Below are 114,174 nucleotides of genomic sequence, written 5' to 3' on the forward strand. Positions count from 1 at the left end.
GGTCGTGCTGCTCACCGGGTCCGTGGGAGCCGCCGCCCGCCGCCAGGCACTGCTCGACCTGGTCACCGGCGAGGCCGGCATCGTCATCGGCACCCACGCCCTGATCGAGGACAAGGTGCAGTTCCACGATCTGGGCCTGGTCGTGGTCGACGAGCAGCACCGCTTCGGCGTGGAGCAGCGCGACGCCCTGCGCGGCAAGGGCAGACAGCCCCCGCACCTGCTGGTCATGACGGCCACACCCATCCCGCGCACGGTCGCGATGACCGTCTTCGGAGACCTGGAGACGTCCGTCCTCGACCAGCTCCCCGCCGGCCGCTCACCGATCGCCTCCCATGTCGTCCCGGCCGCCGACAAGCCCCACTTCCTCGCCCGCGCGTGGCAGCGGGTGCGCGAGGAGGTGGAGAACGGCCACCAGGCGTACGTCGTCTGCCCCCGCATCGGCGACGAGGAGGACGACCCGAAGAAGGCCAAGGCGGCCTCGCCCGAGGACGAGGCCGAGAAACGCCCGCCGCTGGCCGTGCTCGACGTGGCCGGGCAGCTCGCCCAGGGCCCCCTCCAGGGCCTCACGGTCGAGGTGCTGCACGGCAGGATGCACCCCGACGACAAGGACGCGGTGATGCGCCGCTTCGCGGCCGGCGACACGGACGTCCTCGTCGCCACGACCGTCATCGAGGTCGGCGTCAACGTCCCGAACGCCACCGCCATGGTGATCATGGACGCCGACCGCTTCGGCGTCTCCCAGCTGCACCAGTTGCGCGGCCGCGTCGGCCGCGGCTCCGCGCCCGGCCTGTGCCTGCTGGTCAGCGAGATGCCCGAGGCGAGCCCCGCCCGGCAGCGCCTGGACGCCGTCGCCTCCACCCTCGACGGCTTCGAGCTCTCCCGGATCGACCTGGAGCAGCGCCGCGAGGGCGACGTCCTCGGCCAGGCCCAGTCCGGCGCCCGCACCAGCCTGCGGATGCTGGCCGTCATCGAGGACGAGGAGATCATCGCGGAGGCCCGGCAGGAGGCCGCGGCCCTGGTGGAGCGGGATCCGGAGCTCGCGGGGCTGCCCGGCCTGCGGACCGCCCTGGACGCCCTCCTGGACGAGGAGCGGGAGCAGTACCTGGAGAAGGGGTGAGACGAGCCCGTCCGGGGGTCGCGGCCGGTTGGACCAGGCGGGTACCCGGGCCCGCGCCCGACCGGCCACACTGATACCCACAGCCGCCCACACCCGAGGACAGAAGATGACCCGCGTGATCGCCGGAGCCGCCGGCGGACGTCGTCTGGCCGTGCCGCCCGGCACGGGGACCAGGCCCACCTCCGACCGTGCGCGCGAAGGCCTCCTCTCCACCTGGCAGTCGCTCCTCGGCGGCCCGCTGGACGGGGAGCGGGTCCTCGACCTCTACGCCGGCTCCGGCGCCGTCGGCCTCGAAGCCCTCTCCCGCGGCGCGAGCCACACCCTGCTCGTCGAGGCCGACGGCCGGGCCGCCCGCGTCGTCCGGGAGAACGTGAAGAGTCTCGGCCTCCCCGGCGCCGAGGTGAGGTCGGGCAAAGCGGAACAGATCATCCGCACCCCGGCTCCCGACGAGCCGTACGACATCGTATTCCTCGACCCCCCGTACGCCGTCTCGGACGACGATCTTCGGGAGATTCTCCTCACACTCCGTGCCGGGGGCTGGCTCGCGCCCGACGCGCTCGTCACCGTGGAGCGCAGCACCAGAGGCGGGGAATTCCGGTGGCCGGACGGTTTCGAGGGCCTCCGGGCCCGCCGGTACGGCGAGGGAACGTTTTGGTACGGTCGCGCCGCCTCTACGTGCGAAGACGCACGATGACCGGACCGGAGAGCGAGGGATCGCAAGTGCGCCGCGCCGTATGCCCCGGGTCGTTCGACCCGATCACCAACGGACACCTGGACATCATTTCCCGCGCCTCCAGGCTGTACGACGAGGTCTATGTCGCCGTCATGATCAACAAGTCCAAGAAGGGCCTGTTCGAGGTCGACGAGCGACTGGACCTGATCCGCGAGGTCACCGCCGAGTACGGCAATGTCCGGATCGAGGCGTTCCACGGCCTCCTCGTCGACTTCTGCAAGCAGCGCGACATCCCGGCCATCGTGAAGGGCCTGCGCGCGGTCAGCGACTTCGACTACGAGCTGCAGATGGCCCAGATGAACAACGGCCTGTCGGGCGTGGAGACCCTCTTCGTCCCGACCAACCCCACCTACAGCTTCCTGTCCTCCTCCCTGGTCAAGGAAGTGGCGACCTGGGGCGGCGACGTCTCCCACCTCGTCCCGCCGGTGGTCCTGGAGGCGCTGAACAAGCGCCTGCGGCACAGTTGATGGGGCTACAGTCGTCCCGTCCGTCTCCATCACAGCTGTAGAGAGTGGCGAGCACACGGTGGACGTGCAGAAGAAGCTCGACGAGATCGTCGCGGCGGTCTCCAGTGCCCGGTCGATGCCGATGTCGGCCTCGTGCGTGGTCAACCGCGCCGAACTGCTCTCGATGCTCGAAGAGGTCCGCGAGGCCCTGCCCGGCTCCCTCGCCCAGGCCCAGGAGCTGATCGGCGACCGCGAGCAGATGGTCGAGCAGGCCCGCAAGGAGGCCGAGCGGATCATCCAGGGCGCCCACGCCGAGCGCGGCTCCCTGGTCTCCGGCACCGAGGTGGCCCGCCGCTCCCAGGCCGAGGCCGACCGCATCCTCGCCGAGGCCCGCCAGGAGGCCGAGGAGATCCGCGCGGAGGCCGACGACTACGTCGACTCCAAGCTCGCCAACTTCGAGGTCGTCCTCACCAAGACCCTCGGCTCCGTCGGCCGCGGCCGCGAGAAGCTCCTCGGCACCGGCCCGGGTACCGACGAGCACGGCTACGAGGACGAGGACGCCCCCGAGCGCAGCCACGACCCGGAGACCCTGCGCCGCAGCGCCGACGAGTACGTCGACGTCAAGCTCGGCGCCTTCGAGGCGGTGCTCGCCAAGACCCTGGAGGCGGTCGGCCGCGGCCGGCAGAAGCTGCACGGCCGGATCGCCACCGACGACCTCGGCGCCCTCGCCGACGACATGAGCACCATCCAGCACTCCAGCGACGCCGACTACCTCGCCGACCTCGCCGCGCTCGCGCAGCAGGACGCCTCGGCCGCCCCCGCCGAGCAGCCGGCGGCCGTACCGCCGCAGCCGCAGTACGACCCCGGGGCCGCGCAGCCGGCATACGGCTACCAGCAGCAGACCGCCGACCCGTACGGCTACCAGCAGCAGGGGTACGGCGACAGCCAGGACGCCTACGGCTACCAGCAGGCCGACCCGTACGACCCCACCTCCGGCTACGCTCCGGCGGGAGGCGCCCCCTACCAGGGCTACGACAGCGGGCAGCAGGCGTACGACCCGCAGCAGGCGGCCCAGCAGCCCCAGCAGAACCACCAGTCCTACGCGCTCGACGAGACCAGTCTCTTCGACACCAGCATGATCACTCCGGAGCAGCTCAGGGCGTACGAGCAGGGGCGCGGCCAGTAGCGCGACCACCGGATTGGGCCGTGAGCGAAAGGTCCAGTATCCTGGCTGTTCGGTCGCGCGTACGTCCGCGATCTACGCTGCCCGCAGCACCACTGGGCGGCGGACCCCCTGAGCTCAGCAGATCGAAAGCAGGAACGGCGTGACAGCCCGCCTCGACCACCGCAACCCCCTCGTGTTCGACACACACGAGCTGGGCCGGCGGCCCGGTGCGCTGCAGCGCCTGACCCGCACGGTCGACGCCCCCAAGGACCTCGGTATCCAGAAGGTCGTCGGAGTGCCGGAAGGCGCCCCGGTGGAGCTCGAACTCCGGCTCGAGTCGGTCATGGAAGGGGTGCTTGTCACAGGCACCGCCCGTGCACGGGCCGAGGGGGAGTGCGTAAGGTGTCTGGAGCCGCTTCAGCTCGACGTGGAAGCGGATTTCCAGGAGATGTTCTCGTACCCTGACGCCGACGACCGGGGCCGCGTGCACCACGCGGAGCCCGGCGACGACGCCGAGGACGACGAGGACAGGCTCTTCATCGAGGACGGCCTGTTCGACCTCGAGCCTGTGCTGCGTGATGCGGTGGTGCTCGCACTGCCGATGCAGCCGGTGTGCCAGGAAGACTGCCCGGGACTGTGCGCCGAGTGCGGCGTGCGTCTCGCTGACGACCCGGACCACCACCATGACGCCGTCGACATCCGTTGGGCGGCACTGCAGGGACTCGCCGATTCACTCGAACCCGGCGATAAGGACGACAAGAGCGGCGCCGAACCGGGCGTCGACGAGAAGCAGGAGAAGTAGCCGTGGCTGTTCCGAAGCGGAAGATGTCGCGCAGCAACACGCGCCACCGCCGGTCGCAGTGGAAGGCTGCGGTCCCCACCCTGGTTGCGTGCGAGCGCTGCCACGAGCCCAAGCTGCAGCACATCGCGTGCCCGTCGTGCGGCACCTACAACAAGCGCCAGGTCCTCGAGGTCTGAGCGGCTGGTGAGAGGCACTGTGTCCACGCCGAAGAAGAACGCAGCGGACAGCCAGGCCTCGTCCCACACGCTGTTGGAAGGGCGGCTCGGGTACAAACTCGAGTCCGCCCTTCTGGTGCGTGCGCTGACCCACCGTTCCTTCGCGTACGAGAACGGCGGTCTGCCCACCAACGAGCGGCTGGAGTTCCTCGGGGACTCGGTGCTCGGCCTGGTGGTCACGGACACGCTGTACCGCACCCACCCCGATCTGCCGGAGGGCCAGCTGGCCAAGCTCCGGGCCGCGGTGGTCAACTCGCGTGCGCTGGCGGAGGTCGGCCGCGGGCTCGACCTGGGCTCCTTCATCCGGCTCGGCCGCGGTGAAGAGGGCACGGGCGGCCGGGACAAGGCATCCATCCTCGCCGACACCCTCGAAGCGGTGATCGGCGCGGTCTACCTCGACCAGGGCCTCGACTCGGCGGCGGAGCTGGTGCACCGCCTGTTCGACCCCCTGATCGAGAAGTCCTCGAACCTCGGAGCCGGCCTGGACTGGAAGACCAGTCTCCAGGAGCTCACCGCGACCGAAGGGCTCGGTGTCCCCGAGTACCTGGTCACGGAGACCGGCCCCGACCACGAGAAGACCTTCACTGCTGCCGCCCGCGTCGGAGGCGTCTCGTACGGCACCGGCACCGGCCGCAGCAAGAAGGAGGCGGAGCAGCAGGCCGCCGAGTCCGCGTGGCGGTCCATCAAGGCCGCGGCGGACGAGCGCGCCAAGGAGGCGGCGAACGCCGTCCCCGAACCCGACGCCGACGCCGACGCCGACGCGTCGGCCTCCGCCTGACCGAACAGCGCGATCCGAGCGCCCGTCCCGGCCCCGGGGCGGGCGCTCGGCCCGTATCCGCACGGTGTGAACAGGGGAGTCCCATGCCCGAGTTGCCCGAGGTCGAGGTCGTCCGGCGTGGCCTGGAACGTTGGGTCGCCCACCGCACGGTCGCCGACGCCGAGGTGCTGCACCCGCGTGCCGTGCGCCGGCATGTCGCGGGCGCCGACGACTTCGCGCACCGCCTCAAGGGCCACCGCGTCGGTGTCCCCAGCCGGCGCGGCAAGTACCTGTGGCTGCCCCTGGCGGACACCGGCCAGGCGATCCTGGCGCACCTCGGCATGAGCGGCCAGCTCCTGGTGCAGCCGCACACGGCTCCCGCGGAGAAGCACCTGCGCATCCGCGTGCGCTTCGCCGACGACCTCGGCACCGAACTCCGCTTCGTCGACCAGCGGACCTTCGGCGGTCTGTCGTTGCACGACACCACCGCCGACGGCCTGCCCGACGTCATCGCGCACATCGCCCGCGACCCGCTGGACCCGCTCTTCGACGACGAGGCGTTCCACCAGGCGCTGCGGCGCAGGCGCACGACCGTCAAGCGGGCCCTGCTCGACCAGTCGCTGATCAGCGGGGTCGGCAACATCTACGCGGACGAGGCCCTGTGGCGTGCCCGGCTGCACTACGACCGCCCGACGGCGACCCTGACCCGCCCGCGCACGCGGGAACTCCTGGGCCACGCGCGGGACGTGATGAACGCGGCCCTCGCGGTGGGCGGCACCAGCTTCGACAGCCTCTACGTCAACGTCAACGGTGAGTCCGGCTACTTCGACCGCTCGCTCGACGCGTACGGGCGTGAGGGCCTGCCCTGCAAGCGCTGCGGCACGCCCATGCGGCGCCGGCCGTGGATGAACCGGTCCAGCTACTTCTGCCCGACGTGTCAGAGGGCGCCGCGCGTCTCGTCGTAGTGCCGTCGTGCCGTGAGCACGTCGTCCATCTGCCCCTCCACGAACTGGATGAGGCTCATCAGCCGCTCGGCCACACCACGGCCCAGCGGAGTCAGCTCGTAGTCCACGCGCGGCGGGTTCGTCGGCTGCGCGTCCCGGTGCACCAGGCCGTCGCGCTCCAGCGCGTGCAGCGTCTGGGACAGCATCTTCTCGCTGACGCCGTCGACCCTGCGGCGCAGCTCGTTGAACCGCAGCGACCCCTCGTACAGGGCGCTCAGCGTGAGTCCGCCCCAGCGGCCCGTGACGTGCTCCAGCGTGCCGCGCGACGGACAGGTCCTGGCGAACACGTTGTACGGAAGCTGCTGCTCCGCCGTGCGCTCCTGGGTGCTCTCCATGCGGACAGCGTACGCGTATGCAGCGCTATCGCGAGGGTTGCGCTTTCGAATAGTTAGTGCTTTCCTCTGGTTACTGTCATCGACGGGCGCGTCACCGGCGCCCGGTCCTTCCCGCACCCCAGGAGTCCCCTGTGACCACCCCTGTCGTTTCCATCGTCTACCACTCCGGCTTCGGCCACACCGCCGTCGTCGCCGAGGCCGTGCGCACCGGTGCCGCCGAGGCCGGGGCCGAGGTGCACCTGATCAAGGTGGACGAGATCACGGAGGAGCAGTGGGCCCTCCTCGACCGCTCCGACGCGATCGTCTTCGGCTCGCCGACCTACATGGGCACCGCGTCCGGCGCCTTCCACACCTTCGCGGACGCGACCTCCAAGCGCTGGGCCGACCAGGCGTGGAAGGACAAGCTGGCGGCCGGCTTCACCAACTCCGGCTCCAAGAGCGGCGACAAGCTGCACACCCTGCAGTTCTTCCAGATCCTCGCCGCACAGCTCGGCATGCACTGGATCAACCTGGGCCTGCTCCCCGGCTGGAACCACAGCGCCGCCTCCGAGAACGACCTCAACCGCCTCGGCGTCTTCGCCGGCGCCGCCGCCCAGACCGACGTCGACGCGGCCCCGGACGCCGTCCACAAGGCCGACGTGGCGACGGCGGAACACCTGGGCCGCAGGGTGGCGGAGACGGCGAGGACGTTCGCGCTGGGGCGTGCGGCGGCCTGACGGCCCGGGAAACTCCGCGCACGAGTTCCGTGACCCGCCGTCGGGTGCCCACCGAGCCGGCCGGTGGGGCGGGGGCCGGGGGAGACATGGGGGACGGCCCGCTCCACCGGGTGCGCAGGTCGGATGACGAGACCTGCTTCGTACCGGGCGCGGGGGAGGACCTCGACGAGGTGTGCAGCGTCGACGCGCGGGTGACCTTCCCGGACGGGCGGCGCTGGTCGTCGAGCGTGACCACGCTCGGCGAGGCGCGCGCCTCATGGACCGCCGGCAGGACGCGTGCGAGTCCTTCGACGGCTGGGACAACATGGTGGTTCGGGACCCCGGCCTCCCCGCGACGACCGAGGTCATCGACCGCCTCGTCACCACGGGCGCCTACACCTCGGCCCTGGGGTCACCGGGCCCGGCCGAGGGCTGAGTTCCACGTCCCGCCCCTCCGCCGGCCCCCCAGGTGTGATGATCGGGACCGTGATCGGCAAGGGGAGCGGGCGAGCCGGGCGGAGTACGTGGGCCGGGCTGGTGGCGGCCGCGCTGCCGCTTTACCTGACGATGATCGCCGCGTCGGCCGGAGCCCTGGTGGACACCGCTCTGCTGGGCAACCATGCCACCGTCGCCCTGGCCGCCTTCGCCGTCACCATGGCGGCGTTCAGCCCGGCCACCGCGACCGTGGCGGGCGCGCTGCGCGGGGTGATGCCGTTCGTCGCGCCCCGCAAGGACGACCCCGACCGGCTCCTGCCCGTGGTGCACAGCGGGATGTGGCTGGCGGTCCTCGTGGGTGGCCTCGCGGCGGCGGCCGTCGCGGCGGTGCCGCTGATCGGCCGGGTGACCGGGGTTACCCGTACCACCCTCGACGAGTTGGGGAGCTTTCCCTACCTGCTGGCCGCGAGTGTGCTCGCCGTCGCGGTCACCTCGGCGGCCACCTCGGTCCTGGTCGCCTTGGGACGCTCGACGTCGGTGATGCGGGCCGGACTGCTCGGCACCGCCGTGTCGGCCACGCTGTCCGTCCTTCTCGTGGGCGGCCCGGGCCCGCTGCCGAGCCTTGGCCTGAGCGGGGCGGGCATCGCCATGCTGGCCTCCAGCCTGATCACCGCCGTCGCCAACCACCTGGCCCTCCGCCGGTGCACGGCACTGTCCGGCCGCTCTCTGCGCCCGGGCCGGCCGGACCTGCGGCGGGTCTGGAAGCTGGGTGCCGTGGGGATCCCGCTCGCCGGCACCGTCCTCGTCAAGTTCGCCGTCCTGGGTGTCCTGACGTTCGCCGCGGCCCGGATCGGGTCGGACAGCGCGGCGGTGCACAGCGTCGGGATCTCCCTGGTGAACCTGATCTTCACCGCCGCGGTGGCGGTCGGCCAGGCCACCATCCCCCTGGTGTCCGCGTACGCGGCGGAGCGCGACAGCGCGAACATCCGGCGCAGCGTCCGGGCGGGGACGTGGCTGGCACTGGCCGTCGTGGGGTGCATCGGGACGGCGGTGATCGTGTTCAGCGCGTGGGTGGTCCCGCTGTTCACCGGCGACGCCGGCGTACGGCAGCAGATCAGGGACCTCCTGCCGTGGGTGCTGGCCGTGGTCGTCACCGACGCCGCGCAGGCGGTCGTCGGCTTCGGCCTCATCGGCCTCAAGCGCACGGTGCCGAGCTTCGTGACGACCGCCGTCTGCTACGGAGTCCTGGCGGCCGCCGCTGAACCGCTCGCCACAGCCGGGGGCCTCACCGCCCTCTGGGCGGCCCTTGCCCTCGCCAACTTCCTCCAGACGGCCGGAAAGGCGTACTCCTTCCACCGGCACAGCAGGTACGACAGCACCCCCCGGAGCACGACCGGTCCGAAGGTCACGCCGGGTCGTTGAGCTGCCGCCGCTCACCACGATTCCCATGATCCAGGACAGTGAGTCGGTGCGCGGTGGCCTTTCGGCGATGCGCCGGGTGGGACCATTCTCAGGCCGTGGCGCCTGTGGAGCCCCGCCGTGCGCGAACTGCCGCGCCACCTGGAGCAGGGAGGATTCGTCGGCGCGCCGCGCGCTCTCGGTGACGGTTCCGTGGACGGTCACGAGGCGGTGTCCCTGCTGCGCGGCGACGACGGGCTGTCCCGTGGCCGCGGGCGCTCCGCACCGTCGAGGGCGTCACGGCGCTCGGGCGGTGACCGCGCGACGACGCCGTGCGTGACTTCCGGCCCTCGCCGGAAGCCGTCCGGTCCGCCCCGGACGCCCGCCGGCGGCCCGGGCTGATCATGCGTCACGGCGACCTCACGACCTGGACGTGCGTCTGGGCCGACGACCGCCCGGTCGGAGCCGGCCGCCCGTTGGCTCGCGCAACTGGCCTGTTGCAGCGCGCCGTTGCGGCTTCCCGAGCGTCAGCGCAAGGTCGGCTTCGGCGCGGACGGGCGCGCCGTTGGCGCCACGGCTGCGGCTCCAGTGCGACGACGTCTACGGCGCGGCCCCGGCCGACGTGCTGGACGCCCTGGGGCGGCCGCAACGCGAAGAGACCGACCGGACAGCGCGCCTGGGCCTGCTCGGCGCGGACGCCTGAGTGTCATTCCTGCGGCAGGACTTCATCCCGGGCATGGAGCAGGAGCGCACCTGGACGCCGACCCGACGTCGAGGAACCCCTCGGCCACGCTTGACGCGGCCTGCCCGCCCGGCACGGACAAAACCCGATGTCGCCCGGCAGGTCCGGTGACACACTGCGCGGTGTGACACGACCGGAGATGACGGAACTGGACCATCTGCGCGAGGTGGAACGCCTCGCGCGGGCTGTCGTTGCCGGCCGAGCACTGGATCCACCTGCGGACCACCAACCCCATCGAGTCAACGTTCTCCACGATGAAGCTGCGGACCAAGGTCGCCCATGGGGCCGGCAGTCCAGCCGCCGCTCTGGCGATGGTGTTCAAGCTCGTCGAGTCCGCCCAGACACGCTGGCGCGCGATCACCGGCGCCCACCTGGTCCCCCCGGTCCGCACCGGCGCTCGGTCGAGAACGGCATCCTGGTCGAGCGACAGGAGCAGGCCACGTGAACACAGCGAAGGACTACGGGGACTACCAGATCTACCTGCGAGGCGGCAATCGCGAGTCCGTGACCGCGCTCGTCGCGGCGACTCTCGGCGCCTCCGCCGACGATCACTACACGGTCCGATCAGGTCGGATGGTCTTCGAGATCCGGGACAACCCGGACGACGGGCTGGCCGCCGACTTCATCGGGTGGCCGTTCACGATCGAGGTGGAAGCCGACGACCCCGGCCCCGTCCTCGTCGAAGCGGTGGCGCGCCTGCTCACAGCATTCTGGAACCGGGGCCTCGACGCCGTTGCCGCCTGCGACTTCGAGGACGAGCTTCCGGACCTCGGCGGACTCCCGCGCTATCGCTGACCACACCGAATCCACAGGTCTTGACTATTCCTCGGTCAAGCTCGCCGGAGTGGTCGTGCTCCGTCCCGACGCGATGCCGACCGGGTAGACGGAGACGTACGAGGACGCGTGCACGCGCCTCGGCGTCGAACCCCGTCCGGAGGGCTGGGCCCTGTGGAACACCTGGGGCGACAACGACATGCCGGTCATGATGATCGTCTCTGCCGTCGACAGCACCGAGGGCCTGCTCGCGAACTGGTCGCGTGGCGGCACTGTCTATCCGGTCATGCCCTTGCCCTCACAAGTCGCCCTGATCCACCAAGGCTGGCCCGCACCATGATCCTCTCGCCACACGGGGCGCGGAGGGTGGGACTGTCGGGGGTCGGCCATGAAGCCGTCGCTCTGCCGCTGAGGCTGGCGGAACGACGGCTCTCCGACCTGGGGCTGCCTCAGTACCCGAAGTCCTGCGTCCACCAAGGTCCGCCCGGGCCCATGTGGACGCCGACTCCCAGGGTCTTGAAGTCGCAGTTCAGGATGTTGGCCTTGTGGCCGGGGCTGTTCATCCAGGCTTCCATGACCGAAGCCGCATCCGCCTGGCCGCGGGCTATGTTCTCGCCGCCGAGGTCCGTGACGCCGGCCTTCGCCGCGCGGTCCCACGGGGAGGCGCCGCTCGGGTCGGTGTGGTCGAAGAAGCCGCGCTGGGCCATGTCCTCGCTGAAGTCCTGCGCCAGGTCGGCCAGGGCGCTGTTGGCGGCCAGCGGGGTGCAGCCCACCTGGGCGCGCTCCTCGTTGACGAGCCGGAGGACCTCGGCCGCGGCGGCGGCCTCCGCGGAGACCGTCACCGGGGCGCTGGTGCGCTCCTCGGCCTTCGGGGGCTTCGCCGGCTTCTGCGGGGCCTTGGTGGCCGTACGCGACGGCGTGTCCTTCGGCTTCTCGCTGGGCGTCGCCGACGGCTTCTTCGACGGCGTCTTCGTCGGCGCGGACGACGTGGTGGACGGAGCGGGCGAGGCGGGCCGCTCGACGTCCCGGCTCGTCGTGCCGCCGCTCTCGTGGCTCTCGGCGCTGCCCGACGTACCGCCGAGCTCGTTCGGCGCGTTGGTCGGGCTGTCGGCGGCCTGCACCCGGTCGGTGCCGTTGCCGCCGCCGAGCTGGTAGTTGTCGATGCCGGGCACCACACCGGTGGCGACCGCGACCGTCCCCAGGGCCACCGCGGCCGAGACGCCCAGCAGACCCGTCTTCACCGGGGCCGGGCCCTTCTTGCGGCGGCGGTGCGAGCCGCCCGGCAGCCGGCTGCCGACGTCGGGCGTGAAGCCCTCGCTGTGGAAGGCGGTGGTGGTGCCGTCGCCCGGGAAGGTGGTGGTCGCGGTGATCCGGTCGTAGCCCTCGTCCGTGGCGAAAAGGTAGGCGTCGCTCGCCGCGTAGGCCTCGGCGTACGCCTCCGGGTTCAGGTAGGGCGCGATGCCCATGGCGGGCCGGTCGCCCCGTGGGTTCAGCGGATCATCGCCGTGCGTGTACGAGCCGTCCGTGTGTGTGCCCCCCGCGGCGCGGCCCGTGGCGGCGCGGCCGGCGGCGGAGCGTCGGTGGCGTCCCATGTCCTGGCCTTCCTGGTCCCTGCGGTCTTCATGCCCCCACGGAACTCACACGATCAGGTGAGTTTCAAATGAGATTCATTGGGTCGGGACGGTACCGCATGGCGCCAGGGGAGGAAGTGCCCCGAGGGACATTGGCCCGTTAGGTTGCAGTCATGAGCGAGGATGTGCGGCTGGTCGCCTGGGTGCGTGGACGTGTCCAGGGTGTGGGTTTTCGCTGGTTCACGCGGGCCAAGGCGCTCGAGATCGGCGGCCTGAGTGGTTTTGCTCTCAATTTGGACGACGGCCGGGTCCAGGTGGTCGCCGAGGGCCCCCGAAAGGGCTGCGAGGAACTGCTCGACTGGCTCCACGGCGACACGCCCGGGCGGGTGGACGGCGTCACCGAGATCTGGGACACACCGCGCGGCGGCTACGACGGCTTCGCCGTCCGGTGACGCGAGGCCGCGCGCCGGCCCCGCGGAAGCGGAGGGACATGCCACCGGCACCTGCCCGAAGCAGAAATGAGCAGGTGGTTGCCAAGAAGCGCGCGTAGTGGCAAGCTCCGCTCTCACGGTGATCGTCACGCCCCGAGGGGCCCGCAGGAGTCGCCGCGTGCCGCCGTCCGGCCGTGTGCCCCCGGGTTCGCCCGCCAATACGGGGCGTGATCGTGTTGACCGTCAAACTTTTTGGTGAGACGCTGAAAGTCCCCGCGCACCTCGGCTGTTTGGCGTGGCTGAACGGCAGTACAACCCACGCCCCGTCAAGCAACCACGGGTGCGAATCCCTCACGACCCACACCGCATCGGTCGGTCACTCAGTGTGGAGGACCATCCATCATGGCAAAGGCGCTTCTCGGTTACGTCGGCGGCTCCGACCCGCGACTCCTCGCCGAGATGCGACGGCTCCAGCAGCGTGTCCAGGACCTGGAATCCGAGCTCGTACGGATCCAGGCCGAGAACGAGGCGCTGACGGCTGCCGCTTCTCACGACAGGATCATGGAGAGCATCGACGCACACCAGGCGGAGCCTGCGCTCACCTGATCACTGCATCGCTCCACGAAAGCACGGCAGTGGTCGGGCGGCCCGTATCAACCGCTCGGCAATCCGTCGGACGACTGGGCTTCCAGTCGTCAGAAAATGCAAGGGACGCTTCGGCGTCCCTTCTTTCTTTCCCCCCGTCTTATTGCCCCGCGCATCCTTTCACCTTCTTCAACGTCTGGTGTGCCCTCAGCGTTCACCGGCGAAACCGCACGTTCATGGAGCGAGACATCGCCGGACGGTAGAGTCCGGCGGCGTGCACCTCAAGGCCCTGACCCTCCGCGGGTTCAAGTCGTTCGCCTCGGCGACCACGCTCCGGTTCGAGCCGGGGATCACGTGCGTCGTCGGACCGAACGGCTCGGGCAAGTCCAACGTGGTGGACGCGCTCAGCTGGGTCATGGGCGAGCAGGGCGCCAAGTCGCTGCGCGGCGGCAAGATGGAGGACGTCATCTTCGCCGGTACCACCGGCCGCCCGCCGCTGGGCCGCGCCGAGGTGTCGCTGACCATCGACAACTCCGACGGGGCCCTGCCCATCGAGTACGCCGAGGTCACGATCACGCGGATCATGTTCCGCAACGGCGGCAGCGAGTACCAGATCAACGGCGACACCTGCCGGCTGCTCGACATCCAGGAACTGCTCTCCGACTCCGGTATCGGCCGAGAGATGCACGTCATCGTCGGCCAGGGCCAGCTCGACTCCGTCCTGCACGCCGACCCGATGGGCCGCCGGGCCTTCATCGAGGAGGCGGCCGGCGTCCTCAAGCACCGCAAGCGCAAGGAGAAGGCGCTGCGCAAGCTGGACGCGATGCAGGCCAACCTCGCGCGCGTGCAGGACCTCACCGACGAACTCCGGCGCCAGCTCAAGCCCCTCGGCCGCCAGGCCGCCGTCGCGCGCAGGGCCGCCGTCATCCAGGCCGACCTGCGCGACGCCCGGCTGCGCCTCCTCGCCGACGACCTCGTACGGCTGCGCGAGGCGCTGAACGCCGAGGTCGCGGACGAGGCCGCGCTCAAGGCCCGCAAGGAGTCCGCCGAGCAGGAGCTGAAGAAGGCGCTCCAGCGGGAGGCGGCCCTGGAGGACGAGGTGCGCCGGCTCGCCCCGCGGCTCCAGCGGGCCCAGCAGACCTGGTACGAGCTGTCCCAGCTTGCCGAGCGGGTGCGCGGCACGATCTCGCTGGCCGACGCCCGGGTGAAGAGCGCCACGTCCGCGCCGCCCGAGGAGCGCCGGGGCCGCGACCCCGAGGACATGGAGCGGGAGGCCGCACGTGTCCGCGAGCAGGAGGCCGAGCTGGAAGCGGCCCTGGAGGCGGCCGAACGCGCCCTGGAGGACACGGTCGCGCACCGGGCCGAACTGGAGCGCGAGCTCGCTCTGGAGGAACGCCGCCTGAAGGACGTCGCCCGCGCCATCGCCGACCGCCGCGAGGGCCTCGCCCGGCTGAACGGCCAGGTCAACGCGGCCCGCTCGCGCGCAGCCTCCGCGCAGGCCGAGATCGACCGGCTGGCCGCCGCCCGCGACGAGGCGCAGGAGCGGGCGGTCGCCGCCCAGGAGGAGTACGAGGCCCTGAAGGCCGAGGTCGACGGGCTGGACGCCGGTGACGCCGAGCTCGGCGAGCGGCACGAGACGGCCAAGCGGGGTCTCGCCGAGGCGGATCTCGTGCTGACGGCGGCCCGCGAGGCCGCCACCGCCGCCGAACGCCGCCGCGCCGCGACCCAGGCCCGGCACGAGACCCTGGCCCTGGGCCTGCGCCGCAAGGACGGCACGGGCGCCCTGCTCGGCGCGCGGGAGAGCTTGACAGGGCTGCTCGGCCCGGCGGCGGAACTGCTGACGGTGGCACCGGGACACGAGGTGGCGCTCGCCGCCGCGTTCGGGTCCGCGGCGGACGCGGTCGCGGTGACGTCCCCCTCGGCCGCCGCCGAGGCGATCCGGCTGCTGCGCAAGCAGGACGGGGGCCGGGCCTCGCTCCTGACGGCCGGTGCGCCCGCGCCCGCGCCGGAGCCGGCACCCGCGCCCGCGGGACGCTACGCCGCCGACCTCGTCATCGGACCCGCCGAGCTCATGCCCGCCGTACGCCGCCTGCTGCGGGGGATCGTCGTCGTCGGCACCCTGGAGGACGCCGAGGACCTCGTCCACGCCCATTCCGAGCTGACGGCCGTCACCGCCGAGGGCGATCTCCTCGGCGCCCACTTCGCGCACGGCGGCTCCGCCGGTGCGCCCAGCCTGCTGGAGGTGCAGGCGTCCGTCGACGAGGCCGCCGCCGAGCTGGACGAGCTGGCCGTGCGGTGCGAGGAGCTGACCGAGGCGGAGCACGCGGCCGCCGAACGGCGCCGGGAATGCGCCGCGCTCGTCGAGGAGCTGGGGGAGCGGCGCAGGGCCGCCGACCGGGAGAAGTCGGCCGTCGCCCAGCAGCTCGGCCGGCTCGCCGGGCAGGCGCGCGGTGCCGCCGGTGAGGCCGAGCGGTCCGTTGCCGCCGCCGCCCGGGCCCAGGAGGCGCTCGACCGGGCGCTCCAGGAGGTCGAGGAGCTGGCGGAACGGCTCGCCGTCGCCGAGGAGATGCCGGTCGAGGAGGAACCGGACACCTCGGTGCGCGACCGGCTCGCCGCCGACGGCGCCAACGCGCGGCAGACCGAGATGGAGGCCCGTCTCCAGGTCCGTACGCACGAGGAACGGGTCAAGGGACTCGCCGGACGGGCCGACTCGCTGGACCGGGCCGCCCGCGCCGAACGCGAGGCACGCGCGCGTGCCGAGCAGCGGCGGGCGCGGCTGCGGCACGAGGCGGCCGTCGCCGAGGCCGTCGCGGCCGGCGCCCGGCAGCTCCTCGCCCACGTCGAGGTCTCGCTGGGCCGCGCCGAGCGGGAGCGCGCGGCCGCCGAGGCCGCCAAGGCGCGGCGCGAGCAGGAGCTGGCGGCCGCCCGCACCGAGGGCCGGGATCTGAAGGCGGAGCTGGACAAGCTCACCGACTCCGTCCATCGCGGCGAGGTCCTGGGCGCCGAGAAGCGGATGCGGATCGAGCAGCTGGAGAGCAAGGCTCTGGAGGAGCTGGGCGTGGAGCCGGCGGGACTGGTCTCCGAGTACGGCCCCGACCAGCTCGTACCGCCGTCCCTGCCCGCTGAGGGGGAGCAGCTCCCGGAGGACCCCGAGCATCCGCGCAACCGGCCCAAGCCCTTCGTCCGCGCCGAGCAGGAGAAGCGGCTCAAGGCCGCCGAGCGCGCCTACCAGCAGCTCGGCAAGGTCAACCCGCTCGCACTGGAGGAGTTCGCGGCGCTGGAGGAGCGGCACCAGTTCCTCAGCGAGCAACTGGAGGACCTGCGGAAGACCCGCGCGGACCTGCTCCAGGTCGTCAAGGAGGTCGACGAGCGCGTCGAGCAGGTCTTCACCGAGGCGTACCGGGACACCGCACGCGAGTTCGAGGGCGTCTTCAGCCGGCTCTTCCCGGGCGGTGAGGGACGCCTGGTCCTGACCGATCCGGACAACATGCTCACCACCGGCGTGGACGTCGAGGCCCGGCCGCCCGGCAAGAGGGTCAAGCGGCTGTCCCTGCTCTCCGGCGGCGAGCGCTCGCTGACCGCGGTCGCCCTGCTGGTGTCGATCTTCAAGGCCAGGCCGAGCCCGTTCTACGTCATGGACGAGGTCGAGGCCGCCCTCGACGACACCAACCTCCAGCGGCTCATCCGCATCATGCAGGAGTTGCAGGAGGCCTCGCAGCTCATCGTGATCACGCACCAGAAGCGCACGATGGAGGTCGCCGACGCGCTGTACGGCGTCTCCATGCAGGGCGACGGGGTGTCGAAGGTCATCAGCCAGCGGCTGCGCTGAGCGCTCTCCCCGCCCTCCCGCCGGGCCCTTCGCTGCTGCCCTTCACCTTCAATTCTTCAAGAAATGAACGCATCGCTTCCCTGTTGCCGACTTCGAAGTCACACTCCTCAGCCTATTGACTTCGGAACTTGAAGGATTAGGGTCACCAGCGTTGCTTTTTCCTTCAGGTATCACGGCCTGAAGGGGCTTACCCCCCCACCCGGCAGCGTTGCCGGGGGCCCGAGGAGTTACACGTGACCAGCACAGCGCAGGCGCAGCCCGCACGAGCCCGAGCGGCTCACCCCGAACATCTCGGGCACGTCGTCTTCATCACCGCGGCGGCCGCCATGGGCGGCTTCCTCTTCGGTTACGACAGTTCCGTCATCAACGGAGCCAACGGCGGCATCCAGGCCCGGTTCGACCTCAGCTCCGGCGTCACCGGGACCGTCGCGGCCAGCGCTCTGCTCGGCAGCGCCCTGGGCGCGGCGATAGCCGGCCGCATAGCCGACCGCATCGGCCGTATCCGCGTCATGCAGATCGCGGCGGTGCTGTTCGCCGTGAGCGCCGTCGGGTCCGCGCTGCCCTTCGCCGCCTGGGACCTCGCCGCCTGGCGTGTGCTCGGCGGTATCGCCATCGGTATGGCGTCGGTCATCGGCCCGGCCTACATCGCCGAGGTCGCCCCGCCCGCCTACCGCGGCCGGCTGGCCTCGTTCCAGCAGGCCGCTATCGTCATCGGCATCGCCGTCTCCCAGCTCGTCAACTGGGCCATCCTCAACCTGGCCGACGGCGCCGAGCGCGGAGAGGTCGCGGGCCTGGAGGCCTGGCAGTGGATGCTCGGCGTGATGCTGGTGCCCGCCCTCGTCTACGGGCTGCTCTCCTTCGCCATCCCCGAGTCCCCGCGCTACCTGATCAGCGTCGGCCGGATCGCCGCCGCCAAGAAGGTCCTCGCGGACGTCGAGGGCGACATCGACCTGGACGGCCGCGTCGCCGAGATCGACCAGGCCATGCGCAGCGACCACAAGTCCACGTTCCGGGACCTGCTGGGCGGCCGCTTCGGCCTGCTGCCGATCGTGTGGATCGGTATCGGCCTGTCCGTCTTCCAGCAGCTGGTCGGCATCAACGTCATCTTCTACTACTCGAACCTGCTGTGGCAGTCCGTCGGCGTCGACCCGTCGAGCTCGTTCTTCTACTCGTTCGAGACCTCGATCGTCAACATCCTCGGCACCGTGATCGCGATGATCTTCGTCGACCGGCTCGGCCGCAAGCCGCTCGCCCTCATCGGCTCCATCGGCATGGGCGTCTCCCTGGCGGCGGCCGCCTGGTCCTTCTCCTTCCAGCACGGCAATGACCCGCTGCCCACCGCGCAGGGCTACGTGGCGCTGATCGCCGCCAACGCGTTCGTCCTGTTCTTCGCCCTGTCCTGGGGCGTGGTCGTCTGGGTCATGCTCGGCGAGGTCTTCCCGAACAAGATCCGCGCCGCCGCCCTGGGCGTGGCCGCCTCGGCCCAGTGGATCGCCAACTGGGTGATCACGATCACCTTCCCGGACCTGGCGGAGTGGAACCTGTCGCTCACCTACGTCATGTACGCGGTGTTCGCCTTCCTCTCCATCCCCTTCATCCTCAAGTTCGTGCCCGAGACCAAGGGCAAGAAGCTGGAGGAGATGGGCTGACCGCCCCCGACCCGGGGAGAAGGGCCAAGTCCCCGCCGCCCCTCTCCCCGTAACCCGCCGCCGCCCCGGCTCGGCCACTGCCCGAGCCGGGGCGGCGCCGTCGTGCCGGCCCGCTCAGGCGCCGAGGACGGGCAGCACCCGCTCGCAGAACAGCCGCAGGCTCCGCCACCCCTCCTCCGGCGGCATCCCGCCGGCCAGCGGGTGCAGGACGTGATGGCCGAGGTCCAGCGCCAGGCACTCCTCGGGCGTGACGATCCGGTACACGCCCTCGGCCCGCAGCTCGGCGACCGTCGTGGCCGCCGACCGCACCGCCGAGTGGATCTCCCCGGACTGCCAGGAGGCGTAGGTGCGGGCCTCGTGCAGAAAGTGCCGGCCGTACACGGCCCAGGCCCGGTCGGGGTCCTCGGCCAGATGCAGCAGGGGCGTCTCGGTCGCCGGCATCATCACCCACCCCTCCGTTCCGTACTCGGCCAGCCGCTCGGTGTAGTAGGCCTCCAGTTCCGGCAGGTGCGCGCTCGGGAAGAACGGCAGCCCGAGCCGGGCGGCCCGGCGGGCGGCGGCCTTCGAGGAGCCGCCGACCAGCAGCGGGGGGTGCGGCTCGGTGAGCGGGCGCGGGGTGACCCGGACCGTGCGGCCCCGGTACGCGAAGGGCTCGCCGGTCCACGCCCGCAGCAGTGTCTCCAGCAGCTCGTCCTGGAGCCGGCCGCGCCGCTTCCACTCCACGTCGAACATGGCGTACTCCTCCGGCCGGTACCCGATCCCGGCCACCGTCACCAGCCGGCCCCCGCTCAGCAGGTCCAGGACCGCGATCTCCTCGGCGAGCCGCAGCGGATCGTGCAGCGGGCCGATGATCGCGGAGACGGTGACGGCGATGTTCCGGGTCGCGCCGAAGACCGCCGAGGCGAAGGCGAAGGGGCACGGCAGCCAGTTGTTCCCGGCGCCGTGGTGCTCCTCCGTCTGGACGGTGGTCACGCCGTGCCCGTCGGCGTAGGCGGCCATCTCCAGGGCGGCCCGGTAGCGGGCGGACAGCGAGGCGGGGGTCGCGTCGGGCTCGACCAGGTTGAAACGCACGACCGAGACGGGCATGGGGGCTCCCCCTTCGCCGGGGCGGGTGGCACGGCGGACCATAGCTGACGGTGTGTCAGACATCCATAGGGGTGTCGCGGCGCTCCATGGCCGATACTGGTCGGGTTATGGACATCGTCATCCTTGCTGTAGTCATCGCCGTGGTCGTGCTCGGCGCGATCAGCGGGCTCGTCGTCGGCACCCGCCGCAAGAAGCAGCTGCCCCCGCCGCCGCCCGCCGCCCCGGACATCACCGCCCCACCGGCCGAGCCGCACGTCGGCGACGAGGCCGAGACACCGCGCGACGAAGAGCGCCGGACCATAGAGGAGGTGGATCTTCCGGGCGGCGGAACGACGACCGTCGAGGAACCGCCCGTCGCCGAGGAACTCCCGCCGACCGCGATCGAGGTGCCGGAACCGACCGCCGGCCGCCTGGTCCGGCTGCGCACCCGGCTCTCCCGCTCCCAGAACGCCCTCGGCAAGGGGCTGCTCACGCTCCTGTCGCGCGAGCACCTGGACGAGGAGACCTGGGAGGAGATCGAGGACATCCTGCTCACCGCCGACGTCGGCGTGGCCCCCACCCAGGAGCTGGTCGACGGCCTGCGCGAGCGGGTCAAGGTGCTCGGCACCCGCACCCCCGACGAGCTGCGCGGTCTGCTGCGCGAGGAGCTGCTCAAGCTCGTCGGCACCGACATGGACCGCACGGTCCACACCGAGCCCGAGGCGAGCAAGCCGGGCATCGTGATGGTCGTCGGCGTCAACGGCACCGGCAAGACCACCACCACCGGCAAGCTCGCCCGCGTCCTCGTGGCCGACGGCCGCAGCGTGGTCCTCGGCGCCGCCGACACCTTCCGGGCCGCCGCCGCCGACCAGCTCCAGACCTGGGGCGATCGCGTCGGCGCCTACACCGTGCGCGGACCCGAGGGCGGCGACCCCGCCTCCGTCGCCTTCGACGCGGTGAAGGAGGGCAAGGAGATGGGCTCCGACGTCGTCCTCATCGACACCGCCGGGCGGCTGCACACCAAGACCGGCCTCATGGACGAGCTCGGCAAGGTCAAGCGGGTCGTGGAGAAGCAGGCGCCGCTCGACGAGGTGCTGCTCGTGCTCGACGCCACCACCGGGCAGAACGGCCTGGTGCAGGCCCGTGTCTTCGCCGAGGTCGTCGACATCACCGGCATCGTGCTCACCAAGCTGGACGGCACCGCCAAGGGCGGCATCGTCATCGCCGTCCAGCGCGAGCTGGGTGTCCCGGTCAAACTGATCGGGCTCGGCGAGGGCGCCGACGACCTGGCGCCGTTCGAGCCCGAGGCGTTCGTCGACGCCCTGATCGGGGAGTGACACCACCAGCCGCGAACCCGTCCCGCCGCGCAAGAAGCGCCCGCCACCCAAGGTGCAGTTGGGGGCGGGCGCTTCGCTGTGACGGCTGGGACACGACCTAAGCGCGTGAGCGGTGGGCCACGTAGGCCAGCGTGCCGAGGAGCAGGCGCGCCGCCGGCGGCTTCGTCGCCGTGTCCAGGGACGGCGGCCGCAGCCAGCGGGCGGAGCCGAGGCCGCCCCGGTCGGAGGGGGGCGCGGTCACGTGGCTGCCGGGGCCGAGGCCGTGCAGGTCGAGGTGGGTGCGATCGTCCCAGCCCATGCGGTAGAGCAGGTCGTGGAGCTCGGCGGCGGCGCCGGGGGCGACCAGGAACTGGGCGCGGCCGCCGGGGGTGGCGATGACCGGGCCGAGGGGGAGTCCCATGCGCTCCAGCCGGGTCAGCGCCCGGCGGCCGGCCGGCTCGGCCACCTCGATGACGTCGAACGTCCGCCCGACGGGGAGCAGCACCGAGGCGCCGGGGTACTCCGACCACGCCTTGCTGACCTCGTCGAGCGTGGCCCCGGCCGGGATGAGGGGGGCGAAGTCCAGAGGGTGGGCGCCGGGGGCCTCGCAGCCGGAGCGGCCGCACGAGCAGGCGCCGCCCGTGGCCCGCGTGCCGGGCACCACGTCCCAGCCCCACAGCCCGGTGAACTCGGCCACGGTGGTGCACTCCGAGGAGCGGCCGCGCCGACGCGCGCCGGATCGGATCTCCCGGATACCGCCGATCGTGAAGCCCATGCCCCCTCCAACGGGTCCAGCACGCCGCTGGTTACGGCGTGAAAGCGGATCGTGACCCTCTGTGTTCTCTGGATGGCCGGATACCCCGGGCGCCGCGTGCTCCAATGCGGCTCGTTGGAGTGTGCGGGGTGGTGGGACTGGTGACACGCGCCCCTGAATGCTCCGCTCCGCCTGCTTCCGGCCGTCCTATGTCAAGTGAATCGCGTTGCGGCGTACGTGAGTTCATTCGAAGGGGTGGCGAATGGTGGCGATTCCGCGAACGCCATGGCTGCGCCAGTGATCGTAGGATTACTGTGTGTGCACGGAGCCTCGGGGCACATGCACTTGTGGGTATGCCGCGGGCAAGTCGGCTTTCCGTTCGAAGGGTGACAACTGCCGGACGGGCGACCGTGTTTACCGGCATTCTGATAGGGCTTGGCGCACTCGGTGACAAGTGGTCCAAGGGATGGGGGCGTTCCAGTGAGCGGCAACGACGGAAGCGGTACAAGTGCCACCGGCGCGTCGCACGCTGACAAGCGCCCGAACGACCTCCTCTCCTCCTGGTTCGTGCGCAGCGGTTGGTCCAAGGGCGAGCTGGCCCGCCAAGTGAACCGCCGGGCCCGCCAGTTGGGCGCCAACCACATCTCGACCGACACCTCCCGCGTCCGCCGCTGGCTGGACGGGGAGAACCCTCGCGAGCCGATCCCGAGGATCCTGTCCGAGCTGTTCTCCGAGCGGTTCGGCTGCGTCGTCTCCGTCGAGGACCTCGGCCTGCGCACCGCCCGCCAGGCACCGTCCGTGTCCGGCGTCGACCTGCCCTGGACCGGCCCCCAGACCGTCGCCCTGCTCAGCGAGTTCTCCCGCAGCGACCTCATGCTCGCGCGGCGCGGCTTCCTCGGGAGCTCGCTCGCCCTCTCCGCGGGCCCGGCGCTGATCGAGCCGATGCAGCGCTGGCTGGTCCCGGCCCCGGCCGGCGCCGACCGCGACTCCCGGGCCGTCCCGTCCTCCCGGGCCCGCGGGCGCCTGTCCAAGCCCGAGCTGGACCTGCTGCAGTCCACCACGGTGATGTTCCGGCAGTGGGACGCCCAGTGCGGGGGCGGTCTGCGCCGCAAGGCCGTCGTCGGGCAGCTGCACGAGGTGACCGACCTGCTCCAGGAGCCCCAGCCGGAGGCCACCACCCGGAAGCTGTTCAAGGTCGCCGCCGAGCTCGCCGAGCTGGCCGGCTGGATGTCGTACGACGTCGGGCTCCAGCCCACCGCGCAGAAGTACTTCGTCCTCGCGCTGCACGCCGCCAAGGAGGCCGGTGACCGGCCGCTCGGGTCGTACGTCCTGTCCAGCATGAGCCGCCAGATGATCCACCTGGGCCGGCCCGACGACGCCCTGGAGCTGATCCACCTCGCTCAGTACGGCAGCCGGGACTGCGCGAGCCCCCGCACCCAGTCGATGCTGTATGCGATGGAGGCCCGCGCCTACGCCAACATGGGCCAGCCCGGCAAGTGCAAGCGGGCCGTCCGGATGGCCGAGGACACCTTCGCCGAGGCCGACGAGTGGGACGAGCCGGACCCCGACTGGATCCGCTTCTTCTCCGAGGCCGAGCTGCACGGGGAGAACTCCCACTCCTTCCGCGACCTGGCCTACGTGGCCGGCCGCAGCCCCGCGTACGCCTCGCTCGCCGAACCCGTGATGCAGCGGGCCGTGGACCTCTTCGCCCAGGACGGCGAGCACCAGCGGTCGTACGCGCTGAACCTCATCGGCATGGCCACCGTGCACCTGCTGCGGCGCGAGCCCGAGCAGAGCGTCGGCTACGCCGAGCGCGCCATGCGGATCGCCAAGAAGGTCCGCTCCGAGCGTGTGAACACTCGTATCCGAAAGACGGTCGACACGGCCGTACGCGACTTCGGGGCACTGGCCGAGGTCGTGGACCTGACCGAGAAGCTCGCCGTGGAACTGCCCGAGACCGCGGAGGCGGTCTGACCACGCGCGTGTGCCCAGGGCACCCCTGACCCCGGCCGCGGCCGGCCCTCCCGAACTGCCCGACTCGGCTCCCCCATGCCAGGTCATCGGAAGGCCGACCGCGGCCGGTTTGCATCCCTCCACGAAGGTTGCGCCACGATAACGATCCGGCGGACCCGGATCCGGCGGTTCATCGACGCGTAACACGCGAGGTGCCTTCGTCACGGCGGCGAAACAACGAGGGGCTTCCACCGAAACCGCGCTGCGCCAATCTCTTGGCGCATAACCGGCCCACCCCTCATTCCGCTCAGGCTTCGCCCGCACGGGGCCGTACCAACGACGAGGAGACGCCGATGGCATCAGCCGCCATCACGCTTGCGGCGGACGCACCCACGCTGTCGTCCGCCAACACAGGCTTCATGCTCATCTGTTCCGCCCTGGTGATGCTCATGACCCCGGGCCTGGCCTTCTTCTACGGAGGCATGGTCCGCGTCAAGAGCACCCTGAACATGCTGATGATGAGCTTCATCAGCCTGGGGATCGTCACCATCCTGTGGGTGCTGTACGGCTTCTCCCTGGCGTTCGGCACCGACTCCGGCAGCCTCATCGGCTGGTCCTCCGACTTCGTGGGCCTCAGCGGGGTCGGGCTGACGCAGCTCTGGGACGGCTACACCATCCCGGTCTACGTCTTCGCCGTCTTCCAGCTGATGTTCGCCGTCATCACGCCCGCCCTGATCAGCGGCGCGCTCGCGGACCGCGTGAAGTTCACCGCGTGGGCCCTGTTCGTCACGCTGTGGGTCACGATCGTGTACTTCCCGGTCGCCCACTGGGTCTGGGGCGCGGGCGGCTGGGCCTTCGAGCTCGGTGTGATCGACTTCGCCGGCGGTACGGCCGTCCACATCAACGCGGGTGCCGCGGCGCTCGGCGTGATCCTCGTCATCGGCAAGCGCGTCGGCTTCAAGAAGGACCCGATGCGCCCGCACAGCCTCCCGCTGGTCATGCTCGGCGCCGGTCTGCTCTGGTTCGGCTGGTTCGGCTTCAACGCCGGTTCATGGCTCGGCAACGACGACGGCGTCGGCGCGCTGATGTTCGTCAACACGCAGGTCGCCACCGCTGCCGCCGTCCTCGGCTGGCTCGCCTACGAGAAGATCCGCCACGGCGCGTTCACCACCCTCGGTGCCGCCTCCGGCGCGGTCGCCGGCCTTGTCGCCATCACCCCGTCGGGCGGCGCGGTCTCCCCGCTCGGCGCCATCGCGGTCGGCGTCATCGCCGGTGTCGTGTGCGCCATGGCGGTCGGCCTGAAGTACAAGTTCGGCTACGACGACTCCCTCGACGTCGTCGGCGTCCACCTCGTCGGCGGCGTCATCGGCTCCCTGCTCATCGGCTTCTTCGCCACCGGCGGCGGCCAGTCCGACGTGGCCGGCCTCTTCTACGGCGGCGGCCTGGACCAGTTCTGGAAGCAGTGCGCCGGTGTCTTCGGCGTCCTCGCCTACTCGCTGATCGCCTCCGCGGTCCTCGCCTTCCTGCTCGACAAGACGATCGGGATGCGCGTCTCCGAGGACGAGGAGATCGCCGGCATCGACCAGGCCGAGCACGCCGAGACCGCATACGACTTCAGCGGTGCCGGTGGCGGTGCCGCCCGTACCGCCGCGGCCTCTGCCCCGGTCGCCGCGGCCGAGAGCAAGAAGGTGGACGCATGAAGCTCATCACCGCCGTCGTCAAGCCCCACCGGCTCGACGAGATCAAGGAAGCCCTCCAGGCTTTCGGAGTGCACGGCCTGACGGTCACGGAGGCCAGCGGTTACGGTCGTCAGCGGGGCCACACCGAGGTCTACCGGGGTGCCGAGTACACCGTCGACCTGGTCCCGAAGATCCGCATCGAGGTCCTGGCCGAGGACGACGACGCCGAGCAGCTGATCGACGTCATCGTCAAGGCGGCCCGCACCGGCAAGATCGGTGACGGCAAGGTCTGGTCCCTGCCGGTCGAGGCGGCCGTACGGGTCAGGACCGGCGAGCGCGGCCCCGACGCGCTCTGAACAGAAGAAGAACAGGAGCTGCCGGGTGTCGAGTACGGATGTGCGTGACGAAGCAGAGGACTCGGGACCCAGCGGCTACGCGGCGGCCCGGCTGCGCCTCCTCACCGAGGGGGTGCGGTCCGGGCCGCCGCGCCGCTCCGCCCTCGCCCAGCTCACCGACGAGTGGCTGAACGGCCTGTTCGCCGCGGGCGCCGGCAGCATGCGGGGCGTCGCCCTGGTCGCCGTCGGCGGCTACGGCCGCGGCGAGCTGTCCCCGCGCAGCGACCTGGACCTCCTCCTGCTGCACGACGGAGGCGACGGCACGGCGGTCGCCACCCTCGCCGACCGGATCTGGTACCCGGTCTGGGACCTCGGCCTCGCCCTCGACCACTCCGTGCGCACCCCCGCCGAGGCCCGCAAGACCGCCGCCGACGACCTCAAGGTGCAGCTCGGCCTGCTGGACGCCCGGCACCTCGCGGGCGACCTCGGCCTCACCACGGGACTGCGCACCGCCGTCCTCGCCGACTGGCGCAACCAGGCGGCCAAGCGGCTGCCCGAGCTCCAGGAGCTGTCCGCCGAGCGCGCCCAGCGGCAGGGCGAACTCCAGTACCTGCTGGAACCCGATCTCAAGGAGGCCCGCGGCGGACTGCGGGACGCCACCATCCTGCGCGCCGTCGCCGCGTCCTGGCTGGCGGACGCCCCCCGCGAGGGCCTCGCCGACGCCCGGCGCCGGCTGCTCGACGTCCGGGACGCGCTGCACCTGGCCACCGGCCGGGCCACCGACCGCCTCGCCCTCCAGGAGCAGGACCAGGTCGCCGCCGAGCTGGGGCTGCTCGACGCCGACACCCTGCTGCGCCAGGTGTACGAGGCGGCCCGGGTCATCTCGTACGCCAGCGACGTCACCTGGCGCGAGGTGGGCCGTGTGCTGCGGGCCCGCGCGGTACGGCCGAGGCTGCGGGCCATGCTGGGCGGCGGGAAGCCCACCGCGGAACGCTCCCCGCTGGCCGAGGGCGTCGTCGAGCAGGACGGCGAGGTGGTGCTCGCCCGCGCCGCGCGCCCCGACCGCGACCCCGTGCTCCCGCTGCGCGCCGCGGCCGCCGCCGCCCAAGCCGGGCTCCCGCTCTCCCTGCACGCCGTCCGGCGCATGGCGACCGGGGTGCGCCCGCTGCCCACCCCCTGGCCCGCCGAGGCACGCGAACAGCTCGTCACCCTGCTGGGCTCGGGCCGGCCGACCGTGGAGGTCTGGGAGGCCCTGGAGGCCGAAGGGCTGATCACCCACTTCCTGCCCGACTGGGAACGGGTGCGCTGCCGCCCGCAGCGCAACGCCGTGCACATCTGGACCGTCGACCGGCACCTCATCGAGACCGCCGTACGCGCCTCCGCGTTCACCCGCCGCGTCCACCGTCCCGACCTGCTGCTGGTCGCCGCGCTGCTGCACGACATCGGCAAGGGCTGGCCCGGCGACCACTCGGTGGCCGGCGAGATCATCGTCAAGGACATGGCCGCCCGGATCGGCTTCGACCGCGACGACGTGGCGGTCCTGTCCACCCTCGTCCGCCACCATCTGCTGCTCGTCGAGACGGCCACCCGGCGCGACCTGGAGGACCCGGCGACCGTCCGCGCGGTCGCCGACGCGGTCGGCACGCCCGGCACGCTGGAGCTGCTGCACGCCCTGACCGAGGCGGACGCCCTGGCCACCGGCCCCGCCGCCTGGTCGGCCTGGCGCGGCTCCCTCGTCGCCGACCTCGTCAAACGGGTCGGCGCGGTACTCGCCGGGGACGTCCCGGACGAGCCCGAGGCCGCCGCGCCCACCGCCGAGCAGGAACGTCTCGCCCTGGAGGCGATCGCCGTCGGCAGCCCCGTCCTGGCCCTGCGCGCCCAGACGGAGCCACCGGCCGGGGACGGGTCCGCCGGGGACCCGGAACCGCTCGGTGTGGAGCTCCTGATCGCCGTCCCCGACCAGCCGGGCGTGCTGCCCGCCGTCGCCGGCGTCCTCGCCATGCACCGGCTGACCGTGCGCACCGCCGAGCTGAGGGCCCTGGACCTGCCCGACGGCGTCGACGGCTCCGTCCTCCTGCTGAACTGGCGGGTCGCCGCCGAGTACGGCTCCCTGCCGCAGGCGACCCGGCTGCGCGCCGACCTCGTCCGGGCCCTGGACGGCTCGCTGGACATCGCCGGGAAGCTCGCGGAGCGGGACGCCGCCTACCCGCGCCGGCGGGGTGTCATGGCGCCACCGCCCCGGGTCACCGTGCATCCGGCGGCGTCCCGGCTGGCCACCGTCATCGAGGTGCGCGCCCAGGACGCGCCGGGCCTGCTGTTCCGGATCGGCCGCGCGCTGGAGGACGCGAGCGTGCGGGTGCGCAGCGCGCACGTCAGCACGCTGGGCGCCAACGCCGTCGACGCCTTCTACGTCACAGGTCCCGAGGGGGCGCCCCTGCCCGACGAGGAGGCCGTGTCCGTGGCCCGCAAGCTGGAGGAGACGCTGCGAGGGTGACCGGGGGATCCCGGCCACCTGTGCCGCCGGGATACCCTGGAAGGCGATTCCCAGCTGCCACCGACCCCGAGGACCGCGAGCGCCGTGTTCGATACTCTTTCCGATCGCCTCTCAGCGACCTTCAAGAACCTGCGTGGCAAGGGACGGCTCTCCGAAGCGGACATCGACGCCACCGCGCGCGAGATCCGTATCGCGCTCCTCGAAGCGGACGTGGCGCTGCCCGTCGTGCGGACGTTCATCAAGAACGTCAAGGAGCGGGCCCTCGGTGCCGAGGTCTCCCGGGCGCTGAACCCGGCCCAGCAGGTCCTGAAGATCGTCAACGACGAGCTCGTCACGATCCTGGGCGGCGAGACCCGCCGGCTGCGCTTCGCCAAGCAGCCGCCCACCGTGATCATGCTGGCCGGTCTGCAGGGTGCCGGTAAGACCACCCTCGCGGGCAAGCTCGGCCGGTGGCTGAAGGAGCAGGGCCACTCGCCGCTGCTGGTCGCCGCCGACCTCCAGCGCCCGAACGCCGTGAACCAGCTCAGCGTCGTCGCCGAGCGCGCCGGTGTCGCGGTCTACGCGCCCGAGCCGGGCAACGGCGTCGGCGACCCGGTGAAGGTCGCCAGGGACTCCATCGACTTCGCCAAGTCCCGTGTCCACGACATCGTCGTCGTCGACACCGCCGGCCGTCTCGGCATCGACCAGGAGATGATGCAGCAGGCCGCGGACATCCGCGACGCCGTCTCCCCGGACGAGATCCTCTTCGTCGTCGACGCGATGATCGGTCAGGACGCGGTCAACACCGCCGAGGCCTTCCGCGACGGTGTCGGCTTCGACGGCGTGGTGCTCTCCAAGCTCGACGGTGACGCCCGCGGTGGTGCGGCCCTGTCGATCCGGCAGATCACCGGCAAGCCGATCATGTTCGCCTCCAACGGCGAGAAGCTCGACGACTTCGACGCCTTCCACCCCGACCGGATGGCCTCCCGCATCCTCGACATGGGTGACCTGCTCACCCTGATCGAGCAGGCGGAGAAGACGTTCAGTCAGGAAGAGGCCGAGAAGATGGCCTCCAAGCTGGCGTCCAAGAAGGGCCAGGACTTCACCCTGGACGACTTCCTGGCCCAGATGGAGCAGGTCCGGAAGATGGGCAGCATCAGCAAGCTGCTCGGCATGCTGCCCGGCATGGGCCAGATCAAGGACCAGATCAACAACCTCGACGAGCGGGACGTCGACCGCACCGCCGCGATCATCAAGTCGATGACGCCGGGCGAGCGCCAGGACCCGATGATCATCAACGGCTCGCGGCGCGCCCGTATCGCCAAGGGCTCCGGCGTCGAGGTCAGCGCCGTGAAGAACCTGGTCGAGCGGTTCTTCGAGGCCCGCAAGATGATGTCCCGCATGGCCCAGGGCGGCGGGATGCCCGGCATGCCGGGGATGCCGGGCATGGGCGGCGGCCCCGGCCGTAGCAAGAAGCAGCCGAAGAAGAGCAAGGGCAAGCAGCGCTCCGGCAACCCGATGAAGCGCAAGCAGCAGGAGCAGGAGGAGGCCGCCCGCCGCGCCGCCGCCGCGCAGGGTGGCGGAGCCTTCGGTGTGCCGGGCCAGCAGCCCGGCAAGGACTTCGAGCTCCCGGACGAGTTCAAGAAGTTCATGGGCTGACCGCTCCCGTACGCCGCGCAGGGCGTCTCTCCCTCGGGAGGCGCGCCCTCTGCGCATGCCGAGGCCCGGCGACTGCCGTAACGTCCAGATATGAGCGATACCGCGCCACGACGGAAGGCTCCGGACCAGCCGTGGCGCACCGAGGGCACACCGGAGGAGCCGTCCGGGCGGTCCGGCGGCCGCAGGATGCGCGGCCGTTGGTGGGGGCTGGCCGTCACCGTGGTGGTCGTGTTCCTGCTCGCCTACGTGGGACTGAACTACCTCGACCGGGGCGACGAGCCGACGATCTCGTACACCGAGTTCAGCCGGCAGGTCGAGGCGGGCAACATATCCAAGATCTACTCCAAGGGCGACGCCATCCAGGGCGAGCTCAAGAAGGCCCGGGACGCCCCCGGCGACGGCGGGACGTACACCAAGTTCCACACCCAGCGCCCCGCGTTCGCCGAGGACGACCTCTGGCGGGAGCTCAGCAGCCGGGGTGTCACTGTGACCGCGGAGCCGGTCGTCAAGGAGCGCGGTGTCCTCACCAACCTGTTGATCTCCCTCGCGCCGATCGTCATCATCGTCGCGGTCTGGATCTTCATCGCCCGGCGGTTCAGCCCGGGCCGCGGCGGTGCAGGCGGCATGTTCGGGCGCAAGCCGCCGCCCAAACCCGTCGAGCTGCTGCCGGGCCGGCACCGCACCACCTTCGCCGACGTCGCCGGCATCGACGAGGTCAAGGGCGAACTCGACGACGTCGTCGACTTCCTGGAACACCCCGACGCCTACCGCGCGATGGGCGCGAAGATGCCCCGCGGCGTCCTCCTCGCGGGCTCGCCCGGCACCGGCAAGACCCTGCTCGCGCGGGCCGTGGCCGGCGAGGCGGGCGTGCCGTTCTTCTCCGCCTCCGCCTCCGAGTTCATCGAGATGATCGTCGGTGTCGGCGCGTCCCGGGTCCGGGAACTCTTCGCCGAGGCCCGCAAGGTGGCACCGTCGATCATCTTCATCGACGAGATCGACACCATCGGACGGGTCCGCAGCGGCGGCGCCTCGGTCAGCGGCCACGACGAGCGCGAGCAGACCCTGAACCAGATCCTCACCGAGATGGACGGCTTCACCGGCTCCGAAGGCGTCGTCGTCATCGCGGCCACCAACCGCGCCGACATCCTCGACCCCGCGCTGACCCGGCCCGGCCGCTTCGACCGCGTCGTCAACGTCTCCCCGCCGGACCGCCGCGGCCGCGAGGCCATCCTGCGCATCCACACCCGCGACATCCCGCTCGCCGACGACGTGGACCTGGCCCAGCTCGCCCGCACCACCCCCGGCATGACCGGCGCGGACCTGGCCAACCTCGCCAACGAGGGCGCGCTGCTCGCGGTCCGCAGGGGCCAGTCCCAGGTGACGGCCAGGGATCTGTCCGAGGCGCTGGAGAAGGTGCAGCTCGGCGCCGAACGCACCATTGTGATGACCGAGGAGGACCGGCGACGCACCGCCTACCACGAGAGCGGCCACGCCCTGCTCGGCATGCTCCAGCCCGGCGCCGACCCGGTCCGCAAGGTCACCATCGTGCCGCGCGGCCGGGCCCTCGGCGTCACCATGTCCACCCCGGAGGTGGAGCGGTACGCGCACTCCGAGGAGTACCTGCGCGGCCGCATCATCGGCGCCCTGGGCGGCATGGCCGCCGAGGAGGAGATCTACGGCGTCGTCACCACCGGCGCGGAGAACGACCTCGAACAGGTCACCGCCATCGCCCGCGGCATGGTCGCCCGCTGGGGCATGAGCGAACGGGTCGGCCGGCTGTCCGCCCTGCCGAGCGACGCCCAGCAGGCGTACGGGCTCTCCGCGGCCCCCCACACCCTGGACGTCATCGACACCGAGATGCGCCGCATCGTCGACGCCTGCTACGAGGAGGCCCGCCACACACTGCGCGAGCACCGCGGCCGGCTGGACGCCCTGGCGCAGGCCCTGCTGGAGCAGGAGACCCTGGAGGAGGCCGACGCCTACCGGGTCGCGGGCATCCCGTGGCCGCCGAAGGACGACACCGCGTAGCGGACCGGGGCGGCCGAGCTCACGGTACGCGCGCGATCAGGTACCGGAAGACGTTCGGCATCCACACCGTCCCGTCCCGCCGCTGATGCGGATGCAGCGCCTCCGTCAGCTCCTTGTCGACCTGCACCTGGTCCGTCGCCGTGATCGCCGCGTCGAACAGCCCCGTGGACAGCAACCCGCGCACGGCGCTGTCCACGTCCGCGTACCCGAACGGGCAGGCCACCCGGCCGGACCCGTCCATCCGCAGCCCCGCACGCTCGGCGACCTCCTCCAGGTCGTCCCGCAGCGCCGGGCGCCAACTGCCTCCGCCCCGCAGCGGATCGGCCAGCTTCGTGGCGACCCGCAGCACCGAGGAGGTCGCACAGCGCTCGGGCGGCCCCCAGCCCGCCAGCACCACCGGCGCGCCCCGCCCGGCGAGCGGGGTCGCGGACGCCAGCAGACCCGTCAGCCCTTCCGCGTCGCCGTCCAGGCACCCGATGGGCTCGAAGGCGGTCACGACCGTGAAGGCCGGCGACCGCGCCTCCCTCGCGTCCCCCAAGGTGTCGACGAGCCGTGTGCCGCTGCGCGCGCGTACGTCCCCGTTCGCGGGGAGCAGCCGCTGCCGCGCCAGGGCCAGCCGCTCGGGAGCGGTCGCCTCGACGCCGGTGATGGCCGCGCCTCTGGACGCCGCCATCAGCAGGGCGAGTCCGCTGCCGCATCCCAGGCCCAGCAGCCGGCTGCCGGGACCCACCTCCAAGCGCTCGTAGACCGCCTCGTAGAGCGGGACCAGCATCCGCTCCTGGATCTCGGACCAGTCACGCGCGCGTGCACACGGGTCCACGCGCGGTGCCCGGCCCGCGCGAGGCAGACGCTGCCGCACGAGCGTAGGTGTCATGTAAAGCGCCCCAATCCGCCGAGAGTTGTCGCGATGCCCGCTTCCGTCGCCCCCGTGGCATGCGCTCGCGCTCCCCCCGTATGCCAGGTAACTCCGCGCCCGTCCCCGCGTCCAGGGGTTGCGGGGCCCTGCTTGTGGCTTCCCCGCGTCCGTGGCCAAAATTCACATTCCGGTAATGGGAGGCCGTACGATTCCGTCATGGCGAAGGCACCCGTACTCACGCCCCGGGCCGACGACTTCCCGCGCTGGTACCAGGACCTGGTCGCCAAGGCGGAGCTGGCCGACAACGGCCCGGTGCGCGGCACCATGGTCATCCGGCCGTACGGGTACGGCCTCTGGGAGCGCATGCAGGCCGAGATGGACGCCCGCATCAAGGCGACCGGCACCCAGAACGCCTACTTCCCGGTGCTGATCCCGCAGTCCTTGCTGGCCCGTGAGGCCGACCACGTCGAGGGGTTCGCACCCGAACTCGCGGTGGTCACGCACGGCGGCGGCAAGGAGCTGGAGGAGCCCGCCGTGGTCCGCCCCACCTCCGAGATGATCGTCAACGAGTACTTCGCCAAATGGGTGCAGAGCTACCGCGATCTGCCGCTGCTGATCAACCAGTGGGCGAACGTGGTGCGTTGGGAGCTGCGGCCGCGCCTGTTCCTGCGCACGACCGAGTTCCTGTGGCAGGAGGGCCACACCGCGCACGCCACCTACGAGGAGGCCCGCGACTTCGCCGCGCGCATCCACCGCGAGGTCTACGAGGACTTCATGGTGAACGTCCTCGCCATGGACGTCCTCCCCGGGCGCAAGACCACGAGGGAGCGGTTCGCCGGAGCCGTCAACACCCTCACGCTCGAAGGCATGATGGGCGACGGCAAGGCCCTGCAGATGGCCACCAGCCATGAACTGGGCCAGAACTTCGCCAAGGCGTTCGACACGCGCTATCTCTCCGCGGAGGGGCGGCAGGAACTGGTCTGGCAGACCTCCTGGGGCTCGACCACCCGCATGATCGGTGCGCTGGTGATGATGCACGGCGACGACGACGGCCTGCGCGTGCCGCCGCGGCTGGCGCAGACCCAGGTCGTCGTGGTCGCGGTCAAGGGCGACGAACGGGTTCTGGCCACGGTCCGGGAGACCGGCGCCCGGCTCGCCGCCGACGGTCTGCGGGTCCAGGTCGACGACCGCACGGACACCCCTTTCGGCCGCCGGATCGTGGACTGGGAGCTGAAGGGCGTGCCGGCCCGCGTCGAGGTCGGCCCCCGTGACCTGGAGAACGGCACGGCGATGCTGGCCCGGCGGATCCCCGGCGGCAAGGAGCCGATCGCGCTCGACGCGCTGGCGGCCCGGCTGCCCGCGGTCCTGGAGGAGGACCAGGCGCTGCTGCTGGCGCAGTCCCGTGAGCGCCGCGCCTCCCGGACCGCGGACGTGGCGACCGCCGAGGAGGCCGTCGAGGCGGTGGCGGGCGGCGGCTGGGCGCGCCTGCCGTGGGCCGTGCTCGGCCCGGAAGGCGAGGCCCGCCTCGCCGAGCAGGCGGTGACCGTACGGTGTCTGGTCGCCGCGGACGGGTCGGTGCCGGACTCCGAGGACGCGCCCGGTAACGTCGCGGTCGTCGCGCGCGCTTACTGAGATGACGCCGGGGGAGCGACAGCGGCCGAAACGCCTCTTGCGCACGCGCCCATCACAGGGGTGACCGCGTCTGGACCCGGCCTACGCGCCGGGTCGTACGTCAGGCTACGCACCGGCTTGGTAGGAGCTGTAAGCCTTTCTCCGCAGATCAGCGCACCCGCCCTCGTCGGTGCGCATCATTCCCGACTGACGGGTACGTGCAAATTATTTGGGATGCCCTGGAATCGGAACACAGCGGCACCCCGGCTCGTTGTCATTACGTGAGCACGACACAGACACCACCTGTTCTCGCCGCGGAGCTGGCACAGGCGTGGGCCGATATTCAGCGGTACCACCCCGAGCTGCCGGATCTCGCCGCGCCAGAGTCCCTGATCGGGGAGTCGTCGTCCGCGTGCGGTCACGAACTCTCCTTCGAGCGACTGCTCCATGAGGCAGTCCATGGCATCGCCGCCGCCCGCGGCATCCGGGACACGTCCCGGGCCGGCCGCTACCACAACCGCAGATTCCTCACCATCGCCGAGGAGCTGGGCCTGGACCATCCCGAGGAGCCGCACCCGAGCAGCGGTTTCTCCCTGGTCACGCTCAACCCCGAGGCCAAGCGCCGGTACCGCCCGACCATCGAGCGGCTCCAGCGGGCCCTGAAGGCCCACGTGGCGGCGACCTCCTCGGACACCGGCAGGACCTTCCGGGGCCCGGCCGCACGGCACGGGTCCTCCGGGGGCGGCGTCCGCGTCAAAGCGGTCTGCGACTGCGGCCGCAACGTCCGCGTCGTCCCCTCGGTCCTCGCCCAGGCACCGATCGTGTGCGGCGGCTGCGGCAAGCCGTTCCGCATCCCGGAGGTCATGGGCGCCGCGTGACGCGCTCGCACGGCGTCCGGCACCGGCATCTCGTGGCTGCCGGTCAGGGACGCGGGGCGAGGCGGGTGCCGCCGTGACCCGGGCGGCCGGGCCGTCGAGGACGGCCCGGCCGGGCGCGAGCGGCATCCCGCGGCGTCGGGCTGCTCGTGGCCGATGCTCACGGCACCCGGTCCGCCGGGTGCCCCTTCGCCATGCCCGCGCACAACCGGCCGCCCGCGGCCGAGAGCGACCCGCCGGGTGTGGCACAATGGCTAGCTGTACTCGACAGCCGCACAGGACCCCTCTCTCCTCCGGCTGACGCGTCCATCGGGCACTCGGGTACCGCAACCCCACGCGGCCGTCCCGCCGTGCCCACCCACGTCAAATCCAGGAGAACCCACTCCAGTGGCAGTCAAGATCAAGCTGAAGCGTCTGGGCAAGATCCGTTCGCCTCACTACCGCATCGTCGTCGCCGACTCCCGTACCCGTCGTGACGGCCGTGCGATCGAGGAGATCGGCAAGTACCACCCGACCTACAACCCGTCGGTCATGGAGGTGGACGCCGAGCGCGTGGCGTACTGGCTGGGTGTCGGCGCGCAGCCGACCGAGCCCGTCCTCGCCATCCTGAAGAAGACCGGCGACTGGCAGAAGTTCAAGGGCGAGCCCGCCCCGGCTCCGCTGCTGACCGCCGAGCCGAAGAAGGCGCGCCCGACGTTCGAGGCCCTCGGTGGCGACGACGAGGGCAAGGGTGAGGCGATCACCCAGAAGAAGAAGGCGGAGAAGAAGGACGAGGCCCCGGCCGAGTCCGCGTCGGCCGAGGCCTGAGCATGCTCGAGGAGGCTCTCGAGCACCTCGTGAAGGGCATCGTCGACAACCCTGACGATGTGCAGGTCGCCTCGCGCAACCTGCGCCGCGGGCGTGTGCTGGAGGTCCGGGTCCACCCCGACGACCTCGGCAAGGTGATCGGCCGCAACGGCCGCACCGCACGCGCTCTGCGCACCGTCGTGGGCGCCATCGGCGGCCGCGGTGTCCGCGTCGACCTCGTCGACGTGGACCACGTCCGCTGACGCCGAACACAGCACCGGCTCGGGCCGGGGAGGGCCACTTGGCCGTCCCCGGCCCGTAGTCGTATACGAAGTCATGCCGCAGGCACACGACAGGAGATGGGACACGTGCAGCTGGTAGTCGGACGGATCGGCCGAGCCCACGGCATCAAGGGCGAGGTCACCGTCGAGGTACGCACCGACGAGCCGGAGCTGCGGCTCGCGCCCGGAGCCGTGCTCGCCACCGATCCCGCGTCCACGGGACCCCTCACCATCGAGAGCGGCCGCGTCCACAGCGGCCGCCTCCTGCTGCGCTTCGAGGGCGTACGCGACCGCACCGGCGCCGAGGCCCTGCGCAACACCCTCCTGATCGCCGACGTCGACCCCGACGAGCTGCCCGAGGAGGAGGACGAGTACTACGACCACCAGCTCATGGACCTGGACGTGGTCACCGCGGACGGCGTCGAGGTCGGCCGCATCACCGAGATCTCGCACCTGCCCTCCCAGGACCTGTTCATCGTCGAACGGCCCGACGGGAGCGAGGTGATGATCCCCTTCGTCTCCGAGATCGTCACCGAGATCGACCTGGAGGAGCAGCGGGCCGTCATCGCCCCGCCGCCGGGCCTCATCGACGACCGCGCGGAGATCGCCTCGTCCCGTGACGCGGAGGCCGAGAGCTGATGCGGCTCGACGTCGTCACGATCTTCCCCGAGTACCTGGACCCCCTGAACGTCTCCCTCGTCGGCAAGGCACGCGCGCGCGGGCAGCTCGACGTCCAGGTGCACGACCTGCGCCGGTGGACCTACGACCGCCACAACACGGTCGACGACACCCCGTACGGCGGCGGCCCCGGCATGGTCATGAAGACCGAGCCCTGGGGCGACGCGCTCGACTCCGTCCTGGCCGACGGCTACGAGAGCGGCGCCGGCCGGCCCACCCTGATCGTCCCCACCCCCAGCGGGCGGCCCTTCACCCAGGAACTCGCCGTCGAACTGTCCGAGCGGCCCTGGCTGATCTTCACCCCGGCCCGCTACGAGGGCATCGACCGCCGCGTCATCGACGAGTACGGCACCCGGATGCCCGTGCACGAGGTGTCCATCGGCGACTACGTCCTCGCCGGCGGCGAGGCGGCCGTCCTCGTGATCACCGAGGCCGTGGCCCGGCTGCTGCCCGGCGTCCTCGGCAACGCCGAGTCGCACCGCGACGACTCCTTCGCGCCCGGTGCCATGGCGAGCCTGCTGGAGGGCCCCGTCTACACCAAGCCGCCCGAGTGGCGCGGCCGGGACATCCCGGAGGTGCTGCTCAGCGGCCACCACGGCAGGATCGCCCGCTGGCGCCGCGACGAAGCCCTGCGGCGCACCACGGCCCACCGGCCCGACCTGATCGAACGCTGCGAGCCCGCCGCCTTCGACAAGAAGGACCGCGAGATGCTCTCCATCCTGGGCTGGATGCCCGACCCGGAGGGCGAGCGGGTCGGCCGATTTTGGCGCAGGACCGAGGCCGTGGAAGAATAGGCCGCTGTTGTGCGCCGTCCGGCGTGCGCCCCTGCCACAGGGGGACACGACGCCCGCCCTGACGGGCACAGCACTCATCGAACACCTAGTGCCGTTGATGACCTGTGGCATCAGCGAAGAAAGCAGACGAAATGTCTCACCTGCTCGACTCCGTCGACGCCGCGTCGCTGCGCACCGACGTCCCGCCCTTCCGCCCCGGCGACACCGTCAACGTCCACGTGCGCGTCATCGAGGGCAACCGCTCCCGTGTGCAGCAGTTCAAGGGCGTGGTGATCCGCCGCCAGGGTGCCGGCGTGCGCGAGACCTTCACGGTCCGCAAGGTCTCCTTCTCCGTCGGCGTCGAGCGCACCTTCCCGGTGCACACCCCGATCGTGGAGAAGATCGAGCTCGTCACCCGGGGTGACGTGCGTCGCGCCAAGCTGTACTACCTGCGCGAGCTGCGCGGCAAGGCCGCGAAGATCAAGGAGAAGCGCGAGAACTGAGCGCTTCCGGGGGCTCGCCCCCGAGGGGTCCGCGGCGGGGCCGGATAGCATCTGGCCTCGATGGACACCGAAGCACAGCACACGGAGCGCGACCGCTCCTCCCGCCCTTCCGGCACCGGGTACACCCCGGACCCGGAGGGCCGGGAGGGACGGTCGCGTTTCGCGTTGCCGGCCGGGATCACCGGCCGGCTCCCCGGCGGCCGGTACAGCCTGACCCTGCTGCTGGTCCTGGTGGGCGTCCTCCTGCTCAACCTGTTCGTCGCGCGGCCGTTCGAGATTCCGAGCGGATCCATGGAGCCCGCATTGAGGATCGGCGACCGCGTAGTCGTAAATAAGTTGGCGTACCGTTTCGATGCCGGGCCGCGGCGCGGCGATGTCGTCGTGTTCGACGGAACCGGGTATTTCGGGGACGCCGACTACATCAAACGCGTTGTGGGTGTGGGGGGAGACCACGTGGTCTGCTGTGACAAGGAGGGGAGGATCCAGGTGAACGGCCGCCCGGTCGACGAGTCGACGTTCCTGTACCCCGGCGACCGCCCGTCCGCCGTGCGGTTCGACGTCGTCGTCCCCGACGGCAGGCTCTTCGTCCTCGGCGACCACCGCGGCGCCTCCAGCGACTCCCGCGACCACCTGGGCTCACCCGGCGGCGGCATGATCCCGGTCGACGACGTCATCGGCCGCGCCGAGGCGATCGTCTGGCCCGCGGCCCACTGGACCCGACTGCACCGTCCGGACGCCTACGCGCGCGTGCCCGCCCCGGACGGCGCCCATGGGTAACCGTGGCAAGCCGCGCGGCGTACCCAGCAGTGCCGCCGACAACCTGCTGCCCACCGGCTCCCGGCGCGCGTCCGGCCCCACGGGCGGCCGCAGCCGCGCCGAGCGGCGCAAGCTCCAGCGCAAGGTCAAACGCCGCCGCAGGCGCTCCGCGATCAAGGAGATACCCCTCCTCGTCGGCGTCGCCGTCCTGATAGCGCTCGTCCTGAAGACCTTCCTCGTCCAGGCCTTCGTGATCCCGTCCGGCTCCATGGAGCAGACGATCCAGGTCGGCGACCGCGTCCTCGTCGACAAGCTGACCCCGTGGTTCGGCAACAAGCCCGAGCGCGGCGACGTCGTGGTCTTCAAGGACCCCGGCGGCTGGCTCAAGGACGAGCGGACGACCGTGAAGAAGGACGATCCCGTCGTCGTCAAGCAGGTCAAGGAGGCCCTCACCTTCATCGGCCTGCTGCCCTCCGACGACGAGAAGGACCTGATCAAACGGGTCGTCGGCGTCGGCGGCGACCGCGTCAAGTGCTGCGACGCGCAAGGACGGGTCACTGTCAACGGCGTTCCCCTGAACGAGGACTACCTGTACCCCGGGAACACCCCCTCCAAGACCCAGTTCGACATTACCGTCCCCCAGGGCCGGCTGTGGGTGATGGGCGACCACCGGGCGAACTCCGCCGACTCCCGCGCCCACCAGGACCAGGAGTACGGCGGCACGGTCTCCGAGGACGAGGTTGTCGGACGCGCGAAGTGGATCGCCTGGCCCCTCGGGCACTGGACCAGCCTGGACGAGCCGAACACCTACGCCTCGGTGGCCGACTCGGTGCCGGGGTCGACCGCGTCCGTGCCGCTGTCGCATAGGGTTGCCTCGGACGAATCGAACGGAACGCTCCAGCTCCCGAGCCCTGCGGAACTCCCGCTCGTTATGGGAGTGGTGGGCCTGCGCCGCGCATGGGGCAGGCAGCGGCACAGAGTAAGGAGTTGGCGTGGGGGATGTGGCGGTTGGCGCACGGTCCGGGCACGACGGCGAGGAGCACCGCGGACACCCCGTGGGCGCAGCCGACCCGGCCGCGGACGGCGCCGTGACCTCCGGGAATGAGCCCGGATCCGGCAATGACGGCGGACGGTCGGGCGGGCAGCCCCCGACCGGCGGCGAGGGGTCGGGCGGGGCCGCTCCCGCGAAGAAGCAGCGCTCCTTCTGGAAGGAGCTGCCGATCCTGATCGGGATCGCGCTCGTCCTCGCGCTGCTGATCAAGACGTTCCTGGTACAGGCGTTCTCGATCCCCTCCGACTCGATGCAGAACACCCTCCAGCAGGGTGACCGCGTCCTCGTCGACAAGCTCACCCCGTGGTTCGGCTCCGAGCCGCAGCGCGGCGAGGTCGTCGTCTTCCACGACCCCGACCAGTGGCTCGCCGGGGAGCCCACCCCCGACCCGAACGCCCTGCAGACCTTCCTCAGCTGGATCGGCCTGATGCCGTCCTCCGAGGAGAAGGACCTGATCAAGCGGGTGATCGGCGTCGGCGGCGACACCGTCGAGTGCAAGGGCACGGGCCCGCTGACGGTCAACGGCAAGGCGCTGAACGAGCCCTACGTCTACCCGGGCAACACCCCGTGCAGCCAGGACGACCAGGGCGGTCAGTTCAAGGTGAAGGTCCCCGAGGGCTTCATCTGGGTGATGGGCGACCACCGGCAGAACTCCCGGGACTCGCGCTACAACCGGTCCGACAAGAACCACGGCATGGTCCCCGTCGACAAGGCCGTCGGCCGTGCCGTCGTCATCGCGTGGCCGGTCGGCCGCTGGGACACCCTGCCGGTTCCGGACACCTTCGACCAGGACCTCAGCACGCGGTCCGCGGCCCTGACGGTCGCGCCGCCGAGCCTCGCCCTGGCCGGAGCGGTGCCGCTGGTGCTGTGGCGCCGTCAGCGGGCCAAGGCCGAGCGGACGCGCTGAGCGGCCGGGACGCCGCGGCCCGGACCGGCCCGGGCCCTCGTACCGGGCCCCCGCGGAGTACGGCATCAGCCGTTCCGTTTCGCACCCGTAGCTGGGGAAAGCTTTGCCGAGCCGCCGGCCCGCGGGCTTCTGAGGGGCTGCCCGGCGTCGGTACCGCCGGGTAGGGTGCGGGTCCATGGGTGGCGAGAGCACGACACGTACGGCGCCGCGTGCCGGCGCGAGCAAGGGCCCGGTGGGCAGCCGGACCGGGCAGGTGCTGTCCGGGGTGGCCGTGGCGCTGGGTCTGCTGCTGTTCCTGGGCGGCTTCGCCTGGGGAGCGGTCGTGTACCGGCCGTACACCGTCCCCACCAGCTCGATGGCGCCCACGATCGGCGCCGGCGCCCGGGTGCTCGCGCAGCGCGTCGACGGCGGCGACGTCCACCGCGGTGACGTCGTCGTCTTCACCGACAAGACCTGGGTCAGCAACGCCCCCGTCGTCAAACGCGTCGTCGCGATCGGCGGCGACACCGTCGCCTGCTGCACCGACGGCAAGCTCACCGTCAACGGCAAGCAGATCGACGAGCCCTACCTGGCCGACGACGGCCTCGCCGAGCTCCAGGGCTTCCCGACCGTGAAGGTCCCCGAGGGCAGGATCTTCCTCCTCGGCGACGAGCGCAGCGGCTCCCTCGACTCCACCGCCCACCTCACGGACGCCGCGAGCGGCACGGTCGCCCGCAGTGCCGTCTCGGCCCGCGTGGAGGCCGTCGTGTGGCCCATGGACGGCATGCTGGAGCAGGCCACCGGCTTCGAGAAGCTCGGGCCGCTGTCGCCGCAGGGGCCGCTGCGCACGCAGGGCCTCATGATCGTCGCGGGTGCCCTGCTCGTCCTGGGCGGCGCGGCGTACGGCCCGATCGCCAGGCTGCTCGGTGGCCGCTCCCGCACGGCGGAGCCCGCGCGTGCCCGCTGAGACCGACGGCCCGCCCGAGGGCGGGGTGCGCAGGGTCGCCCGCGTCGTGCTGCTCGACCCCGAGGACCGCATCCTGCTGCTGCACGGCCACGAGCCGGAGGACCTAGCCGACGACTGGTGGTTCACACCCGGCGGGGGAGTGGAGGGCGACGAGACGCGCGAAGAGGCCGCTCTGCGGGAACTCGCCGAGGAGACCGGCATCACGGACGTCGACCTCGGCCCCGTGCTGTGGCGGCGCCGGTGCTCGTTCCCGTTCGCGGGCCGCCGCTGGGACCAGGACGAGTGGTACTTCCTGGCCCGTACGACCCAGACGTCGGTCAGGGCCCTCGCCCTCACCGAGCTCGAGCGGCGCAGCGTCGCCGGAGCACGCTGGTGGACGTGCCGGGAACTCGCCCGGGCACATGAGACGGTGTATCCGACCAGACTCGCCGAGCTGCTGCGGAGGCTGCTCGACGAAGGTCCCCCTGCCGGGCCCGTGACCCTCGACACCGAAATTGTCTAGGGGCCGACGGGACTGGCGCACAATGGGGGGATCGCACGGCTGAAGGGGAACATGCCATGAGCGCCGAGGACCTCGAGAAGTACGAGACCGAGATGGAGCTGAAGCTCTATCGGGAGTACCGCGATGTCGTCGGTCTGTTCAAGTACGTGATCGAAACCGAGCGGCGCTTCTACCTGACCAACGACTACGAGATGCAGGTGCACTCGGTCCAGGGTGAGGTGTTCTTCGAGGTTTCCATGGCGGACGCCTGGGTCTGGGACATGTACCGGCCGGCGCGGTTCGTGAAGCAGGTGCGTGTCCTCACGTTCAAGGACGTGAACATCGAGGAGCTGAACAAGAGCGACCTCGAACTCCCCGGCGGCTGAGGTTCACCCGCCCGGGTGAGGGAGTTGTCCACAGCGCTGTAGTCGTCCACCAAGATCCAACGACGCGTTGAGGCGGGTTCATCGTTGGCGCCGGAGGTGGTGCCGACATGAACGCACGCAGGGCACTCGGCAGGTACGGCGAGGATCTCGCCGCGAGGCGGCTGGCCGAGGCCGGGATGACGGTTCTCGGGCGCAACTGGCGCTGTGGCAGGACCGGAGAGATCGACATCGTCGCCCGCGACGGCGACGTCCTCGTCGTCTGCGAGGTGAAGACCCGCAGGGCCGGCGGCTTCGAGCATCCGATGGCCGCCGTGGGACCCGAGAAGGCGCGGCGCCTGCGCGGCCTCGCGGAACGCTGGATCCACGCGCACGGCGGAGCTCCACCCGGAGGCGTCCGCATCGACCTCGTCGGCATCGTCCTGCCCGACCGGGGCGCCCCCGTCGTCGAGCATGCGCGAGGGGTGGCCTGACATGGGGTTCGCACGCACCTGCTCGGTGGCGCTCGTGGGCGTCGAGGGAGTCGTCGTCGAGGTCCAGGCGGACCTGGAACCGGGCGTCGCGGCCTTCACCCTGGTGGGCCTGCCCGACAAGAGCCTGACCGAGAGCCGCGACCGGGTCCGGGCGGCCGTCGTCAACTCCGGCGGCGAGTGGCCGCAGAAGAAGCTCACCGTGGGACTCAGCCCGGCCTCCGTGCCGAAGGCCGGCAGCGGCTTCGACCTGGCCGTCGCCTGCGCGGTCCTCGGCGCCGCCGAGCGCATCGACCCACGCGTCCTCGCCGACATCGTGATGATCGGCGAACTCGGACTGGACGGCCGGGTGCGCCCCGTCCGGGGCATCCTCCCCGCCGTGCTGGCCGCCGCCGACGCCGGATACGAACAGGTCGTCGTCCCCGAGTGCGCGGCCGCCGAGGCGTCCCTGGTACCGGGCGTCTCCGTGCTCGGCGTACGCAGCCTGCGCCAGCTGATCGCCGTCCTCGCCGACGAACCCGTCCCCGACGAGGAACCCGAGGACCACGGCCGTCCCGACCCACTGCTCGCGGGACTGCGGATGCCGGGGACCGGCGCGGCCAGCGGCATGCGGAACCTGGGCGCCACCGCCTGCGAGAACGGTCACGACCTCGCCGACGTCGTCGGGCAGACCTCGGCACGCACCGCCGTGGAGATCGCCGCGGCCGGCGGGCACCATCTCTTCCTGGAGGGTCCGCCCGGCGCCGGCAAGACGATGCTCGCGGAGCGGCTGCCGGCCATCCTCCCGCCGCTCGGCCGACAGGAGTCCCTGGAGGTCACGGCCGTGCACTCGGTCGCCGGGCTCCTGCCACCGGGCAAGCCCCTCATCGACGCGGCCCCCTACTGCGCCCCGCACCACTCCGCCACCATGCAGGCCCTGGTCGGCGGCGGACCCGGCTTCGCCCGCCCCGGCGCGGTGTCGCTCGCCCACCGGGGCGTGCTCTTCCTGGACGAGACGCCCGAGTTCGGCGGCCAGGCGCTCGACGCCCTGCGCCAGCCCCTGGAGGCCGGGCACGTGGTGATCGCACGCAGTGCGGGCGTCGTCCGCTTCCCGGCGAAGTTCCTCATGGTCCTCGCGGCCAACCCCTGCCCCTGCGGGCGCTTCTCCCGGACCGACGACCTGTGCGAGTGCCCGCCCTCCGCCATCCGCCGCTACCAGGCCCGGCTGTCCGGGCCGCTGCTCGACCGTGTCGACCTCCGGGTCGAGGTCGACCGCGTCACCCGGGCCCAGCTCGCCGAGCGCGGCGCCCGCGGCGAGTCGACCGCCACCGTCGCCGACCGGGTGCGCGCCGCCCGTGAGCGGGCCGCCGCGCGGCTCACCGGCACCCCCTGGCGGACCAACAGCGAGATCCCCGGACGCGAGCTGCGCAGCCGCTGGCACGCGGTGAGCGGCGCCATGGACGAGGCCGAGCGGACCCTGGAGCGCGGTGTGCTCACGGCCCGCGGACTCGACCGCGTCCTGCGCGTCGCCTGGACCGTCGCCGACCTCGTCGGCCACGACCGGCCCGACGCCACGGACGTCGCCCTCGCCCTGCAGCTGCGCACCGGAGTCCCCCGCGGAGTCCCCATGGCGATCGGGGCCCTGACGTGACCGGCGCCGGGACACCGGGGGAGACCCCGCCGGACGCCCTGCTCGACCGGGTCTTCCTCAGCCGGGTCGTCGAACCCGGCGACGAGACCGCCGGGCGCTGGGTGCGCGAGTTCGGCGCGAGCGCGGTCGTACGGCGGCTTCGGGAGGACGCCGAGCCTCCCCTGCCGGGCATCGGCCCCCGACGCTGGGAGGGGCTGCGCGCCCGGGCGGCCCGCGCTGATCCCGCCCGGGACCTCGCCGTGGCCCGGGACGCCGGGATGCGGTTCCTGTGCCCGGGGGACACCGAATGGCCCGGGCAGCTCGACGACCTCGGCGACGCGCGGCCCCTCGGGCTGTGGGTGCGCGGACCGGCCGACCTGCGCATGTGGGCGCTGCGCTCCGTCGCGCTGGTCGGAGCGCGGGCCTGCACGGAGTACGGCGCGCACATGGCCGCCACCCTCGCCGGCACGCTCGCCGAACAGGGCTGGGTGGTCGTCTCCGGCGGCGCCTACGGGGTCGACGGCGCCGCCCACCGGGGCGCCCTCGGTGCCGGCGGGGCCACCGTCGCCGTCCTCGCCTGCGGCGCCGACCGCCCCTACCCGCGCGGGCACACCCAGTTGATCGACCGGATCGCCGAGCAGGGCCTGGTCGTCGGGGAGCTGCCACCGGGGGAGCACCCCACCCCCAGCAGATTCATCGTGCGCAACCGCGTGATCGCCGCGCTCACCCGCGGCACGGTCGTCGTGGAGGCCGCCCACCGCAGCGGCTCCCTGTCCACCGCACGGACCGCCCGGCGCCTCGGCCGGCACACCATGGGCGTCCCGGGCCCCGCGACCAGCGGCCTCTCCGCCGGAGTGCACCACCTGCTGCGGCAGGACGCGGTGCTGGTGACCGACGCCGCGGAGATCATCGAACTCGTCGGGGACATGGGGGAGCTGGCCCCCGAGCGACACGGGCCCGTCCTCCCGCGCGACCTGCTCGCACCGAGGGCACGCGCGGTCCTGGCCGCCCTGCCCGGCCCGCGCGCCGCCCGGGCGGACGAGATCGCGCGCGGTGCGCAGACCACGGAGGACGACGCCGTCGCGAGACTGTACGAACTCCGCTCACTCGGCTGGGTCGAACGACACGGCGACGGCTGGAAGTTGACACGCCAGGCGATGACGGCCGCCCGCACCGGGCGCCATCCATGCTGACCGAGCGTGTTCGGCCGTACGGGGGAACACGGACGCCCTTGCAGATTCCCCCAGTTGGGGTGTTCGTGTGATCACGCAGCGCGACCGCCGTACCCCGGCGGGGCCTCCAGCGGAACGTATCTGCGTACGGCTCGGCCTCCGCCCTTCGCGCACCGCGACACGTCAGTCACGCTACGCTCACGGGGTTCCGGCTCGGACCGGCCCCACGACAGGGAAAGCAAGCACAGCGACCACGACGACCTCCAGACCGACGGCTCCCCAGGCACCCCGCTTCACGGCAGAACGGCACTAGGCAACGAATGCCCCAGCACACCTCCGGGTCCGACCGGGCGGCGATCCCCCCAGCCGCCCGTGACGGTGGCAGCGCGCGGCCGCCCGCTCCCTCGACACTCGACGAGCTGTGGCGGTCGTACAAGGCGACGGGGGACGAGCGGCTGCGCGAACAGCTGATCCTGCACTACTCGCCCCTCGTCAAGTACGTGGCGGGCCGGGTCAGCGTCGGCCTGCCGCCCAACGTCGAGCAGGCGGACTTCGTGTCGTCCGGGGTGTTCGGGCTGATCGACGCGATCGAGAAGTTCGACATCGACCGGGAGATCAAGTTCGAGACGTACGCGATCACCCGGATCCGCGGCGCGATGATCGACGAACTCCGGGCGCTGGACTGGATCCCGCGCTCCGTCCGCCAGAAGGCGCGCAACGTCGAGCGCGCGTACGCGACCCTGGAGGCGCGGCTGCGGCGGACGCCGTCCGAATCCGAGGTCGCCGCCGAGATGGGCATCGCGGTGGAGGAACTGCACTCGGTCTTCAGCCAGTTGTCACTGGCCAACGTCGTGGCCCTGGAGGAGCTGCTGCACGTCGGCGCCGAGGGCGGTGACGGACTCAGCGTGATGGACACGCTGGAGGACACCGCCGCGGACAACCCCGTCGAGGTGGCCGAGGACCGGGAGCTGCGGCGGTTCCTGGCCCGGGCGATCAACACGCTCCCCGAGCGGGAGAAGACCGTGGTGACGCTGTACTACTACGAGGGCCTCACCCTCGCCGAGATCGGCAACGTCCTGGGTGTGACGGAGAGCCGGGTCAGCCAGATCCACACCAAGTCCGTGCTCCAGCTCCGGGCGAAACTGGCCGGCTTCGGCCGGTGACCTGCCCGGCGACAGTGGCGTTCGGCGCAGACACTCCCGTCGGACGAGCGGCGTCCGTACAGTGGACGGGTGCCAAGGATTCGAGCGGCCTCCGTGGCCGAGCACCGGTCGATGCAGCGAGCCGCCCTGCTGGACGCGGCTCGTTCCCTGTTGTCCGAGGGTGGGACGGAGGCACTGACCTTCCCGGCCCTGGCCGAGCGCACGGGACTCGCGCGGTCCTCCGTCTACGAGTACTTCCGGTCACGGGCCGCCGTGGTCGAGGAGCTGTGCGCGGTCGACTTCCCGGTCTGGGCCGCGGAGGTGGAGGCAGCGATGGAGGGCGAGACGACATCCGAGGGCAAGGTCGAGGCGTATGTGCGCCGCCAGCTCGCGCTGGTCGGCGACCGGCGGCACCGGGCCGTCGTGGCCATCTCCGCGAGCGAGCTGGACGCCGGCGCCCGGGAGAAGATCCGGGCCGCGCACGGCGGGCTGATCGCGATGATCGTCGAGGCGCTGCGGGAGATGGGGCACGCGGAGCCCCGGCTGGCCGCCATGCTGCTGCAGGGTGTCGTCGACGCGGCGGTCCGCAGGATCGAACTGGGCGCCGCGGAGGAACCGGCGGCGATCACCGACGCGGCCGTCTCCATGGCGCTCAGGGGTGTGCGGGGCTGAGGTCCGGCCCCGTGGGCGCCGGCACCCCCAGGACCGGCAGCAGACGGGACGGGCCGTGCAGGAGCCAGGGCGGGAGCAGCGACAAGGGGTTCAGATAGCCGTCGCCCCGGCGCAGGCCCCAGTGCAGGCAGGCCGTCGCACAGTGCGAGCCGGCCGGCTCCACGGTCCCGACGACGTCACCCGCCGTCACCTCCTCGCCCTTGCCGACGGACGCCCGCACCGGCTCGTACGTCGTGCGTAGTGGGGGATCACCCGTCCCCGCGAGCTCCACCGACACCACGCCCCTGCCGGCCACCCGTCCGGCGTAGGACACCCGTCCGGCCGCCACCGCGCGCGCCGGTGTGCCCACCGGGGCCGACAGGTCCACACCCCGGTGGCCGCGGCCGTAGGCCGTCGCAGGGGGCTCCCAGGCGCGCAGGACCGGGGGGCGTGATCCCACGGGCCAGGTCCGTCCGAGCCTCGGGACCTCGGGGTCCGCGGCCGGAGCCGCGGGCGCCCGGGCGGCGGTCGGGGTCAGGTCCGGCGCCGGTGCCAGCAGGACGGCGGCCGTCAGCAGAAGCAGCAGGATCAGCCGTCCGGACGTCCTCGCCGCCTTCACGTATCGCTTCTGTCGCATGTCCGAAGGGTGGCGCAATCGAGCCGATCATGGCCGGTATCTGTGGACAAGCTCCGTGCTGTGGACAGCGGCGTCACCCGGGACCTCCAAGGTCCCGTACACTTCTTCTGGCGATCCGGGTCACCGGGTCGACTTCGCACGCCCCGACACCCCGCCGGAAACGGTCGGTGTCAGCGCCCCTCGGTCCTTCGTGGCACGGCGCATGCGGGCGTCAGGCGCGGGAGCCGTCCGGCCCCCGCGGCACAACCGAGAACCAAGGAGAACACGGCCATGGCCGTCGTCACGATGCGGGAGCTGCTGGAGAGCGGCGTCCACTTCGGTCACCAGACCCGCCGTTGGAACCCGAAGATGAAGCGCTTCATCTTCACCGAGCGCAACGGCATCTACATCATCGACCTGCTCCAGTCGCTGTCGTACATCGACCGCGCCTACGAGTTCGTCAAGGAGACCGTCGCCCACGGCGGCACGGTCATGTTCGTCGGCACGAAGAAGCAGGCGCAGGAGGCCATCGCCGAGCAGGCCACCCGCGTCGGCATGCCCTACGTCAACCAGCGCTGGCTGGGCGGCATGCTCACCAACTTCTCGACCGTCTACAAGCGTCTGCAGCGCCTCAAGGAGCTCGAGCAGATCGACTTCGAGGACGTCGCCGCGTCGGGTCTGACCAAGAAGGAGCTCCTGGTCCTCTCGCGTGAGAAGGCCAAGCTCGAGAAGACCCTCGGCGGTATCCGCGAGATGCAGAAGGTGCCCAGCGCCGTCTGGATCGTGGACACCAAGAAGGAGCACATCGCGGTCGGCGAGGCCCGGAAGCTCAACATCCCGGTCGTCGCCATCCTCGACACCAACTGCGACCCCGACGAGGTCGACTACAAGATCCCGGGCAACGACGACGCGATCCGCTCCGTCACCCTGCTCACCCGCGTGATCGCCGACGCCGTCGCCGAGGGCCTCATCGCCCGCAGCGGTGTCGCCACCGAGGGCAAGGGCGAGAAGGCCGCCGGCGAGCCGCTGGCCGAGTGGGAGCGCGACCTGCTCGAGGGCGAGAAGAAGGCCGACGAGGCTCCGGCTGCCGCCGAGGCCCCCGCTGCCGAGGCCCCCGCCGCGGAGGCTCCGGCCACCGAGGCTCCGGCCACCGAGGCTCCGGCCACGGAGGCTCCGGCCGCCGAGGGCGAGCAGGCCTGACACCGTCAGCGTTGACGGCGGGAGCGGTACTGGATCCCACGGCCCCCGTGCCGCGGTGAAACCCGCTCCCGCCGTTCACCTGTAGGTCGACGGAAGGCCGGCGGCCCCGGTCAGTCCATGGCGGCCGCAGACCCCGTAGATCTTCGATCTTCCAGACTTCCAGAAAGATTCACAGACTCATGGCGAACTACACCGCCGCTGACGTCAAGAAGCTCCGCGAGCTCACCGGCGCCGGCATGATGGACTGCAAGAAGGCGCTGGACGAGGCCGAGGGCAACGTCGAGAAGGCCGTCGAGGCGCTGCGCATCAAGGGCCAGAAGGGCGTCGCCAAGCGCGAGGGCCGCTCCGCCGAGAACGGCGCCGTGGTCTCGATCATCGCCGACGACAACTCCTCCGGTGTCCTCGTCGAGCTGAAGTGCGAGACGGACTTCGTCGCCAAGGGCGAGAAGTTCCAGGCCGTGGCCAACGCCATCGCCGAGCACGTCGCCAAGACCTCCCCGGCCGACATCGAGGCCCTGCTCGCCTCCGAGATCGAGGCCGGCAAGACCGTGCAGGCGTTCGTGGACGAGGCCAACGCCAACCTCGGCGAGAAGATCGTCCTGGACCGCTTCGCGCAGTTCGGAGACGGCTACGTGACGGCGTACATGCACCGCACGATGCCCGACCTGCCCCCGCAGATCGGTGTCCTCGTCGAGCTCGACAAGCCGAACGCCGAGGTCGCCAAGGGCGTCGCCCAGCACATCGCCGCCTTCGCGCCGAAGTACCTCTCCAAGGAGGACGTGCCGGCCGAGGTCGTCGAGTCCGAGCGCCGCGTCGCCGAGGAGACCACCCGCGCCGAGGGCAAGCCCGAGGCCGCCCTGCCGAAGATCGTCGAGGGTCGCCTCAACGGCTTCTTCAAGGACGCCACGCTGCTCGGTCAGCCGTACGCGCTCGACAACAAGAAGTCCGTCCAGAAGATCCTGGACGAGGCCGGTGTCACCCTGAAGCGCTTCGCGCGCATCAAGGTCGGCATCTGAGTCCGTGCCGCGCTCGACGCCCCGCCCCTATAGGGTCGAAGGCAGTCGATGGCGGACGCCGCCACCGCGTAAGCGCGGCTGACGGACGACAGCAGATCTGACGAGGAGGCCATTGCCGCGCATGGGATGCGAAACACACCCCATCGGCAATGGCCTTCTTCGCATGTGCACCCAGTAACAAAGGCGGGATCTCGATGACCACCAAGGCCCAGAAGAGCGACGACGGCAAAGTACACGGCCGGTTTCTGCTGAAGCTGTCCGGAGAGGCCTTCTCCGGCGGCGGGGGACTCGGTGTCGATCCGGACGTGGTGCACAAGATCGCACGTGAGATCGCGGCGGTCGTACGCGACGGCGCCCAGGTCGCCGTCGTCATCGGCGGTGGCAACTTCTTCCGCGGTGCGGAACTCCAGCAGCGCGGCATGGACCGCGCGCGCTCGGACTACATGGGCATGCTCGGCACCGTGATGAACTGCCTCGCCCTCCAGGACTTCCTGGAGAAGGAGGGCATCGACAGCCGGGTCCAGACCGCCATCACCATGGGACAGGTCGCCGAGCCGTACATCCCGCTGCGCGCCGTGCGGCACCTGGAGAAGGGCCGTGTGGTCATTTTCGGGGCGGGCATGGGGATGCCGTACTTCTCCACCGACACCACCGCCGCGCAGCGCGCCCTGGAGATCGACGCCGAGGCGCTGCTGATGGGCAAGAACGGCGTCGACGGGGTCTACGACTCCGACCCGAAGACCAACCCGGACGCCGTCAAGTTCGACTCCCTCGGATACGGCGAGGTCATCACCCGGGACCTCAAGGTCGCCGACGCCACGGCGATCACACTGTGCCGCGACAACAAGCTCCCGATCCTCGTCTTCGAGCTTCTGGCGGAGGGCAATATCGCCCGTGCCGTCAAGGGTGAGAAGATCGGCACGCTGGTGGGTGAGCAGGGAGGTCGGGGCTGACGCCTCGGCACCGACCCGTCCGGGGGACGGACGGGACGGACCCTGGCCGGGGGATGGACAATGTCCTGCCGGTCGGGAACCGTGCAGGAAGAAGACGCGACGCAGCCGGCCGCCGCCTCCACCCAGGAACCGCAGCCGGGCCTTTCACTCAAGACACGCAGGAGCAAGTGGTGATCGAAGAGACCCTCCTCGAGGCCGAGGAGAAGATGGAGAAGGCCGTCGTGGTCGCCAAGGAGGACTTCGCCGCGATCCGCACCGGCCGTGCGCACCCGGCGATGTTCAACAAGATCGTGGCCGACTACTACGGTGCGCCGACGCCGATCAACCAGCTCGCCTCGTTCTCCGTGCCGGAGCCGCGCATGGCGGTCGTCACCCCGTTCGACAAGACCGCCCTGCGCAACATCGAGCAGGCGATCCGGGACTCCGACCTCGGCGTCAACCCGAGCAACGACGGCAACATCATCCGTGTGGTGTTCCCCGAGCTCACGGAGGAGCGCCGCCGCGAGTACATCAAGGTCGCCAAGGGCAAGGGCGAGGACGCCAAGGTGTCCATCCGCTCGGTCCGCCGCAAGGCCAAGGACGCCATCGACAAGCTGATCAAGGACGGCGAGATCGGTGAGGACGAGGGCCGGCGTGCGGAGAAGGAGCTCGACGACACCACCCACAAGTACGTCGCTCAGGTGGACGAGCTGCTGAAGCACAAGGAAGCCGAGCTGCTCGAGGTCTGATGAACGACTCTTCCTGGGGCGCGCCGACCGGGGCCGGGCAGGCCGGGTACTGGGGGCCCGACGATCGAGGACCTGTCCAAGGGGCCGACCCGGCGGGTCCCGCGTACGATGCGCCTCAGGCGCAGCAGACTCGCCCGATGCCCATCGTGCCCGACGGACCCGTGTACGGCGGAGACCAGGATGACGATCGGGGGGCCGCTCGGCTGAGCGGCCCCTTGTTCCGCGAGGAACCGTCGCAGGCGCGGCCTCACCACACGCCGCTGGCGCAGCCGTTCCAGGCGGTGCAGCAGAATCCGGAGCCCATGCCCGACGCCTCGCAGCCGGCGCCCCCGCCGCAGAAGAAGAGCGCGGGACGCGACCTGACCTCTGCCATAGGGGTCGGCGTCGGGCTCGGCGTCGTGATCGTGGCGTCCCTGTTCGTCGTCAAGGCCGTGTTCGTCGGTGTGGTCGCCGTGGCCGTGGTCGTGGGCCTGTGGGAGCTGACCAAGCGGCTGGAGGAGCGCAAGGGCATCAGGGCGCCGCTCGTCCCGCTCGCGGTCGGCGGCGCCGCGATGGTGGTCGCCGGATACGTGCGGGGCGCCGAGGGCGCCTGGGTGGCGATGGCGCTGACCGCGCTGGCCGTCCTGGTCTGGCGGATGACGGAGCCGCCCGAGGACTACCTCCGGGACGTCACCGCCGGCGTCTTCGCGGCGTTCTACGTACCGTTCCTCGCCACGTTCGTCACGATGATGCTGACCGCGGACGACGGGCCGTGGCGCGTCCTGACGTTCCTGCTCCTGACCGTCGTCAGCGACACCGGCGCCTACGCCATCGGCTGGCGCTTCGGCCGGACCAAGCTGGCGCCGCGCATCAGCCCCGGCAAGACCCGCGAGGGCCTGCTGGGCGCGGTGAGCTTCGCGATGGTGGCGGGCGCGCTGTGCATGCAGTTCCTGATCGACGACGGCAGCTGGTGGCAGGGCCTGCTCCTGGGCCTCGCGGTCGCGGCCAGCGCCACGCTGGGCGACCTCGGCGAGTCGATGATCAAGCGCGACCTGGGCATCAAGGACATGGGCAGCCTCCTGCCGGGGCACGGCGGCATCATGGACCGCCTGGACTCCCTCCTCCCGACGGCACCGGTGGTGTGGCTGCTGCTGGTGCTGTTCGTGGGGTCGGGCTGATCCGCTGGCTCCGCCCTGCCGGACTGTGACCATGGGGAGCCCCCGCTCTTTCGGAGCGGGGGCTCCGGCGTCGGCGAGGAAGCCTCGAGGACATGCGCCCCCAGTGGAAGCGCCGGCTTCGGCTCGCCCGCGGCGTGTGCGAGGGCGCCGCCGTGACCCCTGACGGCAGGAACCCCGTGTTCGCGGCACCGGAGTACCGGCACGCACTCCGACCGGCGCCTCCTGAAAGCTCGACGTCCGCTCCCGGGTGACCGCCCCCACCCCACTCGCGCCCGGGGTCCCGGAGTTGATCTGCCACACTGGAAGGGTTATGCCTGCACCCGGAGAACTCACATTCGTCGCCCCGCGCGGAGCCAAGAAGCCGCCGCGGCATCTTGCCGATCTCACGCCCGGTGAGCGCAAGGACGCCGTCGCCGCGATCGGCGAGAAGCCGTTTCGTGCCAAGCAGCTCTCGCAGCACTACTTCGCGCGGTACGCGCACGATCCGGAGCAGTGGACCGACATCCCCGCCGGGTCCCGCGCCAAGCTGCGGGAGGAGCTTCTGCCCGAGCTGATGACCGTCGTGCGGCATCTGTCGACCGACCAGGGGGCCACGCGTAAGACGCTGTGGCGGCTGTTCGACGGGACCCTCGTCGAGTCCGTGCTCATGCGGTACCCGGATCGGGTCACCATGTGCATCAGCTCGCAGGCCGGGTGCGGTATGAATTGCCCCTTCTGTGCCACCGGGCAGGCCGGGCTCGACCGGAATCTGTCCACCGCCGAGATCGTTCATCAGATCGTCGACGGGATGCGGGCGCTCAGGGACGGGGAGGTCCCCGGGGGGCCGGCTCGGCTGTCCAACATCGTCTTTATGGGGATGGGCGAGCCGCTCGCCAACTACAACCGGGTCGTCGGGGCCATCCGGCGGCTCACCGATCCGGAGCCGGACGGGATGGGGCTCTCGCAGCGGGGGATCACCGTCTCCACCGTCGGGCTCGTGCCCGCCATCCACCGGCTCGCCGATGAAGGGCTCAAGACCCGGCTCGCCATCTCGCTGCACGCCCCCGACGACGAGCTGCGCGACACCCTCGTCCCCGTGAACACGCGGTGGAAGGTGCGCGAGGTGCTGGACGCCGGGTTCGAGTACGTCGCGAAGAGCGGCCGCCGGCTGTCCATCGAGTACGCGCTCATCCGGGACATCAACGACCAGGCCTGGCGCGGTGACCGGCTCGGGCGGCTGCTCAAGGGCAAGCCCGTGCACGTCAACCTCATTCCGCTGAACCCGACGCCGGGCTCGAAGTGGACCGCCTCGCGGCCCGAGGACGAGAAGGCGTTCGTGGAGGCCATCGCCGCCCATGGTGTACCGGTGACGGTCCGGGACACCCGTGGCCAGGAGATCGACGGGGCGTGTGGTCAGCTCGCCGCCACCGAGCGGTAGTCTGACCGGCGTCAACACATCTGCATATTCCGACAGGGGAGCGCCACAGCGCTGAGAGTGCGGCACCGGCCGCAGACCCTCCGAACCTGGCCCAGGTCATTCTGGGTAGGGAGATCGGTCATCACTCGAGCTGTTGCGCCCTGCCCGAGCCCCCCCGGGGCCACGGGCAGGGCCGCGTCTCTTCCTGGTCAGCCCAGGAGGAATCCAGTGAGCATCACCAAGAAGGCCACGGCCCTCGGCGTCGGGCTCGGTCTCGTCGCCCTGCCGGCGCTGACCGCCTGCGGGTCGTCCGACGACGGCGGCAGCGGCGGCGGTTCGCGGACCGTCACCCTGGTCAGCCACAACTCGTGGGCCGTGTCCAAGGACGTCCTCGCGGGCTTCGAGAAGCAGTCCGGCTACAAGGTCCGGGTCCTCAAGGACGGCGACGCGGGGCAGGCCGTCAACAAGGCCATCCTCACCAAGGACAACCCGCAGGGCGACGTCTTCTTCGGCGTGGACAACACCCTGCTGTCCCGGACCCTCGACAACGGCCTGTTCCAGTCGTACGAGGCCAAGGGCTCCGACCTGGTCCTGCCCGAGTTCCGGGTCGACCAGGACAAGCACCGGGTCACCCCCGTCGACACCGGCGACGTCTGCGTCAACTACGACAAGGCGTACTTCAGCGAGCGCAAGCTGGACCCGCCCACCTCGTTCGGCGACCTGGTCAAGCCCGCGTACAAGAACCTCCTCGTCACCGAGAACGCCTCCACCTCCTCGCCCGGCCTCGGGTTCCTCCTCGGCACCGCCGCCAAGTACGGCGACGACGGCTGGCCGGACTACTGGAAGAAGCTGAAGGCCAACGGCGTCAAGGTCGTCGACGGCTGGGAGCAGGCCTACAACGAGGAGTTCTCCGGTTCGGCCGGCGGGAAGAAGGCGAAGGGCGACCGGCCCCTCGTCGTGTCGTACGCCTCCTCGCCGCCCGCCGAGGTGATCTACGCCGATCCCCGGCCCTCGACCGCGCCGACGGGTGTCGTGGACGGCACATGCTTCCGGCAGGTCGAGTACGCCGGTCTGCTCGGCAACGCGGGCAACCCCGAGGGCGGCAAGGCGCTGATCGACTTCCTGCTGACGAAGACGTTCCAGGACGACATGCCGCTGAACATGTTCGTGTACCCGGTGCGGAAGGACGCCGAGGTGCCGAAGGAGTTCACGGAGTACGGGCCGCCGGCGAAGAACCCCGAGACCATGGACCCGGCGAAGGTCGCCGCCCACCGTGACGACTGGGTCAAGTCGTGGACCTCGCTCGTCCTGAGGTAACGGCACGCCGCACGCGGGGCGCGGCGGCGCGGCTCGGTCTCGTGGCCGTGCCCGTCGCGTTCTTCGCGGTCTTCTTCGCCTACCCGGTCGCCGCGATCGTCGCGCGCGGCCTGAACGTCGACGGGGCGTGGCGGTTCGGTCGGCTGTGGGACGTGCTCGGGCAGTCCGACATCCGGCACGTGCTGTGGTTCACCACCTGGCAGGCCCTCGCCTCCACCGCGCTCACCCTGCTGATCGCGCTGCCCGGCGCCTATGTCTTCGCCCGTTTCGACTTCCCCGGCAAACAGGTCCTGCGGGCGGTGGTGACCGTGCCGTTCGTGCTGCCGACGGTCGTCGTCGGCACGGCGTTCCTCGCGCTCGTGGGCCGCGGCGGGCTGCTGGACGAGCTGTGGGGCGTACGGCTGGACACCACCGTGTGGGCCATCCTGCTCGCGCACGTCTTCTTCAACTACGCCGTCGTCGTACGGACGGTGGGCGGCCTCTGGGCCCAGCTGGATCCCCGGCAGGAGGAGGCCGCGCGGATGCTCGGGGCGTCCCGGTGGACCGCCTGGCGGACCGTCACCCTGCCGGCGCTCGGGCCGGCCGTGGCCGCCGCCGCGCTCATGGTCTTCCTGTTCACCTTCACCTCCTTCGGCGTGGTCCAGATCCTCGGCGGTCCGGCGTTCTCCACCCTGGAGGTCGAGATCTACCGGCAGACCTCCGAGATCTTCGACCTATCCACGGCCGCCGTGCTGACGATCGTGCAGTTCCTGGCGGTCGGCTCGGTCCTCGCCGTGCACGCCTGGACCGTACGGCGGCGGGAGAGCACCCTGCGTCTGGTCGACGCGTCCGTGACGGCGCGGCGACCGCGCGGTGCCGGGCAGTGGGCGCTGCTCGCCGGGGTCCTGGCCGTCGTCGCCGTCCTGCTGGTGCTGCCGCCGGCCGTCCTGGTGCGCCGCTCGCTGGACGCGCCCGGCCTCGGCTACTACCGGGCGCTCACCGAGGCCGACGGCGGGGTCTTCCTCGTCGCGCCGATCGAGGCGATCGGCAACTCGCTCCAGTACGCCGTCGTCGCCACCCTCATCGCGGTGCTGGTCGGCGGACTGGCGGCGGCCGCACTGACCCGGCGGGACGCCGGCCGGTTCGTCCGGGGCTTCGACGCGCTGCTGATGCTGCCGCTCGGGGTGTCCGCGGTGACCGTCGGCTTCGGATTCCTGATCTCCCTGGACGAGCCGCCGCTCGACCTGAGAAGCAGCTGGATCCTGGTGCCGCTCGCGCAGGCGCTGGTCGGAGTGCCCTTCGTCGTACGGACCATGCTGCCCGTGCTGCGGGCCGTCGACGACCGGCTGCGGGAGGCGGCCGCGGTCCTCGGCGCCTCTCCCTGGCGGGTGTGGCGGGAGATCGACCTGCCGATGGTGCGCCGGGCGCTGCTGATCGCGGCCGGGTTCGCCTTCGCGGTGTCGCTCGGCGAGTTCGGCGCGACCGTGTTCATCGCACGGCCCGACAACCCGACGCTGCCGGTCGCGGTGGCCCGGCTGCTGGGACGCGCGGGTGACCTCAACTACGGCCAGGCGATGGCCCTTTCGACGGTGCTGATGGTGGTGTGCGCGGTGGCGCTCCTGGTCCTGGAGCGGCTGCGCACCGACCGGACGGGGGAGTTCTAGATGCTGCTGAGCCTTACGGACGCGACGGTCCGCTTCGGAGGGCGGGCGGTGCTCGACGCCGTCGACCTGGATGTCGCCGAGCACGAGATCGTGTGCGTGCTGGGGCCGAGCGGCAGCGGCAAGTCGACGCTGCTGCGGGCTGTGGCGGGGCTGCAGCCCCTGGACGCCGGCCGGGTGACGCTGGACGGGCGCGACCAGGCCGGGGTGCCCGCGCACCGGCGCGGTGTCGGCCTGATGTTCCAGGACCACCAGCTGTTCCCGCAGCGGGACGTCGGCGGCAACGTGGCCTTCGGCGCCCGGATGCACGGGGCGTCCCGGCGTGAACAGGCCGGGCGCGTGCACGAGTTGCTGGAGCTGGTGGGACTGCCGGGCGCCGCCGGGCGTGCCGTCGCCTCCCTGTCCGGCGGCGAGCAGCAGCGGGTGGCGCTGGCCCGTGCCCTCGCGCCCCGGCCGCGGCTGCTGATGCTGGACGAGCCGCTGGGGCAGCTGGACCGCTCGCTGCGGGAGCGGCTGGTGGTCGAACTGCGGGAACTGTTCGGGCGGTTGGGTACCACCGTGCTGGCCGTCACCCACGACCAGGGGGAGGCGTTCGCGCTGGCCGACCGGGTGGTGGTGATGCGGGACGGCAGGATCGCCCAGACCGGGACGCCGCTCGAGGTGTGGCAGCACCCGGCGGACCCGTTCGTGGCCCGCTTCCTCGGCTTCGACAACGTGGTCGAGGGGACGGTCGCCGGTGAGGCCGCGGACACCCCCTGGGGCAAGCTCCCGGTCGGTGGGAACGCCGCTCAGGGCATCCGGCCCCTGCTGGTACGGCCGGCCGGGGTGCGGCTCGTCGCGCCCGACGAGGGACTGCGGTGCACGGTCGCCGCGCGGACGTTCAGGGGCACGCACGTCGCCCTGCACCTGCAGCCGGAGGACGCGCCGCGTCTGGAGGCCGCCTGCGCGCTGCGGGAGGCGCCGGAGGTCGGGGACGTGGTCGGCGTCGAGTTCGACGCGGCGGAAATCGTGGTGCTCGACTGATCACCGGCGCCTAGGGTGCGGGCATGACGCTGCTCGCACACGATCGCTACTGCGACGAGATAGATCACCAGGTGGGCCTGCTGAGGGCGGTGGTGACCTCCGGTGCCGACCTGTCGGCCACCGTGCCGACCTGCCCCGACTGGTCGCTGGAGCAGCTCGTCCGGCACACGGGGGAGGCCCTGCGCTGGGTGGAGCTGATGGTGCGCACGCGCGCCGAGCGGGAGATCCCGGAGGAGACCGTGCCGGGCGCCCAGGGACCCGACGCGCAGGGCGACCCCGCCGCGCTCGACGCCTGGCTGGCGGAGACCGGCGACCTGCTCGTGGGCACGCTGCGGGAGGCCGGTCCTGACACCGCGGTGTGGTCCTGGGCCGGGATCCCCACCTCCGGGTTCTGGGCCCGGCGGATGACGCACGAACTCACCGTCCACCGCGCCGACGCGACGCTCGCCGCGGGCCTGCCGTACGAGGTGGCACCGGAGATCGCGGCCGACGCGATCGACGAGTGGCTGGAGATCGTGCGGTGGGCGCAGCGGACCATCCCCGACGACCCCTCGCGCGAGCTGCGTAGGCCCGGCGCGAGCATCCATCTGCACGCCACCGACCCCACGCCCGGCGTGGACGCCGAGTGGGTCGTCGACCTGGACGGGGAGACGATCGGGTGGCGGCGCGGGCACGAGAAGGCGACGGTGGCGCTGCGCGGCACCCTCACCGACGTCCTGCTGGCCTTCTACCGCCGACTGCCCCTGGACAGCGTGCGGTTGGAGGTCCTCGGCGAGCGGGAGCTGCTGGAGTTCTGGCTGGAGCGGGCGACGTTCGGCTGAGCCCGCGCCCGGGGACGGCTGTGGCCCGCCCCCGGGACGGGGACGGGCCACAACGGTGTCACGGAAGGGCCGGATCAGCCCTCGCTCTTGGCCCCACGGCGACGCAGGCCGAAGAAGACCGCGCCACCGCCGACGGCGACCAGCGCGACCGCGATGCCCGCGATCAGACCGGTGTTGGAGTTCGCACCGGTCTCGGCCAGGTTGGAGTCACCGGCCGCCGGGGACGGGGCGTTCTCCGCCGGAGCGGTGGACGCGCTCTCGGACGGCGCCGGAGCCGGGGTCTCGGTCTCCTCGGCCGGGGTCGAGGCGGAGTCCGACGGCGTCGGCGTCGGCGTGTCCGACGGAGCCGGGGGCTTCTCCTCGTCCTTCTTGCAGGCGGTGGACGGCGTCGTCAGGTTCGGCTTGATGTCCTGGTCGACGTAGCCCGCGGCCTTGACGTGCACGCGGTACTCGGCGTTCGGCTTCCAGTCCTCGGCGAAGGTGATGGTGACGCCCTCGCGCGAGCCCTTGACCGTCTGCTCGCCGACCTTCTCGAGGTCGGCGCCGTTGTTCTGCAGGAACACGGTGACCGTCGCCGGAACACCGCTGGGGTCCTTGTCGGTGACCGTGATGACACCCTTGTCGCCGTCGCACTTGGCTTCGGCGGAGAATTCACTGATGTCGCACGCGAGCGCGTTGCCCGCGACGGAGAGGGCCAGCGCGGCCGAGGCGGACGCCACGCCCAGGGCCCGCACGGAGCGTGCGACAGTACGGCGGTTTATGGACACGTTTGTCCTTACGGGAGTTACACCACTGAGGGGGGTTGGAAGAGAGCGGTGACGGGACATCACCGTTCCCGTGAGACTCACAGATTTATAAGCGTCGCATAAGCACTGTCAACGCATATGCAGCCTACAGGCGTTGGCTTTGCCCTCTTATTAACCGAGGAGACGTTTCAAGGCCTCCGGCGCCTCCTCGATCCGGTCGACGAGGGCGATCCGCGTCTCCATCGTCCGACCCCGCGCGAGCGACTGGAGCAGGGGCCACACGGGCAGTCGCTCGGTCCAGTGCGTCCGGTCCACCAGGACCATCGGGGTGGGTTCGCCGCGCGACGCGTAGTAGTTGGGCGTCGCGTTGTCGAAGACCTCCTGGACGGTGCCGGCGGCCCCGGGCAGGAAGACGACACCCGCCGTGGACCGCGCCAACAAGCCGTCCTCGCGGGTGGCGTTGGAGAAGTACTTGCCGATGTGGGAGGCGAAGGGGTTCGGCGGCTCATGGCCGTAGAACCAGGTCGGGATGCCGACCGAGCGGCCGCCCCGGGGCAGTCGTGCCCGCACCTCGAAGGCGACCGACGCCCACTCGGTGACGGACGGCGTGAACCCCGGCGCCTTGGCGAGCAGCCGCAGCGCGTCGCCCAGTTCCTCGTCGCCGTAGGGGGCGAGATAGGCGCCGAGGTTGGCCGCCTCCATCGCGCCGGGGCCGCCGCCGGTCGCGACCGTCAGACCGGTGCGCGCCAGCTCCCGGCCGAGCCGGACGGCCCCCTCGTACTCGCGGGTGCCGCGGCGCATCGCATGACCCCCCATCACGCCCACCACCCGTGCGTCGGACAGGAGTTCGTCCAGGGCGTCGGACACGGCGTCGTCGTGCAGCGCGCGCAGCGTGGAGGCGTACACGTCCCGGTCGGCCTTCGTGCGCTGGAGCCAGGCGTAGGCGCGGGCGTCCGGCGTGGCCTCGTAGCCGTCGGCCAGGGACGCGAACAGCTCGTCCGGCGTGTAGACGTGCCCCCGGTAGGGGTCGAAGGGCAGGTCCGGGACGGGCGGGAAGACCAGGGCGCCCTCGGCGCGCACCTTGGCGGCCGCGTCCTCACGCATCGGGCAGCCGAGGAAGACCGCGCCCGCGGCACCGGTGGTGAGCAGTTCGCGCGTACGGTCCGTCAGATCGACTGCCTGGACACGGAACCCGGCCAGGGAGCCGCGCGCCGAGACGATCGCGTCGAACTCCTCGAGCGTCTCTATCTCATGGTCGTCGTGGTGGGCCGCATGGGCGGGCATCGTCTGCACCCGCCCATGCTAGGGGCTGTCCTGTCGATCAGGCCGGGCTCCCGGCGCCCGGCACCGCGCCTCGCCGCGCTGCCGTCGGTCGCCGATTCCCCCGCTCCCGGCTTCGCTCACCGGGGTGTGCGTCAGCCCTCGACGGCCGCCGGGTCCATCCACACGACCTCCCAGGTGTGCCCGTCGAGGTCGTCGAAGGCGCGGCCGTACATGAAGCCCATGTCCTGGACCTGGTCCGACGCGGTGCCGCCGGCCGCGACAGCCTTCTCCACCAGCTCGTCCACCTTGGCGCGGCTCTCCGCGCTCAGGCAGATCAGCACCTCGCTGGTCGTGGTGGCGTCCGCGATCTCCTTCTTGGTGAAGCTCGCGTAGAACGGCTTGGTGAGCAGCATCGCGACGATGGTGTCGCTGATCACGACCGACGCCGCTTTCTCGTCGCTGAACTGCGGGTTGATCGAGTAACCCAGCTCCGTGAAGAACTTCTTCGACGCGTCGAGGTCGTCCACGGGCAGGTTGACGAAGATCATCTGCTGGTACGCGGGGGCGGTCATCGGGGTCTCTCCCATCGGTTCGTCGCTGTTCGGTGAGGTAGACCCGAGGGCCCCGCGGAACTCATCGCCGCCCGGGATTCTTTTTCCGGCGGTGGGGGTCAGCGGGTCAGGGGCAGCGCGGCCAGCTCGGCCACGACCAGGGTCAGCGGGCCGAAGACGGCGAGCAGGGCACCGGCGCGCAGGGCCGCCGCGCCGCGCAGCGTCCCCGCCGGGGCGCCGAGGCGCAGCAGGGCCTCCGTGGTGTCGGCGCGCTCCTGCCGGGCCTCGACGGCGGCCGTGAGCAGCGTGGCCACGGCACAGCCGATGACCACGGCGGCGCCCAGCGCGGTGAGCGGACCGAAGGAGCCGGGGTCCGGCAGCGGGGTCATGGCGTACGCCGCCGAGGCGACGGCGCACACGACGCCGAGGGGGCGTCCGATCCGGGTGGCCTCCGCCATCAGGCCCCGGCCCGCCAGCAGCCGCAGTGGCCCGGGGCGCAGGGCCTGCAGCACCAGGCCGCACAGGTGGGCGACTCCGGGGGCGGCCAGCGCGAGGCCCACCGCCGTGAGCAGCCAGCCCACCAGCACCCCGGTGGGGCCGGCGGGCAGTGCCGCGGGCAGGGCGGGACCGCTGTCGTCCGCCGCGCCGGCGGCGTACGTCTCCACGGCCAGGCCCGCGGTGAGCACCGCCACGCCCCACGGCAGGCCCTTGGGCGCGGGGCGCGGCTCCGGGAGCGCGGGGAGTCCGTCCGGGGCGGGCTCGGCGGGGGGCGCCTCGACGGCCACGGTGCCGTGCGCGGGCTCCGGCTCCTGATCGGGGCCCGTGCCCCGCACGGCCTCGCGCACCCGCGCGCGGAACCGGCCGGAGGGCGCGGAGGTCTCCCGGGTGGCCGGGCGCCCGGTCCCCCCGAAGCGGCCGTACGACCGCCTGACGCCGCCGTCGGGTGCGGGGCCGAGCCCCTTGGGCCGCAGGACGAACGCCACGCCGGCCGACGCGATCGCCGGCACCAGGGCCAGCAGGGTCAGTGAGCCGGGCACCGGCAGCGGGGTGCCCGCCGCGAGCGCCTCCGGGGCCGCCCCGTCGAACGGCATGCCGGTGAGGTCGCCGCGCAGATGCAGGAAGACCAGCAGGGCCAGCATCGAGCCGAGGACGCAGGACAGGGCCGTGGTGGTGACCGAGACCAGCATCAGGCGCGCCGGGCCGAGGCCGACCGCGGCGAGCCCGGGACGCGGCCGGGTGCCGGGATCGGTGCGGGCGACGGCCACCGCGAGATGGACGGTCGCGGCGAGCGGGGGGAGGCACCAGGCGAGCCGCGCGGTCGCGTCGGCGGGGGAGTCGGGGTGGGACAGGGCGTAGCCCAGGGCGCACAGCAGCAGGAAGCCGGTGCCCGCCGAGGCCGCCGTGACCAGCAGGCGGCGCAGCTGGACGGCGGGCCGGGCGCCGCGGGTCAGGCGGAGAGCGAGCACGCCGCCCGGCCTTCCGTGTCGGGGACGGGGGGCAGGTGCACGGTGTTCACGCGCCGTCCGTCGAGCAGGGCGATGGTGCGGTCGGCGAACGCCGCGCACTCGGTGTCGTGGCCGGTCAGGACGACCGTGATGCCGTGCGAGCGGGCCGCCGTCGTCAGGGTGCGCAGCACCTGGGTGCGGTCGGCGCGGTGCAGGGGTGCCGTCGGCTCGTCGGCGAAGAGCACCTGGGGCGCGGGGGCCAGGGCACGGGCGATGCTGACGCGCTGGCGTTCGGCCCGGACCAGCTGGTGCGGGCGCTTGCGGGCGGCGTCTCCGACGTCCAGGCGCTCCAGCCACTCCAGCGCGGCCGTCTTGGCGTGGCGCCGGCCGGTGCCGCGCAGCATCAGGGGCAGGGCGGTGTTCTCCCAGACGTTCAGTTCGGGGACCAGTGAGGGGGTGGGGCCGATCCAGGCGAAGCGGTCGCGGCGGAGCCGGTCGCGGGCCTGCGCCCCCATGGTGTGCACCGGCACGCTGTTGAACCAGACCTCGCCGTCGCCCGCCGGGGTCAGTCCCGACAGACACTGCAGAAGGGCAGTCTTGCCGCTGCCGCGGGGGCCGACCACGGCGAGGATCTCGCCCTCCTGGACCCCGAGCGAGACGCCGCTGAGCGCGGGCGAGCCGTCGTCGTACGAATAGTGCAGGGCGCGTGCCCAGAGCACGTCGTTGTCCGGCGGAGCCACCATGGCGTACACCTCGGTTCAGATCCGTAGTTCCCGTGCCGTTCCCCCGTCCGGGGGAACGAAGACAGGGCCGATCGGTTACCAGGCACGCTAAGGACCGGGGCGTCGAACGTCGGACAGCACGCGGCGGGGGTGCACCCTTCTCACTCCTACGGGCGCACCCCCGCCGACGGGCCGCGGTGGATCAGAGCTTGGTCCACGCCTCCGAGAGGGTGGCGCGCAGGATCTGCTCGATCTCGTCGAACGTCCTCTGGTCCGAGATCAGCGGCGGGGCCAGCTGGACGACCGGGTCGCCGCGGTCGTCGGCACGGCAGTACAGGCCGTTCTCGAAGAGCTTCTTGGACAGGAAGCCGTACAGGACGCGCTCGGTCTCCTCGTCGTTGAAGGACTCCTTCGTCGCCTTGTCCTTGACCAGCTCGATGCCGTAGAAGAAGCCGTTGCCGCGGACGTCGCCGACGATCGGCAGGTCGTGCAGCTTCTCCAGGGTGGAGCGGAACGCGCCCTCGTTGTCGAGGACGTGCTGGTTGAGGTTCTCGCGCTCGAACAGGTCGAGGTTGGCGAGACCCACGGCCGCGGACACGGGGTGGCCGCCGAAGGTGTAGCCGTGCAGGAAGGTGTTGTCGCCCTTGTAGAACGGCTCGGCGATGCGGTCGGAGATGACGCACGCGCCGATCGGGGAGTAGCCCGAGGTCATTCCCTTGGCGCAGGTGATCATGTCCGGCACGTAGTCGAACTTGTCGCAGGCGAACATCGTGCCCAGGCGGCCGAAGGCGCAGATGACCTCGTCCGAGACGAGCAGCACGTCGTACTGGTCGCAGATCTCGCGGACCCGCCGGAAGTAGCCGGGCGGGGGCGGGAAGCAGCCGCCGGCGTTCTGCACGGGCTCCAGGAAGACCGCGGCGACCGTGTCCGGGCCCTCGAAGAGGATCTGCTGCTCTATCTGGTCGGCGGCCCAGCGGCCGAAGGCCTCCGGGTCGTCGCCGTGGATCGGGGCGCGGTACATGTTGGTGTTCGGCACCTTGTGCGCGCCGGGGACCAGCGGCTCGAACGGGGCCTTCAGGGCGGGCAGGCCGGTGATGGACAGAGCGCCCTGCGGGGTGCCGTGGTAGGCGACCGCGCGGGAGATGACCTTGTACTTGGTGGGCTTGCCGACCAGCTTGAAGTACTGCTTGGCGAGCTTCCAGGCGGTCTCGACCGCCTCACCGCCGCCGGTGGTGAAGAAGACCTTGTTCAGGTCGCCCGGGGCGTGGTCGGCCAGGCGCTCCGCCAGCTCCACGGCCTTCGGGTGGGCGTACGACCAGATCGGGAAGAACGCCAGCTCCTGCGCCTGCTTGAGGGCGGTCTCCGCCAGCTCCGTGCGGCCGTGGCCGGCCTGGACGACGAACAGACCCGCGAGACCGTCCAGGTACCGCTTGCCCTTGTCGTCGTAGATGTAGGTGCCCTCGCCCCGGACGATCGTCGGGACCGGCGAGTTCTCGTACGAGGACATGCGGGTGAAGTGCATCCACAGGTGGTCGTACGCGGTGCGGCTGAGGTCCTTGGTGCTCACGGTTATCGGGTTCCCCACATGTAGGTCTGCTTCTTGAGCTTGAGGTAGACGAAGCTCTCCGTCGAACGCACGCCCGGGACAGTCCGGATGCGCCGGTTGATGACGTCGAGGAGGTGGTCGTCGTCCTCGCAGACGATCTCCACCATCAGGTCGAAGGAGCCGGCGGTCATCACCACGTACTCGCACTCGGACATGGCCGTCAGCGCGTCGGCCACGGACTCCACGTCACCCTCGACGTTCACGCCGACCATCGCCTGCCGGCGGAAGCCGACGGTCAGCGGGTCCGTGACGGCGACGATCTGCATGACGCCCTGGTCGAGCAGCTTCTGGACGCGCTGGCGCACGGCGGCCTCGGACAGGCCGACGGCCTTGCCGATCGCGGCGTACGGCCGGCGGCCGTCCTCCTGGAGCTGCTGGATGATGGCGAGGGAGACGGCGTCCAGCTGGGGACCTCCGCCGTTCCTGGACTCGCGGGAGTCCCTGTGCTCTGCGCTTCGACTGGCCACGACGTCACTCTGCACGACGTCTCGACAGTTCCGCAAGGTCGAGGCGATGAAATTCGTTGTTCACATGCGTGATACCTGCGGATTTCGCAGATGTGGGGGTGGCAGGGGTGTTGAAAACGTCGGCCTGCCGATTAGGGTGGGTGTCTCAGAGAGTGGACCATCGGTACACCAGTGAAGACCCTGACAGGAGGCCGGCAGTGAGCACCGAGCTGCGTCGTCTGCGCAACTACATCGACGGTGAGTTCCGGGACGCCGCCGACGGACGGACCACCGAGGTGGTCAACCCCGCGACGGGTGAGGCGTACGCGACCGCGGCGCTGTCCGGACAGGCGGACGTCGACGCCGCCATGGAGGCGGCGGCGCGGGCCTTCCCGGCCTGGCGCGACGCCACCCCCGCCGAACGCCAGAAGGCCCTGCTGAAGATCGCGGACGCCTTCGAGGAGCGCGCCGAGGACCTGATCGCCGCCGAGGTGGAGAACACCGGCAAGCCGATCGGCCTGACGCGGTCCGAGGAGATCCCGCCGATGGTCGACCAGATCCGCTTCTTCGCCGGCGCGGCGCGGATGCTGGAGGGCCGCTCGGCCGGCGAGTACATGGAGGGCCTGACCTCGATCGTGCGCCGTGAGCCGATCGGCGTCTGCGCGCAGGTCGCGCCCTGGAACTACCCGATGATGATGGCCGTGTGGAAGTTCGCCCCGGCCCTCGCCGCGGGCAACACGGTCGTCCTGAAGCCGTCGGACACGACCCCCGCGTCGACCGTCCTGATCGCCGAGATCATCGGCGCGATCCTGCCCAAGGGCGTCTTCAACGTCATCACCGGCGACCGCGACACCGGCCGCATGATGGTCGAGCACCCCGTCCCGGCGATGGCCTCGATCACCGGCTCGGTCCGCGCGGGCATGCAGGTCGCCGAGTCGGCCGCCAAGGACCTCAAGCGGGTCCACCTGGAGCTGGGCGGCAAGGCCCCGGTCGTCGTCTTCCAGGACACCGACATCTCCAAGGCCGTCGAGGACATCTCCGTCGCGGGCTTCTTCAACGCCGGCCAGGACTGTACGGCCGCCACCCGCGTGCTCGTCCAGGAGTCGATCCACGACGAGTTCGTACGGGCGCTCGCCAAGGCCGCCGCCGACACCAAGACCGGTCAGCCCGACGACGAGGACGTGCTGTTCGGCCCGCTCAACAACCCGAACCAGCTCAAGCAGGTCGCCGGGTTCATCGAGCGGCTGCCCGCGCACGCCAAGGTCGAGGCGGGTGGCCACCAGGTCGGCGACAAGGGGTACTTCTACGCGCCGACCGTCGTCTCCGGGCTGAAGCAGGACGACGAGATCATCCAGAACGAGGTCTTCGGGCCGGTCATCACCGTCCAGTCGTTCACGGACGAGGCCCAGGCGATCGAGTGGGCGAACGGCGTCGAGTACGCGCTCGCCTCCTCGGTGTGGACCAAGGACCACGGCCGCGCGATGCGCATGTCCAAGGCCCTCGACTTCGGCTGCGTGTGGATCAACACCCACATCCCGCTGGTCGCGGAGATGCCGCACGGCGGCTTCAAGAAGTCCGGCTACGGCAAGGACCTCTCGGCGTACGGCTTCGACGACTACACGCGCATCAAGCACGTCATGACGTCCCTGGACGCCTGACGCCCGGTTTTCCCCGGCGCGCGACGCGGCCCCGCATCCGGCACACGCCGGGAGCGGGGCCGCGCCGTCTCCCGCCCCGGGGCGGGCGCCCGTGAGGACGAGCCCGGCCACCGGCCCCACGAAGGCCGGCATCGCGAGCAGGCAGACGACCGGCGTCAGCCGGCCGGTCACGATGGCGGCGAGCGCCGGGCCGCGCCCCTCACCGTCCGCCCGGCGGCCCCGGAACCGGCCGACGTGACCGGCGGGGATCGCCACCGGCGCGCACGGCACGGACGCGGCCCGCGGCCGCCGCGCCGCCCCGGAGGGGTCCCCGATGCGCCGGAAGGAGTCGTTCCGGCGAGGTCACCCGGTGTGATGCCGGTGATGGACGGCGGTGCGGCCCACCGTGGCCGCCAGCCGGCCCAGCCGGCGCCAGTCCAGGCGGGCCTTGCGGCGGGGGACACCGGGGCGCCGGCGCGGGACGCGGACGCGCAGGGCGCCCGGCTCGACACGGCAGCGCACCGGGGCGGGCAGCATCAGCGCCTCACCGTCGACACCGGCCTCGATCTCGGGGCGGTCGGCGTCCACGACCACCTCGCGCGCGGTGACCAGGGTGAGGCCGTGCGGGCCCGGCGTCAGCAGCAGCGCGGCGGCCTGGGCGGCGCTGTCCACCCGGATGCCGAGGACGCCGAGCACCCCGCCGTCGAGGCGGTCGCGGTAGCCGAGGCCGAAGGGGTCGTCGGTGCGGTAGACGTTGTTGCTGATGAGCACGGCCTGGGGGGCGTCGAGCGTGATGTCCCCGGCCTGGGCGGTCAGCCGCGGACCCTCCTCGCCGAGGAGCAGGTCGGGCAGCAGCTCCAGACTCGTGCCGATCTTGGCCTCCCGGTAGCCGGGGTTCTGCACGATGGCCGCGTACGCCCCGAAGGACGCGTTGTTGACGAAGGGCCGGTCGCCGGCGAAGCCGAGGTCGACGCGCAGCTCCACGCCGTCGGTGAGCGCGTCGAGGCAGGTGGAGGGGTCGTCCCGGTCCAGGCCGAGGTCCATGGCGAAGTGGTTGCGGGTGCCGGCGCTGATCACCAGGAACGGCAGGTCGTGCTCGGCGGCGACCGCCGCGACCAGTGCCTGGGTGCCGTCGCCGCCCGCGACCCCGAGCAGGTCGGCCCCGTTCGCGACGGCGTCGCGGGCCAGCGCGGTGACGTCCTGCCGCCGCCCGGGATCGAGGAGGACGACCTGGGCGCCGAGCCGCTCGGCCTTCTCCTTCAGCTCGAAGCGGCCCACCTTCCCGTCGCCCGAGGCGGGGTTCATGATCAGGAAGGGCCGCCGTACGGGCAGTGCCCTGCGCTCGCGCATCACCCGCACCCGCGAGGGTTCCGCGCTCCCCAGCGCGTACCGCCCGCTCCAGACGGCCACCGCCCACAGCGCCACGGACACGAGCAGGGACCACAGGAGGGTGACCGCGAACAGGGCGACGAGCGCGGCCGGCACGATCAGCGCCACCAGCGCGGCGACCCAGCGCAGAGGGCCGCGCAGGGTCAGCGTCCACCACAGCGCGACCGTGCTGACGGCCAGGCCGACCGCCGCGGCCACCAGGAGCAGGACACCGACGAAGCCGCCGTGCACCAGCGGCACGAGCAGGGCGAGCCCGGCGGCGACCAGGGCGGCGCGGGCCGCCCATCGCTTCTTCACAAAGGCGCGCGCGCTCTCGTCGAGGGCCATCGTTCCTCCGTTCGCCCCGTGGACATCGTAGGACCGGTCTGTCTACGGATGCTCGCCGAGGACGCGCTGAACCCCGCCGGGCCGGAACCCGCTTTTGAACATGTTCAACTCGGGCGTAGGCTCTACGCCATGAGCGACAGAGCCGCCCTGCTCAAGGGCATCCGTGTCTGGTTGGTCCTCTTCGTCGTCTGCCTGGTGCTCAGCGGCGCCACGGCCTTCCCCCTCGTCCACGAACTGCACTGGACGGAGGACCTGTTGCGGGCGCTGTCCGTCCAGGAGAGCCTGCCCGGCCTGACGGAGTGGATCGAACGGGTCCGGCACGGACTCGACACCGCCGACGCCGAACACCCCTTCCTCCTCTACGGCACGGACTGGCTGGCCTTCGCCCATCTCGTCATCGCGGTCGCCTTCTACGGCCCCTACCGCGACCCGGTCCGCAACATCTGGGTGGTCGAGTTCGGCATGATCGCCTGCGCCGGCATCATCCCGCTCGCCCTGATCTGCGGGCCGATCCGCGGCATCCCACTGTGGTGGTCGGTGATCGACATGTCGTTCGGCGCCGTCGGGGTGATCCCGCTGTACGTCGTGCGCCGCAGGATCAAGCGGCTGGAGGCGCTGGCAGGGGCACCCGTCCCCGGGGCCCCCGCCGCCGCCGTCAGCGGTTGAAGGCGGGGAAGGCGAAGCGCTGGGCGATGGCCAGGCCGTCGCCCTTCGCGTCGGTCGACCCGACCGAGTACACGACGGTCCGCGACAGGTCGCGGGTGGCCGCGACCACGGTGTGGTAGCCGGGCCGCGAGCCCGTCTTGCCCCAGATCACCTTGCCGTTCAGCTCGAAGCGCTCCAGGCCGGCGCCCATGGTGGCGCCGTCGACGTCCGGAACCGTGAACATCTCCTCGAGCTGCGGCTCGGGCACCACCCGGCCGCGGAACAGGGCGACCACGAGCCGCTCCAGATCGGCCGTGGTGGAGATCAGATCGCCCGCCGCGAACCGGTCGCTCATGTTCCACTCGGTCACGTCGACGAGCCGCCCGTCGATCCAGTCGTAGCCCCGGTTGTGCGGACCGTGGATGCGCGGGTCGGGTCCGGCCGGGAAGGACGTGTGCCGCATGCCGAGCGGACGGAAGATCCGCACGGCCGCCTGATGGGCGTACGAGTCGCCGGTGACCTTCTCGATCAGCAGGCCCAGCACGGTGTAGTGGATGTTGCCGTACCGCTGGAACTCTCCCGGCGCGTGCTCCGGATCGGGACCTTCGGCCACCGACGCGGCCACGACTTCCCGGGGAGTCAGCGTCTCGAACCGGTGCGCGTAGCCGGTGTCGACGTCGTCGCCGAGGGAGGCGCCCGGCTGGAGACCACTGGTGAAGTTCAGCAACTGCCGTACGGTGATGGGCGCGAAGTCGTCGCTGAGCAGACCGGGCAGATACCGCTGCACGGTGCCGTCGAGCGAGAGCCGGCCCTCCGCCGCCAGTTGCAGCACGATCGCCGCCGTGACGATCTTCGTCGTGGAACCGGCCCGGAAACGGGCGTCCTCCAGGGCGGGCGCCCCCGACCTGATGTCCCGCACGCCCGCCACCCCGTGCCAGCCGCCCCGTCCGCCCACGCGGATCAGCGCGGCCGTGGCGTCGTGGTCGGGCAGCCCCTTCAGCGCCGCGCACAGGGCTTCGACGTCGGGGCCGTACGGGTCGGCGGCCTCGACCGCCCGCGCGGAGCACGACGAGGAGACGGGCCGGGCGGACGCGGTGCCGGCCAGCGGCAGTGCGGTCAGGGCGAGGGCGAGCGCGGAGGTGACGAGCGCGGGGAACGGGCGTACGGGCATCTGCTGCTCCTGGGCGACGAGTGGACCGGGGGTCCGGCGGACGGTGCGTGATCATCGTCGGGCCGGACCGGCCGGAGCCGGATCGTCGCCGAGGAGGGCCGGGACCCTGAGCGGGCCCCGAGCAAATGCCCTCCGCGGCAAGGGCGTTGATGGGGGATGGCCCCTACGGGCGTCCGCGCCCGCGGGTGTGCCCGGACCGGCGGCCACGCTCGCGCTCGGCCAGCAGGGCGTCCACGCGGTTCGTCGTGACCGAGTCCACGCCGGCGTCCAGCAGGCGGCGCATGGAACGCCGGGTGTCCGGGGTCCAGGCGGACAGGAGATACCCGGCCCGGTGGACCCCCTCGGCGAGCGCGTGATCCACCAGGCCGAAGCGGTAGTTGAGCCAGCGCGGCCGGACCGCGTCCAGCAGACCGGCGCGCGGCGGCGCCTTCGTCGTCCAGGTCAGCGCGATCTCGGCGGCCGGGTCGGCGGCCCGGACCGCGAGCATGGCGGGGGCGCCCGCGCAGTAGTACACCCGGTCCTGCGCGCCGCACGCGCGCACGACCTCCACGATCCGCCGTACCGCCCGCGGCTCGGGGGCGCCGGGCAGGTCGAGCATCATCCGGCTCCCGTCGGACACCGCGAGCGCCTCCTCCAGCGCGGGCACCCCGCCTTCGGTCAGCCCCCGCACCTCCGCCGCCGACAGGGAGAGCAGCGGCCGGTCGTGCCCCCAGAGCCGCTCCAGCGTCGCGTCGTGCAGCAGCACCGGCACCCCGTCCCGGGTGAGCCGTACGTCGATCTCCACCGCGTCCGCGCCCAGGGCGAGCGCGGAGCGCAGCGAGCCGAGGGTGTTCTCGCGGACGCGATAGGGGTCGCCGCGGTGGGCGACGGCGGTCACGTGGTCCATGGGGCCATTGTGGTCGCTCAGGGCGTGAGCCACCCGGTCGTGTAGGTGTCGATCTCCGCGGCGATCCGGGCCTTGCCGGCCTCGTCCAGGAACGACGCGGTCACGGCGTTCTTCGCCAGGTCGGCCAGGCCGCGCTCGTCGAGGCCGAGGAGACGGGCGGCGACGGCGTACTCGTTGCCGAGGTCGGTGCCGAACATCGGCGGGTCGTCGGAGTTGACCGTGACGAGCACCCCCGCCTCCACGAACCGCGGAAGCGGGTGCTCCTCGATCGTTCGCACCGCGCGCGTGGCGATGTTGGACGTCGGGCACACCTCGAGCGGGATCCGGTGCTCGGCGAGGTGCGCGAGCAGTTTCGGGTCCTGCGCGGCACTCGTGCCGTGGCCGATGCGCTCGGCGCGCAGCTCGGTGAGCGCGTCCCAGATCGTCTGCGGGCCGGTCGTCTCCCCGGCGTGTGGCACGGAGTGCAGCCCGGCCGCGATCGCCCGGTCGAAGTACGGCTTGAACTGCGGCCTCGGCACCCCGATCTCCGGGCCGCCGAGCCCGAAGGAGACCAGGCCCTCCGGGCGCAGCCGGTCGTCCGTGGCGAGCCGCGCGGTCTCCTCCGCCGACTCCAGTCCGGCCTCGCCGGGGATGTCGAAGCACCACCGCAGCACGGTCCCGAACTCGGCCTCGGCCGCCTTGCGGGCGTCCTCGATCGCCTCCATGAAGGCCCGCTCGTCGATGCCGCGCCGGGTGGAGGAGAACGGCGTGATCGTGAGTTCGGCGTAGCGCACCTGCTGCCGGGCCAGGTCACGTGCCACCTCGTAGGTCAGCAGCCGCACGTCCTCGGGGGTGCGGATGAGGTCGACGACGGACAGGTAGACCTCGATGAAGTGGGCGAAGTCGGTGAAGGTGAAGTAGTCGGCCAGCGCCTCGGGGTCGGTGGGGACCCGGGAGTCGGGGTGCCGGGCGGCGAGTTCCGCGACGATGCGGGGGGAGGCGGAGCCGACGTGGTGGACGTGCAGTTCGGCCTTCGGCAGCCCCGCGATGAACGCGTGCAGATCGCGCGGAGCGTGGGCGTCGACGAGATGGTCGGTCAAGGTTCCTCCCCGGAGCGGCGTCCGCGTGGCCGGGGTGCCGGCGACGGGACGCGGGTGATCGGCTGATCGGTGACTCGCGATCATCGTAGGCCGGGGCCGCGGCCGACAGGGCCGGGCCTTAGCATGACGGCACGTATGACTGAGGGGGTTCCGCGCATGTCCGAGGACACGCAGCCGCCGGTGGCGCCGGAAGGCCCCGGGGTGCCCGAGGACGGGGCCGCGGTCCCGAAGACCTCGCTGGAGAAGACACGGAGCCCCGCCGCGCCGGCCACGGACGAGCGGAACCCGTGGGCGCCGCCCGCGCCGGACGGACCCGGACACACCGTCGCCGCGAACGAGCCGCCGGCCTGGGCCGGTCCCACCGTGCACGACCAGCGGACGATCGCCGCCCTGCCCACCCCGGGCGGCCCCGGGCAGCCGGGCGCGTCGCCCTGGGCGCACCCCGCGGCGCCCGGTCCCGCGGCCGACCCGTTCGCGCCCCCGGCGGACACCGGGCCCTACGCCTCGTACGGCGAGCCCGTCCCGCCGCCGCCCATCGGGCCCGAGGGACCCGGACAGGTGCCGTACGGCTATCCCGGCCACCTGGGCGGGCCGGTGCCCGGCCCGGTGCACGGGCCCGGCGGCTACTCCTACGGCTGGCCGGGGATGCACCACCCGCTGCCCAGCAACGGCATGGGGACGGCCGGACTGGTGCTCGGCATCATCTCCGCGGCGATCTTCTGCCTGTGGCCGATCGCCATCGTCCTCGGTGTGCTGGCGCTGATCTTCGGCGCGATCGGGCGCGGCAAGGCACGACGCGGCGAGGCCACGAACCCCGGGCAGGCGCTCGCCGGGATCATCTGCGGTGTCGCGGGCATCGTCCTCGGCGTGGGCCTGCTGACGATCACCGTCTTCGCGAACCTGTAGCCGCCGGCCACCGCGAGACACCCTCTACGGGGTGTCCGCGAAGCCCCGCAGCCGCTCGCGCGCCTCCATCAGGGCGAACCCGAGCAGGTTCGGGCCCTTCCATCGCTCGGGGTCGGAGGCGCCCTGGTCGGTCGTGGCCAGTCCTATGCCCCACACCCGGTCCACCGGGCTCGCCTCCACCAGGACCCGGTCGCCGGTGCCGAGCAGGAAGCCGCGCGGCTCCGGGTGCGCGGCGAACTTGTGGACGGAGCCCTCCACGACGATGCGGAAACGCTCCCGCGCCCACACCGCGTCGTCGAACCCGCGCACCAGCCGGCCCGCCTTCTTCGCCTCGGCGGGGTGCTCCGCGGCCAGCGCCCGCCGCTCCGCCTCCGCGTCCCCGAACAGCCGGGCCTTGCCCGCCATCATCCAGTGCTCGGCCGTCGCGTACCGCACGCCGTCCACCGTGAACGGCGACGGCCACCACTGGCTGAGACAGCTCGCTCCGGCACGTCCGTCCGGCAGCGGCCGGTGCCCCCAGAAGTGGAGGTACTTGACCCTCGCCCCCGAGCGGACCTCCTGTTTCAGGACATCCCAAGAATCGATCTTCGCCATGTGCCCGAGTCTGGCACGCACCACCGACAACCCGTCCTCGGTTTTCCGTGCCGACTCGACATCTGGTCGACAGATTCCGTCGCGTAACCAAATGGCAACAACGGAATCACTTGTTGGAGTCCACCCGCTCTGTCAGGATCGGCACTCAAATCGAGCCTGAGCCACGCCGGCCCCACTCCGGGGCGCGGAGGGAGCGACATGCACAACCCGGGCAACCCGACCCCGGAACGATTCCCGGCCCAGGACCGCTTCGCCGACGGCGCCCAGTTCATCGCGGGCCGCCCGGCGAAGGGGACCTCGGGGCGCACCCACGCCGTGGTCGACCCCGCCACGGGCGAGGAGGTGTACACCTACGACCTGGCCGGAACCGACGACGTCGACGCCGCCGTCGCCGCCGCGCGCGCCGCCTTCCCCGGCTGGTCGGGTGCCACCCCGGCCGAGCGGTCCGACGCCCTGCACCGCTTCGCCGCCGTCCTCGCCGAGCGCGCCGAGGAGTTCGCCCGCGCGGAGTCCCTCCAGTGCGGCAAGCCGCTCAAGCTCACCCGCGAGTTCGACGTGCCGGGCACGATCGACAACACCGCCTTCTTCGCGGGGGCCGCCCGCCACCTCCAGGGCCAGTCGGCGGGGGAGTACTCCGGCGACCACACCTCCTACGTACGCCGGGAGCCCATCGGCGTCGTCGGCTCGATCGCCCCCTGGAACTACCCGCTGCAGATGGCCGCCTGGAAGATCCTCCCGGCGATCGCGGCGGGCAACACCGTCGTGCTCAAGCCGGCCGAGCTCACCCCGCTCACCTCCCTGCTGTTCGCGCGGGCCGCCACCGACGCCGGGCTCCCCGACGGCGTGATCAACATCGTCACCGGCACCGGCAAGGAGGCCGGCGAGCACCTCGTCGGGCACCCCGACGTCGCCATGACCTCCTTCACCGGGTCCACAGCCGTCGGCCGGCGCGTCGCCGAGATCGCCACCGCCACCGTGAAGCGGATCCATCTGGAGCTCGGCGGCAAGGCACCCTTCGTCGTCTTCGACGACGCCGACCTCGAGGCCGCCGCGCACGGCGCCGTCGCGGGCTCGCTCATCAACACCGGGCAGGACTGCACGGCCGCCACCCGCGCGTATGTGCAGCGCCCCCTGTACGAGGCCTTCGTCGAGCGCACCGCCGCGCTGATGGACGGCGTCCGCCTCGGCGACCCGTTCGCCCCCGGCACCGACCTCGGCCCGCTGATCTCGCACACCCAGCGCGACCGGGTGGCCGGTTTCGTCGACCGGGCGCGGGACTACGCGCGCGTCGTGACCGGCGGCGAGGCCCCACAGGGAGACCTCGGGAAGGGCGCGTACTACCGCCCCACCCTCATCGCCGACGCACCGCAGGACAGCGAAGTCGTACAGTCCGAGATCTTCGGGCCGGTGCTGGTCGTCCTCCCCTTCGACACGGACGACGAGGGCATCGCGCTGGCCAACGACACCCCGTACGGCCTCGCCGCCTCCGCCTGGAGCCGGGACGTCTACCGGGCCCACCGCGCCACCCGCGAGATCAAGGCGGGCTGCGTGTGGGTGAACGACCACATCCCGATCATCAGCGAGATGCCGCACGGCGGCTACAAGGCGTCCGGCTTCGGCAAGGACATGTCCGCGTACTCCTTCGAGGAGTACACGCAGATCAAGCACGTCATGTTCGACAACACCGCGGTCGCCGCGAAGGACTGGCACCGCACCGTCTTCGGGGACCGATAGCAGCCAGGCCGCCCGACCCGCGGCCGACTCCCGAAAGGGCACCACGCGCATGGAGCAGTACGAGCCCGACCGCCTCTCCCCGCCGCAGGTGGCCGCGTTGCGGCGCAGCCTGAGCAACGGCAGGGCCGCCATGACCCGCCGCAGCCTGCTGCGCGCCTCCGCGGGCGGCGCGCTCGCGGTCGGCGGTCTCGGAGCACTGTCCGGCTGCGGCATCCCCGCGGCCGGCGACACCCAGGGCGGCGTCTCGGCGGAGGACCACTCGGCGAAGGAGAAGACCGTCAGCTTCTCCAACTGGACCGAGTACATGGACATCGACGACAGCGGGCGCGAACACCCGACGCTGGAGGCGTTCACGAAACGCACCGGCATCAAGGTGAAGTACACCGAGGACATCAACGACAACACCGAGTTCTTCGGCAAGATCAAGCCGCAGCTCGCCGCGGGCCAGGACACCGGCCGCGACATCATCGTCCTCACCGACTGGCTGGCCGCCCGGCTCATACGCCTCGGCTGGGTGCAGAAGCTGGACGCGTCCAACCTGCCGCACGCCTTCGCCAACGTGGCGTCGTCGTACCGGAGCCCCGACTGGGACCCGGGCCGCGCCTACTCCTACCCCTGGCAGGGCATCGCGACCGTCATCGCCTACAACAAGAAGGCGCTCGACGGCGTCGAGGTGAAGAGCCTGTCCGACATGCTCGACAACCCCAAGCTCAAGGGCCGGGTCGGGCTGCTCACCGAGATGCGCGACACCATGGGCATGGCGCTGCTCGACATGGACAAGGACCCGCGCGGCTTCACCGCCGACGACTACGACGCGGCGCTCGCCCGGCTCCAGAAGTGCGTCGACAAGGGCCAGATCCGCCGCTTCACCGGCAACGACTACACCTCGGACCTGACCAAGGGCGACCTCGCCGCCTGTGTCGCCTGGGCCGGTGACGTCGTCCAGCTGAAGGCCGACAACCCCGACATCGACTTCGTCATCCCGGACAGCGGCTACATGCTCTCCAGCGACAACATGCTGATCCCCAACAAGGCTCGGCACAAGACGAACGCCGAGCGGCTGATCGACTACTACTTCGAGCCGCAGCCGGCCGCCGAGCTCGCCGCCTACATCAACTTCGTCTGTCCCGTCGACGGGGTGAAGGACGAGCTCGCGAAGCTCGACGAGGACGCGGCGAACAACCCGCTGATCCTCCCCGACAAGGCCATGCAGGCCAAGTCCCGTGCCTTCCGCTCGCTGAGCAGCAAGGAAGACACGGAGTTCGAAGGCAAGTTCGCGAAGCTCACTGGGGCGTGACGAGATGAAGACCACCAAGGACACCACCACGTCCGCCGCCCACGGCGGCGACGTCCGCCTCTCCGGCATCAGCAAGACCTACGGCTCCTTCACGGCCGTCCACCCGCTCGACCTGACCGTGCCCGAGGGCTCCTTCTTCGCCCTGCTCGGCGCCTCGGGCTGCGGCAAGACCACCACCCTGCGCATGATCGCCGGCCTGGAGGAGCCCTCCGCGGGCACCGTCCACCTCGGCGACCAGGACGTGACCGCCCTCCCGCCGTACAAGCGGCCGGTGAACACGGTCTTCCAGTCCTACGCCCTCTTCCCGCATCTCGACATCTTCGAGAACGTCGCCTTCGGTCTGCGCCGGCGCGGCATCAAGAGCGTGAGGAAGCAGGTCGACGAGATGCTCGACCTCGTGCAGCTCGGCGAGCAGGCCCGCAAGAAGCCGCACCAGCTCTCCGGTGGCCAGCAGCAGCGCGTGGCCGTGGCCCGCGCCCTGATCAACCACCCCAAGGTGCTCCTCCTCGACGAGCCCCTCGGCGCCCTCGACCTGAAGCTGCGCCGCCAGATGCAGCTGGAGCTCAAGCGCATCCAGACCGAGGTCGGCATCACCTTCGTGCACGTCACGCACGACCAGGAGGAGGCCATGACCATGGCCGATCAGGTCGCGGTGATGAACGCCGGCCGCGTCGAGCAGCTGGGCTCCCCGGCCGACCTGTACGAGAACCCGCGCACCACGTTCGTCGCCAACTTCCTCGGCAGCTCCAACTTCATCGAGGCCGAGATCGACTCCCGCGGCGGCGACGGCCTGGTCCTCAAGGCCGGCGGCGGCAAGCTGGTGCTGCCGGAGGCCCGCTGTTCCGCGCCGACGACGACCGGCGGCAAGGTGCTGGTGGGCGTCCGCCCCGAGAAGATCTCCCTCACCCACGCCGACGACGCCGGTGAGATACCCGAGGGCCGCAACCGCATCACGGGCCGGATCGCCGACTCCTCCTTCATCGGCGTCTCCACGCAGTACGTCGTCGACAGCCCCGTCTGCCCCGAGTTCGAGGTCTACGCCCAGAACATCGACCGCGACCCGCGGCTCGTGCCCGGGGCCGAGGTCGTCCTGCACTGGAACCCCGCGCACACCTTCGGGCTCGACGCCACCCAGGACATCGACGCCGGCACCGAGGAAGAGGCGGCGGTCTGATGACGACCCTCACCGAGGCGCCCCCGCCTCTCAGCCCCGCGGCCCCCGAGAAGGCGCCTAAGCCACCGCGCCGGCGCGGCCGTCTCGTCCCGTACTGGCTGCTGCTGCCCGGCATCCTGTGGCTGCTGGTCTTCTTCGCGCTGCCGATGGTCTACCAGGCCTCCACGTCCGTGCAGACGGGCTCCCTGGAGGAGGGCTACAAGGTCACCTGGCACTTCGCGACCTACTGGGACGCCCTGTCCGAGTACTACCCGCAGTTCCTGCGCTCGGTGCTCTACGCCGGTTCCGCGACCATCCTGTGCCTGCTCCTCGGCTACCCGCTCGCGTACCTCATCGCCTTCCGGGCGGGCCGCTGGCGGAACCTGATCATGATCCTGGTGATCGCGCCCTTCTTCACCAGCTTCCTGATCCGCACCCTCGCCTGGAAGACGATCCTCGCCGACGGCGGCCCGGTCGTCGGCGCCCTGAACACGCTGCACGTCCTCGACGTCACCAGCTGGCTCGGCATGACCCAGGGCGACCGGGTACTGGCCACCCCGCTCGCGGTCGTGTGCGGTCTGACGTACAACTTCCTGCCGTTCATGGTCCTGCCGCTGTACACCTCGCTGGAGCGGATCGACCCGCGGCTGCACGAGGCGGCGAACGACCTGTACGCCCGGCCGGTCACCACCTTCCGCAGGGTCACCTTCCCGCTGTCGATGCCGGGCGTCGTCTCCGGCACCCTGCTGACCTTCATCCCGGCCACCGGCGACTACGTCAACGCCGACCTGCTCGGCTCCACGGACACCCGGATGGTCGGCAACGTCATCCAGTCGCAGTTCCTGCGCATCCTGGACTACCCGACGGCCGCGGCCCTCTCCTTCATCCTGATGGCCGCCATCCTCGTCATGGTGACCGTCTACATCCGCAGGTCCGGAACGGAGGATCTGGTCTGATGGCCGTCGTCAACTGGCTCAAGCGGCACTTCGTCGTCATCGCGGGACTGGTCACGCTCGCCTATCTCCTGCTGCCGAACGTCGTCGTGACGGTGTTCTCCTTCAACCGCCCCAAGGGCCGCTTCAACTACGAGTGGCAGGAGTTCTCCACGGACGCCTGGCGCGACCCGTGCGGGGTCTCCGGCCTGTGCGGCTCGCTGTCGGTCAGCCTCCAGATCGCCCTCTGGGCGACCGTCGGCGCCACCCTCCTCGGCACGCTGATCGCCTTCGCGCTGGTCCGCTACCGGTTCCGGGCGCGCGGCGCGGTCAACTCGCTGATCTTCCTGCCGATGGCGATGCCCGAGGTCGTCATGGCCGCCTCGCTGCTCACCCTGTTCCTCAACCTGGGCGCCCAGCTGGGCTTCTGGACGATCCTCATCGCCCACATCATGTTCTGCCTCAGCTTCGTCGTGACGGCGGTCAAGGCGCGCGTGATGTCGATGGACCCCCGCCTCGAGCAGGCCGCGCAGGACCTCTACGCCGGTCCCGTCCAGACGTTCCTGCGGGTGACCCTGCCGATCGCGGCGCCGGGCATCGCGGCCGGCGCGCTGCTCGCCTTCGCGCTGTCGTTCGACGACTTCATCATCACCAACTTCAACGCGGGATCCACCGTCACCTTCCCGATGTTCGTCTGGGGCTCGGCGCAGCGCGGAACGCCCGTCCAGATCAACGTCATCGGCACGGCCATGTTCGTCATCGCGGTCCTGTTCGTCCTGGCCTCCATGGCCGTCGGGAACCGCCGCAAGAAGCAGAAGGCATAGACCCCTGTAGGGAGTTGACATCATGGCCCCGAGCGCCATGAGTTCTGGCAGTCACTGGACGAAGTCCCTCTCCGACGCCCAGCCGGTCCCGTACTGGCTGGACGACCCCGGCCGCCCCCGCCCCGAGCCCGCCCTCACGACCGCCGAGACCTGCGACCTGCTGGTCGTCGGCGGCGGGTACAGCGGACTGTGGACCGCGCTGCTCGCCAAGGAGCGCGACCCCGGGCGGGACGTGGTCCTGGTCGAGGGCCGCGAGGCGGGCTGGGCCGCCTCCGGCCGCAACGGCGGCTTCTGCGCCGCCTCCCTCACCCACGGGACGGCCAACGGGCTCGCCCGCTGGCCGCGGGAGATCCACACGCTGGAGCGGCTGGGCGCCCGCAACCTCGACGAGATCGAGCGCGCGGTCACCCGGTACTCCCTCGACTGCGACTTCGAGCGCAGCGGCGAGATCGACGTCGCCACCGAGCCGTACCAGGCGCGGGAACTGCGCGCCCGGTACGACGAGTTGCGCGATCACGGCCTGGACGAGGGCATCGAGTTCCTGGACGCCGAGGCGGTGCGGGCGCAGGTCGACTCGCCGACCTTCCGGGCCGGCCTGTACGACCGCCGGGGGGTCGCCCTGCTCCACCCGGCCAAGCTGGTCCGGGGCCTGAAGCGGGCCTGCCAGGACCTCGGCGTCCGCGTCTACGAGCACACCCCGGCCCTGGACCTGAAGCCGTACGGCGCCGGCATGGCCGTCCGCACGCCCTACGGCCGTATCCGCGCCCGCCGGGTCGCGCTCGGCACGAACATCTTCCCGAACCTGGTCCGCCGGGTCCGCTCCTACACCGTCCCGGTCTACGACTACGCCCTGATGACCGAGCCCCTCACCGAGGACCAGCTCGCGTCGATCGGCTGGAAGAACCGCCAGGGCCTCGGGGACTCGGCGAACCAGTTCCACTACTTCCGGCTCTCCGCCGACAACCGCGTCCTGTGGGGCGGCTACGACGCCGTCTACCCGTACGGCGGCCGGGTGCGCTCCGAGTACGACGACCGCCCGGAGACCTACGCCAAGCTGGCCGGGCACTTCTTCACCTGCTTCCCGCAGTTGGAGGGCCTGCGCTTCACGCACGCGTGGGGCGGCGCGATCGACACCTGCTCGCGCTTCTCGGCGTTCTTCGGCACCGCCCACCGGGGCAGGGTGGCGTACGCGGCGGGCTACACGGGTCTCGGCGTCGGTGCGACCCGGTTCGGCGCCGACGTGATGCTGGACCTGCTGGCGGGGGAGCGCACCGAGCGTACGGAACTGGAGATGGTGCGCAGGAAGCCGCTGCCCTTCCCGCCGGAGCCGTTCGCCTGGACCGGCATCGCGCTCACCAAGTGGTCGCTGGCCCGCGCGGACACGCACGGCGGGCGGCGCAACCTGTGGCTGCGGACGATGGACCGGCTGGGCCTCGGCTTCGACAGCTGACGCCCGCGCCCGACGATCTCCATGTGACCCGCATCACCATAACTGTGGTGGGGAAACCGCGTAATGCCCGCCGATGACCTCCCTCTCCTCCGTGACGCGATCGGGCGTCCAGGACGAACAGGGAGGTCATCGCCATGACAGGGGCCAAGACGGCGGTCGAGTGGCTGGCATCGGTCGCGCCGGATCCCGAGAGCTGCCGCTGGGAGTGGGAGCGCAATCCGCTCGGGGTCGCGCTGCTTCCGGCCGGGCGGGCCTGGGACGTGCTCATCCTCCCGGCCGAGCTGGGCTATCCCACGCTCGACGTGCTCACCCGCGTCCTCGACCGGCCGGGTCCGGTCCTGGTCGACTTCGGTGACGCGCGCATGGGGTTCTTCGTCCCGCCGGGCACCGCGGCACGCTGGCTCGGCACCGGGATCCGCACCGCCGGGTCGGGCACCTGGATCGTCGTGCCGTATCCGGGGCGGGCCCCGGGCGGTGTCCGATGGCTGGTGCCGCCGGACGGCGCAGGCACCCTCACCGACCCGTCCCTGCTCGAACTGGCCATGCACGAGGCGGTCGCGGGACTGGCCCGGCGGACCGAGAAGGAGCGTTAGAGGGCTCGTCGATCAGGCCGGTCTCCGCGGCGTCCGGCACCACTGATCGACGAGACGCCCCCTGACCTACGGCACCCCTTGACACGGCGGATTGGTCTGGACCAAGTTGGGGACGGCTCCCTCCTCCAACTCCCCCCTGCCCGGAGGCACTTGTGGACCGCTCCAGACCCCTCGCCCTCCTCGTCGCCGCGGTACTGACCCTGCCCGGCCTCACCGCGCTCTCGTCGGCCGCCCGTGCGGCCGACGCCGACCTCGTCCGCAACGGCGGCTTCGAGTCCGGCCTCGACGGCTGGACCTGCACGGCGGGCACGACCGTCGACTCGCCCGTCCGCAGCGGCCGTTCCGCCCTCCAGGCGACCCCGGCCGGCAGCGACAACGCCCGCTGCGCACAGACCGTGACGGTGAAGCCGGACTCGGCGTACACGCTGTCCGGACACGTCCGCGGCGCGTACGTGTACCTCGGCGCCGACGGCACCGGCACCACCGACGTCTCCACCTGGACCCAGTCGGCCCCGGCCTGGCAACGGCTCACCACGACCTTCCGCACCGGCCCCTCCACCACCCGGGTCACCCTCTACACCCACGGCTGGTACGGCACCGGCGCCTACCAGGCCGACGACATCTCGCTGATCGGGCCGGGCGGCGACGCGACCCAGCCGCCGGCGCCCCCGGCCGGCCTCACCGCCGGGTCCGTCACCTCCTCCAGCGTCGCCCTCGCCTGGTCGGCGGTCCCCGGCGCCACCGGCTACGCCGTCTACCGCGACGGCGCCAAGGTCCGCACGGTGACCGGCACCTCGGCCACCATCACCGGGCTCTCACCCGCGACCGCGTACGCCTTCCAGGTCACCGCTCTCAACGAGGCCGGCGAGTCCGCACGGTCCGCCGCGGTGACGGCCACCACCACCGATCCGACCGGCGGCGGCGACGGCGGCCTCCCGGCGCACGCCCTCGTCGGCTACCTCCACGCCGGCTTCGCCAACGGCTCCGGCTACACCCGGATGGCCGACGTCCCCGACAGCTGGGACGTCATCGACCTGGCCTTCGGCGAACCCACCTCGGTCACCTCCGGCGACATCCGCTTCGACCGCTGTCCCGTCACCGAGTGCCCGAACGTGGAGAGCGACGCCGAGTTCAAGGCGGCGATCAGGGCCAAGCAGGCGGCCGGCAAGAAGGTGCTCATCTCCATCGGCGGCCAGAACGGCCAGGTGCAGCTCACCACGGCGGCCGCACGGGACACCTTCGTGTCCTCCGTCTCGAAGATCATCGACGAGTACGGCCTCGACGGGCTCGACATCGACTTCGAGGGCCACTCCCTCTCCCTGAACGCCGACGACACCGACTTCCGGAACCCCAAAACCCCGGTGATCGTCAACCTCATCTCGGCGCTGAAGACCCTCAAGGCCGAGTACGGCGACGACTTCGTGCTGACCATGGCCCCGGAGACCTTCTTCGTCCAGCTCGGCCACCAGTACTACGGCACCGGCAAGTGGGGCGGCCAGGACCCGCGCGCCGGCGCCTACCTCCCCGTGATCCACGCCCTGCGCGACGACCTGACGCTGCTGCACGTCCAGGACTACAACTCGGGTCCGATCATGGGCCTGGACAACCAGTACCACTCCATGGGCGGCGCCGACTTCCACATCGCGATGACCGACATGCTGCTCACCGGCTTCCCGGTCGCGGGCGACGCGAACAACGTCTTCCCGCCGCTGCGCCCGGACCAGGTGGCCATCGGCATGCCGGCCACGGCCGACGCGGGCAACGGGCACGTCCCCCCGGCCGAGGTCACCAAGACCCTCGACTGCCTGACGAAGCGGACGAACTGCGGCTCGTACGCGACCCACGGCACCTGGCCGGCGCTGCGCGGCCTGATGACCTGGTCGGTCAACTGGGACCGGTTCGGCGGCTGGGAGTTCCAGCGGACGTTCGACGGCTACTTCGGCTGAGGAACAGCCACAGCGCCACGAGCAGCAGCGTGCCGAGGCACCAGCTGGCCAGGACGTCCAGGGGCCAGTGGTAGCCACGCCGGGTCAGCCCGAACCCGACGCCGAGGTTCAGCGCGGCGCACAGGACGAGGAGGGTCCGGCGGGTGCCGGCGGACCGCAGCAGCGGCAGCAGGAGCAGGGTCGCGGCCCCGTAGGCGATGGCGGCCGTGGCCGTGTGCCCCGACGGGTAGTAGCCGGTGGCGGGCGGCACGGCCGGGGTGCCCGGGCGGTCGGTGAGCACCTTGAGCGGGATCACCACCACCGGGACCAGCGCCATCAGCAGGACGGCGGACACGCCGGGCAGCCACCAGTGGTCTGTACCGGTGCGGCGGTGCCGCCAGGTGACGTGGCCGAGGGCGGCCAGCAGGACCGGCACGGCGACCTGGACGTTGCCGAGGTCGGCCAGCAGTTCGGAGAGGCGGCCGGGACGCACGAGGGCCCGGCTGGCGGCCTCGTCGAGACCGACCACCGGGCCGTCCGTCACCACCTGCCAGGTGATGAGCGCGAAGAACAGGGCGGGAAGCCCGAGAAGGAGAAGGAGGGAGGTCGGCCGCCCGGGAACAGGGGGGGTGGTTCCGGGGCGGCCGTCCGGATCGGATGGTCGCGCGCCCCGGGGGGTTTGGGGCGGGCGACTGTCCGATCGGTGAGGAGATCCGGAGCCGGAGGCGCCGGTTGTGTGCGCGAGGGCACGACCAGGTCGAAGCTGGGGAGGCCCCGGCCTGATGTCACCCAGAGTCCCCTCCGGGCGGGGTGTATCTCTCATCTGGTTAGAACCTACGGCAGGGAGATGGCGTTAGACAGTCGGAAACGCGTCCTGTCATCCACCTCGCACACCTTCTTCACACGCTCTGACGCAGGCCGCCCCAGCTCCGGAACCGCGGACGGCGGCAGGGCTGGGGCGGATGAGGCGCGAGGGGCCGGTGTACCGGCCCCACCTCTGGTTTCGCGTGACCTCAGATACGGGCGAACGCCTGCTCGATGATGTCGAGGCCCTCGGTCAGCAGGTCCTCGCCGATGACCAGCGGCGGCAGGAAGCGGAGCACGTTGCCGTAGGTGCCACAGGTCAGGACCAGCAGGCCCTCGGCGTGGCAGGCCTTGGCCAGCGCCGCGGTCGCCTCCGGGTTCGGCTCCTTGGTGGCGCGGTCCTTGACCAGCTCGATGGCGATCATGGCGCCGCGGCCCCGGACGTCGCCGATGATGTCGAACTTCTCGGCCATGGCGGTCAGGCGCGCCTTCATGACGGCCTCGATGTCCTTCGCCCGGGCGTTGAGGTCGAGCTCCTTCATCGTCTCGATGGCGCCGAGCGCACCGGCGCAGGCCACCGGGTTGCCGCCGTAGGTGCCGCCCAGGCCGCCCGCGTGCGCGGCGTCCATGATCTCGGCGCGGCCGGTCACGGCGGCGAGCGGCAGACCGCCCGCGATGCCCTTGGCGGTGGTGATGAGGTCCGGGACGATGCCCTCGTCCTCGCACGCGAACCACTGGCCGGTGCGGCAGAAGCCCGACTGGATCTCGTCGGCGACGAACACGATGCCGTTGTCGTTGGCGAACTTCACGATGGCCGGCAGGAAGCCCTTGGCCGGCTCGATGAAGCCGCCCTCGCCGAGGACCGGCTCGATGATGATCGCGGCGACGTTGTCGGCCCCGACCTGCTTGGTGATCATGTCGATCGCCTGCCGCGCGGCCTCGGGGCCGGCGTTCTCGGCGCCGGTCGGCCAGCGGTAGCCGTAGGCCACCGGCACCCGGTAGACCTCGGGCGCGAACGGGCCGAAGCCGTGCTTGTACGGCATGTTCTTCGCCGTCAGCGCCATCGTCAGGTTGGTCCGGCCGTGGTAGCCGTGGTCGAAGACGACGACGGCCTGGCGCTTGGTGTACGCGCGGGCGATCTTGACGGCGTTCTCGACGGCCTCGGCGCCCGAGTTGAACAGCGCGGACTTCTTGGCGTGGTCACCCGGCGTCAGCTCCGCCAGCGCCTCGGCGACGGCGACGTAGCCCTCGTACGGCGTGACCATGAAACAGGTGTGGGTGAAGTCGGCGAGCTGCGCGGACGCCCTGCGTACGACCGCCTCGGCGGAGGCGCCGACGGAGGTCACGGCGATGCCGGAGCCGAAGTCGATGAGGCGGTTGCCGTCGACGTCCTCGATGATGCCCCCGCCCGCGCGCGCGGTGAACACGGGCAGGACGGAGCCCACACCCTGCGCGACCGCGGCGGTACGGCGGGCCTGCAGCTCCTGCGACTTCGGGCCGGGGATGGCGGTGACGACGCGGCGCTCCTGGGGAAGTGCGCTCATGACGGGCTCCTGGGGGTTCTACGGACGTTTCGTCTTCTCTTTTCTCGCAGGCTAGGGCGGGGAGCGGGGGGTGGGCATGCTCCATGTGGGCGTTGTCCGCGCATCCGGTTGTCCGTGGTGGACATGGCGGGCGCGGCCCGCCCGGAGGCGACCGGAACACCCGGGCCCGCCGCGTCGGCCGCGTAAGCGGTGGACTGGCGGCTGCCGGGCACTAGATTGACTCGCTGACGGTTGCACGGAACGGCTGGTCAGGGGGCAACGGCGATGGACGGCGACGGAACGCAGGAAGCACGGGGCACGCACGCGACCCCTGTGCCGCGATCACGCTCCGCCCTGCCTCCGCTGCCGTCGGCCCCGCCCGGCCAGGCCCCCGGCGCCTCGGTGGCCGGCTGGCTGGACGAACCGCGGCCCGAGACCGGCCCCGGCATCTGGCGCTTCGGGTACCGGCCGCCGAAGGCGGCGAAGGCCGAACGGGTCAGCCCCACGACCGTCGTCGGCATGCTGATCCCGCTGGCCGCCGCGCTGCTGGTGTGGTCGTTCTGGCGGCGCGGGGCGCTGCCGTACGAGTTCGTCCTGCTGCGGCTGTTCACACCGGAGGACTGGTGGTGGGGCGGCACCATGGCCCGGCCCAAGCACCTGGAGGGGCAGGCGCTGCAGTACCCGGGCGTGGAGGCCCTCGACGTCTACAACGGCCTCTTCTTCGCCCTGCTCCTCTACACGGTCGTCCGGCTCGGCAGCTGGCCCGCCGTCGTCCGGCACCTCCTGGACGGCAGGCCCCAGCCGGCCCGTGCCCTGTGGGCGGCCTTCGGCGCCCTGGCCGCCCTCACCCTCGTCCACCCGGACGCCTTCCCCGGGGCCGGCTGGGACCCGCTGCCCGTCGTGAGCCCGCTGTTCTCCCTGATCGTGCTGCTCAGCGACTCGTACGACGTCTACTCGGCCCCCTGGGAGACCGTCCTCCACCTGCTCGTCACCGCCCTCGTGGTGTGGCCCTTCGCCCGGCTGGGCGGCTGGTGGTCCCTCGTCCGCGACCGGCTCGCGGCGCGCCGCGAGCCGCAGGGGGAGGACCTGGAGTCCGCCCCCGTGGAACCCCGGTCCCGCTTCCCCGAGCTGCGCGAGGCCGGGCAGCACCAGGCCGCCGACGTCCTCGCCGCCGAGGTCCTCGCCGGGCGCATGAACGACGTGGACTGCGCCCGCGTCGAGCACCACTGGGCGCGCGCCCGGAGAGAGGGCCGCCCGGCGGACTTCACGGACACGGTCCTGCGGCAGGGCGCCGCCGCCTTCACGCACCCCTCCGGCGCCCGGGACCTGCCCGCCCGCACCGCACGGCACGACCTGCTCGGCGGGCAGGTGCGCATCGGCCGGTGGGCCGCCACCGAGCGCACCCCGGCCGCGTACGGCGGGGCCGGCGCGGCCCTCGAACCGGCGACGCTGGGCACCTCGCTGCTGGTCGTCGGGCCGTCCGGGTCCGGGAAGACCCGGCAGGTGATCGCCCCGCTGGCCGAGTCCCTCGCGCTGCAGGCGCTCACCGGCACCTGCGCGGTCGTCGTGGTGTGCGGCGCGGGCGCCGCGCTGGGCCCGGACACCTCGTACGACGTCGTGGTGCGTGTCGGCGACCCCGCGTCCACCCACGACCTCGACCCGTACGCGGGCACCGACGACCCCGACGAGGCCGCCGGGTTCCTCGCCGAGGCACTCGCCGGCGACCTCGACGCCGTCGGCACCGAGCGCGCCACCACCGCGCTCGCCCAGCTGCTCGGCCCCTACCGGGCCGCCCACGGACGCTTCCCCGCCCTCCCCGTCCTGCGGGACCTGCTGGAGGGCGACGAGCGGGCCCTCACCGAGCTGCGCGCCCGGCTGGCCGGCGATGCGCACACGGCGATGCGCCGCGAAGTGGAAGCCCGGGTCCGGCTGACCGGCACCACCGGCGACCCCGGCCCGGTCCTCGCCGGCCGGCTCGCCCTGCTCGATCGGCCCGCCTTCGCGGACTTCCTCGGCGCCGGGGGCGAGGAACACCGCCCCTTCTCGCTGCGGTCGGTCGCCCACCACCCGCTGCGGGTCCGGATCGACCTGCCCGAACGCACCCACGGGGAGGTCTCACGGCTGATCGCCCGGCTGGTCCTCGCCCAGTTCACCGAGGTCGTCCAGGCGGGGCCCGGCGAGCACTTCGCCGCGCTCGTCCTCGACGACGCCACGGGCACCGTCACCCCCGAGTCCGTCCGGCGCATCCAGCGGCTGCGTCCGCGCAACGCCGGTGTCGTGCTGGCGCTGCGCACGGTCTCCGACGTGCCGGAGGCCCTGCACGGGCCGCTGTACGGGGCCGTGGGCTGCCGGATGGCGCTGTCCGGCGTGACCACCTGGGACGGCAGCCGCTTCGCCGAGGCATGGGGCACCGAGTGGGTGGAGACACGGGACGTCGCCCAGCACACCGTGTTCGCCGACCAGCCCATGACCCGTGCCCTGCACCGCCTGCGCAAGCTGGTCACCGGCAAGGCGGTCACCACCGAGGCGGTGACCGTGCGGCAGGTCGAGCGGGAGCGCTGGTCGGCCTCCGAGCTGGCGCACGGGGTGCCGCCGGGACACGCGGTGCTGTCGGTGACCAGCGTCCGGGGCGAGCACGCCCCGCCGCTGCTGGTGGATCTGCGGGGGTGACCGCGCGATCCGGGCACGGGGCCGCACGATGACCGTACGGTGAGGCAGAATCGGCACAGGCCGTTCATACATGGCGGCCAATTGATCACAGGGATCACCGAAGATCCGACGATCACACCCGATCACACCGATGTGAAGGCCCCATGCCCCCGACGCTCTCCTCGCTCGTCCACCACTCCGCGCTCAAGCTGACCGTGCGGGCGGGCGCGGACCGCCTGGACGTGCCCGTGCGCTGGGCCCACGTCAGCGAGCTCGCCGACCCCGTCCCCTATATGGAGGGCGGGGAGCTGCTGCTGATCACCGCCCTCCAGCTGGACGCCGAGGACCCGGAGGCGATGCGGCGCTACGTCCGGCGGCTGGCCGGCGCCGGCGTGGTCGGCCTCGGCTTCGCGGTCGGCGTCAACTACGAGGAGATCCCCAAGGCGCTGATCGACGCCGCCGAGGAGGCGGAGCTGCCGCTGCTGGAGGTGCCGCGCCGCACCCCCTTCCTCGCCATCAGCAAGGCCGTCTCGGCGGCCATCGCGGCCGAGCAGTACCGGGCGGTGACGGCGGGCTTCGCCGCCCAGCGGGAACTGACCCGGCAGGCGCTGACCGCCGGCCCCGAAGGACTGCTGGCCGCGCTCGCCTCCCAGGTCAACGGCTGGGCCGCGCTCTACGACGCGTCGGGCGCCGTCGTCGCCACCGCCCCCGAGTGGGCCGGGCGGCGGGCGGCACGGCTCACCCCGGACGTGGAGCGGCTGCGCGAGCGCCCGGCGCCGGCGTCCTCCGTGGTCGGCGGACCCGGGAACGAGGACCGGGTCGAGCTGCACACCCTCGGCACCGGGCGCCGCCCGCGCGCGGCGCTCGCCGTGGGCACCGCGGCCGCGCTGGGCACCGCCGAGCGGTACGCCGTCCACTCGGCGATCGCCCTGCTGACCCTGACCACCGAGCGGTCCCGCTCGCTCCAGGCCGCCGAGCAGCGGGTCGGCGCCGCGGTCCTGCGCATGCTCCTCGCCGGGCAGCCCGACCACGCCCGCGCCGTGGCCGGGAGCCTGTACGGCGATCTGCTGGACGCGCCGTTCCGGGTGATCGTCGCGGAGGCGGCGTCCGTCTCGGCGGCCAGGGTCGTGGACCCGGGCACCCGGGTGGCGCTGACCAAGGCGTCCGCCGCGGCCCTCGTCGTCGCCGCCGATGCCGGGGGCGACCCGCTCGGCGCGCTCACCGAGGTCGTCGAGTCGGCGGCGGCCCGGGCCGGCGAGGCGGTCCTGGTGGTGCCCGAGACGGAGACGGGGCGGCTGGTCGTGCTCGCCTCCGACGGGGGCGCGGCGGTCGGAGCGTGCGCGGAGTACGCGGCGGGGCTGGAGGCGGCGCGGGCCGGGGCCGTACCGGACCAGCCGGCCGGCGACCAGGAGGAACTGGTCGTCGGGCTCTCGGCGCCCGCCGGGCCGATCGCCGCGGCCGCCGCGTACAAGCAGGCCGAGCAGGCGCTGTCGGTGGCCCGGCGGCGCGGACGGGTGTGCGTGGAGCACGAGCAGCTGGCCTCCGGGTCGGTGCTGCCGCTGCTCGCGGACGACGCGGTGAAGGCGTTCGCCGACGGTCTGCTGCGGGCCCTGCACGAGCACGACGCGACCGGCCGGGGCGACCTGGTGGCCTCGCTGCGGGCGTGGCTGTCCCGGCACGGCCAGTGGGACGCGGCCGCCGCCGACCTGGGCGTGCACCGGCACACCCTGCGCTACCGGATGCGGCGGGTCGAGGAGATCCTCGGGCGCTCGCTGGACGACGCGGACGTGCGTATGGAGCTGTGGCTCGCGCTGAAGGCGACCTCCACCGAGGAGTAGGACCGAGCGGGCCCGGCCGGGCTGCGCCAATCCGTCGAAGCCCGGCATGCCACCAGTACACCCCGGCCAAACACCGGGATGCCCCGCCGCCCCTACCGTGGTCTCGACAGACCAGGACACCCCCAACGCGGAAGGGCCGGGAATCGACATGACTTCCACCCACGCCTTCTGGCTCGCCGGCCGCCAGGTCAGCGGCGAGGACAGCTTCGACGTCACCTCGCCGTGGGACGGCCGTGTCGTCGGCACGGTGAGCGTGCCCACGGACGCGCAGACCGAGGAGGCCGTGGCCGCCGCGTACGCCGTCCGCGACGAGTTCTCCGCCACCCCGGCCCATGTGCGCGCCGCCGCGCTCGACCACGTCAGCAAGCGGCTCGTCGAGCGCACCGAGGAGATCGCCCGGCTCATCTCCGCCGAGAACGGCAAGCCGATCAAGTGGGCCCGCGGCGAGGTCGGTCGTGCCGTGTCCGTGTTCCGCTTCGCGGCCGAGGAGGCCCGCCGGTTCAACGGCGGCGAGGCCCAGCGGCTCGACACCGACGCCGGCGGCCAGGGCCGGCTCGCCCTCACCCGGCGCTTCCCGAAGGGCGTCGTCCTCGGCATCGCGCCCTTCAACTTCCCGCTGAACCTGTGCGCCCACAAGGTCGCCCCGGCCATCGCCGCCGGCGCCCCGATCATCCTCAAGCCGGCCCCGGCCACCCCGCTGTCCGGCCTGATCCTCGGTGACCTGCTCGCCGAGACCGACCTCCCGGCGGGCTCCTGGAGCATCCTGCCGGTCCCGAACGAGAAGATGCCGGCCCTGGTGCAGGACGAGCGCCTGCCGGTCATCTCCTTCACCGGGTCCGAGAAGGTCGGCTACGCGATCATGGACTCGGTGCCGCGCAAGCACTGCACCCTGGAGCTCGGCGGCAACGGCGCGGCGGTCGTCCTCGCCGACTTCGCCTCCGACGAGGACCTGGACTGGGCCGCGACCCGTATCGCGACCTTCTCCAACTACCAGGGCGGCCAGTCCTGCATCTCCGTACAGCGGGTCATCGCGGACGCCTCCGTGTACGACCGGCTGCTGCCCCGGATCGTCGCCGCCGTCGAGGCCCAGGTCACCGGTGACCCGAACGAGGACGCCACCGACGTCGGCCCGCTGGTCAGCGAGGACGCCGCCAAGCGCGTCGAGACGTGGGTGGACGAGGCCGTCGCCGCCGGAGCCTCCCTCCTCGCCGGCGGCAAGCGCGACGGCGCCTCCTACGCGCCGACCGTCCTCACCGACGTGCCCTCCGACGTCACCCTCGCCTGCGAGGAGGTCTTCGGGCCCGTCCTCACCGTGCAGAAGGTCGACGGGGAGGCCGCCGCCCTCGCCGCCGTGAACGACTCCAAGTACGGCCTCCAGGCGGGCGTGTTCACCCACGACCTGCAGGCCGCCTTCCGCGCCCACCGGGCGCTGGAGGTCGGCGGTGTCGTCATCGGCGACGTCCCCTCCTACCGCGCCGACCAGATGCCGTACGGCGGCGCCAAGCAGTCCGGGGTCGGCCGCGAGGGCGTGCGGTTCGCGATGGACGACTACACCTACGAGCGGGTCCTGATCCTCACGGGCCTCGCTCTCTGACACCACCCTCGGTCCGACGGCCGGAGCCCGCTGTGCGGGGGCTCCGGCCGTCGGCGTCGGACCGGCCGCGCCCGGGTCGGCGGGTCACCCGTCCGGCGCAGGCCGCCCGCCGTGACCGCACACACGGGCCCACCGGCCCGGACGCCCCGCACCGGCCCGTCGCGGAGGGTGAACGGCCGCGCGCGGGGTGGTGGCCGCGTCCGTAATCGGGTACATACGATCGGGTAGCACCCGTCGGTAGCCACATGGCCCCTGATCCCGATTCGCGGCGAGGTGAGCCTCATGTCCGCAGCACCCCCCAAACCCACCGTCACCGAACGTGAGGCACGGCAGGTGGCCGAGGCCGCCCGCCAGCAGGAGTGGCGCAAGCCCAGCTTCGCCAAGGAGCTGTTCCTCGGCCGGTTCCGCCTCGACCTCATCCACCCCCACCCGATGCCCACCGACGAGGCGACCCAGCGCGGCGAGGAGTTCCTCGCCAAACTGCGCGACTTCGTCGAGACCAAGGTCGACGGCGCCCTCATCGAACGCGAGGCCCGCATCCCGGACGACGTCGTCGACGGGCTCAAGGAGCTCGGCGCCTTCGGCATGAAGATCGACACCAAGTACGGCGGTCTCGGTCTCGGGCAGGTCTACTACAACAAGGCCCTCGCCCTGGTCGGCTCGGCCTCCCCGGCGATCGGTGTGCTGCTGTCGGCCCACCAGTCGATCGGCGTACCGCAGCCGCTGAAGCTGTTCGGCAGCACCGAGCAGAAGGAACGCTTCCTTCCGCGCTGCGCCCGCACCGACATCAGCGCCTTCCTGCTGACCGAGCCCGACGTCGGCTCCGACCCCGCCCGCCTGGCCACCACCGCCGTGCCCGACGGGGACGACTACGTCCTCGACGGCGTGAAGCTGTGGACCACCAACGGCGTCGTCGCCGACCTGCTCGTCGTCATGGCCCGGGTCCCGAAGTCCGAGGGCCACAAGGGCGGCATCACCGCCTTCGTCGTCGAGACCAACTCGCCCGGCATCACCGTCGAGAACCGCAACGCCTTCATGGGCCTGCGCGGCATCGAGAACGGCGTCACCCGCTTCCACCAGGTCCGCGTCCCCGCCGCCCAGCGCATCGGTCCCGAGGGCGCCGGCCTGAAGATCGCGCTGACCACGCTGAACACCGGCCGGCTCTCGCTGCCCGCGTCCTGCGTGGCCGCCGGCAAGTGGTGCCTGAAGATCGCCCGCGAGTGGTCGGCGGCCCGTGAGCAGTGGGGCAAGCCCATCGCCCACCACGAGGCCGTCGGCTCGAAGATCTCCTTCATCGCGGCCACCACCTTCGCGCTGGAGGCCGTCACCGACCTCGCCGCCCAGATGGCCGACGAGGACCGCAACGACATCCGGATCGAAGGCGCCCTCGCCAAGCTGTTCGCCTCCGAGATGGGCTGGCTCATCGCCGACGAACTCGTCCAGATCCGCGGCGGCCGCGGCTTCGAGACGGCCGACTCGCTCCGGGCGCGCGGCGAGCGCGGCGTCCCCGCCGAACAGGTCCTGCGCGACCTGCGCATCAACCGCATCTTCGAGGGCTCGACGGAGATCATGCACCTCCTCATCGCCCGCGAGGCCGTCGACGCCCACCTCTCCGTCGCCGGGGACCTCATCGACCCCGACAAGTCCCTCCAGGACAAGGCGAAGGCGGGCGCGAACGCCGGTGTCTTCTACGCCAGGTGGCTGCCGAAGCTGATCGCCGGTCAGGGGCAACTGCCCTACACCTTCAGCGAGTTCAAGCAGGGTGTCGACCTCTCCGGGCATCTGCGGTACGTCGAGCGCACCGCCCGCAAGCTCGCCCGCTCCACCTTCTACGGCATGTCCCGCTGGCAGGGCCGCATGGAGAGCAAGCAGGGCTTCCTCGGCCGGATCGTCGACATCGGCGCCGAGCTGTTCGCCATGAGCGCCGCCTGCGTGCGCGCCGAGCACCTGCGGGCCCGCGGCGAGCACGGCCGCGAGGCCTACCAGCTCGCCGACGCGTTCTGCCGGCAGTCCCGGCTGCGCGTCGAGGAGTTGTTCGGCCGCCTGTGGTCCAACACCGACGACCTGGACCGCAAGGTCGTCAAGGGCGTGATGTCCGGCACGTACGCCTGGCTGGAGGAGGGCATCGTCGACCCGTCCGACGACGGCGGCGTCTGGATCGCCGACGCCACCCCGGGCGCGAGCACGCGTGCGAACGTCCACCGCCCGATCCGCTGAGCGCCCCGTGAGGGGTCACCGCCCGCGGCGGCCCCTCACCATCCTGTTACCCACCCGATGGGGACACGCGGTCCTGCCCGCCGACCGCTGCGGCCACAATGGGGGGATGAGTGACAGTCCAGCCTCCCCCCTCGCCGACCCGCACCTCGTCTACGACCCCGTGGCGGGCGGCGGTCCCAAGGACGTGGTGATCCTCGGCTCCACCGGCTCGATCGGCACCCAGGCCATCGACCTCGTGCTGCGCAACCCGGGCCGGTTCCGGGTCACGGCGCTGTCCGCGAACGGCGGCCGGGTCGCGCTCCTCGCCGAGCAGGCGCACCGGCTCCAGGTCCGGACCGTCGCCGTCGCCCGCGAGGACGTCGTCCCGGCCCTGCGCGACGCTCTGCGCGACCGTTACGGCGCGGGGGAGCCGCTGCCCGAGATCCTCGCGGGACCCGACGCGGCCACCCAGGTCGCCGCCTCCGAGTGCCACACCGTCCTCAACGGCATCACCGGCTCCATCGGCCTGGCCCCCACGCTCGCCGCGCTGGAGGCCGGCCGCACCCTCGCGCTCGCCAACAAGGAGTCGCTCATCGTCGGCGGCCCCCTGGTCAAGGCGCTCGCCAAGCCCGGGCAGATCATCCCGGTCGACTCCGAGCACGCCGCCCTCTTCCAGGCGCTGGCGTCCGGCTCGCGCGCGGACGTGCGCAAGCTCGTCGTGACCGCGTCCGGCGGCCCCTTCCGCGGCCGGACCAGGGCCGAGCTGGCGGACGTCACCGTCGACGACGCCCTCGCACACCCCACCTGGGCGATGGGCCCGGTCATCACGATCAACTCCGCGACCCTCGTCAACAAGGGGCTCGAGGTCATCGAGGCGCACCTGCTCTACGACATTTCCTTCGACCGCATTGAGGTGGTCGTGCATCCCCAGTCGTATGTCCACTCGATGGTCGAGTTCACCGACGGTTCCACGATCGCCCAGGCGACGCCGCCCGACATGCGCGGCCCCATCGCCATCGGGCTGGGCTGGCCCGAGCGCGTCCCGGACGCCGCGCCCACCTTCGACTGGAGCAAGGCGTCGACGTGGGAGTTCTTCCCGCTCGACGACGAGGCGTTCCCCTCGGTGAACCTGGCGCGGCACGTGGGCGCACTCGCGGGCACGGCCCCGGCGGTGTTCAATGCCGCCAACGAGGAGTGCGTCGAGGCCTTCCGGGCCGGCGCACTGCCGTTCAACGGCATCATGGAGACCGTCACGCGGGTGGTGGAGGAGCACGGCACCCCGAGCTCGGGAACTTCGCTGACCGTCGCGGACGTCCTCGAAGCGGAGACCTGGGCCCGCGCACGCGCCCGGGAACTGGCGGCACACACGGCGGAGGCCCGTGCATGACGACCCTGATGTTCATCCTCGGCATAGTGCTGTTCGCGGTCGGGCTGCTGTTCTCGATCGCCTGGCACGAGCTGGGGCACCTGTCCACGGCCAAGCTGTTCGGCATCCGCGTGCCGCAGTACATGGTCGGCTTCGGCCCCACGATCTGGTCGCGGAACAAGGGAGAGACCGAGTACGGCGTCAAGGCGATCCCGTTCGGTGGCTACATCCGGATGATCGGCATGTTCCCGCCCGGCCCCGACGGCCGGCTGGAGGCCCGCTCCACCTCGCCGTGGCGCGGCATGATCGAGGACGCGCGCTCCGCGGCCTTCGAGGAGCTGAAGCCGGGCGACGAGAGCCGCCTGTTCTACACGCGCAAGCCGTGGAAGCGGGTCATCGTGATGTTCGCGGGCCCCTTCATGAACCTGGTGCTCGCGGTCGCCCTGTTCCTCACCGTGCTGATGGGCTTCGGCATCCAGCAGCAGACCACCACGGTCAGCTCGGTCTCCCCGTGCGTCATCGCGCAGACCGAGAACCGCGACACGTGCAAGGCGTCCGACCCCAGGTCCCCGGCCGCGGCCGCGGGCATGAAGGCCGGCGACAAGATCGTCGCATTCGGCGGCGTGCGCACCGAGGACTGGAACACCCTCTCCGACCTCATCCGTGACAGCGCCGGCAAGCAGGTGCCGATCGTCGTCGACCGGGGCGGCCGGGAGGTCACCCTCGAAGCGAAGATCGCCACCAACCGGGTCGTCAAGAAGGACGCGAGCGGCGCCTACGTCGAGGGCGAGTACATCAAGGCCGGCTTCCTCGGCTTCAGCGCGGCCAACGGCGTCGTCAAGCAGGACCTCGGCGAGTCGGTGACCTGGATGTCGGACCGGGTCGGCGACGCCGTCGACTCCCTGGTGGCCCTGCCCTCCAAGGTCCCCGCCCTGTGGGACGCGGCGTTCGGCGACGGCCCCCGTGAGCCGGACTCCCCGATGGGCATCGTCGGCGCCGCCAGGGTCAGCGGGGAGATCGCCACGCTCGACATCCCGGCGTCCCAGCAGCTGGCCACGTTCGTCTTCCTGCTGGCCGGGTTCAACCTCTCCCTGTTCCTGTTCAACATGCTCCCGCTGCTGCCGCTCGACGGCGGTCACATCGCGGGCGCGCTGTGGGAGTCGCTGCGCCGGAACCTGGCGCGGGTGCTGCGCCGGCCGGACCCCGGCCCCTTCGACGTGGCCAAGCTCATGCCGGTGGCGTACGTGGTCGCCGGGGTCTTCGTCTGCTTCACCCTGCTGGTGCTCGTCGCGGACGTCGTCAACCCGGTCAGGATCTCCTAGCCCTACGGCGTTCCAGGCGGCCCGGGACCCCGCGTCCCGGGCCGTATTCCATCGAGTGGGTTTACGGGGCGTGAGGTGAGGGGCCGAGCGTCCGTGCCGTAATCTCGGACCCTGGGGCCCGCTGCTGACGGGACCGGACCTTGATCCACGACTTGGGGTTGCACAGCAGATGACTGCGATTTCTCTCGGCATGCCGTCCGTTCCGACCAAGCTCGCCGAGCGCCGCAAGAGCCGGCAGATCCAGGTCGGGTCCGTCGCGGTCGGCGGGGACGCCCCGGTGTCGGTGCAGTCGATGACGACGACGCGCACGTCCGACATCGGTGCGACGCTGCAGCAGATCGCGGAGCTGACGGCCTCGGGCTGCCAGATCGTGCGGGTGGCGTGCCCGACGCAGGACGACGCGGACGCGCTGTCGACGATCGCCCGCAAGTCGCAGATCCCGGTGATCGCGGACATCCACTTCCAGCCGAAGTACGTGTTCGCGGCGATCGAGGCCGGCTGTGCGGCGGTGCGGGTGAACCCGGGCAACATCAAGCAGTTCGACGACAAGGTCAAGGAGATCGCGCGGGCCGCGAGGGACCATGGCACGCCGATCCGGATCGGGGTCAACGCCGGGTCGCTGGACCGGCGGCTGCTGCAGAAGTACGGCAAGGCGACGCCCGAGGCGCTGGTGGAGTCGGCGCTGTGGGAGGCGTCCCTGTTCGAGGAGCACGACTTCCGGGACATCAAGATCTCGGTGAAGCACAACGACCCGGTGATCATGATCGAGGCGTACAAGCAGCTCGCCGCCCAGTGCGACTACCCGCTGCACCTCGGCGTGACCGAGGCCGGCCCGGCGTTCCAGGGCACCATCAAGTCGGCCGTCGCCTTCGGCGCGCTCCTCTCCCAGGGCATCGGCGACACCATCCGCGTCTCCCTGTCGGCCCCGCCGGCCGAGGAGGTCAAGGTCGGCATCCAGATCCTGGAGTCCCTGAACCTCAAGCAGCGCGGCCTGGAGATCGTCTCCTGCCCGTCCTGCGGCCGCGCCCAGGTCGACGTCTACAAGCTGGCCGAGGAGGTCACCGCGGGTCTGGACGGCATGGAGGTGCCCCTCCGCGTCGCCGTCATGGGGTGTGTCGTCAACGGCCCCGGCGAGGCCCGCGAGGCCGACCTCGGCGTCGCCTCCGGCAACGGCAAGGGCCAGATCTTCGTCAAGGGCGAGGTCATCAAGACCGTCCCCGAGTCCAAGATCGTCGAGACCCTCATCGAGGAGGCCATGAAGCTGGCCGAGCAGATGGAGGCCGACGGCGTGGCGAGCGGCGAGCCCTCCGTCGCGGTCGCGGGCTGATCGCCCGCGCCGGCACCGCCCCCCGGCCGGGCCGGGACCACCGGTCACGACCGAGGGGCGGCACGGCACAGCTTCCGCGGGTACAGTGCGGGGACCAGCAGAACCCCAGCGTGAGGCCCCGCACGTGTTGACCCAGACCACCTCACGGGTGCTCGAACCGAGTGACCTGGACGCCGCGCTCGCCGTCCTCGACCGCGAGCCGGTCACCAACGCCTTCGTGACGTCCCGCGTCCAGGTGGCGGGCCTCGACCCCTGGCGCCTCGGCGGAGAGATGTGGGGCTGGTACGACGACGGCATGCTGACGTCCCTGTGCTACGCGGGCGCCAACCTCGTCCCCATCTGCGCCACCCCGCGTGCCGTCCGCGCCTTCGCGGACCGGGCCCGCCGGGCGGGCCGCCGCTGCTCCTCCATCGTCGGGCCCGCCGAGCCCACCGCGCAGCTGTGGCGGCTGCTGGAGCCCACCTGGGGCCCGGCCCGCGAGGTCCGCGCCCACCAGCCGCTCATGGTCACCGACCAGATGCCGGCCGACATCGCCCCGGACCCGTACGTCCGCCGCATCCGCAAGGACGAGATGGAGACGATCCTCCCGGCGTGCGTGGCCATGTTCACCGAGGAGGTCGGCGTCTCGCCGCTCGCCGGCGACGGCGGCCTCCTCTACCAGGCCAGGGTCGCCGAACTCGTCGGGTCCGGCCGCTCCTTCGCCCGCCTCGACCAGGACGGCAAGGTCGTCTTCAAGGCCGAGATCGGCGCCGCGACCGACCACGCCTGCCAGATCCAGGGCGTCTGGGTGGCCCCCGAGTACCGCGGCCAGGGGCTCGCGGCGCCGGGCATGGCGGCGGTCCTGCGCTACGCCCTCGCGGACGTGGCCCCGGTCGCCAGCCTGTACGTCAACGACTTCAACACCGCGGCCAGAAGGACCTACCACAGGGTGGGCTTCCAGGAGGTCGGCGCCTTCATGAGCGTCCTGTTCTGACCGACGCGCCCCCGGGCGCGGAAGGGGCGGCCCCCGGGCCGTGCCAGGACCCCGGCCCGCCCATTGCTTGTAGGCTCCCCACCATGCGCCTTCCCGGTCAGGCACACCGCCGCCACCCCGACGACATCGTGATCGGCCCGCTCGACCTGCCGGCCCGGGTCGACGAGGCCCTCGCGGTCCAGGCGGTGGCGTTCGGACTCGGACCCGACGAAGTCGCCGTACGCCGCCAGATCGTCCTGCGGCACATGACCTACCCCGGCGCCCGCGCCCTCGGCGCCACCTCCGGCGACCGCCTCGCCGGCTTCGTCTACGGCATGCCCAACAGCCGCAGCCACTGGTGGTCCACCGTGGTGGAGCCGTATCTGCGCGCCCAGAGGCTCGACGACTGGCTCGACGACTCCTTCGTCATCACCGAGCTGCACGTGCACCCCGCCTACCAGAACCGCGGCGTGGGCCGCGCCCTGATCACCACCATCACGGACAGCGCCACCGAGCCGCGCTCGATCCTCTCCGCGATCGACACGGACAGCCCGGCCCGCGGCCTCTACCGCTCCCTCGGCTACCAGGACCTCGCCCGCCAGGTCCTCTTCCCCAGCGCCCCGAAGCCGTACGCCGTGATGGGCGCCCCGCTGCCGCTGCGCCGTTAACCGATTTCCACCGTCCCGTCCCGCCCGGCTAACCTCCTGCCATCAACCACATCCGGCAGGAGTACGAGAACCATGGCGAAAGCACCGGTCCAGCGCATGTCCCAGTTGATGGCGAAGACGCTGCGCGACGACCCGGCGGACGCCGAGGTCCTCAGCCACAAGCTGCTGGTCCGCGCCGGCTACGTCCGTCGCACGGCGGCCGGCATCTGGTCCTGGCTGCCCCTCGGCAGGCGGGTCCTGGCCAATGTGGAGCGCATCGTCCGCGAGGAGATGGACGCCATCGGCGCCCAGGAGGTGCTGCTGCCCGCCCTGCTGCCGCGTGAGCCCTACGACGCGACGGGCCGCTGGGACGAGTACGGCCAGGAGCTGTTCCGCCTCAAGGACCGCAAGGGCGGCGACTACCTGCTCGGCCCGACCCACGAGGAGATCTTCACCCTGCTGGTGAAGGACCAGGCGTCCTCCTACAAGGACCTGCCGGTCATCCTCTACCAGATCCAGCACAAGTACCGCGACGAGGCCCGTCCCCGGGCCGGCATCCTGCGCGGCCGCGAGTTCCTGATGAAGGACTCCTACTCCTTCGACACCGACGACGAGGGCCTCGCGAAGTCCTACGCCCTGCACCGCCAGGCATACCAGCGCGTCTTCGAGCGCCTGGGCCTGGACTACCGCATCTGCGCGGCGACCGCGGGCGCGATGGGCGGCTCGAAGTCGGAGGAGTTCCTGGCCCCCGCCGAGGCCGGCGAGGACACCTTCGCGGACTGCCCGAACTGCGACTTCGCGGCGAACACCGAGGCGATCACCTACGAGCTGAAGCCGGTCGAGGCCGCGGACGCGCCCGCGCTCGAGGAGATCCCCACCCCGGACACCCCCACGATCGAGACCCTCGCCGCCCACCTCGGCGTCCCGGCCTCGGCCACCCTGAAGAACCTGCTGGTCAAGGTCGACGGCGAGATCGTCGCCGTCGGTGTGCCCGGCGACCGCGAGGTCGACATGGACAAGGTCGAGGCCCACTTCGCCCCGGCCGTCGTCGAGATGGTCACCGAGGCGGACTTCGCCGAGCGCCCCGACCTGGTGCGCGGCTACGTCGGCCCGCAGGGCCTGGGCGAGAAGGTGACATACCTCGCCGACCCGCGTGTGGCCCCCGGCACCTCCTGGATCACCGGCGCCAACAAGGAGGGCACGCACGCGAAGAACGTCGTCGCGGGCCGTGACTTCCAGGTCGACACCTACGTCGACGTCGTGGTCGTGCAGGAGGGCGACCCCTGCCCCAAGTGCGGCACCGGCCTGAAGCTCGACCGCGCCATCGAGATCGGGCACATCTTCCAGCTCGGCCGCAAGTACGCGGACGCCCTCAAGCTCGACGTCCTCGGCCAGAACGGCAAGCCGGTCCGCGTCACGATGGGCTCCTACGGCATCGGCGTCTCCCGTGCGGTCGCCGCGCTCGCCGAGCAGACCGCCGACGACAAGGGCCTGTGCTGGCCCGCCGAGGTCGCCCCGGCCGACGTGCACGTGGTCGCCGCCGGCAAGGCCCTGCAGACCGAACTGGCCCTCGACGTGTCCGAGAAGCTGTCCGCGGCCGGGCTGCGGGTGCTGTGCGACGACCGCGCCGGCGTCTCGCCGGGCGTGAAGTTCACGGACTCGGAGCTGATCGGCGTCCCGCAGATCCTGGTGGCCGGGCGCCGCGCGGCCGAGGGCGTCGTCGAGCTGAAGGACCGCAGGACCGGTGAGCGCGAGGAGCTGACGGTGGACGAGGCGATCGCCCGCCTGACCGCCTGACCGGCGCACCCCTTCGACGCCCGGCCGTCCCTCGGAGAGAGGGGCGGCCGGCGGCCGTCCTCGGTCCGGCGCGGCTCAGCCGGCCTCGGCCGCGTGGACACAGGACACCAGTTCGTGGGGGAGCTCCACGCCCATGCCGCAGAAGCAGCACAGCGGGCCGCCCCGGGAGGCGGGAGCCCCCAGGTCGATCATGAGGATGTCCGCCACTTCTCTGAGCACGTCACCCGCCGGCGCGCTGCGGGCCACCATGATGCTGACCTCGTCGGGGTCCCAGACCGCGATGCCCGCCAGACCGTCCGTCACGGCAATGCGAACGCACACAACTGCCTCCCCAGGCATGCCTACGGCACGAGCGTTCCGCTCCGGGAGGTCAGCGGCTGACTGATGGTACCGATGTGTGTGGGGTTCGTGAGGACTTTCGTCATATTCTTCCGGAGCGCGCCCGGCGTCCGTTATGGCCGGGGGAGACCGGCGACCCGCTCCGCGCGCCGCTCGCACGGCACTGACCTCACACGATACGGCTGACCTGGAGCATCGCCTCGGCGTCCTTGAGCAGCGCGCGCTGGCGTGACTCCGGCAATTGCCGGTACAGCTTGAGGAGCCGGGCCTCGCGCTCGTCGCCGCTGGGACCCGGCACCGGCCGGCCCACCGCTTCGAAGAACTCCCGCGGTGTCGTGCGCACGCCCCAGCGCCGGAACACGTCGACCATGGCCCGCAGTTTCTCCGGGTCGATGCGCGAGGTGCCGCGCGTGCGGTTCATCCAGGCGTTGAGCGTCGGGTACGAGATGCCGGACTCCGCCGCCAGGTCCTTCTGGGTCCGGTCCGGCACCTGGGCCAGCAGGCGTTCGAGCAGGGCCGCCAGATCCTCGTCCCGGTGCTGGGCGTGCCGGGCGGCTTCGGGATCTGCCGGGTGCTGACTCCTCTGGTTCGTCACGCTCAGAGGATCGGCCATCAATATCTACAAGCGCAAGTAGATCGCAGATCAGCGAAGGTACTTCGGGAGCACGCCGGAGCGTTCCGGGGGTGCCGGTGCTCCTGTGCGCCCCGTCCGCGCCCTCAAGTCTCACGCTCCGTAGGCTTCTTGACACGATATGCATCTACATGAAGACTGTAGACGCCCTGGGAGGGGATCGCGGGTTTCCGCCGTGGCCTGCGCGCGTCCGTCCAAAGAATCTACATCTACATGCGTATTGCAGAGGAGAAGCCGTCGTGTCCCAGCCGGACAACGTCACCACCGCCCCGGCCGGCCCGGAGCCCGAACTGGTCGCCCGGGCCCGCGCAGGCGACCGGGAGGCGTTCGCCGCCCTGTATTTCGAGCACTACCGCGTCGTCTACGCGTTCCTCCTGGTTCGCACCCGCAACCGACATCTGGCCGAGGACCTCACCCAGGAGGTGTTCGTCCGCGCCCTGCGCCGCATCGGCACCTTCCACTGGCAGGGCACCGCCTTCGCCGGATGGCTCACCACGATCGCCAAGAACCTCTGGCTCGACGAACTCGGGCGCGGACGCACGCGATGGGAGACCCCCGTCGCCGAGTTCGACGATCCCCGGGACGCACAGCGAGGCACCGAGGCGCTCGTCCTGCGCGAACTGGACGCCGTCGAGGCCCAGGAGACCGTCCACACCGCCCTGCACCGGCTCAACCCGCACCAACGGCACTGCCTGGAGCTGCGCTTCCTGGACGAACTGAGCGCACAGGAGACCGCGGTGGCCATGGGACGCAGCGTCGGCGCGGTCAAGACGCTCACCTACCGGGCGCTGCGGAAACTGCGCTGGACGACCGAGGCGGTGTCCGCGTGAACGGCGACCTCCCCCAGGCCGGCGGGGCGATCCGTGCGGTCCTGCGGTCCGTGGACCCCGAACCCGCCGCCGTCGACCCCGCCGGCCTGCCGGCCGCCCCCGGCCGCTCCCTGGGCACCGTGCTGCACCGCACCGCGGACGGAGGCTGGTCCCGCCGGCCGCGCCCGCTCACCGACCTGGAGCGCAAGGCCCTCGCCTGGGACGCCTCCTGCGCCCGCGCACGCTCCGTCGCCCGCGCGGTCGAGCGCCACCTCGCCGGGCACGCGGGCCCCTCCGACGTGCGCGTGGACGGCGACCGGGTACGGGTCGTGCTGCGCGTGGACGGCGCCGAGTGCTGGAGCCGCTGGCGCGCCTACTTCCACATCACCGTCGTGGGGGAGGGGAGCCGCCCCCACACCCTGGTCGGCGAGGGCGAGCGCGACGGCGTCCGCGTCACCGTGGTGGCCCACGGCGCCGCGACCGGACGGCGGGGGCGCCGGCCCTTCCGCGTCGGCGACGCCACATACGATCTCGCGTCACCGCTGCGCGACGCCCACGGCGACGTGTGGTACTTCCAGGGCTGCCGGCGGCCCGACGGGATGCCGCTGCTGTCCCTGGACGGGCGCCCCGAACGGTGCTCCCTGGCCAATGTGGCGGCCCATCTGGGCCCCCTGTCCCCGGTGTGCGACGCCCGCCGCGCCGGGGTCCGCACGTCCCCGCCCGAGCCGGCCGGATGACCCCGGCGGTACCTGACGGCGGATCACGCCTCTGGGAACTGCGCGCGGCCTGCCGGGAGTGGGACGCCGAGCTGTGGTTCACCCGTCGCACGTGGCCCCTCGCGGTCGCGATCTGCGCGCTCTGCCCCGTGCTCGAACCGTGCCGGGACGCCGTGCTGCGACGGGAGCGGGGACTGCCCCGATGCCGTCGGCAGGGCGTCGTCGCGGGTCTGACCGGCCCCCAGCGGCACGCGCTGGAACAGACGGGGCACTCCCCGGGGGCCCTGCCCGCGCCGCCGAGCAGGCGGCCGGTCGCACCGGACTCCCCGCCCGGACCCGTACGACCCGCTCTGGTGCGCCGTGCCGAGAGCGGGCCGCCGGCCGCGCCACCCGTGCCGGCGCCACCCACTCCACCCACTCCAGCCACTCCACTCACTCCGCCCGCGCCGGCGCCGCCCGGCCCGCCCGCGCCGGAGGAGAGGAACCCGCCCGACCCCGGCCCGCCTCCGTCCGGGCCGCGCTCCGGCGCCGACGAGGCTGACCCGCCCGCGCCCGACCGGCGGACGGCCGAGCGGGGCGGCGACACGCCGTCGCGCATACGCCCCGCGCCCTGTGGCACGCGCGCCGCCTACCAGCGGCATCTGCGACGGGGCGAACCCGTCGACGCGGCGTGCCGGGCCGCCAACACCTACGAGGCCGGGCGCTACCGCCGTACCGGCTCCACCCGCGCCCGCGTCCCGCGCCCGCCCGCATGACCCCGCCCCGTACCGCGGCCGTTCGCCGGCCGCCCCCGTCCCGTCCCCGTGCCGCGCCGGAGTGTCCCGCGGTCCGGTCCGAAGCCGTTCGTCCACCGACACGGAGTACCTCATGCCCACGTCCCCCACGTCCCCGCCGTCCGACGAACCCGCGGCCGGCGAACCCCGGCCTCCGGGGCGCCTGCGCCGCGCGGCCACCGCACTGCGGCGGGGGCTCCGGGCGGCCGGCCCGCCCCGGCGGAAGTGCGAGCGGGAACTGGAGCAGTGCCGGCAGGAGCGCGACCGCTGGCAGCGCTACGCCGACTCCTACGAGCGGGACCTGACCCGCGTACGGCTCGAACGCGCCCAACTGCTGGCCTGGCTGGCCGCACTGCACCCGGCGAGCGCCGTCCTCACCCGGGGCGCCGACGGCATCCACCAGCTCGGCATCGAGGCGGGCGGCCGGCAGCTCTCCTGGCCCCTGCACCCGGCCGACCTGCCGCAGTTCGCGCACATCCCGTACGCCCCGCACACCGTGGGACCGTACGGCCGCGCCATCGGGGACCAGGCGGCCCATCTGCGGCGGCACACCCGGCTGCTGGCCATGGAGGGGATGCTGTTCGCGACGACCCGCGATGACCGCTGAGCACCCCGCCGGACTCCGGCCGGCAGGCTCGGGAGGCACGTCGGCCGGACCCACCGCGCCCCCCTGCGAGAGCTCCCCGCAGGGGGGCGCGGCTCGCGGCCTACAGCCAGCTCGCGAACTCCAGCAGCAGCTCGGCATCTTGCGGCCGCCCGACCCGCAGCGCCCGTACACCCGACTCCACGGCACGGAACAGCGTCCACCCGCGCAGCCGTTCCTGGTCGACCTCCAGGGACTCCGCGAGGCGCTTGACCCTGCGGCGCGTCGTCGAGGCCCCGGACGGGGAGGCGACCAGATCCTCCACCCGGTCCCGCACCAGCCGCGCCAGATCGAACGCGCACTCACCGACCACCGGGTCCGGCCCCACCGCCAGCCACGGCATCCGCTCCCCGGCGAGCACCTTGCTCTGCCGGAACGTGCCGTGCAGCAACTGCCGCTCCGCGGGCGCCGCCAGCAGCTCGTCCCGGGCCGCGAGCGCGGCGTCGACCAGCACCGCCACATCCGTCCGCTCCGACGCGGTCGCCCGCATCGCCTCCGACTGCCGTCCCGTGCGCTCCTCGACCGTCTCGAAGGGGTGCCCGTCCGGGGGCGCCACCCACAGCCGGCGCAGCGTCCCCGCCGCCTCCAGCAGCGCCTTCGCCTCCGGCAGCGACCGCACCGACCGGTCCGGGCGCAGCCGCTCCAGCAGCAGCACACCCTCGGTCACGAACGGCTCGATGAGCTGGACGGCACCGGTGCCGCCCCAGTGCGCGAGCGCGGCCCGCTCGCTCTCCGGACGGGCACGGGGCGGGGCCAGCTTCAGCACCGCCGGGGTGCCGTCGGCTCGCCGGACCAGCACCACCAGGCTGCTGCGGCCGCCGGGCAGCTGCACCCGCTCCACGGTCAACTCGCGCAGCTCGACGGCGCGCCAGGTCGCCCGCGGCAGCTCCTCCAGCCAGGCGTCGCCGTCCGGCGCCGTCTCACCGAGCGCCCTGACCAGACGCTGCGGCGGTTCGAAAGCCATGCGCGAGTCGTCCCTTCCGTCCTGCCCGTCGGTGTCCTGCGGCCCGCGTCACGCGGTGGGCGCCGCCGGCGCGGACGACGTGTCCGCCCGCTCGGCGAGCCCAGGGAAGGCTACGCTCTCGCCCCGCCAGCGCACCGCCCGGACCGCCGCCTCCCGCAACGCCTCGGCGGCCGTGCCGCGCAGTTCGCCCCCGGCCGCCCGCACCAGGTCCCCGTACACGCCGGCCACCCGGCTCTCCAGCTCGGCGGCGAACAGCACCGCCGTGGCCCCGTCCGTCACCGGGAACGGCAGCGCGTACCCGGCGCTCGCGGCGACCGGGTCGGCGCCCAGGTCGCGCACCGCGCGCGCCAGCGCGTCCCGCCGCGCCCGGTGGGCCTCGTACGCGGCGCGCGCGTCGGAGCGCCGCTCCTCGCCGATCCGCCCGCCGACCACGCCGTACCCGTAGACGGCCGCGTGCTCGGCGGCCAGCGCCGCCTGAAGCGCCCTCACCCTCGCCTTGTCCGCCTCGCTCACCTGGCACCCTCCGTCAGCAGGAACGCGTGCGCGGCCCCGGCCGCCGCCACCGAGGCGAGCAGCCGTGCCAGTTCACCGGGCATCTCGAGAAGGGTCTTGGCCCGCTGGTCCGCGAGCGTCCGTTCGGCGGCGGCGAGTTCGGCCAGCGCGTCCCGCTCGTCCGCGGGCACCGCCGGGATCGAGGCGGAGGCCGAGGCGGAGGCCGAGGCGGAGGACGACGGGGAGGTGGACGCCGAGGGCGACGCCGACGACCCGGACGCGCCCCCGCCGAACGCCTCCACATGCCGTACGGCCTCCGCCCGCAAGGGGGCCACCAGCCGCTCCAGCGCCGGATGGGCGGCGAGGACGGCGTCGTACCGCCCGACCAGGCCCTCGCTGTCCCGGGCCGCACGCGCGCGGGCCCGCTCGGCGAGCGACGGACTGCCGCCCGTACCGCCGTCCGGGTCACCGGACGCCGAGGAGCAGCCCGCGAGCAGCGCGGCTCCCGCGGCCGAGGCGAGCAGGGTTCTTCTGCGCGGTCCCGGGAGGACGCGCGGGGGCGGGGGGTACGGCACGGCGACTTCCTCGGGGAGTACGTACGAAAGCACTTGCGACGGCGGCCGCCCGGTCAGCGGGCCGCGGGCCCGTGATCACCGTACCCGCGCGGCGCGGCGGTGCCACTCATCGGCACCGGTCACCCGCAGGTGGACGGCAACACACCCTGCGACCGGATACCCTTTGACCTGACACGCGCCCCATCCCACAACAGCACACGCGGCCGAGGAGTCACCCGGATGAGCACCACCCAGAGCGAGAGGCTGCGAGCACTCCTGGAACCCCTCGTCAGCTCCCAGGGACTGGACCTCGAAGAGATCGAAGTGGACTCGGTCGGACGCAAGCGTGTGCTGCGCGTCGTCGTCGACTCCGACACCGGGGCCGATCTGGACCGGATCGCCGATGTGAGCCGCGTGCTCTCGGCGAAGCTGGACGAGACGGACGCGATGGGCGAGGGCGAGTACACCCTCGAGGTCGGCACCCCGGGCGCGGAACGCCTCCTCAAGGAGCACCGCCACTACGTGCGTGCCGTCGACCGCCTGGTGAAGTTCCAGCTCGCCGAGGGCGGCGAACTGGTGGCCCGCATCCTCGAGGTCGACGACGACGGTCTCGACGTCGAAGTGCCCGGGGTCAAGGGTCGCAAGGCCACCAGCCGCAGACTCGCGTTCCCGGAGATCGAGAAGGCGCGCGTGCAGGTCGAGTTCAACCGCAAGGACAAGAAGGAAGAGGAGGCGTAGCCGTGGACATCGACATGAGTGCCCTGCGGGGCTTGGTTCGGGAGAAGGAGATCTCCTTCGACCTGCTGGTCGAGGCCATCGAGTCGGCCCTCCTCATCGCCTACCACCGCACCGAGGGAAGCCGCCGACACGCGCGCGTGGAGCTCAACCGGGAGACCGGGCATGTGACCGTGTGGGCGAAGGAGGACCCCGAGGACCTCGAGGAGGGCCAGGAGGCCCGCGAGTTCGACGACACCCCGTCCGGGTTCGGCCGTATCGCCGCCACCACCGCCAAGCAGGTCATCCTGCAGCGGCTGCGCGACGCCGAGGACGACGCGACGCTCGGCGAGTACGCCGGCCGCGAGGGCGACATCGTCACCGGTGTGGTCCAGCAGGGCCGCGACCCGAAGAACGTGCTCGTGGACATCGGCAAGCTGGAGGCCATCCTGCCGGTGCAGGAGCAGGTCCCCGGCGAGACCTACCAGCACGGCATGCGGCTGCGGTCGTACGTGGTACGCGTCGCCAAGGGTGTGCGCGGACCCTCCGTGACCCTGTCGCGCACCCACCCGAACCTGGTGAAGAAGCTCTTCGCGCTGGAGGTGCCGGAGATCGCCGACGGATCCGTCGAGATCGCCGCCATCGCGCGTGAGGCCGGTCACCGCACCAAGATCGCCGTGCGCTCCACCCGCAGCGGCCTGAACGCCAAGGGCGCCTGCATCGGCCCCATGGGCGGCCGGGTGCGCAGTGTCATGGGCGAACTCAACGGTGAGAAGATCGACATCGTCGACTGGTCGGACGACCCGGCCGAGATGGTGGCGAACGCGCTCTCCCCGGCCCGCGTCTCCAAGGTGGAGGTCGTGGACATGGCGACCCGGTCCGCCCGGGTGACCGTGCCGGACTACCAGCTGTCGCTGGCGATCGGCAAGGAAGGGCAGAACGCCCGGCTCGCGGCCCGGCTCACCGGCTGGCGCATCGACATCCGGCCGGACACCGAGCAGGCCGGGGAATAGATCCAGGCCTCAGGTCGCTCAGATCACGTCAGGTTATCGCCCGGCAACTGTTCGAATCCTGCCCCGAAGGGGTGAGGTCCGTACGGGGAGGTAGACTTAACTTTGTCTGGCCGGACACGCGTCCGCGCATGCCCTGAGCGCACCTGTGTGGGGTGCCGGGAGCGAGCGGCCAAGGCTGATCTGCTGCGGATCGTGGCGATCGAGGACGAGTGCGTCCCCGATCCTCGCGGTACGCTGCCCGGCCGGGGTGCGTATGTGCACCCCGCCCTGGTCTGTCTCGACCAGGCGGTACGTCGCCGGGCGTTCACGAGGGCGTTGCGCGCCCCGGGAGCGCTCGACACAAAGGCGTTGCGCCGATACGTCGAGCAGGCGACACCGTAAGAAGCGTCGCGCGGAACCCCGTGCGGCCCTGGTACCTCGCGAGTCGGAAGTAGGTCGAGATTGCGATGAGCACTCGATGAGTACGCGATGAGTACGCCCATGAAGTAGCGACGGTCCGGCCGCAACCCGGACCTAAAAGGAGCGAAGTGGCTAAGGTCCGGGTATACGAACTCGCCAAGGAGTTCGGTGTGGAGAGCAAGGTCGTCATGGCCAAGCTCCAGGAACTCGGTGAATTCGTCCGTTCGGCGTCTTCGACCATCGAAGCGCCCGTTGTCCGCAAACTGACGGACGCCCTCCAGCAGGGCAACGGCGGCGGCAAGTCCGCCCCCGCACGCAAGGCTGCCCCGGCGAAGCCGGCAGCCCCCTCTCCGGCGCAGGGAGCCCGTCCGGCTCCGCCGCGCCCCCCGGCTCCCAAGCCGGCGGCCGAGAAGCCCGCGGCACCCGCCGCGCCGGCCTCTTCCGGCTCCCGTCCCACTCCGGGCCCGAAGCCCGCGCCGCGGCCCGCCCCGGCGTCCCCGGCTCCGACCACGCCCGAGTTCACGGCGCCCCCGTCGGCGCCCGCCGCTCCGGCGGCCTCGCAGGGCCAGGGCTCCGGCACGCGTCCGGGCGCCCCGCGTCCGGGTGGCCAGGCGCCGCGTCCGGGTGCTCCGCGTCCCGCCGGCCAGCAGGGCGGCCAGGGCCGCGGTGAGCGTCCCGGCGCCCCGCGTCAGGGTGGCCAGGCGCCGCGTCCCGGCGCCCGTCCGGCCGGTCCCCGTCCGGGCAACAACCCCTTCACCTCCGGCGGCTCCACCGGCATGGCGCGCCCCCAGGCGCCCCGTCCCGGCGGTGCCCCGCGTCCGGGTGGCCCCGGTGCCCCCGGCGGTGCCCCGCGTCCGCAGGGCCAGGGTCAGGGCGGTCCCCGTCCCCAGGGCGCGGCGGGCGGTCCCCGTCCGCAGGCTCCGGGCGGTCCGCGTCCCACGCCGGGCGGCATGCCCCGTCCGCAGGGCGGCGCCCCCCGTCCCGGTGGTCCGCGTCCCAACCCGGGCATGATGCCGCAGCGTCCCGCGGCCGGCCCGCGTCCCGGCGGCGGCCCCGGTGGCCGTGGTCCCGGTGGCGGCGGTCGTCCCGGTGGTGGCGGCGGCGGTCGTCCGGGTGGCGGCGGTTTCGCCGGCCGTCCGGGTGGCGGTGGCGGCGGTTTCGCCGGTCGTCCCGGTGGTCCCGGTGGCGGTGGCGGCGGCTTCGCCGGTCGTCCCGGTGGTCCCGGTGGTGGCGGCGGCCGTCCCGGCTTCGGTGGCCGTCCCGGTGGTCCCGGTGGCCGCGGTGGCACGCAGGGTGCCTTCGGCCGTCCCGGTGGTCCCGCGCGTCGTGGCCGCAAGTCGAAGCGGCAGAGGCGCCAGGAGTACGAGGCCATGCAGGCCCCGTCGGTCGGCGGTGTGATGCTGCCTCGCGGCAACGGCGAAGCCATTCGCCTGTCGCGCGGTGCGTCGCTCACCGACTTCGCGGAGAAGATCAACGCCAACCCGGCGTCGCTCGTCGCGGTCATGATGAACCTCGGCGAGATGGTCACCGCGACCCAGTCCGTCTCCGACGAGACGCTGGAGCTCCTGGCCAGCGAGATGAACTACACGGTTCAGATCGTCAGCCCCGAGGAGGAGGACCGCGAGCTTCTCGAGTCCTTCGACATCGAGTTCGGCGAGGACGAGGGCGACGAGGAGGACCTGGTGGTCCGCCCGCCGGTCGTCACCGTCATGGGTCACGTCGACCACGGCAAGACCCGACTGCTCGACGCCATCCGCAAGACGAACGTCATCGCGGGCGAGGCCGGCGGCATCACCCAGCACATCGGTGCCTACCAGGTCGCGACCGAGGTCAACGACGAAGAGCGCAAGATCACCTTCATCGACACCCCGGGTCACGAGGCGTTCACCGCCATGCGTGCCCGTGGTGCGAAGTCGACCGACATCGCGATCCTGGTCGTCGCGGCCAACGACGGCGTCATGCCGCAGACGGTCGAGGCGCTCAACCACGCCAAGGCGGCCGACGTCCCGATCGTCGTCGCGGTCAACAAGATCGACGTCGAGGGCGCCGACCCGACCAAGGTGCGCGGTCAGCTCACCGAGTACGGGCTGGTGGCCGAGGAGTACGGCGGCGACACGATGTTCGTCGACATCTCCGCCAAGCAGGGTCTGCACATCGACTCCCTGCTGGAAGCGGTCGTCCTGACCGCGGACGCCTCGCTCGACCTGCGGGCCAACCCGAACCAGGACGCGCAGGGCATCTCGATCGAGTCCCGTCTCGACCGCGGCCGTGGTGCCGTGGCGACGGTCCTCGTCCAGCGAGGCACCCTGCGGGTGGGCGACACGATGGTCGTGGGCGACGCCTACGGTCGCGTCCGCGCCATGCTCGACGACAACGGCAACAACGTCGCCGAGGCTGGTCCGTCCACGCCGGTCCAGGTGCTGGGTCTGACCAACGTCCCGGGTGCCGGCGACAACTTCCTGGTGGTCGACGAGGACCGTACGGCCCGTCAGATCGCCGAGAAGCGCGCCGCCCGTGAGCGCAACGCCGCGTTCGCCAAGCGCACGCGCCGCGTCTCGCTCGAGGACCTGGACAAGGTGCTCAAGGCCGGCGAGGTCCAGCAGCTGAACCTGATCATCAAGGGTGACGCGTCTGGTTCCGTCGAGGCCCTCGAGTCGTCCCTGCTCCAGCTGGACGTCGGCGAAGAGGTCGACATCCGCGTCCTGCACCGCGGCGTCGGTGCGGTCACGGAGTCCGACATCGACCTGGCCATGGGCTCCGACGCCATCGTCATCGGCTTCAACGTCCGGGCAGCCGGCCGTGCGCAGCAGATGGCGGAGCGCGAGGGCGTGGACGTCCGGTACTACTCGGTCATCTACCAGGCGATCGAGGAGATCGAGGCGGCCCTCAAGGGCATGCTCAAGCCGGAGTACGAGGAGGTCGAGCTCGGTACGGCGGAGATCCGCGAGGTCTTCAAGTCGTCCAAGCTGGGCAACATCGCGGGTGTGCTCATCCGCTCCGGCGAGGTGCGGCGCAACACCAAGGCGCGCCTCATCCGCGACGGCAAGG

Annotated in this window: 106 protein-coding genes, 1 pseudogene and 1 riboswitch (2 of these 108 cut by a window edge); of the genes and pseudogenes, 82 read left to right on the forward strand and 25 right to left on the reverse strand. The window is 72.0% G+C overall.

Going from position 1 to position 114,174, the window contains the following annotated elements; all coding sequences use genetic code 11:
- The 8 genes from recG to mutM form a co-directional block, all read left to right on the forward strand.
- Positions 1–1,117: the 3' portion of an ATP-dependent DNA helicase RecG gene (gene recG, locus ABZ899_RS18305; protein ID WP_361346838.1), read on the forward strand. The gene continues 1,088 nt to the left of window position 1, outside the view; the window shows 1,117 of its 2,205 coding nt (coding positions 1,089–2,205); its start codon lies beyond the left edge, outside the window; its stop codon occupies positions 1,115–1,117.
- Between the two features lie 106 nt (positions 1,118–1,223).
- Positions 1,224–1,811, forward strand: coding sequence for a 16S rRNA (guanine(966)-N(2))-methyltransferase RsmD (rsmD, locus tag ABZ899_RS18310; protein ID WP_361346841.1), 588 nt, complete (start codon positions 1,224–1,226; stop codon positions 1,809–1,811).
- Positions 1,812–1,837: 26 nt separating this feature from the next.
- On the forward strand, positions 1,838–2,317 hold the full coding sequence (gene coaD / locus ABZ899_RS18315) for a pantetheine-phosphate adenylyltransferase (RefSeq protein WP_225994478.1): 480 nt from the start codon (positions 1,838–1,840) through the stop codon (positions 2,315–2,317).
- A 58-nt stretch (positions 2,318–2,375) separates the two neighbouring features.
- Positions 2,376–3,482: a cell division initiation protein gene (locus ABZ899_RS18320; protein WP_361346844.1), complete on the forward strand. Its 1,107-nt coding sequence runs from the start codon at positions 2,376–2,378 to the stop codon at positions 3,480–3,482.
- 139 nt (positions 3,483–3,621) lie between these two features.
- Positions 3,622–4,263 carry a YceD family protein gene (locus ABZ899_RS18325; RefSeq protein ID WP_361346846.1) on the forward strand — a complete coding sequence of 214 codons (642 nt, stop codon included), beginning with the start codon at positions 3,622–3,624 and terminating at the stop codon, positions 4,261–4,263.
- Positions 4,264–4,265: 2 nt separating this feature from the next.
- Positions 4,266–4,439 (forward strand): 50S ribosomal protein L32, encoded by a 174-nt coding sequence (gene rpmF, locus ABZ899_RS18330; RefSeq protein WP_007493396.1) that lies wholly within the window; start codon positions 4,266–4,268, stop codon positions 4,437–4,439.
- A 19-nt stretch (positions 4,440–4,458) separates the two neighbouring features.
- On the forward strand, positions 4,459–5,256 hold the full coding sequence (gene rnc / locus ABZ899_RS18335; RefSeq protein WP_361347248.1) for a ribonuclease III: 798 nt from the start codon (positions 4,459–4,461) through the stop codon (positions 5,254–5,256).
- 83 nt (positions 5,257–5,339) lie between these two features.
- Positions 5,340–6,200 carry a bifunctional DNA-formamidopyrimidine glycosylase/DNA-(apurinic or apyrimidinic site) lyase gene (gene mutM / locus ABZ899_RS18340; RefSeq protein WP_361346850.1) on the forward strand — a complete coding sequence of 287 codons (861 nt, stop codon included), beginning with the start codon at positions 5,340–5,342 and terminating at the stop codon, positions 6,198–6,200.
- On the opposite strand, the gene ABZ899_RS18345 is transcribed toward mutM, so the two are convergent.
- A complete protein-coding gene (locus ABZ899_RS18345) occupies positions 6,173–6,574 on the reverse strand; it encodes a helix-turn-helix domain-containing protein (protein ID WP_361346853.1) in 402 nt (133 codons plus the stop codon). The two genes, mutM and ABZ899_RS18345, sit on opposite strands and share 28 nt — an antisense overlap.
- A 131-nt stretch (positions 6,575–6,705) precedes the next feature.
- On the opposite strand from ABZ899_RS18345, the gene ABZ899_RS18350 reads away from it, so the two are divergent.
- The 6 genes and pseudogenes from ABZ899_RS18350 to ABZ899_RS18375 all read left to right on the forward strand — a co-directional run bounded on the left by ABZ899_RS18350 (position 6,706) and on the right by ABZ899_RS18375 (position 10,639).
- Complete coding sequence (locus ABZ899_RS18350) at positions 6,706–7,290, forward strand: flavodoxin family protein (RefSeq protein ID WP_361346856.1); 585 nt, start codon at positions 6,706–6,708, stop codon at positions 7,288–7,290.
- Between the two features lie 256 nt (positions 7,291–7,546).
- Positions 7,547–7,705: a hypothetical protein gene (locus ABZ899_RS18355; RefSeq protein WP_361346858.1), complete on the forward strand. Its 159-nt coding sequence runs from the start codon at positions 7,547–7,549 to the stop codon at positions 7,703–7,705.
- Positions 7,706–7,743: 38 nt separating this feature from the next.
- On the forward strand, positions 7,744–9,126 hold the full coding sequence (locus ABZ899_RS18360; protein ID WP_361346861.1) for an MATE family efflux transporter: 1,383 nt from the start codon (positions 7,744–7,746) through the stop codon (positions 9,124–9,126).
- Positions 9,127–9,667: 541 nt separating this feature from the next.
- The gene (locus ABZ899_RS18365) at positions 9,668–9,805 is read left to right on the forward strand and encodes a hypothetical protein (RefSeq protein WP_361346864.1); all 138 of its coding nucleotides are present in this window, start codon (positions 9,668–9,670) and stop codon (positions 9,803–9,805) included.
- A 233-nt stretch (positions 9,806–10,038) separates the two neighbouring features.
- Positions 10,039–10,289, forward strand: a pseudogene (locus ABZ899_RS18370) (IS256 family transposase); the annotation flags it as partial.
- Positions 10,286–10,639, forward strand: coding sequence for a hypothetical protein (locus ABZ899_RS18375; RefSeq protein ID WP_361346867.1), 354 nt, complete (start codon positions 10,286–10,288; stop codon positions 10,637–10,639). The pseudogene ABZ899_RS18370 and the gene ABZ899_RS18375, both read left to right, overlap by 4 nt.
- Before the next feature lie 428 nt (positions 10,640–11,067).
- Here ABZ899_RS18375 and ABZ899_RS18380 read toward each other — a convergent pair whose 3' ends face one another.
- Positions 11,068–12,210: a CAP domain-containing protein gene (locus ABZ899_RS18380; RefSeq protein ID WP_361346870.1), complete on the reverse strand. Its 1,143-nt coding sequence runs from the start codon at positions 12,208–12,210 to the stop codon at positions 11,068–11,070.
- A 152-nt stretch (positions 12,211–12,362) separates the two neighbouring features.
- On the opposite strand from ABZ899_RS18380, the gene ABZ899_RS18385 reads away from it, so the two are divergent.
- From ABZ899_RS18385 to ABZ899_RS18400, 4 genes are all read left to right on the forward strand, one after another.
- Positions 12,363–12,641 (forward strand): acylphosphatase, encoded by a 279-nt coding sequence (locus tag ABZ899_RS18385; protein ID WP_361346873.1) that lies wholly within the window; start codon positions 12,363–12,365, stop codon positions 12,639–12,641.
- 381 nt (positions 12,642–13,022) lie between these two features.
- The gene (locus ABZ899_RS18390; protein WP_055623302.1) at positions 13,023–13,226 is read left to right on the forward strand and encodes a hypothetical protein; all 204 of its coding nucleotides are present in this window, start codon (positions 13,023–13,025) and stop codon (positions 13,224–13,226) included.
- Between the two features lie 253 nt (positions 13,227–13,479).
- On the forward strand, positions 13,480–17,034 hold the full coding sequence (gene smc, locus ABZ899_RS18395) for a chromosome segregation protein SMC (RefSeq protein WP_361346876.1): 3,555 nt from the start codon (positions 13,480–13,482) through the stop codon (positions 17,032–17,034).
- Between the two features lie 233 nt (positions 17,035–17,267).
- Positions 17,268–18,683 (forward strand): sugar porter family MFS transporter, encoded by a 1,416-nt coding sequence (locus ABZ899_RS18400; protein WP_361346879.1) that lies wholly within the window; start codon positions 17,268–17,270, stop codon positions 18,681–18,683.
- A gap of 114 nt (positions 18,684–18,797) precedes the next feature.
- On the opposite strand, the gene ABZ899_RS18405 is transcribed toward ABZ899_RS18400, so the two are convergent.
- Positions 18,798–19,769 carry an LLM class flavin-dependent oxidoreductase gene (locus ABZ899_RS18405; RefSeq protein ID WP_361346882.1) on the reverse strand — a complete coding sequence of 324 codons (972 nt, stop codon included), beginning with the start codon at positions 19,767–19,769 and terminating at the stop codon, positions 18,798–18,800.
- Between the two features lie 107 nt (positions 19,770–19,876).
- Here ABZ899_RS18405 and ftsY point away from each other — a divergent pair, with 107 nt between their 5' ends.
- Entirely contained in the window at positions 19,877–21,085 is a 1,209-nt protein-coding gene (ftsY, locus tag ABZ899_RS18410; RefSeq protein ID WP_361346884.1) for a signal recognition particle-docking protein FtsY, read from the forward strand.
- Positions 21,086–21,182: 97 nt separating this feature from the next.
- Here the strand turns inward: ftsY and ABZ899_RS18415 are convergent, their stop codons facing one another.
- On the reverse strand, positions 21,183–21,839 hold the full coding sequence (locus ABZ899_RS18415) for a bifunctional DNA primase/polymerase (RefSeq protein ID WP_361346887.1): 657 nt from the start codon (positions 21,837–21,839) through the stop codon (positions 21,183–21,185).
- A gap of 459 nt (positions 21,840–22,298) precedes the next feature.
- Between ABZ899_RS18415 and ABZ899_RS18420 the strand changes: the two genes are divergently transcribed.
- From ABZ899_RS18420 to ftsH, 6 genes are all read left to right on the forward strand, one after another.
- Complete coding sequence (locus ABZ899_RS18420; protein ID WP_361346890.1) at positions 22,299–23,792, forward strand: hypothetical protein; 1,494 nt, start codon at positions 22,299–22,301, stop codon at positions 23,790–23,792.
- Between the two features lie 332 nt (positions 23,793–24,124).
- Positions 24,125–25,471 (forward strand): ammonium transporter, encoded by a 1,347-nt coding sequence (locus tag ABZ899_RS18425; RefSeq protein ID WP_361346893.1) that lies wholly within the window; start codon positions 24,125–24,127, stop codon positions 25,469–25,471.
- Positions 25,468–25,806, forward strand: a complete 339-nt coding sequence (locus tag ABZ899_RS18430) for a P-II family nitrogen regulator (RefSeq protein ID WP_316757905.1) — start codon at positions 25,468–25,470, stop codon at positions 25,804–25,806. The genes ABZ899_RS18425 and ABZ899_RS18430 overlap by 4 nt, the downstream gene beginning before the upstream one ends.
- A gap of 25 nt (positions 25,807–25,831) precedes the next feature.
- Positions 25,832–28,279, forward strand: a complete 2,448-nt coding sequence (locus ABZ899_RS18435) for a [protein-PII] uridylyltransferase (RefSeq protein ID WP_361346896.1) — start codon at positions 25,832–25,834, stop codon at positions 28,277–28,279.
- 84 nt (positions 28,280–28,363) lie between these two features.
- A complete protein-coding gene (gene ffh, locus ABZ899_RS18440) occupies positions 28,364–29,917 on the forward strand; it encodes a signal recognition particle protein (protein WP_361346899.1) in 1,554 nt (517 codons plus the stop codon).
- Positions 29,918–30,007: 90 nt separating this feature from the next.
- Positions 30,008–31,945: an ATP-dependent zinc metalloprotease FtsH gene (gene ftsH, locus ABZ899_RS18445; RefSeq protein ID WP_361346901.1), complete on the forward strand. Its 1,938-nt coding sequence runs from the start codon at positions 30,008–30,010 to the stop codon at positions 31,943–31,945.
- A 19-nt stretch (positions 31,946–31,964) separates the two neighbouring features.
- On the opposite strand, the gene ABZ899_RS18450 is transcribed toward ftsH, so the two are convergent.
- Complete coding sequence (locus ABZ899_RS18450) at positions 31,965–32,819, reverse strand: SAM-dependent methyltransferase (protein ID WP_361346904.1); 855 nt, start codon at positions 32,817–32,819, stop codon at positions 31,965–31,967.
- Positions 32,820–33,017: 198 nt separating this feature from the next.
- Between ABZ899_RS18450 and proS the strand changes: the two genes are divergently transcribed.
- The 18 genes from proS (at position 33,018) to ABZ899_RS18540 (ending at position 47,897) form a co-directional block, all read left to right on the forward strand.
- On the forward strand, positions 33,018–34,433 hold the full coding sequence (proS, locus tag ABZ899_RS18455; RefSeq protein WP_361346907.1) for a proline--tRNA ligase: 1,416 nt from the start codon (positions 33,018–33,020) through the stop codon (positions 34,431–34,433).
- 260 nt (positions 34,434–34,693) lie between these two features.
- Positions 34,694–35,290, forward strand: a complete 597-nt coding sequence (locus tag ABZ899_RS18460) for a hypothetical protein (protein ID WP_361346910.1) — start codon at positions 34,694–34,696, stop codon at positions 35,288–35,290.
- Between the two features lie 384 nt (positions 35,291–35,674).
- The gene (rpsP, locus tag ABZ899_RS18465; protein ID WP_361346913.1) at positions 35,675–36,094 is read left to right on the forward strand and encodes a 30S ribosomal protein S16; all 420 of its coding nucleotides are present in this window, start codon (positions 35,675–35,677) and stop codon (positions 36,092–36,094) included.
- 2 nt (positions 36,095–36,096) lie between these two features.
- The gene (locus ABZ899_RS18470; protein WP_003973401.1) at positions 36,097–36,336 is read left to right on the forward strand and encodes an RNA-binding protein; all 240 of its coding nucleotides are present in this window, start codon (positions 36,097–36,099) and stop codon (positions 36,334–36,336) included.
- Between the two features lie 105 nt (positions 36,337–36,441).
- A complete protein-coding gene (gene rimM / locus ABZ899_RS18475; RefSeq protein WP_361346916.1) occupies positions 36,442–36,993 on the forward strand; it encodes a ribosome maturation factor RimM in 552 nt (183 codons plus the stop codon).
- Entirely contained in the window at positions 36,993–37,826 is an 834-nt protein-coding gene (gene trmD / locus ABZ899_RS18480) for a tRNA (guanosine(37)-N1)-methyltransferase TrmD (RefSeq protein WP_361346919.1), read from the forward strand. The genes rimM and trmD overlap by 1 nt, the downstream gene beginning before the upstream one ends.
- 131 nt (positions 37,827–37,957) lie before the next feature.
- Entirely contained in the window at positions 37,958–38,308 is a 351-nt protein-coding gene (gene rplS, locus ABZ899_RS18485; RefSeq protein ID WP_361346922.1) for a 50S ribosomal protein L19, read from the forward strand.
- 60 nt (positions 38,309–38,368) lie between these two features.
- A complete protein-coding gene (lepB, locus tag ABZ899_RS18490; RefSeq protein ID WP_361346925.1) occupies positions 38,369–39,085 on the forward strand; it encodes a signal peptidase I in 717 nt (238 codons plus the stop codon).
- Positions 39,078–40,169: a signal peptidase I gene (gene lepB, locus ABZ899_RS18495; RefSeq protein ID WP_361346928.1), complete on the forward strand. Its 1,092-nt coding sequence runs from the start codon at positions 39,078–39,080 to the stop codon at positions 40,167–40,169. The genes lepB (ABZ899_RS18490) and lepB (ABZ899_RS18495) overlap by 8 nt, the downstream gene beginning before the upstream one ends.
- Positions 40,057–41,022, forward strand: coding sequence for a signal peptidase I (gene lepB / locus ABZ899_RS18500; protein WP_361346931.1), 966 nt, complete (start codon positions 40,057–40,059; stop codon positions 41,020–41,022). The genes lepB (ABZ899_RS18495) and lepB (ABZ899_RS18500) overlap by 113 nt, the downstream gene beginning before the upstream one ends.
- A 175-nt stretch (positions 41,023–41,197) precedes the next feature.
- On the forward strand, positions 41,198–41,968 hold the full coding sequence (gene lepB, locus ABZ899_RS18505; RefSeq protein ID WP_361346934.1) for a signal peptidase I: 771 nt from the start codon (positions 41,198–41,200) through the stop codon (positions 41,966–41,968).
- Positions 41,958–42,470, forward strand: coding sequence for an NUDIX hydrolase (locus ABZ899_RS18510; RefSeq protein WP_361346936.1), 513 nt, complete (start codon positions 41,958–41,960; stop codon positions 42,468–42,470). The genes lepB (ABZ899_RS18505) and ABZ899_RS18510 overlap by 11 nt, the downstream gene beginning before the upstream one ends.
- Before the next feature lie 56 nt (positions 42,471–42,526).
- On the forward strand, positions 42,527–42,835 hold the full coding sequence (locus ABZ899_RS18515; RefSeq protein WP_003965949.1) for a DUF2469 domain-containing protein: 309 nt from the start codon (positions 42,527–42,529) through the stop codon (positions 42,833–42,835).
- Positions 42,836–42,942: 107 nt separating this feature from the next.
- Entirely contained in the window at positions 42,943–43,305 is a 363-nt protein-coding gene (locus ABZ899_RS18520) for a YraN family protein (RefSeq protein ID WP_361346939.1), read from the forward strand.
- A gap of 1 nt (position 43,306) precedes the next feature.
- Complete coding sequence (locus ABZ899_RS18525) at positions 43,307–44,932, forward strand: YifB family Mg chelatase-like AAA ATPase (protein WP_361346942.1); 1,626 nt, start codon at positions 43,307–43,309, stop codon at positions 44,930–44,932.
- A complete protein-coding gene (gene dprA, locus ABZ899_RS18530) occupies positions 44,929–46,104 on the forward strand; it encodes a DNA-processing protein DprA (RefSeq protein ID WP_361346945.1) in 1,176 nt (391 codons plus the stop codon). Before ABZ899_RS18525 ends, dprA begins: the two co-directional genes overlap by 4 nt.
- Positions 46,105–46,403: 299 nt before the next feature.
- On the forward strand, positions 46,404–47,246 hold the full coding sequence (whiG, locus tag ABZ899_RS18535) for an RNA polymerase sigma factor WhiG (RefSeq protein ID WP_361346948.1): 843 nt from the start codon (positions 46,404–46,406) through the stop codon (positions 47,244–47,246).
- Positions 47,247–47,339: 93 nt separating this feature from the next.
- Positions 47,340–47,897, forward strand: a complete 558-nt coding sequence (locus ABZ899_RS18540; protein WP_361347251.1) for a helix-turn-helix domain-containing protein — start codon at positions 47,340–47,342, stop codon at positions 47,895–47,897.
- Here ABZ899_RS18540 and ABZ899_RS18545 read toward each other — a convergent pair.
- Positions 47,878–48,513, reverse strand: a complete 636-nt coding sequence (locus ABZ899_RS18545) for a M23 family metallopeptidase (RefSeq protein WP_361346951.1) — start codon at positions 48,511–48,513, stop codon at positions 47,878–47,880. The genes ABZ899_RS18540 and ABZ899_RS18545 overlap by 20 nt on opposite strands.
- Before the next feature lie 270 nt (positions 48,514–48,783).
- Here ABZ899_RS18545 and rpsB point away from each other — a divergent pair, with 270 nt between their 5' ends.
- The 10 genes from rpsB to ABZ899_RS18595 all read left to right on the forward strand — a co-directional run bounded on the left by rpsB (position 48,784) and on the right by ABZ899_RS18595 (position 59,743).
- Positions 48,784–49,692: a 30S ribosomal protein S2 gene (rpsB, locus tag ABZ899_RS18550; protein ID WP_361346954.1), complete on the forward strand. Its 909-nt coding sequence runs from the start codon at positions 48,784–48,786 to the stop codon at positions 49,690–49,692.
- 179 nt (positions 49,693–49,871) lie between these two features.
- Positions 49,872–50,708 (forward strand): translation elongation factor Ts, encoded by an 837-nt coding sequence (tsf, locus tag ABZ899_RS18555; protein ID WP_361346956.1) that lies wholly within the window; start codon positions 49,872–49,874, stop codon positions 50,706–50,708.
- Positions 50,709–50,902: 194 nt separating this feature from the next.
- Positions 50,903–51,661 (forward strand): UMP kinase, encoded by a 759-nt coding sequence (pyrH, locus tag ABZ899_RS18560; RefSeq protein ID WP_361346959.1) that lies wholly within the window; start codon positions 50,903–50,905, stop codon positions 51,659–51,661.
- Positions 51,662–51,831: 170 nt separating this feature from the next.
- Positions 51,832–52,389: a ribosome recycling factor gene (frr, locus tag ABZ899_RS18565; RefSeq protein ID WP_031485072.1), complete on the forward strand. Its 558-nt coding sequence runs from the start codon at positions 51,832–51,834 to the stop codon at positions 52,387–52,389.
- Complete coding sequence (locus tag ABZ899_RS18570; RefSeq protein WP_361346963.1) at positions 52,389–53,546, forward strand: phosphatidate cytidylyltransferase; 1,158 nt, start codon at positions 52,389–52,391, stop codon at positions 53,544–53,546. The genes frr and ABZ899_RS18570 overlap by 1 nt, the downstream gene beginning before the upstream one ends.
- A 310-nt stretch (positions 53,547–53,856) precedes the next feature.
- Complete coding sequence (rlmN, locus tag ABZ899_RS18575) at positions 53,857–54,963, forward strand: 23S rRNA (adenine(2503)-C(2))-methyltransferase RlmN (RefSeq protein ID WP_361346965.1); 1,107 nt, start codon at positions 53,857–53,859, stop codon at positions 54,961–54,963.
- Between the two features lie 24 nt (positions 54,964–54,987).
- A riboswitch (TPP riboswitch) is annotated at positions 54,988–55,093 on the forward strand.
- A gap of 77 nt (positions 55,094–55,170) precedes the next feature.
- Positions 55,171–56,259, forward strand: a complete 1,089-nt coding sequence (locus tag ABZ899_RS18580) for a thiamine ABC transporter substrate-binding protein (RefSeq protein WP_361346967.1) — start codon at positions 55,171–55,173, stop codon at positions 56,257–56,259.
- A complete protein-coding gene (locus ABZ899_RS18585) occupies positions 56,235–57,902 on the forward strand; it encodes an iron ABC transporter permease (RefSeq protein ID WP_361346970.1) in 1,668 nt (555 codons plus the stop codon). The genes ABZ899_RS18580 and ABZ899_RS18585 overlap by 25 nt, the downstream gene beginning before the upstream one ends.
- Positions 57,903–58,922, forward strand: a complete 1,020-nt coding sequence (locus ABZ899_RS18590) for an ABC transporter ATP-binding protein (RefSeq protein WP_361346973.1) — start codon at positions 57,903–57,905, stop codon at positions 58,920–58,922. It abuts the gene before it with no gap.
- Positions 58,923–58,945: 23 nt separating this feature from the next.
- Positions 58,946–59,743: a maleylpyruvate isomerase family mycothiol-dependent enzyme gene (locus ABZ899_RS18595; RefSeq protein ID WP_361346975.1), complete on the forward strand. Its 798-nt coding sequence runs from the start codon at positions 58,946–58,948 to the stop codon at positions 59,741–59,743.
- A 74-nt stretch (positions 59,744–59,817) separates the two neighbouring features.
- Here ABZ899_RS18595 and ABZ899_RS18600 read toward each other — a convergent pair whose 3' ends face one another.
- The 7 genes from ABZ899_RS18600 to ABZ899_RS18630 form a co-directional block, all read right to left on the reverse strand.
- The gene (locus ABZ899_RS18600; RefSeq protein WP_361346978.1) at positions 59,818–60,510 is read right to left on the reverse strand and encodes an LAETG motif-containing sortase-dependent surface protein; all 693 of its coding nucleotides are present in this window, start codon (positions 60,508–60,510) and stop codon (positions 59,818–59,820) included.
- 150 nt (positions 60,511–60,660) lie between these two features.
- Entirely contained in the window at positions 60,661–61,782 is a 1,122-nt protein-coding gene (locus ABZ899_RS18605) for an LOG family protein (RefSeq protein ID WP_361346981.1), read from the reverse strand.
- A 122-nt stretch (positions 61,783–61,904) separates the two neighbouring features.
- A complete protein-coding gene (locus ABZ899_RS18610) occupies positions 61,905–62,324 on the reverse strand; it encodes a VOC family protein (protein ID WP_361346984.1) in 420 nt (139 codons plus the stop codon).
- A gap of 98 nt (positions 62,325–62,422) precedes the next feature.
- Entirely contained in the window at positions 62,423–63,769 is a 1,347-nt protein-coding gene (locus ABZ899_RS18615; protein ID WP_361346987.1) for a hypothetical protein, read from the reverse strand.
- Entirely contained in the window at positions 63,751–64,491 is a 741-nt protein-coding gene (locus tag ABZ899_RS18620; protein ID WP_361346990.1) for an ATP-binding cassette domain-containing protein, read from the reverse strand. Before ABZ899_RS18620 ends, ABZ899_RS18615 begins: the two co-directional genes overlap by 19 nt.
- A gap of 181 nt (positions 64,492–64,672) precedes the next feature.
- A complete protein-coding gene (locus tag ABZ899_RS18625; RefSeq protein ID WP_361346993.1) occupies positions 64,673–66,037 on the reverse strand; it encodes an aspartate aminotransferase family protein in 1,365 nt (454 codons plus the stop codon).
- Positions 66,038–66,039: 2 nt separating this feature from the next.
- Complete coding sequence (locus tag ABZ899_RS18630; RefSeq protein WP_361346996.1) at positions 66,040–66,558, reverse strand: Lrp/AsnC family transcriptional regulator; 519 nt, start codon at positions 66,556–66,558, stop codon at positions 66,040–66,042.
- Positions 66,559–66,740: 182 nt separating this feature from the next.
- Between ABZ899_RS18630 and ABZ899_RS18635 the strand changes: the two genes are divergently transcribed.
- The gene (locus ABZ899_RS18635; RefSeq protein ID WP_361346999.1) at positions 66,741–68,180 is read left to right on the forward strand and encodes a gamma-aminobutyraldehyde dehydrogenase; all 1,440 of its coding nucleotides are present in this window, start codon (positions 66,741–66,743) and stop codon (positions 68,178–68,180) included.
- 342 nt (positions 68,181–68,522) lie between these two features.
- On the opposite strand, the gene ABZ899_RS18640 is transcribed toward ABZ899_RS18635, so the two are convergent.
- Entirely contained in the window at positions 68,523–69,875 is a 1,353-nt protein-coding gene (locus ABZ899_RS18640; protein ID WP_361347002.1) for a diacylglycerol kinase family protein, read from the reverse strand.
- Between the two features lie 129 nt (positions 69,876–70,004).
- Here ABZ899_RS18640 and ABZ899_RS18645 point away from each other — a divergent pair, with 129 nt between their 5' ends.
- On the forward strand, positions 70,005–70,541 hold the full coding sequence (locus ABZ899_RS18645; RefSeq protein ID WP_361347005.1) for a hypothetical protein: 537 nt from the start codon (positions 70,005–70,007) through the stop codon (positions 70,539–70,541).
- Here the strand turns inward: ABZ899_RS18645 and ABZ899_RS18650 are convergent.
- The 3 genes from ABZ899_RS18650 to ABZ899_RS18660 all read right to left on the reverse strand — a co-directional run bounded on the left by ABZ899_RS18650 (position 70,531) and on the right by ABZ899_RS18660 (position 73,656).
- Positions 70,531–71,691, reverse strand: a complete 1,161-nt coding sequence (locus tag ABZ899_RS18650) for a serine hydrolase domain-containing protein (protein ID WP_361347008.1) — start codon at positions 71,689–71,691, stop codon at positions 70,531–70,533. The genes ABZ899_RS18645 and ABZ899_RS18650 overlap by 11 nt on opposite strands.
- Positions 71,692–71,854: 163 nt before the next feature.
- Positions 71,855–72,577 carry a glycerophosphodiester phosphodiesterase gene (locus ABZ899_RS18655; protein ID WP_361347011.1) on the reverse strand — a complete coding sequence of 241 codons (723 nt, stop codon included), beginning with the start codon at positions 72,575–72,577 and terminating at the stop codon, positions 71,855–71,857.
- A gap of 17 nt (positions 72,578–72,594) precedes the next feature.
- Positions 72,595–73,656: an adenosine deaminase gene (locus ABZ899_RS18660; protein ID WP_361347014.1), complete on the reverse strand. Its 1,062-nt coding sequence runs from the start codon at positions 73,654–73,656 to the stop codon at positions 72,595–72,597.
- Between the two features lie 156 nt (positions 73,657–73,812).
- Here ABZ899_RS18660 and ABZ899_RS18665 point away from each other — a divergent pair, with 156 nt between their 5' ends.
- Complete coding sequence (locus tag ABZ899_RS18665; RefSeq protein WP_361347017.1) at positions 73,813–74,562, forward strand: DUF4190 domain-containing protein; 750 nt, start codon at positions 73,813–73,815, stop codon at positions 74,560–74,562.
- A 24-nt stretch (positions 74,563–74,586) separates the two neighbouring features.
- Here the strand turns inward: ABZ899_RS18665 and ABZ899_RS18670 are convergent, their stop codons facing one another.
- Positions 74,587–75,156 carry an NADAR family protein gene (locus ABZ899_RS18670; RefSeq protein ID WP_361347020.1) on the reverse strand — a complete coding sequence of 190 codons (570 nt, stop codon included), beginning with the start codon at positions 75,154–75,156 and terminating at the stop codon, positions 74,587–74,589.
- Between the two features lie 198 nt (positions 75,157–75,354).
- Here ABZ899_RS18670 and ABZ899_RS18675 point away from each other — a divergent pair, with 198 nt between their 5' ends.
- The 8 genes from ABZ899_RS18675 (at position 75,355) to ABZ899_RS18710 (ending at position 85,085) form a co-directional block, all read left to right on the forward strand.
- Positions 75,355–76,890, forward strand: coding sequence for a gamma-aminobutyraldehyde dehydrogenase (locus ABZ899_RS18675; RefSeq protein ID WP_361347023.1), 1,536 nt, complete (start codon positions 75,355–75,357; stop codon positions 76,888–76,890).
- 49 nt (positions 76,891–76,939) lie between these two features.
- Positions 76,940–78,187, forward strand: coding sequence for a spermidine/putrescine ABC transporter substrate-binding protein (locus ABZ899_RS18680; RefSeq protein ID WP_361347025.1), 1,248 nt, complete (start codon positions 76,940–76,942; stop codon positions 78,185–78,187).
- Between the two features lie 4 nt (positions 78,188–78,191).
- Positions 78,192–79,361 carry an ABC transporter ATP-binding protein gene (locus ABZ899_RS18685; protein ID WP_361347028.1) on the forward strand — a complete coding sequence of 390 codons (1,170 nt, stop codon included), beginning with the start codon at positions 78,192–78,194 and terminating at the stop codon, positions 79,359–79,361.
- On the forward strand, positions 79,361–80,296 hold the full coding sequence (locus ABZ899_RS18690) for an ABC transporter permease (protein WP_361347031.1): 936 nt from the start codon (positions 79,361–79,363) through the stop codon (positions 80,294–80,296). Before ABZ899_RS18685 ends, ABZ899_RS18690 begins: the two co-directional genes overlap by 1 nt.
- Positions 80,296–81,096, forward strand: a complete 801-nt coding sequence (locus ABZ899_RS18695; protein ID WP_361347034.1) for an ABC transporter permease — start codon at positions 80,296–80,298, stop codon at positions 81,094–81,096. Before ABZ899_RS18690 ends, ABZ899_RS18695 begins: the two co-directional genes overlap by 1 nt.
- 22 nt (positions 81,097–81,118) lie before the next feature.
- The gene (locus ABZ899_RS18700) at positions 81,119–82,546 is read left to right on the forward strand and encodes an FAD-dependent oxidoreductase (RefSeq protein ID WP_361347036.1); all 1,428 of its coding nucleotides are present in this window, start codon (positions 81,119–81,121) and stop codon (positions 82,544–82,546) included.
- A gap of 134 nt (positions 82,547–82,680) precedes the next feature.
- Positions 82,681–83,139 (forward strand): hypothetical protein, encoded by a 459-nt coding sequence (locus ABZ899_RS18705; protein ID WP_361347039.1) that lies wholly within the window; start codon positions 82,681–82,683, stop codon positions 83,137–83,139.
- A gap of 152 nt (positions 83,140–83,291) precedes the next feature.
- On the forward strand, positions 83,292–85,085 hold the full coding sequence (locus ABZ899_RS18710; protein WP_361347041.1) for a glycoside hydrolase family 18 protein: 1,794 nt from the start codon (positions 83,292–83,294) through the stop codon (positions 85,083–85,085).
- Here ABZ899_RS18710 and ABZ899_RS18715 read toward each other — a convergent pair.
- Complete coding sequence (locus tag ABZ899_RS18715; RefSeq protein ID WP_361347044.1) at positions 85,024–85,887, reverse strand: phosphatase PAP2 family protein; 864 nt, start codon at positions 85,885–85,887, stop codon at positions 85,024–85,026. The two genes, ABZ899_RS18710 and ABZ899_RS18715, sit on opposite strands and share 62 nt — an antisense overlap.
- Positions 85,888–86,077: 190 nt before the next feature.
- Positions 86,078–87,412, reverse strand: a complete 1,335-nt coding sequence (gabT, locus tag ABZ899_RS18720; RefSeq protein WP_361347048.1) for a 4-aminobutyrate--2-oxoglutarate transaminase — start codon at positions 87,410–87,412, stop codon at positions 86,078–86,080.
- Between the two features lie 264 nt (positions 87,413–87,676).
- Between gabT and ABZ899_RS18725 the strand changes: the two genes are divergently transcribed.
- The 10 genes from ABZ899_RS18725 to ABZ899_RS18770 all read left to right on the forward strand — a co-directional run bounded on the left by ABZ899_RS18725 (position 87,677) and on the right by ABZ899_RS18770 (position 103,079).
- Complete coding sequence (locus ABZ899_RS18725; RefSeq protein WP_361347051.1) at positions 87,677–90,061, forward strand: ATP/GTP-binding protein; 2,385 nt, start codon at positions 87,677–87,679, stop codon at positions 90,059–90,061.
- A 143-nt stretch (positions 90,062–90,204) separates the two neighbouring features.
- Complete coding sequence (locus tag ABZ899_RS18730) at positions 90,205–91,878, forward strand: PucR family transcriptional regulator (RefSeq protein ID WP_361347054.1); 1,674 nt, start codon at positions 90,205–90,207, stop codon at positions 91,876–91,878.
- 148 nt (positions 91,879–92,026) lie between these two features.
- Positions 92,027–93,472 carry an aldehyde dehydrogenase family protein gene (locus tag ABZ899_RS18735; RefSeq protein WP_361347057.1) on the forward strand — a complete coding sequence of 482 codons (1,446 nt, stop codon included), beginning with the start codon at positions 92,027–92,029 and terminating at the stop codon, positions 93,470–93,472.
- A gap of 282 nt (positions 93,473–93,754) precedes the next feature.
- A complete protein-coding gene (locus tag ABZ899_RS18740; protein WP_361347060.1) occupies positions 93,755–95,689 on the forward strand; it encodes an acyl-CoA dehydrogenase family protein in 1,935 nt (644 codons plus the stop codon).
- Between the two features lie 106 nt (positions 95,690–95,795).
- Positions 95,796–97,055 (forward strand): 1-deoxy-D-xylulose-5-phosphate reductoisomerase, encoded by a 1,260-nt coding sequence (gene dxr / locus ABZ899_RS18745; protein WP_361347063.1) that lies wholly within the window; start codon positions 95,796–95,798, stop codon positions 97,053–97,055.
- Positions 97,056–97,063: 8 nt separating this feature from the next.
- Positions 97,064–98,356 carry a site-2 protease family protein gene (locus tag ABZ899_RS18750; protein WP_361347253.1) on the forward strand — a complete coding sequence of 431 codons (1,293 nt, stop codon included), beginning with the start codon at positions 97,064–97,066 and terminating at the stop codon, positions 98,354–98,356.
- Between the two features lie 169 nt (positions 98,357–98,525).
- The gene (ispG, locus tag ABZ899_RS18755; RefSeq protein WP_361347066.1) at positions 98,526–99,683 is read left to right on the forward strand and encodes a flavodoxin-dependent (E)-4-hydroxy-3-methylbut-2-enyl-diphosphate synthase; all 1,158 of its coding nucleotides are present in this window, start codon (positions 98,526–98,528) and stop codon (positions 99,681–99,683) included.
- Between the two features lie 124 nt (positions 99,684–99,807).
- The gene (locus ABZ899_RS18760; RefSeq protein ID WP_361347069.1) at positions 99,808–100,656 is read left to right on the forward strand and encodes a GNAT family N-acetyltransferase; all 849 of its coding nucleotides are present in this window, start codon (positions 99,808–99,810) and stop codon (positions 100,654–100,656) included.
- Between the two features lie 83 nt (positions 100,657–100,739).
- On the forward strand, positions 100,740–101,303 hold the full coding sequence (locus tag ABZ899_RS18765) for a GNAT family N-acetyltransferase (protein WP_361347072.1): 564 nt from the start codon (positions 100,740–100,742) through the stop codon (positions 101,301–101,303).
- Between the two features lie 72 nt (positions 101,304–101,375).
- Entirely contained in the window at positions 101,376–103,079 is a 1,704-nt protein-coding gene (locus ABZ899_RS18770; protein ID WP_361347075.1) for a proline--tRNA ligase, read from the forward strand.
- 75 nt (positions 103,080–103,154) lie between these two features.
- On the opposite strand, the gene ABZ899_RS18775 is transcribed toward ABZ899_RS18770, so the two are convergent.
- Positions 103,155–103,400 (reverse strand): hypothetical protein, encoded by a 246-nt coding sequence (locus tag ABZ899_RS18775; RefSeq protein ID WP_361347078.1) that lies wholly within the window; start codon positions 103,398–103,400, stop codon positions 103,155–103,157.
- Between the two features lie 187 nt (positions 103,401–103,587).
- Positions 103,588–104,013: a helix-turn-helix transcriptional regulator gene (locus ABZ899_RS18780; RefSeq protein WP_361347081.1), complete on the reverse strand. Its 426-nt coding sequence runs from the start codon at positions 104,011–104,013 to the stop codon at positions 103,588–103,590.
- A 275-nt stretch (positions 104,014–104,288) separates the two neighbouring features.
- Between ABZ899_RS18780 and ABZ899_RS18785 the strand changes: the two genes are divergently transcribed.
- From ABZ899_RS18785 to ABZ899_RS18800, 4 genes are all read left to right on the forward strand, one after another.
- Entirely contained in the window at positions 104,289–104,879 is a 591-nt protein-coding gene (locus ABZ899_RS18785; protein WP_361347084.1) for a sigma-70 family RNA polymerase sigma factor, read from the forward strand.
- Positions 104,876–105,595, forward strand: coding sequence for a BN159_2729 family protein (locus ABZ899_RS18790; protein ID WP_361347087.1), 720 nt, complete (start codon positions 104,876–104,878; stop codon positions 105,593–105,595). Before ABZ899_RS18785 ends, ABZ899_RS18790 begins: the two co-directional genes overlap by 4 nt.
- Positions 105,592–106,329: a WhiB family transcriptional regulator gene (locus ABZ899_RS18795; RefSeq protein ID WP_361347089.1), complete on the forward strand. Its 738-nt coding sequence runs from the start codon at positions 105,592–105,594 to the stop codon at positions 106,327–106,329. Before ABZ899_RS18790 ends, ABZ899_RS18795 begins: the two co-directional genes overlap by 4 nt.
- A 112-nt stretch (positions 106,330–106,441) precedes the next feature.
- Positions 106,442–106,954 (forward strand): hypothetical protein, encoded by a 513-nt coding sequence (locus tag ABZ899_RS18800; protein ID WP_361347092.1) that lies wholly within the window; start codon positions 106,442–106,444, stop codon positions 106,952–106,954.
- Positions 106,955–107,054: 100 nt separating this feature from the next.
- On the opposite strand, the gene ABZ899_RS18805 is transcribed toward ABZ899_RS18800, so the two are convergent.
- The 3 genes from ABZ899_RS18805 to ABZ899_RS18815 are packed head-to-tail and all read right to left on the reverse strand — an operon-like array spanning position 107,055 to position 109,021.
- The gene (locus tag ABZ899_RS18805) at positions 107,055–107,954 is read right to left on the reverse strand and encodes an aminoglycoside phosphotransferase family protein (protein ID WP_361347095.1); all 900 of its coding nucleotides are present in this window, start codon (positions 107,952–107,954) and stop codon (positions 107,055–107,057) included.
- A 48-nt stretch (positions 107,955–108,002) separates the two neighbouring features.
- The gene (locus ABZ899_RS18810; RefSeq protein WP_361347098.1) at positions 108,003–108,467 is read right to left on the reverse strand and encodes a ferritin-like domain-containing protein; all 465 of its coding nucleotides are present in this window, start codon (positions 108,465–108,467) and stop codon (positions 108,003–108,005) included.
- A complete protein-coding gene (locus tag ABZ899_RS18815; RefSeq protein ID WP_361347101.1) occupies positions 108,464–109,021 on the reverse strand; it encodes a hypothetical protein in 558 nt (185 codons plus the stop codon). The genes ABZ899_RS18810 and ABZ899_RS18815 overlap by 4 nt, the downstream gene beginning before the upstream one ends.
- Positions 109,022–109,240: 219 nt before the next feature.
- Between ABZ899_RS18815 and rimP the strand changes: the two genes are divergently transcribed.
- From rimP to infB, 4 genes are all read left to right on the forward strand, one after another.
- A complete protein-coding gene (gene rimP / locus ABZ899_RS18820) occupies positions 109,241–109,738 on the forward strand; it encodes a ribosome maturation factor RimP (protein WP_361347104.1) in 498 nt (165 codons plus the stop codon).
- Positions 109,739–109,740: 2 nt separating this feature from the next.
- Positions 109,741–110,727, forward strand: a complete 987-nt coding sequence (gene nusA / locus ABZ899_RS18825) for a transcription termination factor NusA (RefSeq protein WP_361347107.1) — start codon at positions 109,741–109,743, stop codon at positions 110,725–110,727.
- 102 nt (positions 110,728–110,829) lie between these two features.
- Positions 110,830–111,108, forward strand: coding sequence for a YlxR family protein (locus ABZ899_RS18830; protein ID WP_361347110.1), 279 nt, complete (start codon positions 110,830–110,832; stop codon positions 111,106–111,108).
- A 146-nt stretch (positions 111,109–111,254) separates the two neighbouring features.
- Positions 111,255–114,174: the 5' portion of a translation initiation factor IF-2 gene (infB, locus tag ABZ899_RS18835; RefSeq protein ID WP_361347113.1), read on the forward strand. The gene runs 164 nt beyond the window's last position; the window shows 2,920 of its 3,084 coding nt (coding positions 1–2,920); the start codon lies at positions 111,255–111,257; the stop codon falls past the right edge of the window.

Source organism: Streptomyces sp. NPDC046859 (assembly GCF_040645135.1).
Classification (GTDB): domain Bacteria; phylum Actinomycetota; class Actinomycetes; order Streptomycetales; family Streptomycetaceae; genus Streptomyces.

What these genes read in the sequence shown, in the direction of transcription:
- ABZ899_RS18470 (WP_003973401.1), top strand. Translation starts at nt 36,097, where the DNA reads ATGCTCGAGGAGGCTCTCGAGCACCTCGTGAAGGGCATCGTCGACAAC.
- ABZ899_RS18610 (WP_361346984.1), bottom strand. Translation starts at nt 62,324, where the DNA reads ATGACCGCCCCCGCGTACCAGCAGATGATCTTCGTCAACCTGCCCGTG.
- ABZ899_RS18380 (WP_361346870.1), bottom strand. Translation starts at nt 12,210, where the DNA reads ATGGGACGCCACCGACGCTCCGCCGCCGGCCGCGCCGCCACGGGCCGC.
- ABZ899_RS18770 (WP_361347075.1), top strand. Translation starts at nt 101,376, where the DNA reads ATGGCGAAAGCACCGGTCCAGCGCATGTCCCAGTTGATGGCGAAGACG.
- lepB (WP_361346925.1), top strand. Translation starts at nt 38,369, where the DNA reads ATGGACACCGAAGCACAGCACACGGAGCGCGACCGCTCCTCCCGCCCT.
- ABZ899_RS18650 (WP_361347008.1), bottom strand. Translation starts at nt 71,691, where the DNA reads ATGCCCGTACGCCCGTTCCCCGCGCTCGTCACCTCCGCGCTCGCCCTC.
- ABZ899_RS18620 (WP_361346990.1), bottom strand. Translation starts at nt 64,491, where the DNA reads ATGGTGGCTCCGCCGGACAACGACGTGCTCTGGGCACGCGCCCTGCAC.
- ABZ899_RS18385 (WP_361346873.1), top strand. Translation starts at nt 12,363, where the DNA reads ATGAGCGAGGATGTGCGGCTGGTCGCCTGGGTGCGTGGACGTGTCCAG.
- ABZ899_RS18675 (WP_361347023.1), top strand. Translation starts at nt 75,355, where the DNA reads ATGCACAACCCGGGCAACCCGACCCCGGAACGATTCCCGGCCCAGGAC.
- ABZ899_RS18515 (WP_003965949.1), top strand. Translation starts at nt 42,527, where the DNA reads ATGAGCGCCGAGGACCTCGAGAAGTACGAGACCGAGATGGAGCTGAAG.
- ABZ899_RS18655 (WP_361347011.1), bottom strand. Translation starts at nt 72,577, where the DNA reads ATGGACCACGTGACCGCCGTCGCCCACCGCGGCGACCCCTATCGCGTC.
- rlmN (WP_361346965.1), top strand. Translation starts at nt 53,857, where the DNA reads ATGCCTGCACCCGGAGAACTCACATTCGTCGCCCCGCGCGGAGCCAAG.
- ABZ899_RS18525 (WP_361346942.1), top strand. Translation starts at nt 43,307, where the DNA reads ATGGGGTTCGCACGCACCTGCTCGGTGGCGCTCGTGGGCGTCGAGGGA.
- gabT (WP_361347048.1), bottom strand. Translation starts at nt 87,412, where the DNA reads ATGAGCGCACTTCCCCAGGAGCGCCGCGTCGTCACCGCCATCCCCGGC.
- ABZ899_RS18735 (WP_361347057.1), top strand. Translation starts at nt 92,027, where the DNA reads ATGACTTCCACCCACGCCTTCTGGCTCGCCGGCCGCCAGGTCAGCGGC.
- ABZ899_RS18640 (WP_361347002.1), bottom strand. Translation starts at nt 69,875, where the DNA reads ATGGCCCTCGACGAGAGCGCGCGCGCCTTTGTGAAGAAGCGATGGGCG.
- ABZ899_RS18705 (WP_361347039.1), top strand. Translation starts at nt 82,681, where the DNA reads ATGACAGGGGCCAAGACGGCGGTCGAGTGGCTGGCATCGGTCGCGCCG.
- ispG (WP_361347066.1), top strand. Translation starts at nt 98,526, where the DNA reads ATGACTGCGATTTCTCTCGGCATGCCGTCCGTTCCGACCAAGCTCGCC.
- ABZ899_RS18670 (WP_361347020.1), bottom strand. Translation starts at nt 75,156, where the DNA reads ATGGCGAAGATCGATTCTTGGGATGTCCTGAAACAGGAGGTCCGCTCG.
- ABZ899_RS18355 (WP_361346858.1), top strand. Translation starts at nt 7,547, where the DNA reads ATGGACCGCCGGCAGGACGCGTGCGAGTCCTTCGACGGCTGGGACAAC.
- ABZ899_RS18715 (WP_361347044.1), bottom strand. Translation starts at nt 85,887, where the DNA reads ATGAGAGATACACCCCGCCCGGAGGGGACTCTGGGTGACATCAGGCCG.
- rpsB (WP_361346954.1), top strand. Translation starts at nt 48,784, where the DNA reads ATGGCCGTCGTCACGATGCGGGAGCTGCTGGAGAGCGGCGTCCACTTC.
- ftsY (WP_361346884.1), top strand. Translation starts at nt 19,877, where the DNA reads ATGGACATCGTCATCCTTGCTGTAGTCATCGCCGTGGTCGTGCTCGGC.
- ABZ899_RS18430 (WP_316757905.1), top strand. Translation starts at nt 25,468, where the DNA reads ATGAAGCTCATCACCGCCGTCGTCAAGCCCCACCGGCTCGACGAGATC.
- ABZ899_RS18405 (WP_361346882.1), bottom strand. Translation starts at nt 19,769, where the DNA reads ATGCCCGTCTCGGTCGTGCGTTTCAACCTGGTCGAGCCCGACGCGACC.
- ABZ899_RS18765 (WP_361347072.1), top strand. Translation starts at nt 100,740, where the DNA reads ATGCGCCTTCCCGGTCAGGCACACCGCCGCCACCCCGACGACATCGTG.
- ABZ899_RS18795 (WP_361347089.1), top strand. Translation starts at nt 105,592, where the DNA reads ATGACCCCGGCGGTACCTGACGGCGGATCACGCCTCTGGGAACTGCGC.
- rimP (WP_361347104.1), top strand. Translation starts at nt 109,241, where the DNA reads ATGAGCACCACCCAGAGCGAGAGGCTGCGAGCACTCCTGGAACCCCTC.
- ABZ899_RS18685 (WP_361347028.1), top strand. Translation starts at nt 78,192, where the DNA reads ATGAAGACCACCAAGGACACCACCACGTCCGCCGCCCACGGCGGCGAC.
- ABZ899_RS18690 (WP_361347031.1), top strand. Translation starts at nt 79,361, where the DNA reads ATGACGACCCTCACCGAGGCGCCCCCGCCTCTCAGCCCCGCGGCCCCC.
- rsmD (WP_361346841.1), top strand. Translation starts at nt 1,224, where the DNA reads ATGACCCGCGTGATCGCCGGAGCCGCCGGCGGACGTCGTCTGGCCGTG.
- ABZ899_RS18730 (WP_361347054.1), top strand. Translation starts at nt 90,205, where the DNA reads ATGCCCCCGACGCTCTCCTCGCTCGTCCACCACTCCGCGCTCAAGCTG.
- ABZ899_RS18545 (WP_361346951.1), bottom strand. Translation starts at nt 48,513, where the DNA reads ATGCGACAGAAGCGATACGTGAAGGCGGCGAGGACGTCCGGACGGCTG.
- ABZ899_RS18800 (WP_361347092.1), top strand. Translation starts at nt 106,442, where the DNA reads ATGCCCACGTCCCCCACGTCCCCGCCGTCCGACGAACCCGCGGCCGGC.
- rplS (WP_361346922.1), top strand. Translation starts at nt 37,958, where the DNA reads ATGTCTCACCTGCTCGACTCCGTCGACGCCGCGTCGCTGCGCACCGAC.
- ABZ899_RS18450 (WP_361346904.1), bottom strand. Translation starts at nt 32,819, where the DNA reads ATGACACCTACGCTCGTGCGGCAGCGTCTGCCTCGCGCGGGCCGGGCA.
- ABZ899_RS18665 (WP_361347017.1), top strand. Translation starts at nt 73,813, where the DNA reads ATGTCCGAGGACACGCAGCCGCCGGTGGCGCCGGAAGGCCCCGGGGTG.
- ABZ899_RS18590 (WP_361346973.1), top strand. Translation starts at nt 57,903, where the DNA reads ATGCTGCTGAGCCTTACGGACGCGACGGTCCGCTTCGGAGGGCGGGCG.
- ABZ899_RS18680 (WP_361347025.1), top strand. Translation starts at nt 76,940, where the DNA reads ATGGAGCAGTACGAGCCCGACCGCCTCTCCCCGCCGCAGGTGGCCGCG.
- whiG (WP_361346948.1), top strand. Translation starts at nt 46,404, where the DNA reads ATGCCCCAGCACACCTCCGGGTCCGACCGGGCGGCGATCCCCCCAGCC.
- pyrH (WP_361346959.1), top strand. Translation starts at nt 50,903, where the DNA reads ATGACCACCAAGGCCCAGAAGAGCGACGACGGCAAAGTACACGGCCGG.
- ABZ899_RS18750 (WP_361347253.1), top strand. Translation starts at nt 97,064, where the DNA reads ATGTTCATCCTCGGCATAGTGCTGTTCGCGGTCGGGCTGCTGTTCTCG.
- ABZ899_RS18415 (WP_361346887.1), bottom strand. Translation starts at nt 21,839, where the DNA reads ATGGGCTTCACGATCGGCGGTATCCGGGAGATCCGATCCGGCGCGCGT.
- ABZ899_RS18595 (WP_361346975.1), top strand. Translation starts at nt 58,946, where the DNA reads ATGACGCTGCTCGCACACGATCGCTACTGCGACGAGATAGATCACCAG.
- tsf (WP_361346956.1), top strand. Translation starts at nt 49,872, where the DNA reads ATGGCGAACTACACCGCCGCTGACGTCAAGAAGCTCCGCGAGCTCACC.
- ABZ899_RS18740 (WP_361347060.1), top strand. Translation starts at nt 93,755, where the DNA reads ATGTCCGCAGCACCCCCCAAACCCACCGTCACCGAACGTGAGGCACGG.
- ABZ899_RS18700 (WP_361347036.1), top strand. Translation starts at nt 81,119, where the DNA reads ATGGCCCCGAGCGCCATGAGTTCTGGCAGTCACTGGACGAAGTCCCTC.
- ABZ899_RS18570 (WP_361346963.1), top strand. Translation starts at nt 52,389, where the DNA reads ATGAACGACTCTTCCTGGGGCGCGCCGACCGGGGCCGGGCAGGCCGGG.
- lepB (WP_361346934.1), top strand. Translation starts at nt 41,198, where the DNA reads ATGGGTGGCGAGAGCACGACACGTACGGCGCCGCGTGCCGGCGCGAGC.
- ABZ899_RS18695 (WP_361347034.1), top strand. Translation starts at nt 80,296, where the DNA reads ATGGCCGTCGTCAACTGGCTCAAGCGGCACTTCGTCGTCATCGCGGGA.
- ABZ899_RS18345 (WP_361346853.1), bottom strand. Translation starts at nt 6,574, where the DNA reads ATGGAGAGCACCCAGGAGCGCACGGCGGAGCAGCAGCTTCCGTACAAC.
- dxr (WP_361347063.1), top strand. Translation starts at nt 95,796, where the DNA reads ATGAGTGACAGTCCAGCCTCCCCCCTCGCCGACCCGCACCTCGTCTAC.
- ABZ899_RS18520 (WP_361346939.1), top strand. Translation starts at nt 42,943, where the DNA reads ATGAACGCACGCAGGGCACTCGGCAGGTACGGCGAGGATCTCGCCGCG.
- ABZ899_RS18425 (WP_361346893.1), top strand. Translation starts at nt 24,125, where the DNA reads ATGGCATCAGCCGCCATCACGCTTGCGGCGGACGCACCCACGCTGTCG.
- ABZ899_RS18805 (WP_361347095.1), bottom strand. Translation starts at nt 107,954, where the DNA reads ATGGCTTTCGAACCGCCGCAGCGTCTGGTCAGGGCGCTCGGTGAGACG.
- ABZ899_RS18360 (WP_361346861.1), top strand. Translation starts at nt 7,744, where the DNA reads ATGATCGGGACCGTGATCGGCAAGGGGAGCGGGCGAGCCGGGCGGAGT.
- ABZ899_RS18645 (WP_361347005.1), top strand. Translation starts at nt 70,005, where the DNA reads ATGAGCGACAGAGCCGCCCTGCTCAAGGGCATCCGTGTCTGGTTGGTC.
- proS (WP_361346907.1), top strand. Translation starts at nt 33,018, where the DNA reads ATGGCGAAGGCACCCGTACTCACGCCCCGGGCCGACGACTTCCCGCGC.
- trmD (WP_361346919.1), top strand. Translation starts at nt 36,993, where the DNA reads ATGCGGCTCGACGTCGTCACGATCTTCCCCGAGTACCTGGACCCCCTG.
- lepB (WP_361346928.1), top strand. Translation starts at nt 39,078, where the DNA reads ATGGGTAACCGTGGCAAGCCGCGCGGCGTACCCAGCAGTGCCGCCGAC.
- ftsH (WP_361346901.1), top strand. Translation starts at nt 30,008, where the DNA reads ATGAGCGATACCGCGCCACGACGGAAGGCTCCGGACCAGCCGTGGCGC.
- ABZ899_RS18390 (WP_055623302.1), top strand. Translation starts at nt 13,023, where the DNA reads ATGGCAAAGGCGCTTCTCGGTTACGTCGGCGGCTCCGACCCGCGACTC.
- ABZ899_RS18725 (WP_361347051.1), top strand. Translation starts at nt 87,677, where the DNA reads ATGGACGGCGACGGAACGCAGGAAGCACGGGGCACGCACGCGACCCCT.
- mutM (WP_361346850.1), top strand. Translation starts at nt 5,340, where the DNA reads ATGCCCGAGTTGCCCGAGGTCGAGGTCGTCCGGCGTGGCCTGGAACGT.